The sequence below is a fragment of the Desulfoluna sp. CYM3A genome (assembly GCF_056829965.1).
This window is the reverse complement of the sequence record NZ_CP186556.1, coordinates 3,076,953-3,189,503: the sequence shown is the minus strand read 5'-3', so window position 1 is coordinate 3,189,503 and position 112,551 is coordinate 3,076,953. Positions and strand designations below refer to the sequence as shown.

At 59.1% G+C, this 112,551-nt stretch carries 107 protein-coding genes and 5 pseudogenes (2 of these 112 running past the window's edge); 67 read left to right on the top strand and 45 right to left on the bottom strand.

Annotated features, from left to right (window positions below; all coding sequences use genetic code 11):
* On the top strand, positions 1–890 hold the 3' end of the coding sequence (locus ACOYW1_RS16255; protein ID WP_482423619.1) for a diguanylate cyclase. It extends 1,585 nt beyond the left edge of the window; the window shows 890 of its 2,475 coding nt (coding positions 1,586–2,475); its start codon lies beyond the left edge, outside the window; it ends in the stop codon at positions 888–890.
* Positions 891–915: 25 nt separating this feature from the next.
* On the opposite strand, the gene ACOYW1_RS16250 is transcribed toward ACOYW1_RS16255, so the two are convergent.
* Positions 916–1,593: an HAD family hydrolase gene (locus tag ACOYW1_RS16250; protein ID WP_482423618.1), complete on the bottom strand. Its 678-nt coding sequence runs from the start codon at positions 1,591–1,593 to the stop codon at positions 916–918.
* Between the two features lie 256 nt (positions 1,594–1,849).
* On the opposite strand from ACOYW1_RS16250, the gene ACOYW1_RS16245 reads away from it, so the two are divergent.
* From ACOYW1_RS16245 to ACOYW1_RS16235, 3 genes are read left to right on the top strand one after another with little or no spacing between them, the layout of a single operon-like run.
* A complete protein-coding gene (locus tag ACOYW1_RS16245; protein WP_482423617.1) occupies positions 1,850–2,395 on the top strand; it encodes an FGGY family carbohydrate kinase in 546 nt (181 codons plus the stop codon).
* A 7-nt stretch (positions 2,396–2,402) separates the two neighbouring features.
* A complete protein-coding gene (locus ACOYW1_RS16240) occupies positions 2,403–3,449 on the top strand; it encodes a xylulokinase (protein WP_482423616.1) in 1,047 nt (348 codons plus the stop codon).
* Between the two features lie 25 nt (positions 3,450–3,474).
* Positions 3,475–4,152, top strand: coding sequence for a TetR/AcrR family transcriptional regulator (locus ACOYW1_RS16235; RefSeq protein ID WP_482423615.1), 678 nt, complete (start codon positions 3,475–3,477; stop codon positions 4,150–4,152).
* Here ACOYW1_RS16235 and ACOYW1_RS16230 read toward each other — a convergent pair.
* The 3 genes from ACOYW1_RS16230 to ACOYW1_RS16220 all read right to left on the bottom strand — a co-directional run bounded on the left by ACOYW1_RS16230 (position 4,104) and on the right by ACOYW1_RS16220 (position 6,946).
* Complete coding sequence (locus ACOYW1_RS16230; RefSeq protein ID WP_482423614.1) at positions 4,104–4,769, bottom strand: class II aldolase/adducin family protein; 666 nt, start codon at positions 4,767–4,769, stop codon at positions 4,104–4,106. The genes ACOYW1_RS16235 and ACOYW1_RS16230 overlap by 49 nt on opposite strands.
* 12 nt (positions 4,770–4,781) lie before the next feature.
* On the bottom strand, positions 4,782–5,420 hold the full coding sequence (locus ACOYW1_RS16225; protein ID WP_482423613.1) for a class II aldolase/adducin family protein: 639 nt from the start codon (positions 5,418–5,420) through the stop codon (positions 4,782–4,784).
* Between the two features lie 62 nt (positions 5,421–5,482).
* The gene (locus ACOYW1_RS16220; protein WP_482423612.1) at positions 5,483–6,946 is read right to left on the bottom strand and encodes an aspartate aminotransferase family protein; all 1,464 of its coding nucleotides are present in this window, start codon (positions 6,944–6,946) and stop codon (positions 5,483–5,485) included.
* 647 nt (positions 6,947–7,593) lie between these two features.
* Between ACOYW1_RS16220 and ACOYW1_RS16215 the strand changes: the two genes are divergently transcribed.
* The 8 genes from ACOYW1_RS16215 (at position 7,594) to ACOYW1_RS16180 (ending at position 11,465) form a co-directional block, all read left to right on the top strand.
* Positions 7,594–8,040: a hypothetical protein gene (locus ACOYW1_RS16215; RefSeq protein ID WP_482423611.1), complete on the top strand. Its 447-nt coding sequence runs from the start codon at positions 7,594–7,596 to the stop codon at positions 8,038–8,040.
* A gap of 33 nt (positions 8,041–8,073) precedes the next feature.
* Entirely contained in the window at positions 8,074–8,214 is a 141-nt protein-coding gene (locus tag ACOYW1_RS16210; RefSeq protein WP_482423610.1) for a hypothetical protein, read from the top strand.
* A gap of 23 nt (positions 8,215–8,237) precedes the next feature.
* Positions 8,238–8,681 carry a hypothetical protein gene (locus tag ACOYW1_RS16205; protein ID WP_482423609.1) on the top strand — a complete coding sequence of 148 codons (444 nt, stop codon included), beginning with the start codon at positions 8,238–8,240 and terminating at the stop codon, positions 8,679–8,681.
* Positions 8,651–8,929: a hypothetical protein gene (locus ACOYW1_RS16200; protein WP_482423608.1), complete on the top strand. Its 279-nt coding sequence runs from the start codon at positions 8,651–8,653 to the stop codon at positions 8,927–8,929. Before ACOYW1_RS16205 ends, ACOYW1_RS16200 begins: the two co-directional genes overlap by 31 nt.
* 161 nt (positions 8,930–9,090) lie before the next feature.
* Positions 9,091–9,798 (top strand): AzlC family ABC transporter permease, encoded by a 708-nt coding sequence (locus ACOYW1_RS16195; RefSeq protein WP_482423607.1) that lies wholly within the window; start codon positions 9,091–9,093, stop codon positions 9,796–9,798.
* Positions 9,795–10,130 carry an AzlD domain-containing protein gene (locus ACOYW1_RS16190; protein ID WP_482423606.1) on the top strand — a complete coding sequence of 112 codons (336 nt, stop codon included), beginning with the start codon at positions 9,795–9,797 and terminating at the stop codon, positions 10,128–10,130. The genes ACOYW1_RS16195 and ACOYW1_RS16190 overlap by 4 nt, the downstream gene beginning before the upstream one ends.
* Before the next feature lie 39 nt (positions 10,131–10,169).
* Entirely contained in the window at positions 10,170–10,787 is a 618-nt protein-coding gene (locus ACOYW1_RS16185; RefSeq protein WP_482423605.1) for a dual specificity protein phosphatase family protein, read from the top strand.
* Positions 10,788–10,820: 33 nt separating this feature from the next.
* On the top strand, positions 10,821–11,465 hold the full coding sequence (locus ACOYW1_RS16180; RefSeq protein ID WP_482423604.1) for a manganese efflux pump MntP: 645 nt from the start codon (positions 10,821–10,823) through the stop codon (positions 11,463–11,465).
* A gap of 9 nt (positions 11,466–11,474) precedes the next feature.
* Here ACOYW1_RS16180 and ACOYW1_RS16175 read toward each other — a convergent pair whose 3' ends face one another.
* The 5 genes and pseudogenes from ACOYW1_RS16175 to ACOYW1_RS16155 form a co-directional block, all read right to left on the bottom strand.
* Positions 11,475–11,819 carry a hypothetical protein gene (locus tag ACOYW1_RS16175; RefSeq protein WP_482423603.1) on the bottom strand — a complete coding sequence of 115 codons (345 nt, stop codon included), beginning with the start codon at positions 11,817–11,819 and terminating at the stop codon, positions 11,475–11,477.
* Between the two features lie 517 nt (positions 11,820–12,336).
* Positions 12,337–12,699 carry a hypothetical protein gene (locus ACOYW1_RS16170; protein WP_482423602.1) on the bottom strand — a complete coding sequence of 121 codons (363 nt, stop codon included), beginning with the start codon at positions 12,697–12,699 and terminating at the stop codon, positions 12,337–12,339.
* A gap of 279 nt (positions 12,700–12,978) precedes the next feature.
* On the bottom strand, positions 12,979–13,467 hold the full coding sequence (locus ACOYW1_RS16165) for a hypothetical protein (protein ID WP_482423744.1): 489 nt from the start codon (positions 13,465–13,467) through the stop codon (positions 12,979–12,981).
* A gap of 65 nt (positions 13,468–13,532) precedes the next feature.
* A pseudogene (rapA, locus tag ACOYW1_RS16160) lies at positions 13,533–15,515 on the bottom strand (RNA polymerase-associated protein RapA); the annotation flags it as partial.
* Complete coding sequence (locus tag ACOYW1_RS16155; RefSeq protein WP_482423601.1) at positions 15,419–15,748, bottom strand: hypothetical protein; 330 nt, start codon at positions 15,746–15,748, stop codon at positions 15,419–15,421. The pseudogene rapA and the gene ACOYW1_RS16155, both read right to left, overlap by 97 nt.
* A 309-nt stretch (positions 15,749–16,057) precedes the next feature.
* Here ACOYW1_RS16155 and ACOYW1_RS16150 point away from each other — a divergent pair, with 309 nt between their 5' ends.
* The 9 genes from ACOYW1_RS16150 (at position 16,058) to ACOYW1_RS16110 (ending at position 23,407) form a co-directional block, all read left to right on the top strand.
* Positions 16,058–16,405 (top strand): hypothetical protein, encoded by a 348-nt coding sequence (locus tag ACOYW1_RS16150; RefSeq protein WP_482423600.1) that lies wholly within the window; start codon positions 16,058–16,060, stop codon positions 16,403–16,405.
* Between the two features lie 42 nt (positions 16,406–16,447).
* On the top strand, positions 16,448–16,819 hold the full coding sequence (locus ACOYW1_RS16145; RefSeq protein WP_482423599.1) for a hypothetical protein: 372 nt from the start codon (positions 16,448–16,450) through the stop codon (positions 16,817–16,819).
* A 60-nt stretch (positions 16,820–16,879) separates the two neighbouring features.
* Positions 16,880–17,755 (top strand): hypothetical protein, encoded by an 876-nt coding sequence (locus tag ACOYW1_RS16140; RefSeq protein WP_482423598.1) that lies wholly within the window; start codon positions 16,880–16,882, stop codon positions 17,753–17,755.
* A 28-nt stretch (positions 17,756–17,783) separates the two neighbouring features.
* Positions 17,784–18,461: a DUF2293 domain-containing protein gene (locus ACOYW1_RS16135; RefSeq protein WP_482423597.1), complete on the top strand. Its 678-nt coding sequence runs from the start codon at positions 17,784–17,786 to the stop codon at positions 18,459–18,461.
* A 76-nt stretch (positions 18,462–18,537) separates the two neighbouring features.
* On the top strand, positions 18,538–19,371 hold the full coding sequence (gene zupT / locus ACOYW1_RS16130; RefSeq protein WP_482423596.1) for a zinc transporter ZupT: 834 nt from the start codon (positions 18,538–18,540) through the stop codon (positions 19,369–19,371).
* Positions 19,372–19,569: 198 nt separating this feature from the next.
* Entirely contained in the window at positions 19,570–19,707 is a 138-nt protein-coding gene (locus ACOYW1_RS16125; RefSeq protein WP_175469871.1) for a hypothetical protein, read from the top strand.
* 494 nt (positions 19,708–20,201) lie between these two features.
* Positions 20,202–21,512: a histidinol dehydrogenase gene (gene hisD / locus ACOYW1_RS16120; protein WP_482415676.1), complete on the top strand. Its 1,311-nt coding sequence runs from the start codon at positions 20,202–20,204 to the stop codon at positions 21,510–21,512.
* A 732-nt stretch (positions 21,513–22,244) separates the two neighbouring features.
* The gene (locus ACOYW1_RS16115; protein WP_482423595.1) at positions 22,245–22,964 is read left to right on the top strand and encodes a hypothetical protein; all 720 of its coding nucleotides are present in this window, start codon (positions 22,245–22,247) and stop codon (positions 22,962–22,964) included.
* A 212-nt stretch (positions 22,965–23,176) separates the two neighbouring features.
* Positions 23,177–23,407, top strand: coding sequence for a VF530 family protein (locus ACOYW1_RS16110; RefSeq protein ID WP_482423594.1), 231 nt, complete (start codon positions 23,177–23,179; stop codon positions 23,405–23,407).
* Here ACOYW1_RS16110 and ACOYW1_RS16105 read toward each other — a convergent pair.
* The 5 genes from ACOYW1_RS16105 to ACOYW1_RS16085 form a co-directional block, all read right to left on the bottom strand.
* Positions 23,295–24,173 (bottom strand): DUF1638 domain-containing protein, encoded by an 879-nt coding sequence (locus ACOYW1_RS16105; protein WP_482423593.1) that lies wholly within the window; start codon positions 24,171–24,173, stop codon positions 23,295–23,297. The genes ACOYW1_RS16110 and ACOYW1_RS16105 overlap by 113 nt on opposite strands.
* Positions 24,174–24,263: 90 nt before the next feature.
* Positions 24,264–25,160 carry a GTP-binding protein gene (locus tag ACOYW1_RS16100; RefSeq protein ID WP_482423592.1) on the bottom strand — a complete coding sequence of 299 codons (897 nt, stop codon included), beginning with the start codon at positions 25,158–25,160 and terminating at the stop codon, positions 24,264–24,266.
* 161 nt (positions 25,161–25,321) lie between these two features.
* Positions 25,322–25,975 (bottom strand): cobalamin B12-binding domain-containing protein, encoded by a 654-nt coding sequence (locus ACOYW1_RS16095; protein WP_180143309.1) that lies wholly within the window; start codon positions 25,973–25,975, stop codon positions 25,322–25,324.
* A 137-nt stretch (positions 25,976–26,112) separates the two neighbouring features.
* Entirely contained in the window at positions 26,113–27,489 is a 1,377-nt protein-coding gene (locus tag ACOYW1_RS16090) for a monomethylamine:corrinoid methyltransferase (protein WP_482415681.1), read from the bottom strand.
* Between the two features lie 593 nt (positions 27,490–28,082).
* Positions 28,083–29,480: a trimethylamine methyltransferase family protein gene (locus ACOYW1_RS16085; RefSeq protein ID WP_482415682.1), complete on the bottom strand. Its 1,398-nt coding sequence runs from the start codon at positions 29,478–29,480 to the stop codon at positions 28,083–28,085.
* On the opposite strand from ACOYW1_RS16085, the gene ACOYW1_RS16080 reads away from it, so the two are divergent.
* On the top strand, positions 29,463–29,819 hold the full coding sequence (locus ACOYW1_RS16080; RefSeq protein ID WP_482423591.1) for a hypothetical protein: 357 nt from the start codon (positions 29,463–29,465) through the stop codon (positions 29,817–29,819). The genes ACOYW1_RS16085 and ACOYW1_RS16080 overlap by 18 nt on opposite strands.
* Before the next feature lie 413 nt (positions 29,820–30,232).
* Here ACOYW1_RS16080 and ACOYW1_RS16075 read toward each other — a convergent pair whose 3' ends face one another.
* The 3 genes from ACOYW1_RS16075 to ACOYW1_RS16065 all read right to left on the bottom strand — a co-directional run bounded on the left by ACOYW1_RS16075 (position 30,233) and on the right by ACOYW1_RS16065 (position 35,446).
* Positions 30,233–31,228: a TRAP transporter substrate-binding protein gene (locus ACOYW1_RS16075; RefSeq protein ID WP_482415684.1), complete on the bottom strand. Its 996-nt coding sequence runs from the start codon at positions 31,226–31,228 to the stop codon at positions 30,233–30,235.
* 911 nt (positions 31,229–32,139) lie between these two features.
* Positions 32,140–33,885, bottom strand: coding sequence for an ASKHA domain-containing protein (locus ACOYW1_RS16070; protein ID WP_482415685.1), 1,746 nt, complete (start codon positions 33,883–33,885; stop codon positions 32,140–32,142).
* 214 nt (positions 33,886–34,099) lie between these two features.
* Positions 34,100–35,446, bottom strand: a complete 1,347-nt coding sequence (locus ACOYW1_RS16065) for a uroporphyrinogen decarboxylase family protein (protein WP_482423590.1) — start codon at positions 35,444–35,446, stop codon at positions 34,100–34,102.
* 1,077 nt (positions 35,447–36,523) lie between these two features.
* Between ACOYW1_RS16065 and hisD (ACOYW1_RS16060) the strand changes: the two genes are divergently transcribed.
* The 11 genes from hisD (ACOYW1_RS16060) to ACOYW1_RS16010 all read left to right on the top strand — a co-directional run bounded on the left by hisD (ACOYW1_RS16060) (position 36,524) and on the right by ACOYW1_RS16010 (position 47,056).
* Complete coding sequence (hisD, locus tag ACOYW1_RS16060; RefSeq protein WP_482423589.1) at positions 36,524–37,834, top strand: histidinol dehydrogenase; 1,311 nt, start codon at positions 36,524–36,526, stop codon at positions 37,832–37,834.
* A 93-nt stretch (positions 37,835–37,927) separates the two neighbouring features.
* A complete protein-coding gene (locus ACOYW1_RS16055; protein ID WP_482423588.1) occupies positions 37,928–39,136 on the top strand; it encodes a DegT/DnrJ/EryC1/StrS family aminotransferase in 1,209 nt (402 codons plus the stop codon).
* Positions 39,137–39,871: 735 nt separating this feature from the next.
* Positions 39,872–40,867 carry a TRAP transporter substrate-binding protein gene (locus tag ACOYW1_RS16050; protein WP_482415689.1) on the top strand — a complete coding sequence of 332 codons (996 nt, stop codon included), beginning with the start codon at positions 39,872–39,874 and terminating at the stop codon, positions 40,865–40,867.
* Positions 40,868–40,950: 83 nt separating this feature from the next.
* On the top strand, positions 40,951–41,328 hold the full coding sequence (locus ACOYW1_RS16045) for a TRAP transporter small permease (protein WP_482423587.1): 378 nt from the start codon (positions 40,951–40,953) through the stop codon (positions 41,326–41,328).
* Positions 41,219–41,500, top strand: a complete 282-nt coding sequence (locus ACOYW1_RS16040; protein ID WP_482423586.1) for a TRAP transporter small permease — start codon at positions 41,219–41,221, stop codon at positions 41,498–41,500. Before ACOYW1_RS16045 ends, ACOYW1_RS16040 begins: the two co-directional genes overlap by 110 nt.
* A gap of 12 nt (positions 41,501–41,512) precedes the next feature.
* Positions 41,513–42,796, top strand: a complete 1,284-nt coding sequence (locus ACOYW1_RS16035; protein WP_482423585.1) for a TRAP transporter large permease — start codon at positions 41,513–41,515, stop codon at positions 42,794–42,796.
* Between the two features lie 117 nt (positions 42,797–42,913).
* Positions 42,914–43,294, top strand: a complete 381-nt coding sequence (locus ACOYW1_RS16030; protein ID WP_180143332.1) for a RidA family protein — start codon at positions 42,914–42,916, stop codon at positions 43,292–43,294.
* A 107-nt stretch (positions 43,295–43,401) separates the two neighbouring features.
* Positions 43,402–44,403, top strand: coding sequence for a D-cysteate sulfo-lyase (cuyA, locus tag ACOYW1_RS16025; protein WP_482423584.1), 1,002 nt, complete (start codon positions 43,402–43,404; stop codon positions 44,401–44,403).
* Positions 44,404–44,570: 167 nt separating this feature from the next.
* Positions 44,571–45,323 (top strand): cysteate racemase, encoded by a 753-nt coding sequence (cuyB, locus tag ACOYW1_RS16020; protein ID WP_482415693.1) that lies wholly within the window; start codon positions 44,571–44,573, stop codon positions 45,321–45,323.
* 260 nt (positions 45,324–45,583) lie between these two features.
* Complete coding sequence (locus ACOYW1_RS16015; protein WP_482418851.1) at positions 45,584–46,219, top strand: GntR family transcriptional regulator; 636 nt, start codon at positions 45,584–45,586, stop codon at positions 46,217–46,219.
* 213 nt (positions 46,220–46,432) lie between these two features.
* Complete coding sequence (locus ACOYW1_RS16010; RefSeq protein WP_482423583.1) at positions 46,433–47,056, top strand: arylesterase; 624 nt, start codon at positions 46,433–46,435, stop codon at positions 47,054–47,056.
* A gap of 125 nt (positions 47,057–47,181) precedes the next feature.
* Here the strand turns inward: ACOYW1_RS16010 and ACOYW1_RS16005 are convergent, their stop codons facing one another.
* Positions 47,182–47,583 (bottom strand): helix-turn-helix domain-containing protein, encoded by a 402-nt coding sequence (locus ACOYW1_RS16005; RefSeq protein WP_482415695.1) that lies wholly within the window; start codon positions 47,581–47,583, stop codon positions 47,182–47,184.
* Positions 47,584–47,638: 55 nt separating this feature from the next.
* On the opposite strand from ACOYW1_RS16005, the gene ACOYW1_RS16000 reads away from it, so the two are divergent.
* Positions 47,639–48,421, top strand: a complete 783-nt coding sequence (locus ACOYW1_RS16000; protein ID WP_482423743.1) for a DUF3179 domain-containing (seleno)protein — start codon at positions 47,639–47,641, stop codon at positions 48,419–48,421.
* Between the two features lie 82 nt (positions 48,422–48,503).
* Here ACOYW1_RS16000 and ACOYW1_RS15995 read toward each other — a convergent pair whose 3' ends face one another.
* The gene (locus ACOYW1_RS15995; protein WP_482423582.1) at positions 48,504–49,850 is read right to left on the bottom strand and encodes an alanine/glycine:cation symporter family protein; all 1,347 of its coding nucleotides are present in this window, start codon (positions 49,848–49,850) and stop codon (positions 48,504–48,506) included.
* A 501-nt stretch (positions 49,851–50,351) separates the two neighbouring features.
* Positions 50,352–51,452 carry an alanine dehydrogenase gene (gene ald, locus ACOYW1_RS15990; RefSeq protein WP_482423581.1) on the bottom strand — a complete coding sequence of 367 codons (1,101 nt, stop codon included), beginning with the start codon at positions 51,450–51,452 and terminating at the stop codon, positions 50,352–50,354.
* A 114-nt stretch (positions 51,453–51,566) separates the two neighbouring features.
* Between ald and ACOYW1_RS15985 the strand changes: the two genes are divergently transcribed.
* Positions 51,567–51,785, top strand: coding sequence for a hypothetical protein (locus tag ACOYW1_RS15985; RefSeq protein WP_482423580.1), 219 nt, complete (start codon positions 51,567–51,569; stop codon positions 51,783–51,785).
* Positions 51,786–51,842: 57 nt separating this feature from the next.
* On the opposite strand, the gene ACOYW1_RS15980 is transcribed toward ACOYW1_RS15985, so the two are convergent.
* Together ACOYW1_RS15980 and lpdA are read right to left on the bottom strand one after the other, a co-directional pair.
* Positions 51,843–53,465 (bottom strand): sigma 54-interacting transcriptional regulator, encoded by a 1,623-nt coding sequence (locus ACOYW1_RS15980; protein WP_482423579.1) that lies wholly within the window; start codon positions 53,463–53,465, stop codon positions 51,843–51,845.
* A gap of 375 nt (positions 53,466–53,840) precedes the next feature.
* Positions 53,841–55,274: a dihydrolipoyl dehydrogenase gene (gene lpdA / locus ACOYW1_RS15975; protein ID WP_482423578.1), complete on the bottom strand. Its 1,434-nt coding sequence runs from the start codon at positions 55,272–55,274 to the stop codon at positions 53,841–53,843.
* Positions 55,275–55,501: 227 nt separating this feature from the next.
* Between lpdA and ACOYW1_RS15970 the strand changes: the two genes are divergently transcribed.
* The 7 genes from ACOYW1_RS15970 to lipA all read left to right on the top strand — a co-directional run bounded on the left by ACOYW1_RS15970 (position 55,502) and on the right by lipA (position 63,218).
* Positions 55,502–55,963 (top strand): Lrp/AsnC family transcriptional regulator, encoded by a 462-nt coding sequence (locus ACOYW1_RS15970; protein WP_482423577.1) that lies wholly within the window; start codon positions 55,502–55,504, stop codon positions 55,961–55,963.
* 364 nt (positions 55,964–56,327) lie between these two features.
* Positions 56,328–57,599, top strand: a complete 1,272-nt coding sequence (locus tag ACOYW1_RS15965; RefSeq protein ID WP_482423576.1) for an aminomethyl transferase family protein — start codon at positions 56,328–56,330, stop codon at positions 57,597–57,599.
* A gap of 149 nt (positions 57,600–57,748) precedes the next feature.
* Positions 57,749–58,147 carry a glycine cleavage system protein GcvH gene (gcvH, locus tag ACOYW1_RS15960; protein ID WP_180143359.1) on the top strand — a complete coding sequence of 133 codons (399 nt, stop codon included), beginning with the start codon at positions 57,749–57,751 and terminating at the stop codon, positions 58,145–58,147.
* 118 nt (positions 58,148–58,265) lie between these two features.
* Positions 58,266–59,597: an aminomethyl-transferring glycine dehydrogenase subunit GcvPA gene (gene gcvPA / locus ACOYW1_RS15955; protein WP_482423575.1), complete on the top strand. Its 1,332-nt coding sequence runs from the start codon at positions 58,266–58,268 to the stop codon at positions 59,595–59,597.
* A complete protein-coding gene (gene gcvPB, locus ACOYW1_RS15950; protein ID WP_482423574.1) occupies positions 59,594–61,051 on the top strand; it encodes an aminomethyl-transferring glycine dehydrogenase subunit GcvPB in 1,458 nt (485 codons plus the stop codon). Before gcvPA ends, gcvPB begins: the two co-directional genes overlap by 4 nt.
* Positions 61,052–61,525: 474 nt before the next feature.
* Positions 61,526–62,179, top strand: a complete 654-nt coding sequence (gene lipB / locus ACOYW1_RS15945; protein ID WP_482423573.1) for a lipoyl(octanoyl) transferase LipB — start codon at positions 61,526–61,528, stop codon at positions 62,177–62,179.
* Positions 62,180–62,321: 142 nt separating this feature from the next.
* Positions 62,322–63,218 carry a lipoyl synthase gene (gene lipA / locus ACOYW1_RS15940; RefSeq protein WP_482423572.1) on the top strand — a complete coding sequence of 299 codons (897 nt, stop codon included), beginning with the start codon at positions 62,322–62,324 and terminating at the stop codon, positions 63,216–63,218.
* 274 nt (positions 63,219–63,492) lie between these two features.
* On the opposite strand, the pseudogene ACOYW1_RS15935 reads toward lipA, so the two are convergent.
* The 5 genes and pseudogenes from ACOYW1_RS15935 to ACOYW1_RS15915 form a co-directional block, all read right to left on the bottom strand.
* Positions 63,493–64,326: pseudogene (locus ACOYW1_RS15935) on the bottom strand (glutamate cyclase domain-containing protein).
* A gap of 229 nt (positions 64,327–64,555) precedes the next feature.
* Positions 64,556–65,800 carry a signal recognition particle-docking protein FtsY gene (ftsY, locus tag ACOYW1_RS15930; RefSeq protein ID WP_482423571.1) on the bottom strand — a complete coding sequence of 415 codons (1,245 nt, stop codon included), beginning with the start codon at positions 65,798–65,800 and terminating at the stop codon, positions 64,556–64,558.
* A 329-nt stretch (positions 65,801–66,129) separates the two neighbouring features.
* Positions 66,130–66,957: a hypothetical protein gene (locus ACOYW1_RS15925; protein WP_482423570.1), complete on the bottom strand. Its 828-nt coding sequence runs from the start codon at positions 66,955–66,957 to the stop codon at positions 66,130–66,132.
* A complete protein-coding gene (locus tag ACOYW1_RS15920; protein ID WP_482423569.1) occupies positions 66,860–67,867 on the bottom strand; it encodes a hypothetical protein in 1,008 nt (335 codons plus the stop codon). The genes ACOYW1_RS15925 and ACOYW1_RS15920 overlap by 98 nt, the downstream gene beginning before the upstream one ends.
* A complete protein-coding gene (locus tag ACOYW1_RS15915) occupies positions 67,857–69,740 on the bottom strand; it encodes a chromosome segregation SMC family protein (protein ID WP_482423568.1) in 1,884 nt (627 codons plus the stop codon). Before ACOYW1_RS15915 ends, ACOYW1_RS15920 begins: the two co-directional genes overlap by 11 nt.
* Before the next feature lie 411 nt (positions 69,741–70,151).
* Here ACOYW1_RS15915 and ACOYW1_RS15910 point away from each other — a divergent pair, with 411 nt between their 5' ends.
* The 8 genes and pseudogenes from ACOYW1_RS15910 (at position 70,152) to ACOYW1_RS15875 (ending at position 78,196) form a co-directional block, all read left to right on the top strand.
* Entirely contained in the window at positions 70,152–72,230 is a 2,079-nt protein-coding gene (locus ACOYW1_RS15910) for a 6-phosphofructokinase (RefSeq protein WP_482423567.1), read from the top strand.
* 618 nt (positions 72,231–72,848) lie between these two features.
* On the top strand, positions 72,849–73,613 hold the full coding sequence (locus tag ACOYW1_RS15905; RefSeq protein ID WP_482415713.1) for a LamB/YcsF family protein: 765 nt from the start codon (positions 72,849–72,851) through the stop codon (positions 73,611–73,613).
* Positions 73,610–74,334, top strand: a pseudogene (pxpB, locus tag ACOYW1_RS15900) (5-oxoprolinase subunit PxpB). Before ACOYW1_RS15905 ends, pxpB begins: the two are co-directional and overlap by 4 nt.
* Positions 74,331–75,284: a 5-oxoprolinase subunit C family protein gene (locus ACOYW1_RS15895; protein ID WP_482423566.1), complete on the top strand. Its 954-nt coding sequence runs from the start codon at positions 74,331–74,333 to the stop codon at positions 75,282–75,284. The pseudogene pxpB and the gene ACOYW1_RS15895 overlap by 4 nt, the downstream one beginning before the upstream one ends.
* A 125-nt stretch (positions 75,285–75,409) precedes the next feature.
* On the top strand, positions 75,410–76,390 hold the full coding sequence (locus tag ACOYW1_RS15890; RefSeq protein WP_482423565.1) for a TRAP transporter substrate-binding protein: 981 nt from the start codon (positions 75,410–75,412) through the stop codon (positions 76,388–76,390).
* A gap of 3 nt (positions 76,391–76,393) precedes the next feature.
* Positions 76,394–76,885, top strand: a complete 492-nt coding sequence (locus ACOYW1_RS15885; protein ID WP_482415717.1) for a TRAP transporter small permease subunit — start codon at positions 76,394–76,396, stop codon at positions 76,883–76,885.
* 23 nt (positions 76,886–76,908) lie between these two features.
* Positions 76,909–77,283 carry a hypothetical protein gene (locus ACOYW1_RS15880; protein ID WP_482423564.1) on the top strand — a complete coding sequence of 125 codons (375 nt, stop codon included), beginning with the start codon at positions 76,909–76,911 and terminating at the stop codon, positions 77,281–77,283.
* Positions 77,201–78,196 (top strand): TRAP transporter large permease, encoded by a 996-nt coding sequence (locus ACOYW1_RS15875; RefSeq protein WP_482423742.1) that lies wholly within the window; start codon positions 77,201–77,203, stop codon positions 78,194–78,196. The genes ACOYW1_RS15880 and ACOYW1_RS15875 overlap by 83 nt, the downstream gene beginning before the upstream one ends.
* 139 nt (positions 78,197–78,335) lie before the next feature.
* Here ACOYW1_RS15875 and ACOYW1_RS15870 read toward each other — a convergent pair whose 3' ends face one another.
* From ACOYW1_RS15870 to ACOYW1_RS15860, 3 genes are all read right to left on the bottom strand, one after another.
* Entirely contained in the window at positions 78,336–79,838 is a 1,503-nt protein-coding gene (locus ACOYW1_RS15870) for a flavin monoamine oxidase family protein (protein WP_482423563.1), read from the bottom strand.
* Between the two features lie 353 nt (positions 79,839–80,191).
* Positions 80,192–81,226 carry an ABC transporter ATP-binding protein gene (locus ACOYW1_RS15865; protein ID WP_482423562.1) on the bottom strand — a complete coding sequence of 345 codons (1,035 nt, stop codon included), beginning with the start codon at positions 81,224–81,226 and terminating at the stop codon, positions 80,192–80,194.
* On the bottom strand, positions 81,130–81,945 hold the full coding sequence (locus ACOYW1_RS15860; RefSeq protein ID WP_482423561.1) for an ABC transporter transmembrane domain-containing protein: 816 nt from the start codon (positions 81,943–81,945) through the stop codon (positions 81,130–81,132). The genes ACOYW1_RS15865 and ACOYW1_RS15860 overlap by 97 nt, the downstream gene beginning before the upstream one ends.
* A 163-nt stretch (positions 81,946–82,108) precedes the next feature.
* On the opposite strand from ACOYW1_RS15860, the gene ACOYW1_RS15855 reads away from it, so the two are divergent.
* Entirely contained in the window at positions 82,109–82,567 is a 459-nt protein-coding gene (locus ACOYW1_RS15855; protein WP_092212086.1) for a metal-dependent transcriptional regulator, read from the top strand.
* Between the two features lie 393 nt (positions 82,568–82,960).
* Here ACOYW1_RS15855 and ACOYW1_RS15850 read toward each other — a convergent pair whose 3' ends face one another.
* The 13 genes from ACOYW1_RS15850 to ACOYW1_RS15790 all read right to left on the bottom strand — a co-directional run bounded on the left by ACOYW1_RS15850 (position 82,961) and on the right by ACOYW1_RS15790 (position 96,245).
* Positions 82,961–83,458 carry a flavodoxin family protein gene (locus ACOYW1_RS15850; protein WP_482423560.1) on the bottom strand — a complete coding sequence of 166 codons (498 nt, stop codon included), beginning with the start codon at positions 83,456–83,458 and terminating at the stop codon, positions 82,961–82,963.
* Between the two features lie 5 nt (positions 83,459–83,463).
* Positions 83,464–83,988, bottom strand: a complete 525-nt coding sequence (hutX, locus tag ACOYW1_RS15845) for a heme utilization cystosolic carrier protein HutX (RefSeq protein WP_482423559.1) — start codon at positions 83,986–83,988, stop codon at positions 83,464–83,466.
* Entirely contained in the window at positions 83,970–84,170 is a 201-nt protein-coding gene (locus tag ACOYW1_RS15840) for a hypothetical protein (protein ID WP_482423741.1), read from the bottom strand. The genes hutX and ACOYW1_RS15840 overlap by 19 nt, the downstream gene beginning before the upstream one ends.
* Positions 84,113–85,393, bottom strand: a complete 1,281-nt coding sequence (locus ACOYW1_RS15835; protein ID WP_482423558.1) for an ABC transporter ATP-binding protein — start codon at positions 85,391–85,393, stop codon at positions 84,113–84,115. The genes ACOYW1_RS15840 and ACOYW1_RS15835 overlap by 58 nt, the downstream gene beginning before the upstream one ends.
* Positions 85,390–86,169: an energy-coupling factor transporter transmembrane component T family protein gene (locus tag ACOYW1_RS15830; protein WP_482423557.1), complete on the bottom strand. Its 780-nt coding sequence runs from the start codon at positions 86,167–86,169 to the stop codon at positions 85,390–85,392. The genes ACOYW1_RS15835 and ACOYW1_RS15830 overlap by 4 nt, the downstream gene beginning before the upstream one ends.
* Positions 86,147–86,686 (bottom strand): MptD family putative ECF transporter S component, encoded by a 540-nt coding sequence (locus ACOYW1_RS15825; protein WP_482423556.1) that lies wholly within the window; start codon positions 86,684–86,686, stop codon positions 86,147–86,149. Before ACOYW1_RS15825 ends, ACOYW1_RS15830 begins: the two co-directional genes overlap by 23 nt.
* 59 nt (positions 86,687–86,745) lie before the next feature.
* Positions 86,746–88,848 (bottom strand): TonB-dependent receptor plug domain-containing protein, encoded by a 2,103-nt coding sequence (locus ACOYW1_RS15820; RefSeq protein WP_482423555.1) that lies wholly within the window; start codon positions 88,846–88,848, stop codon positions 86,746–86,748.
* Complete coding sequence (locus ACOYW1_RS15815; protein ID WP_482423554.1) at positions 88,845–89,336, bottom strand: hypothetical protein; 492 nt, start codon at positions 89,334–89,336, stop codon at positions 88,845–88,847. Before ACOYW1_RS15815 ends, ACOYW1_RS15820 begins: the two co-directional genes overlap by 4 nt.
* The gene (locus tag ACOYW1_RS15810) at positions 89,255–90,073 is read right to left on the bottom strand and encodes a radical SAM protein (protein ID WP_482423553.1); all 819 of its coding nucleotides are present in this window, start codon (positions 90,071–90,073) and stop codon (positions 89,255–89,257) included. The genes ACOYW1_RS15815 and ACOYW1_RS15810 overlap by 82 nt, the downstream gene beginning before the upstream one ends.
* Before the next feature lie 629 nt (positions 90,074–90,702).
* A complete protein-coding gene (gene ahbD, locus ACOYW1_RS15805) occupies positions 90,703–91,809 on the bottom strand; it encodes a heme b synthase (RefSeq protein ID WP_482423552.1) in 1,107 nt (368 codons plus the stop codon).
* 221 nt (positions 91,810–92,030) lie between these two features.
* A complete protein-coding gene (gene hemB / locus ACOYW1_RS15800; RefSeq protein ID WP_482423551.1) occupies positions 92,031–93,002 on the bottom strand; it encodes a porphobilinogen synthase in 972 nt (323 codons plus the stop codon).
* Positions 93,003–93,151: 149 nt separating this feature from the next.
* A complete protein-coding gene (gene ahbC / locus ACOYW1_RS15795) occupies positions 93,152–94,342 on the bottom strand; it encodes a 12,18-didecarboxysiroheme deacetylase (RefSeq protein WP_482423550.1) in 1,191 nt (396 codons plus the stop codon).
* Positions 94,343–94,457: 115 nt separating this feature from the next.
* Positions 94,458–96,245 carry an AAA family ATPase gene (locus ACOYW1_RS15790; protein ID WP_482423549.1) on the bottom strand — a complete coding sequence of 596 codons (1,788 nt, stop codon included), beginning with the start codon at positions 96,243–96,245 and terminating at the stop codon, positions 94,458–94,460.
* 595 nt (positions 96,246–96,840) lie between these two features.
* Between ACOYW1_RS15790 and ACOYW1_RS15785 the strand changes: the two are divergent.
* The 13 genes and pseudogenes from ACOYW1_RS15785 to ACOYW1_RS15725 all read left to right on the top strand — a co-directional run.
* Positions 96,841–97,287 (top strand): annotated as a pseudogene (locus tag ACOYW1_RS15785) (PAS domain-containing protein); the annotation flags it as partial.
* A 25-nt stretch (positions 97,288–97,312) separates the two neighbouring features.
* Positions 97,313–98,554 (top strand): response regulator, encoded by a 1,242-nt coding sequence (locus ACOYW1_RS15780; RefSeq protein WP_482423548.1) that lies wholly within the window; start codon positions 97,313–97,315, stop codon positions 98,552–98,554.
* Positions 98,532–99,047: a hypothetical protein gene (locus ACOYW1_RS15775; RefSeq protein WP_482423547.1), complete on the top strand. Its 516-nt coding sequence runs from the start codon at positions 98,532–98,534 to the stop codon at positions 99,045–99,047. The genes ACOYW1_RS15780 and ACOYW1_RS15775 overlap by 23 nt, the downstream gene beginning before the upstream one ends.
* 151 nt (positions 99,048–99,198) lie before the next feature.
* Positions 99,199–99,633, top strand: a complete 435-nt coding sequence (locus ACOYW1_RS15770) for a type 2 periplasmic-binding domain-containing protein (RefSeq protein ID WP_482415745.1) — start codon at positions 99,199–99,201, stop codon at positions 99,631–99,633.
* A gap of 53 nt (positions 99,634–99,686) precedes the next feature.
* Positions 99,687–100,439 (top strand): hypothetical protein, encoded by a 753-nt coding sequence (locus ACOYW1_RS15765; protein ID WP_482423546.1) that lies wholly within the window; start codon positions 99,687–99,689, stop codon positions 100,437–100,439.
* Between the two features lie 9 nt (positions 100,440–100,448).
* A complete protein-coding gene (locus ACOYW1_RS15760; RefSeq protein ID WP_482423545.1) occupies positions 100,449–100,880 on the top strand; it encodes a hypothetical protein in 432 nt (143 codons plus the stop codon).
* Positions 100,874–100,999, top strand: a complete 126-nt coding sequence (locus ACOYW1_RS15755) for a hypothetical protein (RefSeq protein ID WP_482423544.1) — start codon at positions 100,874–100,876, stop codon at positions 100,997–100,999. The genes ACOYW1_RS15760 and ACOYW1_RS15755 overlap by 7 nt, the downstream gene beginning before the upstream one ends.
* 321 nt (positions 101,000–101,320) lie before the next feature.
* Complete coding sequence (locus ACOYW1_RS15750) at positions 101,321–102,508, top strand: hypothetical protein (RefSeq protein WP_482423543.1); 1,188 nt, start codon at positions 101,321–101,323, stop codon at positions 102,506–102,508.
* 14 nt (positions 102,509–102,522) lie between these two features.
* Entirely contained in the window at positions 102,523–104,520 is a 1,998-nt protein-coding gene (locus tag ACOYW1_RS15745) for an SUMF1/EgtB/PvdO family nonheme iron enzyme (RefSeq protein WP_482423542.1), read from the top strand.
* Positions 104,412–104,681, top strand: a complete 270-nt coding sequence (locus tag ACOYW1_RS15740; protein WP_482423541.1) for a formylglycine-generating enzyme family protein — start codon at positions 104,412–104,414, stop codon at positions 104,679–104,681. Before ACOYW1_RS15745 ends, ACOYW1_RS15740 begins: the two co-directional genes overlap by 109 nt.
* 430 nt (positions 104,682–105,111) lie before the next feature.
* Entirely contained in the window at positions 105,112–105,330 is a 219-nt protein-coding gene (locus ACOYW1_RS15735) for a hypothetical protein (RefSeq protein ID WP_482423540.1), read from the top strand.
* Positions 105,331–105,361: 31 nt separating this feature from the next.
* The gene (locus ACOYW1_RS15730; protein WP_482423539.1) at positions 105,362–106,579 is read left to right on the top strand and encodes a S1 RNA-binding domain-containing protein; all 1,218 of its coding nucleotides are present in this window, start codon (positions 105,362–105,364) and stop codon (positions 106,577–106,579) included.
* 95 nt (positions 106,580–106,674) lie between these two features.
* Positions 106,675–107,454: a nitroreductase family protein gene (locus tag ACOYW1_RS15725; protein WP_482423538.1), complete on the top strand. Its 780-nt coding sequence runs from the start codon at positions 106,675–106,677 to the stop codon at positions 107,452–107,454.
* 746 nt (positions 107,455–108,200) lie between these two features.
* Here ACOYW1_RS15725 and elbB read toward each other — a convergent pair.
* Positions 108,201–108,860, bottom strand: a complete 660-nt coding sequence (elbB, locus tag ACOYW1_RS15720) for an isoprenoid biosynthesis glyoxalase ElbB (protein WP_482415751.1) — start codon at positions 108,858–108,860, stop codon at positions 108,201–108,203.
* Positions 108,861–109,100: 240 nt separating this feature from the next.
* Complete coding sequence (locus ACOYW1_RS15715; protein WP_482423537.1) at positions 109,101–109,463, bottom strand: NUDIX domain-containing protein; 363 nt, start codon at positions 109,461–109,463, stop codon at positions 109,101–109,103.
* A 197-nt stretch (positions 109,464–109,660) separates the two neighbouring features.
* Here ACOYW1_RS15715 and rsmG point away from each other — a divergent pair, with 197 nt between their 5' ends.
* The 3 genes and pseudogenes from rsmG to ileS form a co-directional block, all read left to right on the top strand.
* Entirely contained in the window at positions 109,661–110,350 is a 690-nt protein-coding gene (gene rsmG / locus ACOYW1_RS15710; protein WP_482423536.1) for a 16S rRNA (guanine(527)-N(7))-methyltransferase RsmG, read from the top strand.
* A gap of 473 nt (positions 110,351–110,823) precedes the next feature.
* Positions 110,824–111,653, top strand: a pseudogene (locus tag ACOYW1_RS15705) (class I tRNA ligase family protein).
* Positions 111,644–112,551: the 5' portion of an isoleucine--tRNA ligase gene (ileS, locus tag ACOYW1_RS15700; protein ID WP_482423535.1), read on the top strand. 1,147 nt of this gene lie beyond the right edge of the window; only the first 908 of its 2,055 coding nucleotides appear in the window; it begins with the start codon at positions 111,644–111,646; the stop codon falls past the right edge of the window. The pseudogene ACOYW1_RS15705 and the gene ileS overlap by 10 nt, the downstream one beginning before the upstream one ends.

Sequence of the window (112,551 nt, the reverse complement as noted above, 5' to 3'; positions counted from 1 at the left end):
CCTACGTGGGAAACCTGGCCGTGGCAAATTACACCATCAAGCAGGAGCGGTTTACCCACCTCAAGGTGTCCGGCACGGTCCCCAGAACCCTGGAGATCAGCATGGGGGTCCGCAAGGACTGGCCCCTGTTTGCCGGACTGCTCTCCAAAGCCATTGAGTCCATTTCCGAGGCGGAGCGGGACACCATCTATCAACGCTGGCTCCCCTTGCGCTACGAGCACGGTTTTGACTACGGGTTGCTCTGGAAGTGCCTGGGAGGCGCGGCTTTGATTTTGGCCCTTGCCCTGTATTGGAATAGGCGGCTGGCGGCCTTGAACAGGGCTTTGAAAAAGGAGATTGCCGTGAGGGTGACGGCTGAGGAGGCCTTGCGGCGGGAGCAGTCCAGGGTCAAGGTGATGGCGGTGACCGACCCTTTGACCGGCTTGTACAACCGGCGGAAATTTGCGGAGGCCTTTCCCCTTGAGATCAGTCGGCTTCGCCGCAGCGGACGATACCTCGCTTTTGCCATCATGGATATCGATTTTTTCAAGCAGTACAACGACCATTACGGCCATCAGATGGGGGACGAGGCCCTGAACCAGGGCAATCTCCAGCGGTGCAAACGGGGCACGGACTACTGCTTTCGCCTGGGCGGGGAAGAGTTTGGCATCCTTTTCCTGGCCCGTGATTCGCAGCGAGCCCTGGCCTTTATGGAAAACATGAGGCAGGCCATTGCCGCACTGGCCATCGAGCATGCACACAGCGGGGTCGACGATGTCCTGACGGTCTCCCTTGGCCTGGTGGTTTCCGACACCCCCACAGACATTGACGGCATGTACAAAGTCGCGGACAACGCCCTCTACCGGGCCAAAGGCGCCGGGCGCAACCGGACCGAAATGGTCTGCTGCTGAGCCAGGCCACGGGGACGTATGTTCGTCAGGTTGAGAGGGTGTGATGGGCGATGGCCCATCCCCGTGCCAGGGCAGTCGCCTTGAGGTCCGGGGTGGGGTTCACTGCCGTGGGATGGCCCACGGCCTCAAGGAAGGCCAGGTCCGCGTGGTGGTCGGAGTAGGCGTGGGATGCGGCCAGGTCGATGCCCATGGTCCGGGCCAGCTGGCCGATGGCCCGAGCCTTCTCCCCTCCGACACAGACGTTTGCCGCCGGGCGGCCGGTGCATTGATCGTTGCCGTCGGTTTCAATGGGGGTGGCGAGCCAGGCGTCGGGGGCATGGTCGTCCACAAAGGGCGCCAGAAGGTGCCCGCTGGTGGCCGAGACCACAATGACAAGGTGCCCCTGCTTCCTGTGGGTCGCCATGCAGGTCATCATCTCGGGAAAGAGCAAGGGGCTCAGGCGCTTTTCATAGAGCTGTCTGGCGTGGGCCCGGAGGCGGGACATGGGAATGCCCTTGTATGAGGCGAGATAGATGCGGTTGAAGCGGTCGTGGTCCATGAGCTTTCGCTTGTACAAGGGCTCGGCAAGAGCCACTTTGAGCAGGCGAAAGGGGTAAAGGGGCCCCGGGCAGTGGTGGCGAAGCAGGGAGAGGGCCTCCATGCGCTGGCTGTCTGCGGCGATGAGGGTGCGGTCAAAGTCGAAAAATGCGGCGGTGCGTCTCATGGATCTCCTTGGGGTGACGGGTGGCGTCCGGGACGGTATGTACCATGTGCCTTCCCAGGGTGTCAATGTGCGGGCTGACGCAACATTCCGGGATGACGGGGGAATGGGTTGGTCTCTCTTGTGGGCTCCATGGTTCCTGAAATTGTACTGACCGGTCAGTTATACTGTTGACACCATTGCAATTCCTCGGATATGTTTTCTTTAAAAATCAGTGACGCTACCCGTTTTTCTACCTCAACCATGTGAAGGAGTGAGTGTGGATCCCGTGACCCATGTCCTTGCCTTCGATGTCGGAACCACAGGCTGCAAGACCTGCCTGTACCGTATTGGTGAGTCCCTGACCCAGGTGGGCTCCGAGGTTGCCGAGTATCCCCTCTACGTGACCGAAGACGGGGGGGCCGAGCAGCGTGTGGACGAGTGGTGGGAGGCCCTGTGCCGATCCACGCAGGCGGTCCTTGCCAAAAGCGGTGTGCCCCCAGCCGGGGTTCGGGGCATCTCGTTCTGCTGTCAAATGCAAGGGTCGGTGCTGGTGGACAAAAACGGCGAGGCCCTGCGCAACCCCATGGTCTACCTGGACGGCCGGGCCACGGAACAGATCGCCCGATACCTGCACAAGGGGCTGCTTCGCATCAGCGGCATCAACGCCGTGACCCTCTTGAACACCCTGCGCATTACAGGGGGCATCGCGGCCACGGCCAAGGATCCGCTGTGGAAGTACCATTGGGTGAAAGACCACGAGCCCGAGCTCTTTGAAAAGGCCCACAAGTGGCTGGACGTCAAGGATTACCTTCTCCTCCGATGACGCCGCCATGACCCGGGATTCCGCCCACATTACCTTTGTCTACGACACGCGGCAGGGCAGGGAAGGCTGGCATAAAGGCCTCTGCAGGACCTTTGGCGTGGACATGGCCCATTTGCCCGGGGTGGTGGAGGCCACGGACGTGGTGGGGGGGCTTTCGGAGCGGGCGGCCCGGGAGCTGGGGCTTTGTACCGGCACCCCTGTGTTCGGCGGGGGCGGGGACGTCACACTGACGACCATCGGGGCCGGGTGCCTGGATCTTCACGATACCCATATCTACGTGGGAACCTCCGGCTGGGTGGTTTCCAACGTGGGCAAACGGTATGTGGATATCGCCCACTTCATGGCGGCGATTTCAGGGGCGATCCCCGGGTATTACAGTTACGTGGCAGAGCAGGAGACCTCGGGCGCCTGCCTCCAGTGGGTGAGGGACCACCTGGCCCTGGATGCCATCGGCGTCTACCTCAAGGAGAAGGGCATGGATGCGGAAAACGTGGACCCGGCAGCCCTTTACCCCCTCATGAACCAGGCCGTGGACGAGACCCCGCCCGGTGCGGGGGACCTTCTTTTTACACCCTGGCTCCATGGAAATCGGGCGCCCAGGGAGGACATTCGGGCCCGGGGTATTTTTTTTAATATCGGCATGAACACGGGCAAGCGTCAGATGATCCGGGCGGTGCTTGAGGGGGTTGCCTTTCACAAACGGTGGATGCTGGAGGCCATGGAGGCGCGGATTCCAAGGCAGGAGGCGGTCCGCTTCGTGGGGGGCGGGGCCCGCTCCGGGGTGTGGTGCCAGATCATGAGCGATGTGACGGGGCGACGCATCGAGACCCTGGCCCACCCCCAGGACAGCGGCGCGGCAGGCGCTGCCGTGGTTTGTGCCGTGGGGTTGGGGATCATGCCCTCTTTTGCCGCGGCAAAGCCATTGATCCAGGTGACAAAAACCTACGAGCCCCGCACCGAGTTTAAGCCCATGTACGACCGCCAGTTTGACGTGTTCAAAGGGCTCTACAAAAAAAACAGAACACTTTTCAATACATTGAACCAGGGACGATAAAACGGGAAAAATCAATCGGAGGACCATGGATTCCGGGAAAACCAGCACCAAACGCAAGCAGATACTTGAGGCCGCAGCCACCATTTTTTCGCAAAAGGGGTTTCATCAGGCGCGCATGGACGAGATCGCCGTCATGGCCAATGTGGCCAAAGGCACGCTGTATTACAATTTTTCCAGCAAAAGCCTTCTCTTTGCCGCCACTGTCACAGAAGGGATGGAAGGCATCGTCAGGCAGATCCGGTCCGAACTGGTGTCCGATCTTCCCTTTCCCGAGCATTTTCAGCTCCTGGTGACCTCCATTGTCCGGCTCTACCTTCAGCACAGCGACCTGGCCCACATCATTTTCAATGAAATCTCAAGCGGCATCGACGACGCGGTCCTCGTGGAGATCGAGCGGGTCCGTTCCCGGTTTATCGAGTTCATCGCAGAGATGCTCGAACGGGGCCAGCAAAAGGGGTATATCAAGGAGATCGACCTGAAACTTTCTGCCGTGGCCCTTGCCGGGATCATCGACAGCGTGTGCTGGCGCGTCTGCTCGATATCTCTACGAGGCCACCGAGGAGAAGGCCGTTGCCACCCTCCATGCCATGCTCTCCACCGGGTTGTTGAACGGCGAATAGGTGAGTGGCCGTGGGCATTGACGAGCCTGGGGTATTACCCCCTGTCTGCCCGAGGCACGGGTTGTGTGCGTTTTTTTGCATAGGCGAGCCGGTAGACGGTGCGCATGAGAAGGGCTTCTCCTCGGTTGATCCGGATACCGCCCCCTAAGAAGGTGGCCTCGATGGCGGCCTTGCAGTTCTTTTCCAGGACCTGGGCCACGGCACGGGCATCGTCAAAGATTCCGGCTCCGCAGAGGGCGCCGCTGTTTTTGAGGAGCACGGCATTTCGTCCCTTCATGGCTGCCACCACCGGGGCGGTGCCCCGGCATGGCCAGGATCGGGCAACCTTTGCGGAAACGCCCACCAGCTGGGCCATGTCGTCCAGAAGGGGCGGCACCTCGCGCCCTGCCTTGGAGGCGGTGAGGATACTCAGGGGATCGGCGTGGACAAGAACGCCCAGGTCCTTCCGTTTTTTGTAGAGGGCCCCATGCAGGGGGAACCGGCGATCCGGCCTGGGGCCTGCAAGGGGGGTGCCCGTGGCAAGGTCCACCACGGCAAGGCCGTCCGGGGACAATTCGGAGAGCCCTGTGTCCTCGGGGGTGATCACCAGGCGATGCCCTATCCGGGCGCTCAGGCACCCGGAGGTGTCGGTGCATAATCCTTCGGAAAGAAGGGCCAAGGCGTTTTCACAGAGGGTTCGGGAGACGGACGTCATGGTCATGGGGCGCTCCTTTCAGGGGGCGGTTGTCAGGTAACAGGCATGCATCTCTTCCATGGTGGACGCCCGGGTACCGAAGTGCCGGGCAAAGGCCTCGGCAATGAACGATTCGCAGGCCCCTTCCAGCTCCAGGGCCACCCGGAAGGCCGCCTCCATGGTGCTTCCGACACACAGGGCGCCGTGGTTGGCCAGAAGGGCCGCGTGGCGTCCCTCTTCAAGGGCCTGACCGGCGGCTTTCATGAGTTTTTTTGTGCCGGGAAGGGCGTAGGCGGCGCAGCGAACGCTCTTGCCCAGGAGCCGGACATGGTCCTCGGAGAGCCCTGTGACCTCTTTTCGGGCGGCAGCCACCGTGGATGCGTGGCGCTGGTGGGTGTGGACCACGGCGTTGATCTCCGGGCGCCGCCTGTAGACCTCGGCGTGCATGCCTTTCTCGGAGGAGGGCTTCACGTCCCCCTGGTGGGTGAGGTCGTTGATGTGCACCGCAACGATCTCCTCGGGGGCCAGGGTCTCGTAGCTCCTGCCGCTGGGGGTGATCACAAAGGTTTGTTCGTCCAGGCGCAGGCTGATGTTGCCCCAGGTGCGGGCCACGAGACCCTCTTTCACCAGGTCGAGGCCTGCCTGGTACACAATGTCGCGGGCTTGGCTGAGTTCCATGACGTTGTCCTGTTTTCTGGTAGTGGCAGAGCGGACATAAGCTGGGTGCACGTGCCTGGAGCTTATGCCGGTACCCCTTCGATGTTTTTGAACACGCGCTCGAACCGGGCCAGGGCGTCGTCGATGATCTCGTCTGTGTCTGCAGCCGACGTATAGAGGCGGCTTCCGGCAAGGGTGACGAGGCCTTCGGCCATGTAGGCGGCCCCCATGTGGGTCATGACATCTTTGCGGGCGTGGATCTCCTTGATCCTGGAGGGGATCTCCCATGGCCTGAAGAGGTTGATGTCAAAGAGCATGGTGCCCACGGTTTCCAGGTGACAGATGGAGCCCTGGTTGTAGGCCACAAAGGGGAGCCCGTATGTCTCGATGAGCTTCTGGAGCCCCAGGGTAAGCCGGTCCCCTGCCTTTCCTGCCGTTTCACAGGCGTTGGTCTCTTCAATCATCTTCACCGTGTGGTAGCCGGCGGCGGCGCTTAAGGGGTTGGCCGCCATGGTTCCCCCCACATGGGCCTTCTTCGATTTCTTTCCGCCGAGCCCTCCGGCCAGGCAGGCCATGTAGTCGGCCTTGCCGCCGATGCCTCCCGCAGACGGGTACCCCCCGGCCACCACCTTGCCGAAGATGGTGAGGTCGGGTGTGACCCCGAAATATCCCTGGGCCCCGTCGACGCCGATGCGAAAGGCCGTGACCACCTCATCAAAAACAAGGAGGGCACCGTAGGCGGTGCAGAGGTCGCGGACCTGGCCGTTGTAGTCGAAGTCCAGGGGCCGTGTGCCGCTCTCCGGACCCATGGGTTCCATAAAGACCGCGGCGGTTCCTCCCCGAAGCCTGTTGCGTTTGAGCTGTTTTTCAAGGGCCTCGATGTCGTTGGGGAAAACCTCCTGGGTGTATTTGAAGCAGGCCATAGGGATGCCGTGGGACTCCAGGAACCGGATCCCCGGGATGCGGTTGCCGTAGGAGAGCTGGTCGCTCCATCCGTGATACGCCCCGCCGAGCTTGATGATGTTTTTTTTCTTCGTGGCCACCCGTGCCACCCTTACGGCTGCCATGCACGCTTCGGTGCCGCTCCCCAGCATGCGGAACATCTCCACCCCGCTGAACCGGTCACAGATGAACCGGGCCAGCTTCATTTCATATTCGTGGAACAGGCCGGTACAAGGCCCGCAGGTGTTAAGCAGGTCGAGTACCCTGGCCCTGACGGGTTCGGGGTTGCTCCCCAGCACCGTGGGGCCTCCTGCCTGGAGAAAGTCGATGTAGGTGTTGCCGTCCACGTCCTGGAGGTGTGCCCCTGAGGCTTTGGTAAAGGCCAGGGGGAAGGGGTAGTTGAAGGCGAGGTTGTGCTGGACCCCTCCGGGGATAACTTTGGCCGCGTCTTCCGTCATGCGTTTGGAGGTCGGGCATTTTTCCTCGAAGTATGCCAGGTATCCCTCCAGGGCGTCCTTGCGAAGGGTCCGGATGGGCTGGCTGATACTCAGGCCGCGGCCCGCTCGGGTAGATTTTACCGGTGTCGTGGTACTGGCTGATGGCATATCCGGGTTTTGTCATGGTGGTCTCTGCCTCGTCGTTCCTTGATTTTTGCCAATGCCTGCTCCGGGAACGGGCCTTTCTGGGGAGCGCGTCACGCTGTGGGCGTTTGCGTACGGCCCCATGCAGGGCTCTCCATGGCCTGGTTCCTGCGGCGTTTACGGGATGTCCCCCCTCCAAAGACTGTGCTTGGCTTAATTTTCGGTAAATACATGGAAAACGAAGTGCTCTGGAACCACTATAGGAAAAAGGATTTTTGGGTGTCAATGAAAAACTGACTGGTCAGTTTAGTTCTCAAGGGCGGAAGGGAGGGCATGCACTGACCGGTCAGTTAATGGTTGACAAACATTGGTCGCCGAGGCTAACGTCTGTTTTGAGTGTTGGTAAACAGTGATTGTGAAGGAAATGCTTGTTTGGCAGCCAAAACCTGTTTGGTCAGGCCCGGGTGTCGCCCGTGGCCTGCATACCAAACCCGTTGCATGGGCGTCAGCGTATTGGACGAAGCGACATTCATCATGAGATGGCTTTGCTTTCCATGACCCAGGCGAGTGATTGAAAGGGCCTTGCCGGCTGGGCCGTTCCGCGGCCACCTGCCTCCAGGCCCTCTTGTTTCCATGGGCGGCGAACCATCTTCACGACCAGGGAGGGTGGTATGAAACGATCGGTTCTCTTCAGTGCAGTGCTGGTGGCAGTCTGTCTTGTCTCCACGGATCTTCTGGCCAACATCGACAACCTGTCCAACATGAGTGTGGAGTGGATGCGGACCGCCAATAGGAACGCCGCAACGGACAGGGCGGATATCGTGGTCTACAACCCCGGCGGCATCACGGAGCTGGCCGACGGCGTGGCCATCAACATTGGCAACCAGAGCATGCGCCGAGAGCCGGAGCACTCCTATAACGCGGGCATGGGGGGAGAAAAGCTTCGAGCAGGACGGGGACGATCCGTTTCTTCCCAATATCTATGCGGCGTACAACAGAGACAACTGGGCGCTCTGGGGCGGGTTTTATATCCCCGGATGTGCTGTGGTCGATTACCCCACCGGGTCCTATACCACCAATGTGCTGATTCCCGGGAATATCTCCAAAGGGGTGGCTGACTTCCTCGGTGGGAGGGGCTTACGGGCAATGATGTGTTTGCGACCCTTTCCACCTCCAACGAGAGCCTTGAGGCGGAATCCATGCACCTCACCTTTACCCTGGGCGGGACCTACAAGCTCAACGACATGGTATCGGTGGCCCTGGGGGGGCGCTATATCGATGCGGTATCATAGATGCCGTTGAATCAGCCAACCCCTTGTTCAATGGTGTTATCGCTGCCGGTGGGTTCAGCGACAACAAGGTGGACGTCGAGGAGAGCGCCGAGGGCGCTGGGTATATCCTGGGGCTCAACCTCAACCTTACGGACCGGTTGAACATCGGGGTGCAATACCAGTCCAAGGTGGAGCTGGATTTTGAGGCCGATGTCAAACAGGACAACCTCGGCCTGTATGTGGATGGCGTGGAGAACCCCCGGGATTTTCCTGCCCATGCTGGGGGTTGGTGTCGGTTGGGATATCCTGAAACCATTTTATCTGGAAGCCAACTACAGCTACTGGTTCCAGGAAGATGCGGACTGGGAACAGACGCCCAGGGCAGGGATATCTCCGATATGGCCGGTGACACCCAGTCCTGCGGCATCAACAGGGACCATCCAGTGGACCGAGGGCCTTGCCACCAGCATCGGACTCGTTATACCTGATTTCCTCTGGAACGGTATCCACGGTATTATTCGGCCAGATCGGGTCTGGCAACGAGGCGCTGTACTCGGACAACTGGCAGGTGTGCGGGGGCGTCTCCTGGCAGATTACCAAAACGGTGGAGGTCAACGCGGCCATCGCCAGGACCATCTGGGATGATGAGACCATTACCGACCAGAACACCGGCCTTGAGATAAAGACCGAAAACGCCACCACCACCGTTGCCCTGGGTGCCAACTTCACCTTTTAGGATTCCTTGCAGCGTTCTCTGGTCCGTTCATGCCACGGGCCCCGGCAGGACCATGACGTCCTGCCGGGGCTTTTTTTGTTTTTCCCTTTCCCTTTCCTTTTCTCCGGCCATTGCTGTAAGACAGTCGGCGTTGGTTTTTTTATGTATGGCCGGAGGATGTAATGGGCTGGTGTGATGAGAAGCGGGCGGTGTTTCTGGAAGGGGTGCGAGCCTCCCTTCCGTTGATGTTGGGGGTGATCCCCTTTGCCTTGATTTGCGGGATCGCCTCTGTAAAGGCGGGGCTTCCCGTGTGGCAGGCGGTGGTGATTCCCGTGGTGATTTTTGCCGGGGCGGCCCAGCTTGCCGTGACCCATCTTTTTGTGGCGGGGGCTCCGGCTGTGGTGATGGTGCTCACCGCCCTGGTGATCAACCTTCGCTTTGTGATGTACAGCGCCTCCATTGCCCCGCATTTCAGGCCGGTGCCCGGGCGCTGGCGGCCCATGCTCTCCTATCTCCTGACCGATCAGGCGTATGCCCTGTCCCTGACAAAATTCAACCAGCCCGAAGGGTGCCGGTACCCTTTTGCCTACACCATGGGGGCCGGGGTGACTGTTTTTGTGGCCTGGCATGTGTGCAACGGGGTCGGCGTGCTCTTAGGTGCCGGCGTCCCGGAGGGGTGGGGCCTTGACTTCGGGGTCCCCCTGACCTTCATGGCCCTGCTGGTGCCGGCGGTTCAGGACCGGCCGACCCTTGTGGCGGCCCTGGTTTCCGGCGTCACGGCCGTGGCTGCCGCGGGTCTCCCCTGCGGGCTCAACATCATCGCAGCGGCGCTGGCAGGCATCGGTGCCGGGATGCTCTTTGACTCCGGTGCCCAAGGGAGGGTATCATGAGCCACGACGCTTTTTTCCTGGTGGCGTTGCTCTGCGGTGCCGTGACCTTTTCCGAGCGGGGGGCTTTTCTTCTGCTGAAACGGAACAGGGAGCCTCACCACAAGTTTACCCGGGCCCTTCGCCTGGTTCCGGCGGCCGTGCTTCCGGCCCTTGTCACACCGGCTGTGTTTCTGCACGGCGGCACCCTGGACCTCTCTGTGGGCAACCTTCGGCTCCTGGCCGGGGGCATTGCTCTTGCCGTGGCCCTCTGGAGACGAAGTGTCTTTTGGACCCTTGCCTCCGGCCTTGTCTCCCTCTGGGGCCTTCAGTGGGTGACGGGGGCGTGGGGCTGAGAGAGGGCTGTCTCAAACCTTTGGAGCGGGGGGCATGCGATGCGAATCATCATGATTCTGGCGGTGTGTCTGGCCATGGGAGCTTCAGCTTACGGCCAGGACCGGTTCAGGCCTTCGGATTGGGCGGACCCGGTGCACATCGAGGGGGTACCCAACCTGTACCGTGTCGATGAGGGCGTGTATCGAAGCGCACAGCCTTCGGCCCTCGGCATGAAGAATCTTGCTTCCGAAGGGTTCAAGACCATAGTAAATCTGAGGCTGTTTCATTCGGATACGGATGAGGCCGAGGGCACGGGGCTTCGCCTGGTGAGGGTCCCCATGAAGGCCTGGGCCCCGGACGAGCAGAGGGCCGCCCAGTTTTTTTCCATTGTATCGGACCCCTCCAACCGGCCCGTGTTGTTCCATTGCTGGCACGGGGCTGATCGAACCGGGGTCATGGGGGCTCTGTACCGGGTGGTGGTGCAGGGGTGGACCAAAGAGGCGGCCATTGAAGAGATGGTAAACGGGGGGTACGGATTCCACAGTATCTGGTTTCATCTGCCTGGATGGATCCGGGACCTTGACGTGGATGCCTTAAAAGAAGATCTCGCCGACGATTTTTTCCAGGCAGGGGTGATGTGCCCTTTGTTTCGTTGGATGCCCGGGCCTGTGTGTTAACCTGAAAATTCTTTAGATGGATACCCTTTCACCATGCCGACGGCTTCGGGGATGATTCCGGGGCGGTGGCTGGGGCAAGGGCCCGATTGTGATGTGTGTGCCGTGGAACTGATTCCTTTGATCTCCCTTGCCGTGGCCCTTGCCATGGATGCGTTTGCCGTTGCCGTTGCCGTGGGCATCAGACTCAAGACCGTCAACCCCAGGCAGATGTTTCGCCTTTCCTGGCATTTCGGCCTGTTCCAGGCCATGATGCCGGTGCTGGGGTGGAGCCTTGGGGTCAATGTTCGCTCCTTTGTGGAGAGCTTTGATCACTGGATTGCCTTCGGGCTCCTTGCCTTTGTGGGAGGCAAGATGATCTGGGAGGCGTTCCATGAAGACGAGGAGGCCGAGGGCGCTCAGGACCCTACCCGTTCCGTGAGCCTCGTTGTTCTCTCCCTCGCCACCAGTATCGATGCGCTGGCCGTGGGATTTTCCATGTCCGTCCTGGATGTGGCCATCGCTTTCCCCGCCGTTGTCATCGGCATAACCGCCTCAACCTTTACCCTTCTGGGGATGCAGCTCGGCAGCCGGTTCGCCTCCTCGTCCCGCCTGGGCCATTGGGCCGAAATCTTCGGCGGCGTGGTGCTTTTCCTCATCGGGTTTCATATCCTCTACGAACACGGCTGCCTGGGGGGATAACGGGCGGCATCAGTCTGTCCGGACCCTCATGAAGGATGCAAACCGCGGTTTTCCGGTGTGGGTGAAGCCATGGTACCTGAAAGTGACCACCGCTCCCCGGGGGGGAGGATTTTGTCGCGCCTCATCGGAAAATCCGGTGCCGAGGTTGAACTCCACCCCGTTATCCAGCCTGACTTTAAGACTCCCCATCATTCCCTTGTATTTTCCTTTGCCCTCATTGATGCCCATGACGGTCCCCTCCATGTCCGAGGCGTGCTTGACCTTGAGAACGTAGGGCGACCTGCCGGTGTGGTAGGCAAGGTGCGGGTTTTTGACGATGAGACCTTCGCCACCCTTGCCCTTGATATCCGCCATGACGTGCTCTAAGTGCTCGGGGCCTTTGCAGGGAATCTGCGGGATGATGCGTGCCGGGGTTTCGGGGTGGGCGTTGAACCAGTGCCTGGCGCGGTCCAGACGGTGGGGAAAGGGACCCGGGCGTATTGGGAACCTCGAAGATGTTGTAGGTGATTCGCCGCCACCCCTCCGACGGGGTGTGATCCATGACGGTGCGCTGGATAAAGGCAAAATCTCCGCGCGCGCTCCAGAGTTCGCCGTCGAGTTCAAAGGGGGGAAAATCCCGGGTGAACCAGGCAGGGGCATGGATGGTTTTTCCCTTGCGGGTGATAAGGGCGGTGCCGGTCCAGTAGCCGCGAATTCCGTCGAGTTTTTCGCTCATGAACCATCCGGTGACCTGTTCATCGCCGGAGTAGGTGGCGGCTTTCTGCAGGGCCGGGGGGGCAGCCGGGGAGGGAAGGGGGGCCAGGAAGAGACTCCCCAGGAGGATCAGGCTTATGGTGGTCAGGCTCAGGCACCGATGGGGGCGGGGCATGGGTCAGCTCCCGGTATCCATGGGTCCGGATGGGGACATGGCCGGGGGCCTGGCAAAGTCGATCTCTTCAAGCCGGGTCTTGGGGTCTAGTTTTTTGTAGTAAAACTCGCCGTGGCCGGGGGTGCACATCTTTAGGTAACCGTCGTCGGTTTTGCGGGCCACAAGAGAAAATCGGTCCCGATTCTGGTGCTTGAGGGTGACGGTGTCGTCTGTTACCGACACATCCAGCAGGAGACGGTCCCAGCCCTTTCTAGGGGAGTATTTTCGCAGATCGCCGTCGGGGCTGAAGAGCAGGAGATGTTTTTCCCGGGGGCATTTGAGGGCCATGGGCGCCTCGCCCGGGGCGCTCTCCGACGCCACTGCCACGTGGAGCCACCTGGGGTCAATAGCCGAGGTGCACTCAGCGGGAAGGGTGTTTGAATCGTTCCCGTACCGAAGGTAAGAAGCAGGGCAAAAAGAAACTGGGGCATACATATCTCCAATCTGTGATTGGTAAGGTTGTATGGCGACGATGAATACTTTACTAATACGCGAAATCGCGACAATGATCAAGGATAGAACTGCGGATCAGTGTTTATTGCGTGTGCGAAAGGTGTTTACGCCCCGGGCCCGAAAGGCCCGTAACAGACTTTCGGAAGGGGGATGTCAGGGCATAAGCAGCACAAGGCGCAGGGCGTCCAGACGGACTCTGCACCCTTTCAGGGCCGTTGCCATGGCTTGCTTTTCGGTGGGCAGGTCCGCCTCCGTGACGTCGGGGTTGGTGGCCTTCAGGGCGGTGATCCGGGTGATTTCGCGGTCCATGAAGGATGCCATGGTTGCGGTGGCCGTACGGGCAAGGGTGCGGCCCTCGGCATCCATTGCCGCGGTTCCCTTTTCCATGAGCACAGGGAGGAGTTCCCGTGCCAGCTCAGGGTGGTCGGAGAGCCAGGAAGGGGGAAGGTCCTCAAGGGGTTCTGCAAGGGTGTCGGCGATCCGGCGGGCGGGAACGACTTCTCCCTGGTGGCTCAGGGCAATGCGAAAGGGGGCTGTGGGGAGAAACCGATCCACACCCAGGCGGGCAGGGGCCACGCATTCGGGAACACCGATGAACTCCAGAAGGAGCCCGTGCTCCCCGGCCCCCGGGAGACAGGCCAGGGCCGCGTTGCCGGTATCGGATCCGAGGAAGGACTCCAGGAGGCCATCACACTGATGGGGTGGTCAGCGGTGAGGAATTCGATCTCTTCGCGTTTCAGGGCGGTGGCGCGGTCAAAGGTGGCCACCAGCGGGTTGCGCCGGAAAGGGGGGAGGGGAAGGGAGGGCTCGTCGTTCTCCTTGAGTCCCAGAAGGAGAGCCTTTTCCCCTGCGCTGTCCACCTCGATGCCGTGGTGCCTGAAGAGGCGGAGTATAAAGTGGGGCAGGGCCGTGTCGCTGTCGCTTTTTTTGACCTTGTCCAGCAGCCCTTTGATGCGTTCCGGGCGGTTGGCCGTAAGTTCCAGGAGGCGATCCCTTCCCTTTTCCAGGGTTGCCGCAAGGTCTTGGGTGAAATCGCGGGTTTCGGCAAGGAGTGCGGTCAGGGCTGCCTCGGGGAAGGGGCCGGTTCCCGTGGCCTCTGCCATGAGGCCTTCGAGGCGTGCCCTGAAGGCTTCTCCAATGGTGTGAAGGCCGGGAACGCAGTGTGAAAAGAGTCCCACGGCGTCGTACCATCGCGCGGCAATCTCGGTGGCGCTCCGGGCGAGGAAGGGGACATGGATGGTGATGTCGTGCTCTTGGCCGATGCGGTCGAGGCGCCCGATGCGCTGTTCCACCTTCTCCGGGTTGACGGGCAGGTCAAAGAGAACCAGGTGTTTAGCGAACTGGAAGTTGCGCCCTTCGCTGCCGATCTCCGAGCAGATGAGAAGCCGTGCACCGTCTTTTTCCGAGAACCAGGCGGCGTTTCGGTCCCGCCGGATAAGGGGCATCTCTTCGTGAAAAAGGGCGATTTTGACGGAGAGGTGGTGCCCAAGGGCTGATTCGATGGCCAGGGCCTTGTCCCGGGAGGTGCAGATGACGAGGAACTTTTCATCCCGGTGGGCCTTGAGCTGCTGTGCCAGCCAGTGAATCCTGGGATCTTCGGCCAGGTCGGGCATGGGCACATCCGGTTGCGTGTCGTGGCGCAGTTCGTCCCGGTGAAGGGCAAGGGACGGTTCCGGGGCGCTTAAGCTGCAGAGGTTGGGAATACGGCCTGCAAACCCCTGGATGGTTTTTCGGGTGTTCCTGAAAATGACCCGGCCGGGGCCGTGGCGGTCCAGGAGGTCATCCACCATGGCCGGGCCATCGGTTTCAGGGGCCGTTGTCAGGGTGGCGAGGGTTTTCTGCTCCGATGCGGTGAGCGTTTCGTTGTCCAGAAGTTTTCCGGCGAGGGTGGCGATGCGTCGGTGGCCCTCTGCTTCCTTCTGGTAGGCGTCGAAGTCGGGATAGCGGGCCGGGTCCAGGAGGCGAAGCTGGGCAAAGTGAGCTTTTCGCCCCATCTGCTCCGGTGTGGCCGTGAGAAGGAGCAGGCCCCGGCAGGTGCGAGCCAGTGCTTCCACGCCTCGGAAGCTGCGCCCCTGGGGGGCCATGTGATGGGCTTCGTCCACCACCACCATGTCAAAGCCAGCGTTCAGGGCGTGGCCCATGGTTTGCTTCGTTTCCAGAACGGTCATGGGGGCCAGGATCAGCTGGTCATCTGTAAAGGGGTTGGATGCCGGGTCGCGTTGGGCTGTGTCCGTTAGATGCTCTTCGTTTGCGATGCGGAAGTGGAGGTTGAAGCGCCGCAGGAGTTCCACGAACCATTGATGGATCAGGGCGTCCGGGACGAGAATCAGGACCCTGGAGACCTGCTCGGTGAGAAGGAGGCGGTGAAGGATAAGGCAGGCCTCGATGGTTTTTCCCAGGCCCACCTCGTCTGCCAGGAGCACCCGGGGAAGGCGGCGCTGGGCCACTTCCCGGGCGATGTGGAACTGGTGGCCGATGAGGTCCACGCGTCCCCCTAAGAACCCACGCACCGGAGAGGCCTTGGCCGCCAGATGATGGGATATGGCCTCGGCGCGGAGATCGAAGAGCTCCGACCCATCTGAAAAACCGCCTGTCAGACGGTCCAGGGGTGCGGAGGCGCCCAGGGTATCGGAAAGCTCCGACTCCGGAAGCTGCTGCCCGTTCCCACAGTAGACAAGGATTCCTTCCACTTCCTCCCCACCGTGTCCACGGAAAAGGTGGTTTTGCTGCGGCTCGTGACGGCGTCCCCGGGCTGAAAGGTGACGCGGCGAAGGGGGGCGGCGGCCGCGGCGTATTGCCTGGTGCAGTCGCTCTCTTCAAACCGGACGGTGACCCGCCTCAATTCCACGGCGCAGACCGTGCCCAGCCCAAGTTCCGGTTCGGTTTCACTGACCCAGCGCTGACCCACAACAAATGGATTCATCAATGCTCTTTCCTTCGCCTTGTGATAACGTCTAATGTGTTTGAGTCCCGGCCATGGCACCATGGCAAAACGCCCGATGCAATATACCAAATGGCGTCAAATATCCAGATTATTCTGCGGGATTTGTCTGCAGTGGCCGGGCGAGGTTCGCAGGGGGGAACGTTTTTTTGCCTCGGCGCACCGGGAAGTCGCTGTTGCATTTGTTGAGATTACTATTATACTAAACATGATGGATTTGCGGCCTTTTCAGGCCCGGAGATACTTACCATAAGGGCGACGACGGTCCGCCAAGAAAAGCGAGGTGAGAACATGAACAAGGAAAACACCGGCAGGAGGTTCCCCCGGACGGGCTCCTGTGCCGCAGGGCTTGGCCGTGTCCTGGCCGTAGCGGTGGTGCTGGCATGGCTGGTCGTCCCGCCTTCGTTTGCCGGGGCGGCATCGTATGGCGAGTCCGCTGGCGATGCGCCTTCAGAGACCAGTGTTCCCGAAGGGGCAAAGGAAAACCTTCCCCCCTCCAACGTGGATATCACCAAGCCCAGCAGCTCCACCGACGTCCTGATGGATGCGTACAACCGACGAATTCAGGGGGTGATGGAACAGGCCGACCCCTTTGCCTACGGTGCCGCGCAGCAGGCTTTTCTGTGTCCAGTGCGTTGAAAAATAACCCGGAGTACAAAAAAGCCCTGTAGTTTTAGCAGCATGCAGCTGGTAGACGATGGGGCTGCCGAGGGTGGGGACCCAGGCTCCCAGGGGCTTTCCTCTGATTTGGAGAACGACCCCGCCCAGTCCTACGAGGACTTTTACGAGGCGCTGCTGGCCAGGGCCAAGGCCCGGGAAACCATGGGGCAGGTCCCGGATGTCCGGGAGCTGATCGAAGAGGCCATGGCCTCCATTTCCGAAGACGGCACCGGGGTGGATGCGGCGGTGACCGAACTCTACAAGGAGATGATGGAGAGGCGTCGGTTGGTTCGGCTCAGCGTCCCCCGAGGAGGAGATCCTCCTCACTTTCCGCTTTTCTGTGATGAACCAGCGTCACCTTGCCTCCGGCGGTCCTGCCGGGGGCATCACTGAATAGTTCCCGTTGTTTTTTTGTTTATCCTTGGATCATGTAACGGACCTGGCAGGCGTTTTATGGATGTGTCACCGTGGTTGCTGGTGGGGGTCTCAGCGGTTCTGTGTGTGCCTCCGGCCCTTGAGCTGAGGCAGATGACAAGGGGAGGAGCCCTGGCCTCAAGCGGCCTTTATCTCCTCCTCTTTTTTATGAGCTGCATGCTCATCGATCGTTTTCTTGTGCCCATTCCCGTGGCTGCCCTGGGTCCTCCTCCGCCCCTTGCAGACCGGTTTGCCGTCCGGCTGGCAAAAGACCCGGTGTGCAAGGCGTTAAAAGGACATGACCCGCAACGGTACCGTGAGCTGGTGGCGGCCATGGTCTCCTCAGACCTTGACTCCATGGCCCAGGCCTATGCCTCCTTTAAGATCAACGGGATCCTTTCCCGGTCTCTTCGCGTTCACCTTCCCAAAGCATCGGATACGGCCCTTGTCCATTATATGCAGGCGATGTTAAGGGAACTGCAGGAGACGGCGTGGGAGCAGCCGGATGCCTGCCTGACCATGGGGATTGCTCCGGGGGCAGAGGCGGATCGGCCCTACTTTATGACGGGGGAGACGCGGGCCCTCTACACCGATGTGTTCATCGAAGTGCTGGAGTCCGCATCCCATGGGGGGCATCCCGCCCCCAGCCGCGCGGCATTCAACAGGGCTGTGGCGCCTGTGATGGATGAACTTCGCGGCGCTTACGGCCAGGACCTCCGCCTTCTGGCGGACCCCGGTCGGTACGTCATGGACGAAGGGGACCGGGCCACCTATTGCCGTCTGGTCACGTCGTACTATGAGGCGGTGGCCTTTCAGCCGTCGGAAGACGCCGGTACGATTTTGCGGTGGCTCTACGCGCCCCCTGCCGCCGGACGACCTGAAAGGCTGGGCAGTCAATGTACAGAGGCACGTTAACAGCAAAGAAACAAACGTAAGGACGGGTATGCCGGAAGAGAGTCGGGTCGTCAGACCGGGAAAGGCCGCAAGGCAGGTAATCAGTGATAACGGAGAAACCCTTGACGCGCCAAAGGGCTGGGAGCTGCTGGCTCCCGGTGATGCGGCGCTGACACGGCGGGTGAAAAAGGCCGGCCCCCACTGGCAGGTTCAGGAGAAACGCGGGCGAAAGCTCTTTTCCCGTGGCGTGTGGGCCCCTGCCGACACCATCCGTTCCCTTCGGGAGGGCCTGGAAAAGGAACGGGAGACCCCCGCCTATAAAAAAAAGCGCGCCTCGGACAAGGCACGTCGGGAAAAAGAGCAGGTCTCCTACGTGGAGGATTTTAAAGGGGCCGTTCTGGCGTTTCTGCGGTTTCATCCCCGTCACCAGGCGCTTGCCGAGGAGCTGGCCACGGCCGTGACCGCCCATGCATCCCCCGTGGGGAGCGGGACCGTGGCGCGTACCCGCCGCATTCCCATCGAGGAGAGGGCCAGTGCCGCCGTCATCGCCTGGCTGCGCCATCAGACAACCGCCTACGACAGCCTGCGAATTGCCCGCGTCAAGGGAGAACGGCGGCGGGTGCGGCGCCGCCTGGCCAAAGAGTCCGAGTCCCTGCTCGAAGCATACCGGCGCGGGGAGGGTTTTGAGTCGTCTCCCCTGGAACGGGCCCTTGCGAAAAACCGTTGACACAAAGGGGAACACTCCTTCAAAATAAAAGCTCCGGTGTGCCCCTTCCAACCCCAGCCGACGTACTGGAGCCCCCATGTCCACAGCGATCCCTACGAGCACTGTCCTTTTTGCCTTCGGGCTCACGGCCTTTGCCGGGCTTTCCACCGGCATCGGCAGCGCCCTGGCGTTCTTCTCCAAAAAGACCAACACCAAATTCCTGGCGGTGTCCCTGGGCTTTTCCGCCGGTGTGATGATCTATGTCTCCATGATCGAGATTTTCGTCAAGGCAAGGGACTCCCTGACCCTGGCCGTGGGCCCCACCCTGGGGTACTGGTACACCACCCTGGCTTTTTTCGGGGGGATCGCCGTCATCGGGATTATAGATAAAATGGTCCCCTCCTTTGAAAACCCCCATGAATACCACAAAATAGAGGAGATGGGGCCAAATGGCGCCGACGCGGTGGAGGCCAAAAACGGGGCGCTCCTTCGCATGGGCATGTTTTCGGCCCTTGCCATCGGGATCCACAATTTTCCGGAAGGGCTGGCCACCTTCACCGGCGCCCTGCAGGATCCCACCCTCGGTATCTCCATTGCCGTGGCCATCGCCATCCACAACATTCCGGAGGGGATCGCCGTTTCCGTCCCGATCTATTTTGCCACGGGCAGCCGGAAAAAGGCCTTCGGGTATTCGTTTCTCTCCGGGGTGTCGGAGCCGGTGGGGGCCCTGGCGGGGTATCTTGTCTTCATGCGCTATTTCAACGACATGGTCTTCGGCCTGCTCTTTGCCTCGGTTGCCGGGATCATGGTGTTTATTTCCCTTGACGGGCTGCTGCCCACCGCAGAAAAATACGGGGAGCATCACCATGCCATTTATGGTGTGATTGCGGGAATGGCCGTGATGGCTGTCAGCCTTCTTCTTTTTGCCTGAGGGCGCACCCCGACTCGACGGTTTCAACGCTGGTCATTATTGAGGGCGATGAAACCGTTTTTTTGTGTTAAATTTTAGGCAAGCCTAAAAAAATTATTTGACACAAAAACAATCGATCTTATATTGAGAGGTAACAAAGGATTTACCCTGTTGAAAACCCAATAAAAAAACAATCCCAATCCGGGAGGAGAACATATCATGAAATTTACCGAAACCGAACACAACTACATTGAAACCGATGAAGAGCGCGAGGAAGGACACATTGACGTCAGGACCCCGAACCTGGAGTGTGAAGGCCCCCTCGGGTGTGACCTCGGCATCGACGTGGCCGGATAAGCCCATTCACGCCACATGCTCCGGGTAAGGTCCCGGGGCAAAGACAATTAGGTTTTGAAAGGCGCTGCTCAGTCAGCGCCTTTCCTGTTTTGTGGCACTGCGTGGAGCGTCCACCCGCAGAACTCGGCTTTTTTGAGATGGGCATCAGGTGGAGGCCACGCATATAATAAAGGAGCAATGGGCAAGGGGAGCAAAGGGGTCCCTTTGGAAAGCAAAGGGGAGCGCAGCAGGGGATGCGGCGCATGTCAGCCGGAGTGGCCTGTGACGGATGTATCAGGCAAGCTTGTTTTAATCTTCAATTAATTCGATGAACTATCAGGGTGGTGCCGAATGCCTCAGATTGTGTGAACATATTTTATAAAATAAATTCGAAAAAAGATTATGAAAAATATTGACACAAATACTGACCGCAGCTATACATGATTCATCCTCACGTTGTGAGGGGTCAAACGCAGTTTTTTTGGATTGATTTTATATACATGTGGAGTGTGTCAATGGAATTTATCAAGAAAGCAGAGCTTAGCTTTGAAGAAGTAAGTGACCAGAAACGTGTGATCGTCGAGGGCATCCTCAAGGACATCGAAGCCCGCGGTGAAGAGGCGGTTCGCGAACTGGCCAAGAAATTCGACAACTGGGAAGGTGATTTCATCCTTTCCGAAGAGAAGAAGCAGGCTCTCATCGCGCAGGTTCCCCAGCGTGTTAAGGACGACCTCAAGTTTGCCTACGATCAGGTGTTTGGCTTTGCCCAGGCCCAGCGTGAGAGCATCGTTGAGTTCGAAAAAGAGACCCTCGAAGGCGTTCGCCTCGGCCAGAAGGTCATCCCCATGGAAGTGGCCGGTTGCTACGTTCCCGGCGGTCGTTTCGCCCACGCCTGCTCCGCCATCATGAGTGTGGCCACTGCCAAGGCTGCCGGCGTCAAAACCGTTGTTGCCTGCTCCCCCCCCCGTGGTGAGAGCATCGCTCCTGCCGTTGTTTACGCCATGGAACTTGCCGGCGCCGATATCATCATCGAGATGGGTGGTGTTCAGGCCATTGCCACCATGGCCTTCGGTCTCTTCAGCGGCAAGCCCGCAAACATCCTCGTAGGCCCCGGCAACGCCTTTGTTGCTGAAGCCAAAGCCATTCTGGCCGGTACCGGCCGCTGCGCCATCGACGTTTTCGCCGGCCCCACCGAGTCCTCAGTGATCGCCGACAAGACCGCCGATCCCATGACCGTAGCCATCGACCTGGTTTCCCAGGCAGAGCACGGCCTCGACTCTCCCGTATGGCTCCACACCGACTGCCGCGAGCTGGCCGAGAAGGTCAACGAGCTGATGCCCAAAGTCATCGCCGACATGCCCGATCCCGACACCCCCGCCACCTCCTGGAGGGATTTCGGTGAGATCGTTCTCTGCGAAGACCGTGAAGAGGTTGCCAAAGTCAGCGATCAGTACGCTTCCGAGCACGTACAGGTCATGGCCGAAGACCTCGACTGGTGGACCCAGCGTCTCACCAACTACGGTTCACTCTTCCTCGGCGAAGGTTCCACCGTACCCCAGGGTGACAAGTGCTCCGGCACCAACCACATCCTTCCCACCAAGAAGGCCGGCTACATGTCCGGTGGCCTGAACGTACACAAGTTCCTGAAGATCATGACCTACCAGGAGATCAAGCCCGAGGCCAACAAGGTCGTCAGCGGTGCTGCTTCCCGTCTCTCCCGCGTGGAGGGCATGGAAGGCCACGCCCGCGCCTGCGACTGGCGTCTGCGCAAGTTCTTCCCCAACGAAGAGTGGGACTTCGAAGTATACGACCAGACCAAGTACTAAGGGATTGGGGCATCATCGGAATATCTGATCGGTGGTGCCCATCTCAAGCTCCATCCTTCCGGGGCCCATTACCTTCCCGGGGCCCGGGAGTGCAAGCAAGACATAATCCCGACGCACACAGGAAGGGCTATGTTACAGGGATGAGACGGCACTTCCTGTGATGCGATTTTTATGTCGGGTTTACATATATTTTTTCCACCCCGCCGGGCGATGGACGCCACATTGCCTTCCGGGTTTACATATGAGTAATCCTTGATTACCGAGGCAGCCTGCGTGCAACTGGACCGTTGGCACGCGACAAGCTGGACATGTGGTGCAGGAGATATCCTGCCGGGCTGCCGACTTCTCTCCTTACATTCTGAAGAAGGCCGGAGGTACCCTAACGCCTCCGGCCTTTTTCGGTCTGGTTTCATACCGCCTGTTTCATGCCCCCACATGCATCGGGCGGATGTCCTCCCGGGATGCCTTGAAGGCGAGGCTTTTCCGATGCAGACACGATGAAAAAAAGGGCCGCACCCCCGAACAGGGTGCGGCCCTTTTTTTTGTTGTGCGCATTAAGGCAGGGGGGATACATGGGCAGGGGTAACGCATTTAGATTTTTTCCTCCGGCGGCCCTGCCGGAGGCGGCACGAAATGCGTTGACCTTGGATATATGGGGCCATTTTCTTGATTTTACAGGGGGAATGTGGTCTTCTTTGGGGACGTTGTGTGAACGCGTATCAGGGGGGCGGTATGAAACCTGTGGTGTTGGCCCTTTGGGCGTTTGTTGTCTTTTCTTCGGCGTCTGCCGGTGCAGAGGAGGTCTGGAAGATCACCTCGTTGAACTGGGAGCCGTATTCCGGGGCCTCTCTGGCACACCAGGGGGGCGCCATCCAGAAGCTCAGGGAGCTCCTCAAAAAAGAGGGGATTCGGCTGCTGGTGGAGTTCTACCCCTGGTCCAGGGCACAGGCTCGGGCGCGGTCCGGGGAGTATGTGGGCTATTTTCCGGCATGGCCCGAGGAGGTCGGGTCTGATTTTGTGGCATCTCCGCCTGTGAGCTGGTCCGAGGTGGCGGTGATGAAGAACACATCGGGTTCTTTTTCCTACGACGGCCTGGATGCCCTGTTCAGGACCCATGTGGTGGGGGTGGTGAAAACCTACGCCTACCCCCGGCCCGTCAGCGATGCCATGGCCGCCTATCCCCACCATGTGGATGGTGCGCCCAATGATATGTCCCTGTTGAAGAAGTTGGCCAGGGGGCGCCATATGGTCGCCGTGACCGATCCCAATGTGATGATGTTCCTGGCGGAAAGAGAAGGAATCGACAACATCGCGCCCATGGCCGTGGTTGTGAAAAGAGAGCTGGTTGTGGCTTTCAGAAACGACACGGAGAACAGGGCGCGTCTTGCCCTGCTGACGCGGTTGCTGGAGGAAGCCTCGGACAAAGATGCCAAAGATAAAAATAAAGAGTAACGATTCAGCTCAACATCGCCTCGGAGGCATACGCTGAATCGTAGCGATGAAGATAGCGTTGCGGATTGATCCCTGATGGGTGTACAAGGGGACAGGCCGGGCAGGTATGCGCCGGTTCAATCCGTTTACCCACCGAAAGCCTGTGGTACCGGCAGGGCCAGTTCCTTACCGACTGCACGTTTTTTTATGATGAAGGAAGGCAGTGCCCTTATATGAGTGAGACGCAAGTGAACAATCCCCTGCACGGGGTGACCCTGGAACAGATCGTGACCGCCCTGGTTGCATATCATGGCTGGGAGGCCCTGGGAAGTCGCATCCATATCCGGTGCTTCAACATCGACCCGTCGGTAAAATCCAGTCTGAAATTTCTTCGAAAGACCCCCTGGGCACGGAAGAAAGTGGAACAGCTCTACCTTGCCCTCCCCAAGACAACGCGAGCATAAAAGCAATACCCGGGCCTGCTGGGCTCCGGGACCGGATTCCTACCCCTGTCTTTTTCCTCGGCGTGATCACCTCGTCGGGGTCCATGCTCTGGCACACGCTATGTCCGGGGGGGATGCGGACAAACCGGGCATCGTCCCAGGTGCCGGAGAGCAGCTCCGCCAGGTAGCCGGGGGCGCCTTTCATGGTTTCCAGGGGCAGGTTGGAGCGTCTGGCAGCCTCGGCGGCCTGCTCCCGGTACGCTTCTCCCAGGCCGGGCCACTCGATGAGGCAGGCCCGGGTGTAATTGGCAAGGACCCCGTCTTCCATTTGCATGAGAAGCTCGGCCCGGTCTTCACCGTATTTTTCCACGTAGTGGGCAAGGCGGACCGTCCGGTTGTCCAGGTAGGGGATCACCGACCAGGTGAGCCATCCAGGGGAAAACCAGTAGGTGCCGCACTCCCGGCTGTGGGCTTCCCGGTGGGCGGAAACCGACCCCACAAGAAGGGGAATGCAGTCGTGTACCCTGGGAATGACCAGCTCGCAGCGGCCTGCAGTGACGCCATCAATCCCCTTGCCGCACAATCCGTACCCCAAAACAATGCGGGTAAGGTCCGGGTGCTCCTCTTCCACCCTGGCGATGGTGGCCCGAAGCTCCTGCTTTAAGAGTTTCGGCGTGTCGTGGAGTCCCTGCTTTAGAAAATGAAGGTCAGGGGCCTTTTCCATGTCCCTGCACAGCATCTCCAGCTCATAACGCATCACCTCACAGGCAATCACAGCCATCTTCATCGTTTGTTCTCCCTGCAAAAAACAGTGCCCCTTTCCATGCGACACGGTTCAGTCCGCCCCGGGCAGGCCTCTTGGTGAAAAAAGCTGCGCTTACGCAGCAAGGAACCCTGCGTCGGCAAGGTGCTGCCTGACTGCCTCGCCCTTGTCCTGCATGGTGATGACCACCACAGGGGTGAAGTTCTCTGCCTCTTCCCTTTTTTCGATCTCCGCGCCGGTGTCGGAGATGTAGTAGTGGCGACCGTTTTCCGTAAGGCATCCCTTGACCCGGAGGAGGTCCTCTTCGCGATTCAGAGCCTCAAGAAAGGCGTCCACCGACCCGTTGATGCTCTCCACGGTGAAGGCGTCGGGGCGGTTGTCCGAGGTGTTGAGGCTGGGCATCATGGCAAAGGGGTTTTCCATCTCTTTTTTCAGGAGGTCCACGTTGAATCGGCACTTGCGGGTCGGGAAGATCACGGCCCGGCTGTTTATTTTGCGGATGTAGGCTGTTGAGGCCTCCATCTCTCCTGAGGTGGCGAGGTCGGTTTTGTTGAGGAGGATGTAGTGGGCGTTTGCCACCTGGCGCTCGATGGTGGCCAGGTTCTGGGCCAGTTTGAGGCTTTTGATGGCGTCAAAGACGCAGAGGGTGCACATCAGCTCACAGACGTCCCCCAGCCCGGCATTTCGGATCATGGGGCCGATGCCTGAAGGGTCGGCCATGCCCGAGGCTTCCACCAGGATGAGGTCGGGGCTGCATTCGGTGAGGGCCTTGAGGCCGAGGACGAAGTTGTCCTTCAGGCAGGCGCAGAAAATGGACCCGCCGTTGACCTCGTAGAGCATGTCATCGGGTAGGCCCCGCCCGGAGAGGAGGGCTGCGTCCACGGGGACCTCACCGAAGTCGTTGACCAGCACGGCCACCTTCTTTTCCGGAAATTCATGGAGGAGATACTGCATGAGGGTGGTTTTTCCGCTTCCTAAAAAGCCGGTGAGAACAATGATGGGGGTTTTCATGGCAAGACTCCTTTTTATGCATGTCAGGTGACCGGTATACCTGTTTTTGGCGTGTTTGAAAACAGGGAAACCCGCTCCCCGAAATCCTGGATTTATCCGGTCGGGGAGCGGGTTTTCTTTTTTTGCAGGCATGGGGCAGGGCAAACCCCTTGAATCATACCTTAGGCCGCGATGCCCATAAGCTGCTTGGCCATCTCAACGCACTTGGAGGCGTCTGCGGCGTAGCCGTCGCAGCCGGACTCTTCAGCAAACTGGGGGTTCAGGGGGGCACCGCCCACGAGGACCTTGTAGTTGTCACGCACGCCCTTGGATTTGAGGAGCTCAACGAACTCGGGGATAAAGGCCATGCAGGTGGTCATGAGGGTGGAGAGGCCCACGATGTCGGCGTTGTTCTCTTCTGCTGCGGCAAAGATCTCTTCCTTGGACTTGTCGCAGCCCAGGTCGATGACCTCAAAGCCGGCGGAACGCAGCATCAGGGCCACGATGTTTTTTCCGATGTCGTGGAGGTCGTCCTTGACGGTGGCCATGACCACCTTGCCCAGCTTCTCATCGGCGTTGCCGGAGGCGAGCATGGCGGGCTCGATGATGGCAACGGCGGAGTCTGCGGCACGGCCTGCCAGCATGAGCTCGGGCAGGAAGCAGTCGCCGTTGGTGAACTTCTCGCCCATGATGTCGAGGCCGGCGCGGATGCCGTTGGTGATGAGGTCTACAGGCTCTACGCCCTCGGCAATGGCCTGGGTGGCGGTGTCGGCAGCGGCGGCTGCGTTGAGGGAGGTGATGGCATCGCGAAGGTTGTCAAAATGGGTCTGGGACATGGTGTACTCCTTTGTTTCTTACCTGATCGGGTGTTTTTTTATTTATGGCCCGGAATGGGGTTGGGCATTCCGGTATGCCGTCTGTGGTCTGCGGGGGCCAGGCCGCCGGGCCGGCCCCTGCGGGTTGTGTGTCGGTCTTACTTGATGGGCACGCCCAGCTCCACGAGGTCGGCTTTCACCTCCTCGTACATCTTCTGGTAGAACGCCTTGGGAGTATTGGTGTCCAGGTCGAAGAGCTCGGGGTAGGTCATGCCCAGGTCGGGAGTGTCCAGGGTGTGCTCGTATTTTTCAAGGAGCTTGGCCACGATGGGGCTTGCCTGGGCCCTGGTGAGCTGGCTGGCCGCATCGGCCATCTCGGTGTGGAATCTGGCCTCAAGGGGGGTCATCCCGTCCATTTTGACGCCCGCAGCGGGGAAGGGGGTGCCGGTGGTGACCCCGGAGGTGACCCCGGTGAGGATGTAGGCGGCTGACTGGTAGAAGTACTCCTTGGTGCCTGCCCCTGCGGCTGAGTAGCCGGAGTTGTAGGTGGGCAGGTAGATGTTGCGGGAGATGGCCTGTGACCCGAGGCCCAGTCCCCAGAGGAGCGGGCGTGAGGTGGAGATGGCGCCTTTGAGGGTTACGGGGAAGTTGAGGAAGTACTGGGCGCCCAGCATGCAGGACATCATGGCGTAGGCGGTGACACCCACAGCGATGCCTTCGGGGCCCCCGCAGTAGCCGCCCAGAAGGGTGCTGGCCTCACCGGCGATGTTGCCGCCGATCTCCTGAAGGAAGCAGATCTTGTTCAGGGTATCCATCTTCAGCTTGTACTCGGGGTAGAAGGCGCAGAGCCAGCCGTCGGAGGTCCGGGTGCCGCAGTTGGGGTGACTGGCCGCCAGGGTGCTGACCGGGCCGCCGGAAGCGGGAACCACGTTGAATACGGGAAAGCCGGGACGACCGGCGTTCTCGGTGGCCTTGCGGGCTAGTTTCATGTTGTGGATGCAGGCCATGACCTCGGAGGGGTGAAAGGGCACGTTGGGGTCGCCCTGGCCGTCGGGGTCGTTCATCAGCGTGGGGATGGCCATGGAGTCTGCTCGGTCAATGCGGGCATACCCTTCCACAAGCTTGAGGAAGAGGTCGTCGTTGCTGGTGTAGATGCCGGAGCCGATGTGGCACCAGGGTCGGGAATTTTCGTCGGGCTTGCGGCATCGCCACTCCCTGCGGCTCTCCTTCTCACCGCCGATGCAGCGGGGGCGGGCCGACTCGCTGATGGCATAAAGGACTTCCTCTTTGGTGAATTTCACCACACGGCCCGTGTCCTGGCAGTACATGCCGGAATTGACAAAGAACTCAAGGGCAGCCTCGAAGACGCGGTCGGCCAGGTCGTCATCGGACGAGACGGGGTCCTCGGGGTTGTACTTGATGTTGTATTTCTGGGCCATCTGCATCATGGCAGGGAAAACGACATTGATATCGTAATCGTTTTCATTCATTTCTTCGCCGTTGAGGCATCGTCGGTAGATGTCGATGATTTTCATGGGCCTGTCTCCTCCCAGAGAGAGTGTTGAGTCTATCCAGCCGGTGTCCGTACGGCCTGATTTTTACGGCAGTGGACCGCTTCCACTGTCGCATGGTCGCTGCTGGGTGTGTCCTGCCGAGATGTCTCCCTCTGAAGTTGAGGGCGAACGGGGCTGCCCGCCGTTGTGTCGCGGAGTGTCCGGCGCCGCGAAGGCGAAGGGGCTGGCCGGAGGGGCCATGCCGGGTCCCTTCTCACGTGGCTGGGCGCTTGGTTGCCGTCTCTCGGGGACGGTTTGTTTTTTTATGAAGGATTTTATAAAATAATCCCTGTTTTCTTGTCAAGCAATTCGTTGCTTAAAATAGATATTTTTTTGTTTTACAATTTGGGCAACAGAATATGCAATTCACCTTATATCAATGGTTTGTATGAATAAGTCATAGCAATGCAGAAATTGCTTAACCATTGGTCTTTGTGTGCTCTTTGTGAGTGATATTGGGGCCTGCGGCTTACCAATATCGTCAGCCGTCGGGGTGTCCTGCCCTCCAGTGTCGGGGTGGCCAACACCGGGAGCTCGATAGTGGGCATGGGTGCTGCCCGTTGCCGACGGGCTCCCTATGCTTCGCTGAGCTTGCCTTCCACAAAGGCGTTGACCGCCTTTTCCCGGTCTGCGTCCAGGAGGCTTTCCGGGGCCTCGGCAAGGAGTTTTTCCCAGCGTTCACGGGCCATGGTGCTGAAATCTTTGGCACCTGCGTCGGCCCAGTTCTGGTAGGCCTCCTGGGTGGAGACCGTGGGGCGCCAGGTGTTTCGAAAGTTTGTCACGGTGGTGGGCTCCATGAAGTAGGTTCCCCTCGGGCCCGCGTGGACGATCTCGGAGACCGTGGTGTCCTTGTCCCACTCCTTAAGGCCCTCCAGAAGGCGAAGAACCCTGGAAAAGGCCTCCTCTCCGAGCATGATTTTTTCAAAGGAGGTGGAGTTCAGGGAGTCCAGGGAGCCGAAGCAGCCGTGGATCCAGTGGGCACCGGCCATGACGGCGTGAATGAGGGTCTGCATGGTCTCCATGCCGGCCTGGGCGTCCACCACCTTGGCGTCGGTGATGCCTGCCATGATGCGCACGGGGATCTTGTAACGCTCGACGGCCATCTGGATGCTGAGGCCGTTGATCATGTTGGCTTCCGGGGAGCCGTTGGCGTAAAGTCCGGACTTCATATCCGGTCGGCAGGAGGCAGGGCCCATGATGTAGGGCGTTCCCGGGTTCACGAGCTGAAGCAGGACGTTTCCGGCCAGCATTTCGGCGTTTTGCATGACCGCCGCGCCCATGATGCTCATGGGCGCGGAGATACCGCTCATGGCGCAGGTCAGGGTGCAGATGGCCTGCTTTTTCTTGGCGTGCTCGATCATGGTCTGCAGGGGAAAGGCCGCGTAGGTGAGGGGGCTCACCGGGTTGATGCTGGCAAACATGCAGGTGTGGTTGTCCAGGTAGCCCTTTTCGCCCTTGGCGATCTCAAAGAGCTCAAAGTACTCCTGGACCTCTTCGGTGGTACCCACAAAGCTGCGAAGGGGCTTGTCCGTGTGGCGGACCATTTCCCGGAAGACGTGCAGGTGGGGCTTTTTCACCGGAATGTCCGCCGGTTCCACGGGCCACCCGCCTCCGATGTCACAGATGTCGCTGGACTGGATGAGGGTGAAGAATTTGGTCAGGTCGTCCATGGTGCAGTCGCGGTAGCCGGTCTTGATGTCGTGGATGCGCACCGCGCCGAAGCTGGGGTCTGTGTGGGGGCGGGTCTGGCCTTCGCCCACCAAGAAGGATTTCTCTTCGTTGCGGCCGTGGAACATAAAAGAGCTGGGGGCCTGTTCAATGGTCTTTTCAAGGATGGCCCGGGGGATCTTGATGCGCCATCCGTCCACCTCGCATCCCCCGTCTTTCATGATCTGGCGGGCGGTTTCATCTTCAAAGTCCACGCCGCAGGTCTCAAGGACCTCCACGGTGGCTTCGTGGATCTGGTCGAGCATTTCGTCATCCGCAAGTCTGAATCTGTTGGCTTTCAGCATTTAAAAACAACCTCCTCCTCAAATGGTGCGCGGGGTGTGTCGGCTTTCTGGGGCGTTGTTGCCGTCTCCGCGCTGATGAACGTCTTTTTTATAAAAGTTCGCAGTCGGATCCAGTCTGCGGGAACCACCGGCATCGTTGGCGGTCTGTTCCTTACTCCTGCTGGCTCCGGTTCATCCGAAAGGGTCTTCCCGGTGGTGCGTATGGGGGAATTTGAAAAGTTTCGAAGTTTTACTACAAACTCGAATCTGTCTCCCATGGTCGCCGTGGCTCGCTGGATGGGATGCGTCGGCCCAGTGTGACTCTGATCGGGACTCGATGCTTGCTTTTTCCAGTGTTTACGTGCCTTCGGCTGGTTGCTGCCGCCGGGATGACCGAGGCCCTCTTTATTCCTTTATGGCGGTCTCGGTGTTCCCTTGGTGTTTGACTATTTTATATGAGCAACAACCATGCCAGAAATGGGTGTTTGAACATCTTTGCGGCAATGGAAAGGGAGTAAAGGGTCAGAGGGCACAAGGGCGGATGAAAAGGTGCTGGGGGCGCCAGGGATGCAGCGCAATGGCATCGGGGGATTTTTGCAAGGTGGGAGACAAAAGAGGGGGGGGTAAAAATGAGGAGGGGGGAGATGGGCTCTCCCCCCTTTGGTCAGGACGGGGTGTGCGGCAGGTGCCGTGCTTCACTGGCAACGCCCCTGCGGCACATCACCTTGGGTGGGTTACTTTTTACCGAGGGCCTTGAGGACCATGTCCAGGTTCTCTTTGCCGCCGATGAAGTCGTAGTACTCGGGCCATACGTTGTCCATGGCCAGTTTTTTCCACTGGGCTTCGTCTTCGAGGGTGCTGACTTCAACACCGCCTTTGATCATGCCCTCTTTGGCGTTGGCTGCTTCCAGGATCTGGTAGGCGATCCAGTACTGCTGAGTCTCCTGGGCTGCACGGGCGATAAGCTCTTTGGTTTTGGCGTCCCACTTCTTCCAGGTGCGCTCTCCCACGAGCATGGGCTGCAGGGAGTATTGGTAGTGCACCTCGGTCAGGTAGCTCTGAACTTCGTGGAACTTGGAGGTGTAGTTAACGATGTAGGGGTTGTCCTGGCCGTCAACAACGCCCTGCTGCAGGGCGGTGAAGGTCTCGGACCAGGCCATGGGAACGGGGTTGGCTCCCCAGGACTTGTAGGTGGCCATAAGGATTTTGTTCTGGGGGATTCGAATCTTCATCCCCTTGATGTCCGCAAGTTTCTTCACGGGCTGCTTGGAGTTGGTGATGAAACGGAAGTTGGAGTATCCCCAGTGCAGGATACGGAATCCGCCTTTTTTGGTACACAGCTCGTTCCAGTGGGTGGCAAGGCCGCCGGTGGTTGCCTTGATGGCATCGTAGTGGTTCTCAATGAGGTACGGCATGGTCAGGGTGCCGAGCTCTTTGACAAAGGGTACGGCGTTGCCGATACCCACATAGCAGAGATCAAGGGTCCCGCGACGGACGTTCTGAAGCATTTCGGTTTCCGTGCCGAGCTGGCCCCCCGGAAAAAGCTGCACCTCAATTTCGCCATTGGACTCGGATTCCACCGCCTGCTTGAAGAACCGGGCACCGTAGCCCTGGTCCGAATCCGGGGCATCTCCCATGCCGACTCGGATTACCTGTTTGGCGGATGCACCCTGTGCGGTCATGACCATGGCGAATACTGCGATGGCAGCGATACATAATTTCCTGAACATCACTTCCTCCTAACGTAGTTGTTGACTCATTGCCTTACCGGGGAACCGGGTGATTCCAGGCACCCAATCACGCATCTTGCCTGGGTGCGTGCCGGGGAGTCCGGACTTCCGGAAAAAGGCCTCCGGTCCTTGGAATGCCAAGGACGTCTTCCCGTGCGGGCCAGCCCCGCACACAGGAAGGGTGGAAAAAGGTTCGAAAAGCTGAACGGCCGGATTCGAAGATCGTTTCGTGGTGGCGTGCATCACGGGCAGTCTGGATGCATGAAAACGATTGTGAATCGAGGCGGCGTGCCAGCCGAACCTGACCATCAGCGCCTGCGTGCGCTGAATCTTCGTTGAGTGCGCCGCAGGCGAAAAGGCAGCTGCCGGGAGGTGAATGGCCCGGCGTCCTTCCTAAATGGATAGCTTGATAGTGAGCAATATCCGTACCAGGGGAACATTATTTGTCCTTCGTACGGGTGTGTCGGAAGGGGTGGGGCTTGACAGTTCCCGGAGCCGGTCATGGGAAGCGACAGTGAATATGAGTCAAAACAGGGTTTCGGGCGTAACGGGTCTCTTTGGCCGGATGGCGGGGAGTGCCTGGAAACATGTGTGTTTTCAATGGCCGCCCCCAGTCGTGGTTAAGGGTCGGTAATCCTTGATGTAGTAATTCTTCTACTATTTCGAAACGCCCCTAAGTTCTGTTGCGTGGCCGGAGATTCTCGGGGTGAGGAAACGTCGCAAATTCATGGTGCGGGAAGCGCCCTGCCGATTTTGTGTGCCGTTTTTTGTCGCGGGGGGCGTCGGGGCTCAGTGGCATGTGTCAGTCTGGGAAGGAAAGAAGAAACCCGGCCTCTGGGAAGGGGCCGGGTTTACTCAGCGGGTCGCTTTGGATGTGCATTGGAAGACGGGGGTGTGTGCACCGGGGGAACTTAATCCTCGATAAAGACCATGCGGTTCATGTACTCACCGCTGAATCCCTTGTGGGCCGACAGTTCGATGTGGCGGGTGTTGCGGCGGATGGCATCGGCCGTCTCCACGGCCCTGGCTTCGGTGACATAACGGAGGGCGCCGAAGGAGGCGGCGTTGCCCAGCACCGATATCTTGTTGAGAAGCCCGTGGGGAATCATGCCGATGCGTGCGGCGCTCTCCGGGTGGATGGCCGATCCGAAGCCGCCGGCCAGGTAGAGGGTGTCGATGTCGTCACAGGTGATGCCCGCCTCCTGCATGAGGATCTCGATGCCGGCCCGTAGCGCGGCCTTGGCCAGCTGGACCTCCCGGATGTCCTTCTGGGTGAGGGCCACCTCCGGGGTGAGGTGAAGGCGAATTTCGTTTTTCTCTCCGTCGATGCTTTCGGCCAGGGAGCCTGTTGCCTGGAGCCGTCCCGTGGGGTCCATGGCCCCTTCCTCCAGAAGCAGGGCGATGGCGTCGATGACGCCGGAGCCGCAGAGCCCTGTGGCTTTGCGGTCGTCAATGACGGTGAGGCCCACGCCCTCGTCGGTTTTGAACACCGAGTCGATGGCGCCGGGCTGGCCCGGCATGCCGCAGCTTAAGTTGGCGCCTTCAAAACAGGGCCCGGCCGCAGCGGAGCAGGCATAGCAGACGCCGTTTGCGTAAAGGACGGTCTCGGCGTTGGTACCGATGTCGGCCAGCAGGAAGGTCTCTTCCTTGCCAATGGCCCCGGTGGCCAGAAGCGAGGCGACAATGTCGGCACCGATGTAGGCAGAGACCCCCGGAAGAAGGAAGGCGCGCCCGTCCGAGAGGATGCCCAGGTCCCGGGCGGGCATGTGCATCCCGTTTAAGGTGGCGGGGATAAAGGGGGCCTTGCTGATGAACTCCGGGGAGATGCCGCAGAGCAGGTGCATCATGGTGGTGTTGCCGGCCAGGGCGATGAGGCTGACGTCCCTGACGCCGGCGGCGGAAAGAAGCCCTGCCAGTAGGGTGTTGAGCTGGTCGGTCACGGCGGCGGTGAGGGGTTCGGTGCCGTGCTCCATGCTGTACTGGATGCGGGTCATCACATCGGCGCCAAAGGGGGCCTGGGCGTTGTGGGAGCCGCTGACTCCCACGGTGCTTCCGGTGTTCAGGTCCACGAGCATGGCAGCAACCGTGGTGGTTCCGATATCCACGATGAGGCCCAGGTGGCTCTCTTCGTCGCTGATGCCCACCAGGGTCTCTCCGTGGAGGACGGCCTGCCCGGCGAATCCGTGGCGGCGAAGAAAATCAGGGAGCGTGCACAGCTGGGACAGGGGCAGGGCATGGTCCCCAGCGCCGGCGGCGGCCATGAGGCGGTCCAGGTCCGGGGACTGATCCAGAATGGCCGGGGCCTCTGCCCGGAACGGGCGCTTGGTCAAGACAGGCACATGGTCGTAGGTTTGCGTGCGAAAGCGGGTCAGGACTTTGAGGTTCTGGCGGTCAGCAACGGTGATGCGCATGCCCTCTTCGGGCCAGGTGTAGCAGGCAAGGCGAATACCGGCGTCCAACTCCATGGGCGTTAAAAGGCTTCTCTCTTCGTCCGTGGGGCTGGTGCTGCAGATGATCTTGCACTTTCCGCATTTGCCGATGCCGCAAGGGGCCACGATGAGCCGGGCTTCCCGCAGGGCGGCGACGAGGGGTTTGTCTTTGGGGACCTCAAGGACGGTCTCTTTTTTGTCGTGGGAGACGGTGATGGTAACGGTCATGGTCGTATTCCTGGGGACACAAGGTCCTTGGGCGGGATTCTCGGTCGGAAACGGCCACGGTAGAGAAGGTGTGGGGCTTGGGATGGAGAATGCCCTTGCGTTGTGCGGGTGGTGCGGGCTTGGGGCTGCCCTGGTACGCCACACCCGTCGGTCGGTAAAACGAAACGTTCGAGAACGCCGCGGGGGGCGCAGGGCCTCCCGCGGCGTGGTACGGTTACTTCATAGCTGCGTTGATTTCTGCGGTCAAGGTCTCACTGGTGGGAATCAGGGAGATGTGCTTGATTTCTCCGTGAACGAGCATGGCCGGTGCGTTGGCCAGGCCGATTTTGCTCATGAACGCCACGTTTTCAGGGTACATGATGGAGCGCTCCACCACCTTGACCTTGTCGCCGAAGGGGGCGGCGGCATCGTTGGCGGATGCCACCATGTAGCCGCAGGCAGCGCAGGTCTGGGAGTCGATGGTGACCACCTCGATGAGGACGTGGTCCAGGCTGTCGTAGTCGGGCAGCTCAATTTCCGGGAGTTCATCTTTTTTGATGTAGGTGGAAAGGGCCTTGCGTACCGCCTCTTTGTTGTGGACGGCCATGCCAACGCCCACGATGTTCTCCGGGGGCACGCCAAAGGGCATGTCGCAGCCCGGGGCGAGGATGAAGTCTTTGGTGCCCAGGGAGTCCATCAGGTCGATGGCGGCCTGCTGGTTGTCCTGCTGGGTGCCGAAGAGCATGGTGATGGTGAGCTGGAGGTTGCCGGAGATGAGGATGCCGTGCTCGTCGGTGACCTTTTTGGCTTCCACGATGTCCACGTTCTCGTCGATGGCAACCGCGTCCGGGCGGGTCTTGCACATGGCCGGGATGTTCTTGGTGGCGTCGCCGCAGACAAAGAAGCTGGAGGGGACCTGGCGCTCACGGGCCTTGGCAAAGAACGCGGTAAAGGGCTCGGTCAGGTACTGCTCAAAGGAGGCCGGAGAGATCTGGGAGACCAGGGGGTCCACGGCGCCGATGACATCGCATCCCGCATCGATGAGAAAACCTGCGTACTCGCTGACCACCTCTTCACAGTAGTTGATGAGCTCTTTCACCTTTTCGGGCTGGTCGTACATGTCCATGAAGATGTTGGTGCCGCGAAGGTGGGACGCCAGGGTGAAGGGGCCGCAGACCAGGCCGTAAAGGGCGATGTTGGGCTTGGCTTTCTTGAGGCGCCTGGTGGCCTCCATGATGATGGGGATGCGGCCGTCCTCTTTGGTCAGGCGTTGTGTGGGGACGGTAAAATCGTTTGCAAGGGGGTGGCTGCAGACCGTGGGGGGGGTGTTGGGGTACCACTTGAGGTCGCATCCGAGGATTTCGGCCTCTACCTGGAGGTCGAACATCACGGGCAGTCCGTCCGGTGCGTATTGCGCTTCGGCTTCCAGAAGGCATTCGACCAGTTTGTCGACATCTTTGAAAATTTCATCGGCAGCATACCCTTTGAGGTTTGCGATCTGGGCGCCTGTGTAAGGGACCCAGGGTGTGCGGGGAACCTCTTCGTGGTTGAGTGCTTTTAAAATAAGAGATTTGCCGTCCATACTACACCTCCTGAAATCTAAACGTGTTGGCTTTTTTGGTCACATCCGACGCCGATGGGCGGGCGGTTGAAAATGTTCCCTCGGCTCGTTTGACTAAGTTTATGAGTCTTTTTTCTGTGGCCGTCAAGTTCTTTTATGAAAAAAATCTAATAAAATGTTAAAACATTTTTTATAAAATATTTTACGCAAATCTTAAAGGGGTTGCGCGGTGCCTCGACGGTTTGTGGTGCTGGAGCTTAGCTGAATATCTCCTTCTGCATGTCTGTTCTTGTGGGCTCTCTGTCTACTCCTGTCGGTCGAATTGAGTACATGTGCCCGCCCCTTCGCTGGAATGGGGTAGGGGCGTTTCGAAATGTTCGAACAATTTCGAGGCCGGTGGGCCATGCCGCTGACGCTGTTTCATTCATGGGGCCCCATGGTGAAGTCTCATGCGTGTACCCCACCGGAAGCGGCTATGGACCCGGGACGGCTTGGCTATCCGTCGATTCACCCTGAGGGCCCTTCAGGTGTCCGAGCCATTACCGTACCTTCGGGGAGGTAGCTCTTCCATGGTTCGCCTATTGGGACATTCAAAAAATGTGCCGAAAATCTCCGTAAACGTGGTCCAGCCCCTGGTGAAAGGTTGGGGAAATTCCTTTATGGTGGTATGTATATTATAATATGGGAAATCTTGAAATGTTTTTCGCAATATAGAAAGCAGGGTCGCTTATACCATTAAATATATGTGGTGGGTGGGCCATGTGGTATGATGTTCCTCTAGCGCTGTTGCTCCTGTGGGCAATGGGAGGTGCTGTCCGTAGGAAAAATTAACGTGGATCGCTGTTTCGTGTTCGGACAGTCGCCGTACAGGGGAGGGAACGTTTCGCATGTCGGTAGCATCTATTTGGATCTATTCCGGATATTTCGTTCTGAATTTGAAGCTGATCAAAATGTTTTAACGAAAGTTTAAAGAAATTTTTAAAAAGATTTTATAAAATCATTGACAATGTTCATCTGGACTGGCTAATTTACTCCATACCGACGGGAAATTTCTGACATCCAATATACAAAGCGATCTACTTACGGAGATTTTTTGCAATGGAGTACATTAAAAAAGCAGAACTCAGCTTTGAAGAAGTAAGCGACCAGAAGCGCGTCATCGTTGAAGGGATCCTCAAGGACATTGAGGCCCGCGGCGAAGAGGCGGTTCGCGAACTGGCCAAGAAATTCGACAACTGGGAAGGTGATTTCATCCTTTCCGAAGAGAAGAAGCAGGCCCTCATCGCCCAGGTTCCTCAGCGTGTTAAGGACGACCTCAAGTTTGCCTACGATCAGGTGTTTGGCTTTGCCAAGTCCCAGCGTGAGAGCATCGTTGAGTTCGAGAAAGAGACCCTCGAAGGCGTTCGCCTCGGCCAGAAGGTCATCCCCATGGAAGTGGCCGGTTGCTACGTTCCCGGCGGTCGTTTCGCCCACGCCTGCTCCGCCATCATGAGTGTGGCCACTGCCAAGGCTGCCGGCGTCAAAACTGTTGTTGCCTGCTCCCCCCCCCGTGGTGAGAGCATCGCTCCTGCCGTTGTTTACGCCATGGAACTTGCCGGCGCCGATATCATCATCGAGATGGGTGGTGTTCAGGCCATTGCCACCATGGCCTTCGGTCTCTTCAGCGGCAAGCCCGCAAACATCCTCGTAGGCCCCGGCAACGCCTTTGTTGCTGAAGCCAAAGCCATTCTGGCCGGTACCGGCCGCTGCGCCATCGACGTTTTCGCCGGCCCCACCGAGTCCTCAGTGATCGCCGACAAGACCGCCGATCCCATGACCGTAGCCATCGACCTGGTTTCCCAGGCAGAGCACGGCCTCGACTCTCCCGTATGGCTCCACACCGACTGCCGCGAGCTGGCCGAGAAGGTCAACGAGCTGATGCCCAAAGTCATCGCCGACATGCCCGATCCCGACACCCCCGCCACCTCCTGGAGGGATTTCGGTGAGATCGTTCTCTGCGAAGACCGTGAAGAGGTTGCCAAAGTCAGCGATCAGTACGCTTCCGAGCACGTACAGGTCATGGCTGAAGACCTCGACTGGTGGACCCAGCGTCTCACCAACTACGGTTCACTCTTCCTCGGCGAAGGTTCCACCGTACCCCAGGGTGACAAGTGCTCCGGCACCAACCACATCCTTCCCACCAAGAAGGCCGGTTACATGTCCGGTGGCCTGAACGTACACAAGTTCCTGAAGATCATGACCTACCAGGAGATCAAGCCCGAGGCCAACAAGGTCGTCAGCGGTGCTGCTTCCCGTCTCTCCCGCGTGGAGGGCATGGAAGGCCACGCCCGCGCCTGCGACTGGCGTCTGCGCAAGTTCTTCCCCAACGAAGAGTGGGACTTTGAAGTGTACAACCAGACCAAGTACTAAGGTCTGTTCGGCTTTGAGCCGATGGTAGACGATATGGGGCGGGGAGCGTTGGCTCGCTTCCCGCCCCTGATTTTGAGATATTCAGGAGGTCGCATGGGAAACGCATCCGTCAAACGGTTTACCAAGGAATTTACTCAGCAGGAACCCATCAGTGAAGCGTCCATTGAACGTGCCGTGGAGATCATGCGCACGGGCAAGCTTCACCGTTACAATGTCAGCGCCGGTGAGAAGGGCGAAGCCGCTCTTCTTGAAGAGGAGTTTGCAGCCTATATGGGCGCAAAGTACTGCCTCTCCTGCGCCTCATGCGGCATGGCCATGTACCTCGCATTGAAAAGCGTTGGGGTTGAGCCCGGAGACAAGATCCTCTGCAACGCTTACACCCTGGCACCGGTTCCCGGCGCCATCCACAACGCCGGTGCCGAAATCGTTCTTGTCGAGATCACCGACGACTACACCATTGACCTGGTGGACCTGGAGAAGAAAGCGGCAGACCCCGATGTGAAATGGTTCCTCATCTCTCACATGCGCGGTCACCTTACCGATATGGATCGCCTGATGGAGATCTGTGAAAAGCACGGGCTTGTCCTCATCGAGGACTGCGCTCACACCATGGGAGCGTACTGGGACGGCAAGAAGTCCGGCTCCTTCGGCAAGGTGGGCTGCTTCAGCACCCAGACCTACAAGCACATGAACTCCGGGGAAGGCGGCCTGTTGACCACCGACGATCCCGATGTCATTGCCCGCGCCATCATCCATTCCGGTTCTTACATGCTCTACGAGAAGCACACCTCACGTCCCGGCATGGAAGTGTTCGAAAAGGTCAAAAAGCTTACCCCCAACTATTCAAGCCGCATGGACAACCTTCGGGCCTCTCTCCTTCGTTATCAGCTTCGCGATCTGGACAACCAGTGCAAGCGCTGGAACGAGAGGTATCAGGTCCTTGAAGAGGGATTCAATTCAATCCCTGGGATGACCTGCCCCAAGCGTCCTGAAAAAGAGACCTACGTAGGAAGCTCCATTCAGTTTTCCCTTGTGGGACAGGACGAGACCACCATCCGCAACTTCCTGGCAGCTGCCCTGAAACGCGGCGTGGAATTGAAGTGGTTCGGTGATTCCGAGCCCGTCGGATTTACCAGCGCCTACGGGAGCTGGAAATACTTCGGCAATCTTCCGGAACTCAAAGAGACCAACCGCGTTCTCGCTGTTATGTGCGATATGCGGGTACCCCTGACCTTTGACCTGGACGACTGTCGGCTGATTGTAGAGATTCTTCGGGATGTTGCCGAAGAGACCCTCTCTTAGATCAGCAGTGTGGGACAGGAAGGGCTCCCCCCTTCGCCCCTCCTGTCCGGTTCCGCTTTTGAATAAGAAGGGTGGATGCGTGATCCTTGCTCGATTGGGTGTCTGAGGATCCGGTGATTGAGTTTTTTGCATGCTGATGCGGACATGTGCGGCCCGGTAACGGGCACACGGCGTCCCCTGGATTTGAGGGGCAGCGAAACCGCCTCAGCTTAACATAGGGTACCGTCCACGTTTTTGCCGCCCGGCCCCGAAGTCAGTGGCCAGACCGGCAGAGACCATGGCGATGGCGCAAACGCCATATGAGACGGCACCTGTCATGCGGCAGCATCATGGTTGATGATGTCTCGATCCGCAGCACGGGTCGAGGGCAGCATGAAAAAAGAAAACGGTCTTTCCACAAGGGGAGGGCCGTGCAGGCGAAGTTGGAATGGGTTGTTTCCCGTCTCCGTTTTTAAGGGCACTGCGTGATTCACCACAGCATGCACAGCCCACGGCGTAAAAAAAACGGTAACAAAACGCTTGCCAGCTGAGACTCAGCATGTCACGTTTTGCGTGCGGGGGTGGCCCGCATGCGAAGATGTCCCCTGGCAACAGGGGACCCGTCTCCTTCATTGGGGTCCAGGGACCGGATTACTCTATATGTGTCAAATGTATACATTTGATATGTGTAACTTGAGCTCCGGCCTCCAGGGAAGGGTGGCGGAACCTTTGACACAACGAAGTTAGGAGGAAGTGATGTTCAGGAAATTATGTATCACCGCCATCGCAGTTCTCGCCATGGTGATGACCGTTCAGGGTGCATCCGCCAAGCAGATTTTCCGAGTAGGGATGGGCGATGCCATTGAATCCGATCAGGGCGCTATGGCTAAGCAGTTCAAGTGGATTGTCGAGTCCCTTTCCAACGGTGAAATCGAAGTTCAGCTGTTCCCCAACGGTGCGCTTGGAACCGAGACCGAGATGCTCCAGAACTCTCGTCGCGGTACCCTTGACATGGCGTTCATCGGTGTGGGCAACGCTGTGCCTTTCGTGAAGCAGCTCGGTACCCTCACCATGCCCTACCTTATCGAAAGCCACTACGATGCCATCCAGGCAACCACCGGCGGCCTCGGTGCTCACTGGAACGAACTGGCTATTAAAAAAGGTGGTTTCCGTATCTTGGGTTGGACCTACTCCAACTTCCGCTACATCACCAACTCCAAGCGTCCCGTTAAGAAGCTTGCTGATGTGAAGGGCCTCAAGATCAGGATCCCCCAGAACAAAATCATCATGGCAACCCTCAAGTCCTGGGACGCAAACCCCGTTCCCATGGCTTGGTCTGAGACCTTCACCGGCCTTCAGCAGGGTGTAGTCGACGGTCAGGAAAACCCCTACATCGTAAACTACACCACCAAGTTCCATGAAGTTCAGGACTACCTGACCGAAGTACACTACCAGTACTCTCTGCAGCCCCTCATCGTGGGTGAGCGTTCCTGGAAGAAGTACGACGAGAAGACCCGTGCACTCCTCACCCGTGCAGGTATCGAAGCGCAGCAGTACTGCATCGCTTTCCAGATCCTCGAAGCTGAGCATGCCAAGCAGGGCATGATCAAGGGTGGTGTTGAAGTCAGCACTCTCGAAGACGAAGCCGAGTGGAAAAAACTGGCCATCGAAAAAGTATGGCCTGAGTACTACGACTTTATCGGTGGCAAAGAGAACGTCGACCTGGTTCTCAAAGCTCTCGGTAAGCAGTAGTAACTGATTAGAAAAGGCGGCAAAAGGGACTCTACGATCCCTTTTGCCGCCCAGTGCTCAACCGGGTGAGGAGATGAAGCCCCATGTTTGCAAAGCGCTTGCTTAAATTTTTAGATAATATTGAAAGCTATATATGCCAGATTTTGCTTAGCTTCTTTGTTGTCATTCTTTTTCTTCAGATCGCACTTCGAGTCTGTTTCAACTACGTTATTCCCTGGAGTGAAGAGATTTCCCGATTTGCGTTTGTCTGGTTCGTCTTTTTCGGCGCAGCCTATGCAGCTCGACTGGCAGCTCACAACCGCGTGATGATTCAGTTCAAGCTGCTTCCCAAGGCTGGTGCAGGACGTCGCCATGGTGGTGACAGACCTGATCTGGATTTGTTTCAACGTGGTGATGATCAAAAAGAGTATCGAGGTCATTCGAGATCTGACCGAGTTCCCCTTTCATTCTCCCGCCCTTGAATGGTCCATGGCCTATGTCTACTGGATCTTCCCCATCAGTTTTGCCCTGATGACCATTCGAATCATCCAGGTGGACATCATGAAATACATTCTCAAAATCGAAATCAAGGATGTTGATTCCGTGGATCTTGAGGAAACCCAAAAAATGCTCTCTGAAGCAGAAAAGTCTTAGGAGGAAAAGGACATGTCGGCTGCAGGTATTCTGTTCATTTCTTTCGCTGCTCTGCTTTTTATGGGCGCGCCCATCATGGTGTCACTCGGCGTGGCAGCCATGGCGGCTTTCTTTACGGTGGGTCAGGACCTTTCTACCCTCGTACAGGTTGCATTTTCTTCGGTTAACCAGTTCCCCATCATGGCCCTTCCGGCCTTTGTGCTCTCCGGTGCGCTGATGGAGAGTGCGGGCATCTCACGTCGACTCGTGAAGGTGGCCGAGTCCATGGTCGGGTCCCTTGACAGTGGCCTTGCCATCTCCACCACGTTGGCCTGTATCTTCTTCGGTGCGATTTCCGGCTCCGGCCCTGCAACGACAGCGGCTGTGGGCATGCTCATGATTCCGGCCATGATCAAGCGCGGGTACGATCCCGGCTACGCATCGGCTGCAACCGCCGCATCCGGCGGTGTGGGCATCATCATTCCCCCCAGTATCCCCATGGTTATCTATGGCGTTACTGCCCAGGAATCCATTACCGAGATGTTCATGGCGGGCGTTGTTCCCGGCCTCCTCATCTCCGTGGGCCTCATCATCGTTCATGTGTTCCGCTGCCGCGGCAAAGGGTACGGCCAGGGCATGCCCAGCCTCTCTATGAAGCACGTTGGCAAGACCATGAAAGAGGGCTTCTGGTCCATCCTGGCGCCCGTGGTTATTCTCGGCGGTATCTACTCCGGTATGTTTACCCCCACCGAGTCAGCCATCGTGGCTATCTTCTACACGCTTTTCGTGGGCATCTTCATCTACAAGGAGCTCACCATCAAAGGACTCATGGAGTCCCTTGAGACCACCAGCTGGCTTACCGGTCGAGTGCTTGTGATCATGTTCACCGCTTACGCCTTCGGTCGCCTCCTGGTTCAGTACCGAATTCCCGACATGATTGCCGAGCTGCTGCTCTCCGTGACCTCCGACGTCCATGTTATCTGGCTGTTGGTTGTTCTCTTCCTCCTCTTCATGGGGATGTTCATGGAGACCCTGGCCATCATCATGCTGGTAACACCTGTTCTTCTGCCCATCATGACCGGCCTCGGCGTGGATCCCATCCACTTCGGTATCGTTCTGGTCTGCTGCTGCGGCGTTGGCTTCTCCACACCGCCTCTGGGAGAGAACATGTTCATCGCCTCCGGTATCGGCGGGGTGACACTGGAAGAGATCTCGGTGAAGGCTCTTCCCTTCTGCGCCATTACCATCGGTGTGATTCTCATCATGGCTTACTGCCCCACCATCGTGATGTGGCTGCCCCGGGCCATGGGATTCTAATCCACCGGGCCTTTTCTTTGATAACACGCGCCGACTCGGTCGGCGCCTATATATAACGTGCAACCAAAACGTGTTCACGCGGATTTTGCGGAACAACGTACAACATGGAGTGAACCCATGAGCAAAAAAGCAATTCATACGGACAATGCGCCCGCCGCAGTTGGTCCCTATTCCCAGGCAGTGGTTGCCGGTGGACTTCTCTTTACTTCCGGCCAGCTTCCCATCGACCCTGCCACCGGCAAAATGCCCGAAGGCTCCATCGAAGCGCGCGCCCATGCTTCTTTCAAGAACCTGGCCGCCATCGCTGAAGAAGCCGGCACCACCCTTGCCAAGACCGTGAAGACCACCGTCTACCTGGCAAACATCGCTGATTTCCAGGCGGTAAACGCCGTCTACGCCGAGTACTTCCCCGAGCCCTTCCCCGCTCGCAGCGCCTTCCAGGTTGCTGCGCTGCCCCTGGGCGCCGATATCGAAGTCGAAGCGATCATCGCACTGTAAAAAGAAAAAGAGTTTCGGGCGACGGTGGTGTTCACCTCGCCCGACTGACGGACCTTGCAGATAGATCCGGTAAATATTCATTACTTATTAGTAAGGACTTAACGAAAATGAATTTCACTAAATTTCCCCGTCGTGGTTACCTCCAGGGTCAGACTCCCATTGAGCCCATGAAAAACCTCAGCAAAGCCCTCGGCGGCAAAGTGAACCTTTTCGTCAAGCGTGACGACCTGCTCCCCGGTGCTTCCGGCGGCAACAAGACCCGTAAGCTTGACTTCTGCATTGCCGACGCTCTGGAAAAGGGTGCTGACACCATCATTACCTGTGGTGCCATCCAGTCCAACCACTGCCGTCTGACTGCTTCCTGGGCCGCTAAAGAAGGCCTTGAGTGCCACCTCGTCCTCGAAGAGCGCGTAAAAGGCACTTACAAAGAAGACGGCAGCGGCAACAACTTCCTCTTCGAACTGCTCGGTGTTAAAACCAAGCGTGTTGTTGAGGGTGGTTCCAATATGATGGCTGAAATGGAAAAAACCGCAGCCGAGCTCAAAGCTGCCGGTAAAAAACCCTACATCGTCCCCGGCGGTGCTTCCAACGCCATTGGCGCCCTGGGTTATGCCGCATGTGCTGAAGAGATGATGGACCAGCTCAACACCATGGGCCTCAAGATCGACCACGTGGTTGTTCCCTCCGGCTCTGCTGGTACCCACGCAGGTATGGTTGTCGGTATGACCGGCACCAACGCCAACATTCCCGTTTCCGGTATTGACGTATCCAAGCCTGCAGCCGATCAGGAGCCTGGTGTTTACAAGCTGGCTCAGGAAACTGCTGAGCTGCTGGGCATCAAAGGCGGCATTGAGCGTGACGCCGTTAAGTGCTACGGCGAGTACGTTGGCCCCGGCTACTCCGTACCCTCCGATGCCATGGTAGAAGCAGTGAAGCTCTTCGCTGCCGAGGAAGCCATCCTCCTCGACCCCGTCTACACCGGTAAAGTTGCAGCAGGTCTCATTGACCTCGTACGCAAAGGCGCCTTCCCCGAAGGTTCCAACGTGCTGTTCCTGCACACCGGCGGTTCCCCCGCCCTCTACGCATACCTCGACACGTTCCGTGCGTAGCGTGTTAGGATGACCACTGTTCCGTAACGGATCAGTGTGCAGCCCTGCTCTCCTGTGCGGTTCGGGCCGTCCGGCATTTCGTTTATGGGGCTTTGGTTTGTATGGGAGACCATACGACGTGATGCCGGATGGCTGCCAAGCGGCCGATCCGGTCTTTGGGAGACAAGATGGAAAAAACGTGTCAGCAGCCCGGAGCGGAGAAAATTCCGGGAATCCTGGGAGGCATGGGGCCTGAAGCGACGGTTGACCTGATGCAGCGCATCATCGCCCTGACCCCTGCTTTGGATGATGTCGATCACCTGCGATGCATCGTGGACAACAACCCCAAGGTGCCTTCACGCATGAAGGCCATCATCGACGGGGACGGGGAAGATCCCGGGCCCTGCATGGCGGACATGGGCAAGCGCCTCGAAGCCTGGGGAGCCGATTTTCTCGTGATCCCCTGCAACACGGCTCACCATTATTATTACAATGTGGCCGATGCGGTCTCTATTCCCGTGGTCCATCTCGTGGACCTTGTGGTGGAGACGGTGGTGACCAACAACCCCGGTATCAAAAAGGCGGGGGTCCTTGCCTCCACGGCCGTTTTGATCACGAAACTCTACGAGACCCGCTTTGCCGCGCGTGGCGTGGACGTGGTTTACCCCGACGCACCGGTCCAGGATCAGCTCCTGGGGGTGATCCGTCGTGTCAAGGCCGGTGAGACCGGCGACAAAGTCCGGCAGGACTTTTCGGACATCTGTGCCCACCTGGCATCCAAGGGCGCTGAGGTCGGTATTCTCGGATGCACGGAACTGGGTATCATCGGCGGGGGCGAGCTGCCCATCCGCAGCGTGGATGCAGCCGATGTCCTTGCCCGGGAGATTGTGGCGGTTGCCCGTGAGGGGAAGATGCCCCATACCGAGTTATCCGCACCTTGACAAAGAGGGCTGTACGAAATAAACAAGGGTGTGTTAAAAAGGACAGTTTTGAACTCAAGTCCTGATCCTGCCCTTGCGACCCTTTCTCACACCCTTGTCGTTTGCCGCGTTACCAGCGGCGGGGTAATCTGCTCCCTGGGGAGTAACCCATTTTTTCCGGGCCGCCTGTTCCGGGCAGGACCCTTTTTTGTTTTACTTACGTCGCGTATTTAAGATTCCGACTGGCAGGAGAAAAGACTTTGGACAACAATGTATCTTCGATGAAGTCCCTTGTGGCTTATGAAAAGATTCGTGATATGATTCTTACGGGTGTGAAGTTGCCCGGCACCCGGCTCGTGCTGTCGGACCTTGAAACGGAGTTGGGCATCGGCAGAGGGCCCATCCGGGAAGCCCTGATGCGCCTTGACCGATCTGGTCTGGTGAAGAACATTCCCTACAAGGGCGCCGTGGTGGCCAGCCCGCCTTCGCGCAAAGAGATTTCCATTATCTTCGACATGCGCGTGGACCTGGAATCCCAGCTCGCCGTGGAGGCGATGCACAACATCACCCCCGAAAAGATCGCCGAACTCGAAGAACTCCACAGCCGCATGGCCAGTGTGGACGCGGATTTTTACACCCTGGATCGCGAGTTTCACAAGACCATCTACGAGGCGTCCAATCTTCCCCACCTCTGCTCCATCGTGTACAAGCTCATCGAATCCGTGGAGACCTTTCTCAATCTTTACCGCCAGGAGATCACCGACTGCCACAAGTTCTCTTTCGAGCATGGCCAGATCCTTGCGGCCATCAAGGCCAAGGATGAGGAGCAGGTTCGTTCCGTGCTCCAGAGCAACATCCGAAGCGGCCTTGAGGTAGTGGAACGCTCTTTTTCCCGTCTCATTCGAAAGCCGGTATAACCAGTCGTCCCGGGTGCGCCTGACGTGCGTCCGGTTTTTATCGGCTGCTGCCGCTCCTGCACGTTACGCTATGGCAATGGCGGCACCGACTGGACCATTGGAATGTTTTTTGCCGTTGCTGTCTGCTGAACCGTTGCTTCTTAAGTTGGCAGACCTTCCTTTGAAAGATGTGCTGAACGGGTTGCCCTGGGGCAGCCCTGATTGGGGGCGGTCATGAGCAAACGCATCCTCTTCATTGCCATCGTGCTGGTTCTTGTTGTCGCTGTCTGGTCTCTCCGCAGGCCGGGCACCCACCGGTCTGTCCGCAACGCACCTCCCATCCATTCCACCATCGTGGCCTTCGGCGACAGCCTCACCTCCGGGGTCGGCGCCGGGCAAGGCGGCTCCTACCCTGACCAGCTTTCGGCACGTATCGGGCGGGAGGTCATCAACCTGGGAGTCCCCGGGGAGACGACCCGAAGCGCCATGGCACGGCTTGATGATGTGCTGGGGTACGAACCCGGCATCGTGCTTATCACCCTTGGGGGCAATGACCTGAAAAACGGGGTGGACAGGGATCAGGCCTTTCAAAACCTGGCGTCCATCATCGGGGTGCTCCAAGAGAGCGGGGCCATGGTGATCCTGGGAGGCATCGACATCCCTTTCTGGGGGCGCGACTTTGGAGCGGGGTACCGGGAGACAGCCGACGCCATGGGGGCGGTGCTGGTGCCCGACATCTTCGAGGGTATTCTGGGCAAGCCAGGCCTCATGAGCGACAGGATTCACCCCAACGACAAGGGGTACGGCATCATGGCGGACCATTTTTTTAAGGCCCTCAAGCCTTATCTGTCCCGGTAAGCTTTTCACTTATGCGACGACAGCCATTGAGCCCTTGACCTTATATCTGCCGTTTTTTATCCTTAGCCCTTAGCCCTTAGCCCTTAGCCCTTAGCCCTTAGCCCTTAGCCCTTAGCCCTTAGCCCTTAGCCCTTAGCCCCTTTCCTTCTCCGCTTTTTCCCCCAGTTTCCTTTAACCCGCTTTCCTTTTGCCATTTCTATCTGCTCTTCCAGGGGAACGGTGCGGTCGTGCTGTTTAGCGATATCGTAGCCTTCCTGGGTCAGGTACGAGGCATACCCCATGGTGTCGTGGTCGGTAATGCCCAGGGTGGACAGCCGCTTCAGGGCCACGGCCACCGCAGCCTTGCCCAGGCCCAGGGCTTCTGCCAGGTCCTTGTTTTCCACGATTCCCGGCGGCCCGTTCCGGTCCCAGGCAAGGGCCAGGTGCCCCAGGACCTCCCATTGCACCACCCGTCCTTCGTCCTCCAGCATGGCGGCGAGGCTGCGGACCTTGGCTTCCAACTCTTCGTATGTGGGTTTGTTTTCCATGGTTTGAGTGTACCACAGGAGGCGGGGGCGTTTCCTGGCTGTGTTTCAGGTTAAGATGGCAGCCTCCGGCGGCCCTGCCGGGGGCAACTTATTTTTTGAATGCATTGGCCCTGATAAGCTTTGCCCTCAGGTGACCGGGCAGGGTACCCCATGGTATACTGGGCGTATCATGCGCCCGGAATCGGGCAAAGGGAGGCTTTCAATGAACATCAGATGGAAACGAGTATGGGCCTTTGTGCTGGCCCTGGTTATATGGAGTGCCCCGGTCACTGGGCCAGGCCGGGAGCGCAGGGGAGACCGTGTGTGGATCGTGGACCGCCTGGGCGACCGGTGGGAGGTAACCCAGGCCGAGGCCCTGGGATTTGAGCCGGAGAAGTTCCAATACGGCATTGGAAAGGATGCCATTGTTCCCCTGGATGAGAGGGCTTTCTCCTCGGCACCGGCTGATGTCCGGGACCGGGAGAGGGTCATCGGGTTTGGGTCGGATGAGGAGGCCCGGGCTGTCTCGGTGAGGATCCTGGCGCGCCATGAGATCCTGAATACCAGACTGAAAGACGTCTGGGTTGCGGCGGCATACTGACCGCTCGTGGACCTGTCGGCTGTGTACAGCCGAGAACTGAACGGAGAGCCCCTGACCCTTGCCCCTTCGGGGTGGACCTATGGGGATACTTTTGTTCTCTATGACAAGGAGAGCGGCAGCCTGTGGTACCCCGACGGAAAGGGGCTCCTGGCCATTGACGGGCCCCATGCCGGAAAACGGCTCCCGGAGATTGGCCATGAGGACACCTCGTGGTACCTGTGGGAAAAGGCCCACCCCAAGACCCGGATCGCCGATTGAGGCGAACGGCGTGGTCGGACGGAAGAAAAACCCGTCCCCTGAGACAGGGGACGGGTTTTTTTCGTTTCAGTGCCCTTACGGGCTACTTCCTGTAATGGTTGTCGAAGTAGTCCCGGGTTTCGCTGATGATGACGGGGGTCAGTGCAAGAAGGGCGATGAGGTTGGGGAAGGCCATGAGGCCGTTGAAGATGTCGGCCAGGGTCCATACCAGGTCGAGCTTCAGGGTGGCCCCGATGCCCACGAAGATCACGAAGATCACGCGGTAGGGCATGATGGCTTTTTCGCCGAGCAGGTATTCAATGGATTTCTCGCCGTAATAGCACCAGCCGAGGATGGTGGAGTAGGCAAAGAGGATGAGGCCGATGGTGACGATGAGGCCCCCGCCGGGCAGGGCGCCCTGAAAAGCGAAGGTGGTGAGCTCGGCTCCGTTTTTGCCGCTGGACCAGGTGCCGGTGATGATCAGGACCAGGCCGGTCATGGAGCAGACGATGATGGTGTCGATGAAGGTCTGGGTCATGGAGACCAGGGCCTGGGTGACGGAGTGCTTGGTCTGGGCTGCGGCGGCTGCGATGGGCGCGCTGCCGAGGCCGGATTCGTTGGAGAAGACCCCGCGGGCAACGCCCATGCGGATGGCCAGCATGACGCCCGCGCCGAGGAACCCGCCGGTGGCGGCGGTGGGGTTGAAGGCCTGGGTGATGATCAGGGTCAGGGCCGAGGGGATGGCCTTGGCGTTGAGGATGAGGATGACAAGGGAGCCGACAATGTAGAAGACGATCATGATGGGAACCAGCACGCTGGTGACCTTGCCGATGCTCTTGATGCCGCCGATGACCACAAGACCCACGAAGATCATGAGGATAACGCCGGTGACGCCTACGGGGATGTTAAAGGTGGCGTGTACCGCATCGGCCACGGAGTTGGACTGAACCATGTTGCCGATGCCGAAGGCTGCAATGGAGGCGAACAGGGCAAAAAGAACCCCCATCCAATTCCATCCGAGGCCGTTGGCGATGTAGTACATGGGGCCGCCGCACATGTTGCCGTTTTCATCCTTTTCACGGTACTTCACGGCGAGAACGGCCTCCGCGTATTTGGTGGCCATGCCCACCAGGCCGGTGACCCACATCCAGAACATGGCGCCGGGGCCGCCCACGGCGATGGCCGTGGCCACACCCGCGATGTTACCGGTGCCCACTGTGGCGGAGAGTGCCGTCATCAGGGCCTGGAAATGGGAGATGTCACCGTCGCCTTCATCTCCTTCTTCCCTGCGCTTGACAAGGGCCAGGTAGAGGGAGTGAAGCAGGGTGGTGAACTGAATTCCCCGAAGGGAGATGGTCAGCCACAGCCCTGTGCCCACGAGCAGGACAAGCAGGGGGACGCCCCAGATAATGCTATCGATTTTGTTCAGTAACCCGATAAAGTTCTCCATAAAATTCCTCCAGTGGTGGTGTGAGATTGCCTATATGCACCGGGCGGTGCCTCCCGTCCGGGATATATGGTGCCTTAGCCATGGCGGCTTCACAACCCGCAGAAAGAAAAAGAAGTTATCGGAAGGCCGGGTGCCGGAGCGTTAACTTCTCGCATGGAATAGAGAAATGAAATATGTGAGGTGGGCGGGCGGAGAGCCTGTCGTCTCCATATGAGAAAGAACTGTGTTGCGGCGATGTTCTTAAGGGAAACGGAAGTTAGTAGACCATGAATTGAAAAAATAATCAATATCCGCTTTTAAATATGGATAAAATTGCCGATGGGGGGCGGCCAGGCAGGTGGCTGGTTTGTCTTTGTGAGCAAGTCGGGTGCGCTGACTCGCATGACGATATGCTCGCTTCGGGTACAGCCCGGTATGCCCCAGGGGCGGGCCCCCTGTGGGGAGGCCCTGGCTGTGGGGTTTGGTGGTGGTGGTGGGGGGGCGGTTGGTTATTTCAGGAGGTCATTGGCTCGGGGGATGCGCAGCCGAAGGCGTCGGAGACCCCTTTGTACGTGATCTTGCCTTGGCCAGGTTGACGAGCTTGATGCCGTCGATGATTGCAGTGCCGTTTCTCCGGAGCTCTTTGTTCTGGATCTCCACCGCGTAGGGCAGGGTGGCGTTGGTCAGGGCGATGGTGCTGGTGATGGGGACAGCTCCGGGCATATTGGCCACGCAGTAATGGATGATGCCGTCCACCTCGTAGATGGGGTTGCCGTGGGTGGTGGGTTTGGAGGTTTCGAAGCATCCGCCCTGGTCGATGGCCACGTCCACGATGACGGCTCCGGGTTTCATGGTGCCGAGCATCTCACGGGTGATGAGCTTGGGCGCCTTGGCCCCGGGAATGAGGACGGCTCCCACCACCACGTCCGCCTCGCGGATCAGTTCACGCACCGTTGCCGGAGAGCTCATCATGGGGAAGCAGTTTTTGGGCATCACCTCGCCCAGATGGCGGAGGCGGTCCAGGTTCATGTCCAGCAGGTAGACCTTGGCACCGAGTCCGCAGGCCATCTGGGCTGCGTTGGTGCCCACGATCCCCCCGCCGATGACCACCACCGTTGCCGGGGGCACGCCCGTGACCCCGCCCAGGAGGATCCCCCGTCCCCCATGGACCCGCTCCAGGTACTTGGCAGCCTCCTGGACGGACATGCGTCCCGCCACCTCGCTCATGGGGGTGAGAAGGGGCAGCCCCCCCGAGGTGTCTTCGATGGTTTCGTACGCGATGGCGACGGAATCTGTTTTGAGAAAGTCCCGTGTGAGCCCCTCGTCGGCGGCAAAGTGCATGTAGGTGAAGACGATCTGACCTTTTTTCACCATGGCGTATTCGGACGGCTGGGGCTCCTTGACGTGCATGACCATGTCGGACCGGCTGAAGACTTCGGCCGGGGTGGCGACGATCTCCGCCCCGGCTTCCACATACATGGCATCGGAAAAGCCGCTGCCCACGCCGGCGCTTTGTTCCACGAGCAGGGTGTGCCCGTTGGCGGTCATCACTTCAACCCCGGAGGGGGTCATGGCGACACGATTTTCCTCTGACTTGATCTCTTTGAGGATACCTACGATCATTGAAACCTCCATGGGACCGGCCACGGCCGGCCTGTTGTTCGGCGGGGATGAGCCCCGCCGGGGATTGTGAACGTCGGGTGAGGACGGCCCCGCAGGGGAGGGGGGCGTCCGGTCATGGAAACAGAGAAGAGCAAAAACGCTGCCACGAATGAGCAGAGTGGAAAAAAAGAGGCTGCAAGGCAGGAATACCGCCCGGTGTATCGGAGCCAATGGGCGGGCGCAAGGCCTGAGAACAGGGACGTTGCGTCCGTCGCCAGCCCTGGGATAGGAGAACCGGAAAAAAGCGCAGAGGGGCTTCCGGGTGGTGGTGGGGGCAGGGCTAAGATGGTTTGAAATCGCACCGTATTAGCTCCATTTAGATCGGTTGTCCTTTGAAAACAACGTGTTGTTTTAGTGGTACGAATACGTTCCGATGGATCGTTTTGTTTCCACGCGGATGCCGTACTTTTTGATCCTGTTGAGCAGGGCGGTGTGGGTGAGGTTGAGGTGAGCGGCGGCTTTACGGATGCTTCCGGCATCCTTCAGGGCCCGGATGATCAGGTCGGTCTCAAACTGGGCGGTGAGCTCTCGCAGCCCGCCTTGGGGATCGGGAGACTCGGCATCGGCTGCGGGGGCAAGGTTGGCCTCGTGGCTGAAGAGGATGTTGGCGTGCTTGACGATGTGGCCGTCCCCTAAAATGGCGCCCCGCTCCATGACGTTTTTCAGTTCGCGGACGTTTCCCGGCCAGTGGTGGCCCATGAGTTTTTCCATGGCCGCTTCGGAGATGGTCTGGCGGGGGTTGTTGAGTTTTTCGGTGAGCAGGTCGAGGAAATGGGGGGCAAGGAGGCCGATGTCCTCCCGGCGCTCCCGCAGGGGAGGGATGTGCACGGGAACCACGTTGATGCGGTAGTAGAGGTCCTCGCGAAAGAGGCGCTTTTGGACCATCTCCTCTAAATTTTTGTTGGTGGCGGTGATGATGCGGGTGTCCACGGGGATCTCCCGGGTACCCCCGATGCGCCGGACCAGGCCCTCCTGTAGCACCCGGAGGATCTTGGCCTGGGGACCGGGGGGCATCTCACCGATCTCATCGAGAAAAAGGGTTCCCCCGCTGGCCACCTCAAAGAGGCCGGGTTTGCCCTTTTTCCGGGCCCCGGTGAAGGCCCCTTCGGCGTAGCCGAAGAGTTCGCTCTCTAAGAGGGGCTCGGGCATGGCCGCACAGTTGATGGCGATGAAAGGGCCGGTGCGGCTGCTTTCAAAGTGGATGGCCCCGGCAAAGAGCTCTTTGCCTGTGCCGCTCTCGCCCCGGACGGAGACCGTGGCGTCGGTGGGGGCGATGCGCCGGGCCAGCAGCACGGCGTTCTTGATGCCCTGGCTGGTGCCCAGGATGCAGTTGAAGCTGGCGGTGGTGGGGGAGGCGACCTCCCTTGCCATTTTCTGCACCTCCCTGAGTTCCTTCATGAGCACCACGGTGCCCACGGAACGTCCCCCTGCATCGTGGATGGGTTGGGCCGAGGCGTAGAACTCCACACGCCCGTCGGGGGTGACCACGGACTCCCGTCGGCTCAAGGGGCGTTTCTGGGCCATGCATTCCAGCAGGATGTTGCCGTCGGGCTTGATGTCCCGGATGTTTTTGCCGAGGAGCTGGGCCGCGTCGTGGCCCAGGATGCGGCAGGCCACGGGGTTGATGGTAGTGACAAGGCCCTTTTCGTTGGTGGCGATGATGCCTTCGGAGACGCCGTCAAAGACGGCCTGGTGGTGTTTTTCCCTGCGCTCCCGGGGGAGGGTGCGGACAAGGCGGACAGACAGGGCTCCGGGCAGCCCGTGGAAGGCGGTGACCAGTGATGCCGGAGACGGGTGGGGGCCTGTGGGGCGGGTCAGTTCGATGTAGACGATGGCGGCTTCTCCGTCCTGGATGACTTCCATGGACAGGATGTTGAGCCCTTTGTCCGTGACTTCGCGCGTGAGATCGGCCACGACGCCGATGCGGTCGGAAAATTTAAGCTCCAGTTTCAAACTCTCAGCAGAGTGGGTCATGGGCCGCCGTCTGGTTGGAGGTTGGGTGTTATGCACTTTAAAAAATTCTGTTTTTTACTATAGCACAGACGCGAAGGGCCGCAAGCTTTAGGTTTTTGGGAGAAACGGGCAAGGATTTTTCGCTATCGTGGCACCTCCTCCCTTGCCGCCGGAGGTGCTCAGATGAATTCTGATTCCGAGAATGTTACGACACTGAGTCCACACCGTTACAGAACGTGTGACAATACCCGTATAGTCACACGCTTTGGTGGCGGGCGCAGCCCGCGGCGAACGCCATTGCGATTTGCCCTGAGGAACGAAGGGCGAAGCGCAATGGCAATCAGCTTTCGAGGTGGCTCACCTCGCCGCCGGAGGCATGCTTTTTGTGTTTTTCGACTACCCGTGCAGGGCGTTGCCGGACGCTTTTAACGCGACTTCCAGCATGGCCTCGGCCAGGGTGGGGTGGGCGTGGATGGTTTTTGCCAGGTCCGTGACGGTGAGCCCTTTGTTGACGGCAAGGGTGCCTTCGGCGATGAGGTCGGTGGCGTGGGGCCCTGCAATGTGGACGCCCAGGACTTTTCCGGTGCCTGTCTCCGAGACGATGGAGGCCTGGCCCGCGAGTTCGCCCAGGACTTGGGCCTTGCCGATGGCGCGGAAGAGGACGGTGTCGGTGCGCACGTCGAGCCCTTGGTCGCGGGCCTGGGCTTCGGTGAGGCCGGTGCAGGCCACCTCGGGCATGGTGAAGATGGCGTTGGGAACGGCCGTGTAGTCCATGGTGCGATCCTCGCCCATGATGTTTTCGGCAGCCACCATCCCTTCGGCCGAGGCCACGTGGGCCAGCATGATGCGTTCCGGTCCGGTGATGTCCCCGATGGCGTAGATGGACGGATCGCTGGTGCGCATGCCGTCGTCCACCCGGATCCAGCCGCGGTCGTCCACGGTGACCCCGGTGTGCTCCAGGCCGATGTCCGAGGAGTTGGGGCTGCGGCCCACGCAGAAGGCCACCATGGCAACCTCTTCGGTGAGTATTTCCTTTTCTTTGGCCGTGGGGTTGTCGGCAAAGGGGGAGGGACCGATGGTGACCCGGGCGCCCTCGCCCGTGGTGTCCACGCCGGTGACCGTGCGGTTGGTGTACAGTGTGATCTTTTTCTTTTTCATCTCCCGGGTGAGGAGCTTGGAACACGCCTCGTCCACGGAATCGATGGGCAGGACCCGGTCCATGCCTTCGATGAGGGTGACCTTGGCCCCCAGGGCGTTCAGGATAAAGGCAAATTCACAGCCGATGACACCCCCGCCCACGATGGCGATGCTCTCCGGCACTTCGGAGAGGCTCAGGATCTCGTTGCTGGAGACCACGCGTTTGCCGTCGAAGGGAAAGGCTGACAAGGCCATTGGCACGGTACCCGTGGCGATGATAAGATTATCCCAGTACAGATCGCTGGTTTCACCGTTTTCATCGGTTACGGCGAGGCTCCCTTTTCCGGTAATTCTGGCCGAACCGCGGACCCAGGTGACCCCGGCCCGTTGGAAAAGCGCCAGAATGCCCTTCTGCTGGGTGGCGATGATCGAGCGCTTGCGCTCCATGAGGCGCGCCATGTTCACGGTGACGTCTCCCACCTGTTCAAGCCCGAAGGTTTCGCTTTGGGCCATCTTCTCCATCAGGTCGGCACTGGTTTTCATGATTTTCGAGGGGATGCACCCCCAGTTGAGACAGGTGCCGCCGGCGCCCTCTTTTTCAACGACAGTAACCTCGGCGCCTAAGGCCGCGGCTTTCAGGGCAGCCACATAGCCGCCGGGTCCGGCTCCGATAACGATGATTCGTTTTGCCATGCCTTTTCTCCTTGGTGCGGATGCCCCGCTTTCTGTCATCCCTGGGATGTGCAGGCCGCTGTGGGGAGGGGAACGGTCGGTGGGAAGCGGCTCGGCCCGCGGGGCATCGGTTGAGGAAATCTGAATTTGTTGCTTTGAGTGTTATTAGGGAATACATCAAAAAAAGTCAACATCATTGCTGGAAACATGAATGTTCTAAAAAATTATTGACAGAAAGTGAAAAAATTATGTTTACTGACGAGCGAAAGAACACAACGGACAAGCGAGAGTCTATGAACATCGACGAGACCCACATCGCCATCATGAAGCTGCTTCGGGACGGACGGCGCTCTTTCAAGAAGATCGCCGAAGAACTTTCCATCACCGAAAACACGGTCCGGGCAAGGGTCAGGCGCCTTCAGGATGAGGGCGTCCTTGATGTAACCGGCCTTGTGAACCCCGAATCCCTTCGGGGGCACCGGGTGGTGATTGTGGGGATGAACATCAGCCACGTCAATCTCGTGGACAAGGGAGAAGAGATCAGTCGCCTCAAAGGGGTGGTGTCGGTGAGCGTTGTCACCGGTCGATACGATCTGATCGTTCAGGTTCTGTTTAAGGAGGGCTACGGGCTCCTCGAATTTTATACCGAAGAGCTCTCCAAGGTAAAGGATATCCAGTCCGTTGAAACCTTTGTGGTGTACAAGGGGTAAGACGAAGGTACCCTGTATATCTGTTGTAAATGAATCAGAAGGTGGTGGCCCGCCATGGGGCGGACCCACCGGGCGGTCCGGGGCGTTCCGGCGGAAGGAGGGTGGTTCCCCTTCAGCCGGTGTGCCGCCTTCGAGAACTCTGGCAGGTGGTGATGATGTCTCGGGTTTTCAAGAAAAGGACAGGTTTCATCAGGTGGTTTACCGCTGTATCCTTTCACGCTTTTATCCTTTCCCTCTCTCGATTTTTCTCCTCTCTCGGCGTTTCAGCGATTGACTCAGCATGTCTCCTCGTTACTGACCCTGCATTGCATTTGTCCGGGGTGGATTCCGTGTCACGATGATGTCAACCGGAAAGGAGATGCGTATGGATTCGACGGTGAGGGGCCTCGCGCACGCCTGGCACTGTGACCATGGTGCCAATATGGCCGATTTTGGCGGCTACGAGATGCCTCTGTGGTACGAAGGCGGAACCCGGGAGGAGCACATGGCCGTGCTTACCTCTGCCGGGCTCTTTGATACCAGCCATATGGCCGTGATCCTCGTGGACGGCGGGGGGGCTCGCGACCTGCTCCAGGAGTGCTTCAGCAAAGACCTCGACCACTGCATCGGAAAGGATCCGGGGCCCCTGGTGCCGGGCAGGGCCGTTTACGGTGCGTTTTTAAACGAAAAAGGCCATGTCATCGACGATGCCCTGGTCTACAAGATGGCGTCCGATCGCTTTATGGTCTGCGTCAACGCGGGCATGGGCGGTGCCATCGCCATGGAGCTGGAGCGGTTTTCAGACGGGCGCCTGAGCCTCATCACCGATCTTACCGACAGCCTGGGCAAAATCGACATCCAGGGCCCGGGCGCCGCAAAAATCCTGGGGGCCGTTCTCAGGGACCCCGAAGCGGTCTTTGACTCCATGCCCTACTTCTCTTTTAAGGGCCATTTTGACGATCGCGCTCCCCGTGCCGGGCAGGTCAAGCTCCTCGACGGCACGCCCATTCTTCTTTCCCGTACCGGTTACACCGGTGAATTCGGATTTGAACTCTTTGTGATCCCGGAGAAAACCGAGGCCGTGTGGGCGGCCCTTCTTAACGCCGGAAAAGACGCAGGCATTCGCCCCTGTGGCCTCGCCTCCCGGGATTCGTTGCGCACCGGGGCCGTGCTCCCCCTTTCCCATCAGGATATCGGAGGGTGGGCCTTCCTCAACCACCCCTGGGATTTTGCCTTACCCTGGAACGCTGAAAAGACGGCGTTTACGAAAGGCTTCCGGGGCGATGGCGCGCTGCTTTTCCCTACGGAGGTATTTTATACCGCTGCCTTTGCAGGCTTTGACCCACGGAAGGTTCCCGCCGGGGAGGAGAGCTGCGTGCTCACCGAGGACGGAGAAGCCATCGGCACCATCCTTACCTGCACCACAGATGTGGCCCTGGGACGCCAGGACGGGAACATCGTGTCGTCGGTTTCGAACACCTTACCCGAGAAGGACCGAAGTTCGAGGCTCTCCTGCGGATTCGTAAAGCTTACCCGGGCCCTGGCCCCCGGGACCACCGTGGTGCTTACCCACGGCAAACGCAAGGTGCCGGTGGAGATTGTCTCGGACATCCGCCCCGGACGCACCGCACGGCGCCCCATACGCGAGATGCTGTAACGACGGGACTCCGGATCGCCGGAGCCCTGTCTCGATCCCGGGCCACTGGCCCGGATATATCACCCACATGAGACAACCCGTTCGCCGGACCGGCCGTGTCACCCGTCGGTCGGCCCGGGGCAGGACGCAAACCCTGCAAAGGAGACCCCATGAAAGAGATCAGTCAGCTTGTGTTGCCGGAAGATGTCAAGTACGCCACCGACCACGAATGGACCAGGACCGAGGGTGACGAGGTTGTCATCGGTATCACGGATTACGCCCAGGACCAGCTCGGCGACATTGTGTTCGTGGAGCTTCCCCAGGTTGGGGACAGCTTTGACAAGGGCGAGGAGTTCGGCACCGTGGAGTCGGTGAAGGCTGTCTCCGAGCTGTACATGCCCATTGGCGGTGAGATCGTGGCCGTCAACGAAGCCCTTGAAGACGACCCGGCCCTGGTCAACGGCGAACCCTACGGCCAGGGGTGGCTGATCCGTGTAAAACCGGCGGACCTGTCCGAGGTGGAGGCGCTGCTCGACAAAGCTGCGTACCTGGGGCTTTTCGACGCCTGAGGGGCTGGCAACACTGTGTCACCCCCATGAACGGCGCGGGCCATCCCGTGGCTCGGGCCGTGCATGGGAAGGGGGAGTGCCCCTACCCGGATTTTTTCAGCATAAGAGGAGTTTTGCGATGCGTTATTTGCCCCATACCCCGGAAGACATCCACGAGATGCTCAAGGTCATCGGTGTCGATACCGTGGACGACCTCTTCCACACCATTCCTGCCGCGTGCAGGAGCTCAAAACCCATGGACCTTCCCCCGGCCATGAGTGAGTGGGACCTGAATGCCCACATGGATTCCCTGGCCGCCACCATGGCATCCTCCAGTGAATACCGCGTGTTCATCGGGGCGGGAAGCTACAACCACCATATTCCCTCGTCTGTTCCCTACCTTCTCTCCCGCTCTGAATTTGCAACGGCCTATACCCCCTACCAGCCTGAAATCAGCCAGGGGACCCTCCAGGGAATCTACGAGTTCCAGACCCTGGTCACCCGCCTCCTGGGCATGGACGTTGCCACGGCCTCCCACTACGACGGCGCCACAGGACTCTCCGAAGCCCTGTTGATGGCCGTGAAAAAGACAAAACGCAAGAAGGTTGCCGTCTCCGCCCTCTGCCATCCCTTTCACCGGGAGGTGATCCGCACCTACATGGATCCTGCCGGGGTGGAGGTGGTGGAGGTGCCCTATACCGCGGAAGGGCGCACAGACCTTGCGGCCCTTGAGGCCATGGGTGACGTCGCCGCTGTTGCCGTTCAGTCCCCCAACTTCTTCGGGGTGGTGGAAGACCTGAAGGGCTTTTCCGATGCCATCCATGCGCAGAAAGGCGTGATGATCGCCTCCTTTACCGAGGCCATTGCCTGGGGCCTGATGAAAAATCCCGGCAGCCAGGGCGTGGACATCGTGGCAGGAGACGGCCAGAGCCTGGGGATTCCCAAATCCTTCGGCGGGCCCGGCCTGGGCCTTCTGGCCAGCACCAAGGCCCATATGCGCCAGCTCCCCGGACGGCTCGTGGGGACCACCACGGACTTAGACGGCAAACGGGGCTTCGTACTCACCTTGGCGGCCCGTGAGCAGCATATCCGGCGGGAGAAAGCCACCTCCAACATCTGTTCCAACAATGGCCTCTGCGCCATGAACGCAGCCATGTACATGGCCTCCCTGGGGGGCAGCGGTTTCCGGCGCCTGGCCCAGATCAACCACAACAAAGCCGAGTACCTGAAAAAGGCCCTGGCCGGGGCAGGAATTGAGATTCCCTTTGCATCACCTACCTTCAATGAGTTTGTGGTGAAGTTCCCGGAAGGGTTTGAAGCCACCTACGAGCGCCTCCTGGCCAAGATGGTGGTGGCGGGCCTTCCCCTGGAACGTTTTTATCCGGAGCTTCAAGGGCACTATCTCCTCTGCGTGACGGAGACCCTCTCGAAGACCGATCTGGACCAGCTGGTCAAGGAGGTGACGGCATGAGCGGCTACAGACAAGGCGATTCCGGCCTGATACTCAACGAGCCTTTGCTCTGGGAAAAAGGGAAAAAGAGGGCAGTTACGGGGTCTGCCAGGTGCGATGTGGACGAGGTCTCCTTTGAAGGGGAGCTGGCAGGGGAGGGGCCCGACTTTCCCGACCTCTCCGAGGTGGAAGTAGTGCGCCACTACACCCGTCTGTCCACCTGGAACTTCGGCGTGGATACCGGCATGTATCCCCTGGGGTCCTGCACCATGAAGTACAACCCCAAGGTGAATGAGCGTCAGGCAAACCTCACCGGCTTTGCCGACGCCCACCCCCTCCTGCCGGAAGTGCGGACCCAAGGGGCTTTAAAGCTCATGTACGACCTGGAGCACTTTCTCATGGAGCTTACCGGCATGGACGCGGTGACCCTCCAGCCCGCAGCCGGTGCCCACGGTGAGCTCACCGGGATTCTCATGATCTACGCCTACCACAAGAAGAAGGGGCAGGTTCGCACGAAAATGCTGGTTCCCGACACCGCCCACGGCACAAACCCGGCCAGCGGCGCCCTCTGCGGCTACACCCCGGTGGCGGTTCCCGTCAACGGCGAGGGGATCATGCGGGTGGAAGACGTCCGGGAACTCATGGACGAAGACACCGCAGGCATCATGGTAACCAACCCCAACACCCTGGGGCTCTTTGAGGAGAACATCCGTGAGATCTGCGAGATCGTCCATGACAAAGGCGGCCTGGTCTACGGGGACGGCGCCAACCTGAACGCCATCATGGGCTATGTGAAGATGGGCGAGATCGGCGTGGACGTCATGCACTTCAACCTCCACAAGACCTTCTCCACGCCCCACGGCGGCGGCGGGCCCGGCTCCGGCCCTGTGGCCGTCAACAAGACCCTTGAACCCTTCCTCCCCGTTCCCCGGGTGGAAAAAATCAAGGACACCTACCGCCTGGTGACGGACTACCCTGACTCTATCGGCCGCATGATGACCTTCTACGGCCACTTCGGTGTCATGGTAAGGGCCTACAGCTACATCCTCTCCATGGGGGCCGAAGGGCTCAAAGAGGCCAGCGCCCACGCCGTCCTCAACGCCAATTACATCAAGGAGCGCCTCAAGGACACCTTTCACCTGGCCTTCGACAAGACCTGCATGCACGAATGCGTCTTCTCCGATGCCCGCCAGGAAGAGGACGGGGTCACCACCCTGGACATCGCCAAACGGCTCATCGACTACGGCTTCCATCCCCCCACCATCTACTTTCCCCTGGTGGTGCACGGAGCCCTCATGATCGAGCCCACGGAGACGGAGACCAAAGAGGACATCGATAACTTCATCGACACCCTGAAAGCCATCGCCAAAGAGGCCAAGGAGTCCCCCGAACTCCTGAAAAACGCCCCCACGCGAAGCAAAGTCAGGCGCCTCGATGAAACCGCTGCGGCTCGAAAGCCGTGCCTTTGCGGATAACCAGAGGGGCGAAGGACGAAAAACATGCCTCCGGCGGCGAGGGTGGCGAAGCCACGATAGCGAAAACACCTCGAAAGCATATTGCCCTTGCACTTTTTCCTTCGTTCCTCGGAGGCGGAGTTGGCTCGGGCTTCGCCCGAAGCATATGGTGATGGTTTATACGAGCAATACGACAAGCTTCGAAGGATTGGAGCTCGTTGTCGTAACGCATTGATTATCCGATTTAACCGGGCTGCCTCCGGCGGTGAGGGCTGCGATATACTGAATGTTTATGACATGCGTAACGAACCCGCTTATGCCTCGCGGCTCTGTTTGGCGGCGTGATCTAATAAACGGTGAAAGGTCGATAGAAATGGAGCGCCGCACTCCTGTGCGGCTTTTTCGCCCGTCGGGACCCGTGCCGCACAGGAGTGCGGCGCTCCAGGGGATAAGGGAGCCGGGGGGGGCTTGATGCGGTTGTGGGAGGGGCGAGTGATGAATAACGCAAAAATCCTTGAATTGCCGTTAACCGCCTATAAAGAGGTGCATGGCCTGCAAAAGCGGTTGGTGTCCATGCGCCTTTCCGGGGAGCTTGACGACGATGTGGTGATCTTGGTGGAGCACCCGCCGGTGTATACCCTTGGAAAGCGGGGCGGGCGCGAGAACATCGTGGTCTCCGGAGCATTTTTGAACGAGCAGGGAATCTCCGTGGTCCAGACCGAGCGGGGGGGGAACATCACCTGGCATGGTCCGGGGCAGCTCGTGGCCTATCCCATTGTGAACCTGGACGAGGCGCGCATGGGCGTGGCCGATTTTGTGGGGGCCCTGGAACAGGTGATGATCGAGACCCTGGATGCCTTGGGCGTCTCTGCCCGGTCCGATGCGGTGAACCGCGGTGTCTGGGTGGGAGACGCCAAGATCGGGAGCGTGGGGATCCGGGTGAACCACGGGGTCTCCTTCCACGGCCTGGCCCTCAACGTGGCCCCGGACCTTACCTTTTTTTCCTGGATCAACCCCTGCGGGCTTGCCGTTTCCATGACCACGGCCGAACAGGAGCTGGGCCGAAAGGTGAGCATGACCGTTGCACGGAGTGAGATGAAGCGGGCCTTTGGGGCGCTTTTCCCGAAGGAGTGGTGGAAACGACATTGAATGAGCTGAATGGTTATCCTTCGGCCATACAGGGATGCCTTCCGGGGTGATCGAATGCGCCTGTGTAACTCCGATGTTATTACGGGCGCAGCCCTTGGCCGCCGGAGGCATTGCTTTTGCTTTTTTATGAAGGGAGATGGGTATGGACAGGGATGTGTGTCGGGATAGTGTAAAGGCGTATCAGCGTAAGAGAAAGCCGGTGTGGCTCCGGCGCAGCCTGCCCACCTCACCGGAGTACGAGAAGGTGAGGCGGCTCATTGGGTCGTCGTCGCTCCATACGGTGTGCCAGGAGGCGAAGTGCCCAAATCAGTGGGAGTGTTTTTCCAGCCGCACGGCCACCTTCATGATCCTTGGGGAGGTGTGTACCCGGGGGTGCCGGTTTTGTGCGGTGGCAGGGGGCAAACCTTTGCCGCCGGACCCGGAAGAGCCCGGGCGTGTTGCCGAGGCGGCCAAAGAGCTCAACCTATCCTATGTGGTGGTGACTTCCGTGACCCGGGACGATCTGGAGGATGGCGGTTCCTCGGCCTTTGCGGCCACCATCCGTGCCCTGCGGGAGGCCATTGACGGGGTGTATGTGGAGGTGCTGATCCCGGATTTTCAAGGGAATGAAGAAGACCTGCAGTGCGTCATCGACGCAAAACCGGACGTGCTCAACCACAACATCGAGACCGTGCCCCGGCTTTACGATACGGTTCGGCCCCAGGCCATCTACCAGCGGTCCCTGGATGTGTTTCGGTATGCCGCCAAGGCAGCCCCCTCTATGCCGCTGAAGTCGGGCATCATGCTGGGCCTGGGGGAGACCGACGCCGAGGTGGAGGCCACCTTGTCCGACCTTCTGGCCGCCGGGTGTTCCATCCTCACCATCGGTCAGTACCTGCAGCCCTCAAAGGACCACCTTGCCGTGGAGACCTACGTCACCCCGGAAGCGTTTGACGCATGGAAAACAAAAGCCCTTGCCATGGGCTTTGCCGATGTGGCCAGCGGTCCCTTTGTGCGCAGCTCCTACAAGGCAAAGGAGTTGTTCGAAACCAACGGGTGATGGGAATAAACATGCCTCCGGCGGCCAGGGGATAAATCCCCTGGACCCCATGGTCGCAAATGCTCCGGGGCTTCGCCCCTTCACATTGCTGACGGGCTTCGCCCGTGAATTTAGGTAATGGGCTTTTCATGGATAAGAAAACGCCATGAAGATCGCTGAATCTGTTTTTAAAACCTGTTTGTCCAACTTTTTAAAAGTTGGGCCCCGGCGGGCCGCCGGAGGCAAGCATCCCCCTGTCGCACAAGCGGCAGGGGGATTTTGGTTTGGGTGCGGATCAGGCTGTTTTGGGATAGCTTTCGGTGCTGAAGGGGGAGACCCAGGACTGGAATCGTTTGATGAGGGTTTCGCCGCGGCTTAAGGGAAACCCGTCTTCCGTGGGTTCGGGGCGGACGGTGACGCCGTCCACGCAGCCGTTTTCCACCAGCCAGTGGGTGGTGGGGGATGGGTCGCAGAGGTCGAGGAGTTCTTCGCCGGTGAGGGCTTCCATCATGGCGATGACGCCGTAGACCCCCCAGTTGGAGACCGAGGAGACCACCAGCTCGTGGCAGGGGGTCACCGAGGGGATGATGGGAAGAGTTGAGATGGAGGAGAGGACGTTGCCCATGCCGATTTCGTTGCCGCCGTCGCCAAAGGCCACGGAGAAGAGGTCGTCTCTGTTAAAGAGGCCGTCCACCTTGGCTGCGTGGGCGGTGATGTCCGAGCCGCGCATGTTGTGGTAGCTGCCCTGTGCCGATGCGCCGGGGCGCTCCACGGAGACGACGGATCCGGGGCGGTGGGTGTCCATGAGCTTTTCGATATGGGGAGCGGTCTCTTCCGGGGTGGCAATGGGCAGTTCGGTGATCTGAAAGCGTTTTCCGAGGAGGGTGGACAGGGGCTCACCGACGAAGACGGGGCATCAGCTTAAATACTCAAGCACGCGGTAGAGGGCAATGGCCCCCACGGGCCCGTCGGTCTCAAAGGTGCCGGAGACGGGAAACCCGGTGGTGATGAGCACCGGGCCGGGGCTGTCCAGGATGCCCTGGGCGGCCCGGAGCAGGTAGCCGGGGTCAAGGGCAGCGGCTGCCTGCTCAATGCCCCGCGCCCCTCCTTTGAGGAGCTCTTCTTCCATGCGTGTCGACAGGTTGTCCAGAGGTGTCATTCCAGCTCCGGGTTTGGGTGGTTCATGCCGCCTGTGGTCACTTTTTGAAAAAAACGTGCCGCTTTATTTCTTTGATCCAGCGCTAAAAACAAACCCACGAAGTCTCATATATCAACATCGTTTTCAATGTTTATTTTGACCTGTTTGTCAAACTTTTCAAAAGTTTGGCCCCCGGCAGGGCCGCCGGAGGCATTTTTTGCTACAGCAAGGCGTCGGCAAACTCTTCGGCGTCAAAGGGGCGCAGGTCGTCGGCCTGTTCCCCGATGCCGATGTACTTCAGGGGCACGCCCAGGGTACTGGTGATGCCGATGACGATGCCGCCCTTGGCCGTGCCGTCGAGTTTGGTGAGGGCCACGCCGTCGATGCCCACGGCTTCGTGGAAGAGCTGGGCCTGGGTGAGGGCGTTCTGGCCGGTGGTGGCGTCCACCACCATGAGGGTCTCGTGGGGGCCGTCCTCAATGGTTTTGGAGACGCTGCGCCGGATTTTCTTGAGCTCTTCCATGAGGTTCTTTTTGGTGTGGAGGCGCCCTGCGGTGTCGATGATGACGATGTCGGCGTTTCGTGACACGGCGGCCTGGACTCCGTCAAAGGCCACGGCGGCCGGGTCGGAGTTGTCCTTGTGGCGCACGATGTCCGCGCCGGAGCGGTCGGCCCAGACGGTGAGCTGCTCCGAGGCGGCGGCACGGAAGGTGTCCCCTGCCACGATGATCACTTTTTTGCCTTCGCGGACAAAGCGGGTGGCCAGCTTGCCGATGGTGGTGGTCTTGCCCACGCCGTTGACCCCCACGACCATCATGACGTGGGGCTTTTTCATGGTCTCTTCTTGGGGTGCATCAAAGGAGATGCGCTCCAGGAGAAGGGCCTTGAGGGCTGCTTTCAGCTCGGCGGAGTTGGAGATCTCCGAGGCTTTTTCCGAGAGGGTCTCGATGATCTCCATGGTGGTGCGCACGCCCACGTCGGAGGTGATGAGGAGCTCTTCCAGCTCTTCGAGGAGATCGTCGTCCAGGACGCGTCCCCCCTTAAACAGGGCGTCCACGCCGCTTGAAAGGGCGTTGCGGGTTTTGGACAGGCCGCTTTTGAGGCTCTTCATCACCCCGGTTCCCTCGGGGGCAGGCTCGGGAGCTGCCGCGGGCGCAGGTTTGGGGGCCGAGGCTTTGGGCGCTGCCTGGGGTTCCGGTTTTGCCGTGGCTGCTGGTTCGGCAGGGGAAGGGGTGGCTTCCGCAGGCATGCCGGGCTGTTTTTTCGGGGCCTTGAGGGCCGCTCTTACCACCAGGAGGAAGAGGATGAGAATCACCGCGCTTGCGGGGATCATCCACCAGAGGGCCTCTTTGTAGGGGGCAAGGGCGGGAATGGCCGCGGCAACTGTTTCGGCAAGGCGTTCAAGGGCTGATTTTACCGGGGCAAGATAAGGAGACACTGTCTCCGTAAGAACCGTCATATCCATATCCATCGTCCTGTGTTCTGATTCGGGGCGTAAAAAAAGGGGCTTGGAAGCACATGGCCGCATCCCTCGGGGCACCGGGGGAGGCCGACGGCCATGGGGGCGGATCGGCTGATTTCCAGGACCCTGTCATAAATCCCGGTAATGTATCAGGGGAGGCAGCTCTTGTAAATATCCGCAACCTCGCTTTGGTGACTCAAGGAGCTGATAAAAAACAAACGGGCAGGTCATCGGTAAATGCCGCAGTGATTTTTCCCGAGGAACGAGGGGGAAAGCGCTGCGGTAACCAGCTTTCAAGGTGGCTCACCTTGCCGCCGGAGGCATCGCTTTTGCTAAACCGATGCCGTGTCCAGCTCTTCGAATTCCGTGGGGAGTTCTTTGCCGCAGAGGTTGACGGAGACCACCTTGGAGACCCCTTTTTTCTCCATGGTGACGCCGATGAGGATGTCGGCGTGTTCCATGGTGATTTTGTTGTGGGTGATCACCAGGATTTGGGATTTCTCGGCGATCATGGTCACCAGGTTGTTGAACCGCTGGACGTTGGCGTCGTCCAGGGGGGCGTCGATTTCGTCCATGACGCAGAAGGAGGAGGGCTTCAGGAGAAAAATGGAGAAAACAAAGGCGATGGCGGACAGGGCTTTTTCCCCGCCGGAGAGCAGGGAGAGGCGGGCCTGTTTTTTACCCGGGGGCTGGATCATGAGCTCCACGCCGGTCTCCATGGGTTTGGTGGGCTCGGTGAGGACCAGCCGGGCGGAGCCCCCTTCAAAAAGGCGGGGGAAGATCTCGTCGAGCTTTTCGTTGATGCGGTGGAAGGTGTCGATGAACCGCTCCTGGGTGATGCGGTTGATCTTGCGGATGATGGCTTCCAGGTCGTTCAGGGAGGCGTTGAGGTCCGTCTGCTGTTCCGTAAGGAATCCGTGTCGTTCGTTGACCTCGTCGTACTGGGCCACGGCAGCGGGGTTAACGTCTCCGAGGCGGGCAATTTTTCGTTTGAGTCCGGCCAGTTTGTCTGCGAGGTCTTTTTTGTCGGAGGTGCCGTCGAGGACGTCCTGGATGGTCTCTTCAAAGGCGGGGATGAGCTGGTCGATGGGGGCACGGTACTGTTCGGCGACCCGCGTTTTCAGTTCGTCTCCCCGGGTAAGGACCCCGGCCAGCTCCACCTCTTCTTTTCGGCAGGGTGGCGCTGGCCAGCTCGTCGTGGAGCCCGGCCAGTTCCCGGGTCTCTTTCTCTTTTTCGGCCATGTCCGCTTCAATGCGGGACAGGCGGTGGCGGGTGACGGCAAGGGCTTCTTCTTCAGCGGTGACATTTTTAAAGGCCTTTTCAAGGCCCGCTTCCAGTTTGGCGGCCCGTTCCAGGGAGGCGGCGGACTCCCGGGTCTTTTTTTCAATTCCCTGGGTGAGGCGGAGGGATCGCTCTTCGCCCTCCTTGAGGAAGTCGGTGAGGCGCTTTAAGGTGGCCCGATGGTTTTCGTGTTTGGCCTCTTCCCGGGCCAGGGAGAGTTTCAGCTCCACGATGGCCTGTTCTGCTTGGGCAAGATGTTCCCGGGCCTTGGCGAGGTCTTCCTTTGCCGCCTCCTCTCCCTTGGTAAGGGCAGCCAGCTCTCCCTGGACGGAATCGAGTTTTTGGCGGGCCTCGTCCATCTCCTCTTCCAATTCCCCCAAGTCGCCTGAGAGCTGTTCGGTCTCCAGGTCCATGAGGGTGAGGTGTTTTTTGCCCTGCTTGATCTGCTCGTCGGCCAGGAGGCACTCCCGCTCCTTTTCGGAGCGCATGCGCAGCAGCCCGCCCATTTCGGATTCCGCCTGCTTCAGGGCCTCTTTTCGCGCATCAAGCTGTGTCTGGAGCCCGCTTCGAAGGTTGCGGGCCGTGTTTAGCTCCTCCCCCACGGCAGAGAGTTTTTCCCGGGCCTCGGCCATGTCCGATCGCCGCTTGAGAAGGGACGCGGAGGTGCCGGGCGTACCGGCGATGACCGCGCCGGTAAAGTCCACGAGGCTGCCGTCCGGTGTGGCCACGGCCACCCAGTGGTCGCAGGCGGCCCGGGCTGAGGCGGCCGCGGCCAGATCATCGGCCACGAAGAGCCGGGAGAGAAGGGCAGGCAGGGGCGCTGAAAGGCTCGTCTGCGACCATGAGTTCCGTCAGGGGCCGGCAGCCCGGCAGGGCGGGGCCGTCATAGGCGGACATGGCGTCATTGCCCGGGGGGAGAAAGCCGCAGCGGCTGCCGCCGTTTTCTTCCATGGCGTGGGCTCCCTGGAGGGCGGTGTCCCGGGAATCCACGAGGATATAGGTGAGGAGGCTTCCCAGGGCGGCCTCGGCTGCGGCTTCGTACCCTTTTTCCACCTGGAGGAGATTTGCCACCACGCCTTGGGAACTTGATCCCAGGGCTTCCAGGCGATCCATGCCCTCTTTGACGCCGTCCCCGTATCCGTCGAAGTTTTTAACCATGGCTTCCATGGTGTCGAGGTAGGAGCGGAGGCGGCTCTCTTCAATCTCTTTGGCCTTGATGGTGTCGTCGGTCTGGTCCGCCTCTTTTTTCAAGAGATTGATACCGTCCCGGAGGTCGTCCATGTGTTCCCGCAGCTCTGCTGTCTGGCCTTTGAATTCGGCCATTTCAGCTTCCAGGGTTCGGCCTTTTTCCGTGGCCGTGGCCAGGGCGGTCCTTGCCGAGGCCATGTCTTCGTCTCGCCGTTTGAGCTTTCGGTCGGCGTTTTCGTGGAGTTTCTGCGCGGAGGTGAAGGCGTGGCGCACCGAGGCTTCACGGGCCACCAGGGCCATGTGTCGGGATGAGGCCTTGTGGCTCTCCTGCTCAAGGTCGGAGAGGCGAGAGCGTGCCGTGTTTTTCCGGTGCTCGGCTTCCTCCATCTCTTTGTCCAGGCCGGTGACCACCTGGTCCAGGTCTCCGTGGGCAAGGCGCAGGGACCGGATCTCTTCGGTGAGCTCGCGGGTTTTCCGCCCGGCCTCGGCCAGGAGGCGGGTGTCCTCTTCCACTTCGGTTTTGAGGGCGGCGGCCTTGTCTTTTTGGTGGCCGATTTCGGTTTCGTCCCGGTCGGCAGATCGCTTTAATTCATAGATCTTTCGGTTTGTGGCTTCAATGGTGTCGGTGGTCTCCTGGGCGTGGAGTTTCAGGCGGGACATGGCGTTTGCCAGGGCATCCCGCTTAGTCACCGCGGCCTTGGTGCGCTCTTTGGTTCGCTCCGTGGAGGAGACCAGCTCCTTGGCCCGCTGGCCCAGCTGGAGGTACTCCACCCCGGCAAGGGTAAGGTCCAGGTCCCGGATGCTTTGCTGGAGTTCTTTGAAGAGCAGGGCTTTTTTGGCCTGCCGTTTGAGGGAGGCGAGCTGGTTTGTAAGCTCTGCGAGGATATCGCCCACGCGCTCCAGGTTTTCACGGGTGGACTTGATCTTGGATTCGGTGTCCCTTTTGCGCGCCTTGTATTTGGTGACGTCCGCCGCCTCTTCGATGAAGACCCGGCGCTCCTCGGGGCTGGCGTCGGTGAGGGCGCCGATGTTGCCCTGCTGGATTACGGCAAAGGCGTTTTTACCGGTGCCGGTACCGAGAAAGAGGGTCTGGATGTCTTTGAGCCGGGCGGGCTGCCGGTTGATGAGGTAGTTGCTCTCCCCGGTGCGAAAGATGCGCCGGGTGACGGTGATCTCGCTGTATTCGTTGAAGGGGCCCACCACGCTGCCGTCTTCGTTGTCGATGGTGAGGGAGACCTCGGCCATGTTCATGGGGGCGTTTCCGGCAGATCCGGCAAAGATGATGTCTTCGGAGGTTTTGCCCCGGAGTTTTCGGACGTTTTGTTCGCCCATGACCCACCGCAGGGCATCCACCACGTTGCTCTTGCCACACCCGTTGGGTCCTACCACCCCGGTGGTTCCGGGAGGGAACACAATGCGTGTTTTTCCCATGAACGATTTGAACCCGGTGATCTCGAGTTTTTTGAGTTTCATTGGTGGTGATGATTCCGTGGGGTTGGTGAAATGAGCGGCTCGGCTCAAGGGGCCGGGCGAGCCGAAGGGTTGCTGCCGTTACGTCAGCTATCACATACCATTCCCCCGTGGGGATGTAAAGCTGGCGGAACCGCCTGAATCTCTTCGATGATTTATTTTAAAGCGCCTGGCCTCGGCCCCGGTGACAGGCCAATTTGATGGATTGCTTCTTGCATCCTGTTTTAACTGTCTGCTATAGCAATACTTAATAAAGCAGGCCGGAATGTATTGTGCCTGCCATAAGACTGGCCCCCACACGACTCGAACGTGTGCGGGTTTTTACTTTATGATGCCCACAGGGGCGGTGATGCGCCGCCCCTTTATACGGATCGGCCTGTACCCGCCGAATCGAGCGATTATACGGAGACACTTATGTCTGAAAAACCTGTGATGAGCCTGGATGACCTCCTTATAAACGACTGCGCAAGACAGATCATTGACGGAGACAGCCTGGATGTCATGGAACGACGAGCCTACACCCCGCCCCAGTGCGAGGTGTTTGAGAACGGGCCCACCGCCCTGGAACCCCAGAACCAGTATCGGTTTGACATCAACAAGGCGGCGAGTGAGCAGTTGCCGCACCTGATTGACAACCGGGTGGAGAAGGTGGTGCCGGCGTCCGGTGGCGAGGTTGACGGGTACACCCGCCCCAGGACCATCGGTATTGTCTTTTCCGGTGGGCCGGCCCCCGGGGGCCACAACGTCATTGCCGGGCTGTACGACGCCGCCAAAAAAGCGAACCCTGAAAACCGCGTTTACGGCTTTATCCTCGGCCAGGACGGGATCATTGAGGGCAATGTCTGCGAGCTTACCGACGAGAGGGTGAACAAGTATCGGAACCTGGGCGGCTTCTGCATGATCAAGACCGGCCGCACCAAGATTGACACCCGCACCAAGATGCGCCTGTCCATTGCCACCTGCAAGAAGCTGGGCCTTGATGCCCTGGTGGTGGTGGGGGGGGACGACTCCAACACCAATGCCGCGTTCATGGCCGAGGCCATGATCGAGGAAGGCATTCAGGTGATCGGGGTGCCCAAGACCATTGACGGTGACATCCAGGTCAAAGATGCCGACGGCAAGAGCCTGTGTGCCATCTCCTTCGGCTTTCACAGCGCGGCCCGCTCCTTTGCCCGGAATATCGGTGATCTCTGCACCGACGGAAGCTCCGATGTCAAGTACTGGCACTTCTGCAAGGTCATGGGCCGTGTGGCCAGTCACCTTGCTTTGGAGGTGGCCCTTCAGACCCACGCCAACCTGACCCTCATCGGTGAGGACCTGGCCGAGTACGTGGATCACGACCGTGTTGAAAAAGCCCGTGCCGAAGGCACCGTGGATTACACCGCCTACGGCATGACCCTTCGCCATCTTTCCCGCGTGGTGTGCGACGCCATCGTCCGCCGCGCTGCCGTGGGGAAAAACTACGGGGTGGTGGTGATCCCCGAAGGGGTTCTGGAGTTCATCAACGAGGTCCAGGTCTTTATCATCAAGCTCAACACCATCATCTCCGAATACAACGACGTCCACGACACCGACTTCCATTCGGACTTCATCAGCCTGGACGCCAAGCTGGAGTACCTGAGGCGTCTGGTGAGGGGGATCCGCAAGACCGGCCCCGCGACCATCTGGAACGCCCGTGACGACGAGCTTTTCAGCGATATCCCCGAGTTTTTCAAGGCCGGTCTCCTCATGGAACGGGACAGCCACGGCAACTTCCAGTTCTCCCAGGTGGAGACCGACCGGGTGATCCTGGAGCTTGTCAAGGATTACCTGGGCATCCTCAAGGAGAAGGGGCGCTACAAGGTGGGCATTGAAGACTCCTATTTCAGCAATACGCTCGCCCGTGCCGGCCTCAGCGATGAATCCTACGGGCCCGTGCTGTTCCGCAACTACGGGGTGGGGCGCTTCCTTCTGGTCAAGGAGGAGCTGATCTCCCTGAAGACCCTGAAGCAGGCCCTGGTGAGGGCGGAACTTCTGGAGGAAGAAGATCCGGTGCCCGCAGCCATCGTGAAGATCTACGAAAAATCCGTTCCCAAGCTCAAGGTGCAAACCCATTTTTACGGCTACGACGGCAGGGGCTCGGACCCCACAAAGTTTGACTGCACCTACACCTACAACCTGGGGCTCACCGCCTTCAGCCTCATTGCCGGGGGCAGCACCGGGCAGATGGTGGGGATCCGGAATCTGGAGAAGCCCTTTGAGGAGTGGGAGCCCATCGGGATTCCCGTTGCTCCCCTCATGCATCTGGAGGAGCGGGGCGGAAAAATGAAGCTGGTGCTGGAAAAGAGCGTGGTGGAGCTGGACTCCAACGCCTTCCGCCTGGTCAAGGCCATGCGGGAGAAATGGATGGCCGCCAGCACCGGGCCGGATCCGTACAGAAAGCCCGGGGCCATTCGGTTCAGGGGGGAACTGGAAGAGGATAAACCCATGACCCTCAGCCTGAACTCCCTTTAGCCCGGCGCGTTGCCATAGATAAAAGATGTCTTCGGCGGCCCTGTGGGGTGTCGGTGGCATGGTCTGTATGAATGATAAGAAAGCCCCTGGAGCCGATTTGGTTTCAGGGGCTTTTTTTGTATGGCTGAGAATTGCTTTCCCCTACGCTTTGTGAAGATAAAGGACGATGGCGGTTTTTCTTGGGTTTTGTCTCTGGAATTCCTGACTGAGTCAAGGGAATCGTTACCGGTGAATCGTCTCTTTCCACGGGGGAAGGCACGGAGGCGCGGCCCTGGTTTTGCAAGGGGGTGTTGGTTTCGAAAAATGGAGCGGCGGGTTGTTTAACAATACGAAAGCAGGCCGGGCCCGAGCTTTATTCTTGACATTTTTCCGGGGGCTTTATAGATTCCGTCTTACTAAAATCGATAAATATATATAAAAACAGTAGACGATTCCTTATCCCGTGCTTTCGCATTGTTTGATCTGTTTTAACGTGCAGGCATGGGTTTTGTGCGTTTGTCGTGCGAAAAAAGGTATTCTGGTTCGGTTGCGGCTGGAGCCTGCTGTTTTTTTATGATTTCACTGTATTGTGCTGTCTGATCCGGTCCTGCCGGGTGGGCAGGCAGGAGCGACACCCCCATGAAATCCATTGATCTGAACTGCGACATGGGCGAGAGCTTTGGCTCGTATCGCATCGGGGCCGACGAAGCGGTCATGCCCCATATTACATCGGCAAACATCGCCTGCGGCTGGCACGCAGGAGACCCCTCCGTCATGGAACGAACCGTCCGGATGGCTGTGGAACAGGGCGTCAAGACCGGAGCCCACCCCGGGTATCCCGATCCCATGGGGTTTGGGCGGCGTTTTATGGAGCTTTCTTTTGAGGAGCTTCGCAACGCCATCGTTTATCAGGTGGGGGCGTTACGGGGCTTTTGCTCCACCCACGGAATCGATATCAGCCATGTGAAACCCCACGGGGCCCTTTACAACAACGCCATGGTCGACGAGACCGTGGCCCGGGGCATTGCCGAGGGTGTGGCCTCTATCGACTCGGGCATTCCCGTTTTTGTCCTGGCCGGGAAAAAGGGACAGAACATGGCCCGCATCTGCCGGGAGAACGGTCTGCGCGTGGTTTTTGAGGCCTTTCCCGACAGGGCGTACACCCCGGAAGGGAACCTGGCGCCGCGTACCATGGAAGGGGCGGTGAAAACCGACCCTTCGGAGATCGCTGAACGGGCCCTGATGATGGCCGAAGAGCAGCGGGTGGTGGACACCGACGGCAACACCATTGAGATTGAAGCAGAGACCCTCTGCCTTCACGGCGACACGCCGGAAGCAGCAATCCTGGTGCGCTCCATTCGCAGCACCCTTGAAACATCCGGAGTGATCGTAAAAGCAGTATGAGTACGTGTGAAGATACCCAGCCCGACGGGCTGTTGAATAAGCCGATTTTCCGGTGCGTGGGGGACCGGGGGCTTCTCATGGAGCTCTCCGCCACCATCAACCCGGAGGCCAGCCAGAAGATCCGTGCCCTGTGCGAGTCCCTTGCCATCTGTGCGCCGGTGGGCGTGGTGGAGGTGATTCCCACCTACCGATCGCTGATCGTCTCTTATGACCCCGTGAAAACAGGCCCTGAGCTCCTTGAGAGATACCTCAGGGCCCTTGATGAACGGATGGGGGAAACCGAAACCCTTGAGCCCAGAGTGGTGGAGGTTCCGGTGTGTTACGGCGGTGATTTCGGGGAGGACCTTGCCTACGTGGCATCCCACAACGGGCTTTCCGAGGAGGAGGTGATCCGGGTGAGGACCCCTACCCGGTCTACATGCTGGGGTTTACGCCGGGGTTCCCCTATCTGGGGGGGCTATCCGAGACGATCCACACACCGCGCCTGGCCACGCCCCGCACCAGGGTACCGGCAGGGTCCGTGGGGATTGCCAACAACCAGACCGGGATCTATCCCATGGAGAGCCCCGGGGGGTGGCAGCTCATCGGCCGGTGCCCCATTCGTCTCTTTGACCCGAACCGGAGGGCCCCCTTTTACATCAAGGCGGGAGACCTGTTGCGGTTTGTCCCTGTCTCTGCCGAGGCGTTTGCGGCCATGGAAGCCGGGGAGGTGAGGGCATGAGCACTTCCGTTGCAGTTTTTCGCATCAAAGAGCCCGGTCCCATGACCACGGTCCAGGATCTGGGGCGATACGGATATCAGCGCTTCGGCGTGCCGCCTTCAGGGGCTCTGGATACCCGTGCTGCGGTGTTGGCCAACCTTCTGGTGGGCAACCCGGACGGTGCCGCTGTTCTGGAGATGACTTTTTGCGGTGCCACCCTGGAGATTCTTTCTCCCTGCACCCTGGCCCTTTGCGGGGCCACCATGGACGTGAAGGTCAACGTTTCTGCCTGCCGCTGGCGATCCTTTGCTGTTTCGTCCGGCGATGTGGTGGCTGTGGGCATGGCCTCTTCGGGCTGCCGGGGGTACCTGGCTGTCTCCGGGGGCATTGACGTGCCAGAGGTCATGGGCAGCCGTAGCTGCTATGTAGGGGGCAAGTTCGGTGGATACGAAGGCCGGGCCCTGGCCCATGGGGACAAGATTTGCGGGTCGTCTCGGGAGAAGGTGCCCCTGCGGCAGATTCCCGAGGCCTTCAGGCCCGTCTATGGCCCGTCCATTGAGCTTCGGGCGGTGGCCGGGCCCCAGGACGACTTTTTTGATGAGGGGCTGTCCCTGTTTTTCAGCCGGGAGTTTACCGTCTCCAACCAGGCAAACCGCATGGGGTATCGGCTGGAAGGCCCCAAGGTGATCCGAAAGGAGGGGATGCCCAAGAGCATCATCTCCGAGCCCAGCCTTCCGGGTGGCGTCCAGGTGCCCGAAGGGGGCGACCCCATTATCCTGCTCCGGGAGCAGACCGTGGGGGGATACGCCAAGATCGCTTCGGTGATCTCCGACGACATTTCCCGGGTGGCCCAGGCGCTGCCCGGACAGACCATCCGATTTCAGAGAGTTTCCGTGGAGGAGGCCCACAGAATTACCGTGGCGCGCCATGAGAAGCTCTTGGCCCTCAAGGGAATGGATTTGGCCCTGTAACGGGGCGGCTCGGACAGGTATGAGACCCAGCCCTGAGCCGCGTGACCGTAGTCGATGCACAAGCCAAGGCCGTGCATCGGGAAGAATGAACCCATTAAACTGAACATTTAAGGAGTGTTTGATTCATGAAGAGTATAAAGACACTGTTTGTTGTGACGATTCTCGTCCTTTTTACCGGCAGCGCCGCCATGGCCGAAGCCATGAAGCTGGATTTAAACGCCGTCTACGGCGCCACCAGCTTCCATACCCAGGGTGCCATGGATTTTGCCAAGCGTGTTGAAGCCCACTCCAACGGTTCTGTTCTCATCACGGTTCACCCAGGCGGCAGCCTTGGTTTTAAGGGGCCCGAGCTTTTGAAGGTGGTCAAGGACGGCCAGGTTCCCATGTCCGACATCCTCATGGGTGTTGTGGCCGGCAGCGCCCATGTGTTCGGCGTCAGCTCCCTTCCCCGCCTGGTCAAGTCCTATGACGAAGCCAAAGCCCTGTATGCAGACTGCAAGCCCCTCTATGAAAAATCCGCCCGCAGGTGGAACCAGAAACTTCTTTATGCCGCGCCCTGGCCCCCCAGCGGCCTGGTCACCAAAAAAGCCATTGTCACCCGCGCCGATATCGACGGCATCAAGACCCGGACTTACGACAAGAACGGCGCCGAGTTCCTCCGCGCCCTGGGTGCCATGCCCCTGTCCATGCCCTGGGGCGAGGTGTACGCCTCCCTCCGCACCGGCATGATCGATTCGGTCCTGACCTCTTCCGAATCCGCCAAGAATGGTAAATTCTGGGAGGTCCTCAGCCACTTTGAGCCCATCAACTACGCCTACCCCCTGAACATGGTCACCATCAACCTCGACTACTGGAATGCTCTGTCCAAGGACCAGCAGGCGGCCATGCTGAAAGCCGCGTCCGAAACCGAAGCAGCCCAGTGGGCGGCCTCCCAGGCGCGAAGCGAAGAGGCCCTGAAGGCCATTGCCGCCGAGGGCATCACCGTGACTCCAGAGAGCCCCGAGCTTACCGCCGAGTGGCTACTCGCCGCCCTGGCCATCCAGAAGAAGTTTCTCAAGAAGGCCAAAAAAGCCGAGAAGGCCCTTTTAAACACATACATAAAGTAGACCATGAAAAAACTCATCTCACTCAGTGATGCGTGCTCCAAGGCCGGGGGCTATGTCTCCGGCCTGTTCATGCTTCTCATCGTGGCGCTGATTACCGTGGAGATCTGTGCGAGGACCCTTTTTGACGCCTCCACCCTCATCGGTGACGAGTACAGTGCCTACTTTTTTGTTGTGGTGGTCATGATGGGGCTCTCTTTTTCCATGAAAGAGGGGGCCCACATCCGGATCTCCCTGTTGCGGGGTAAGCTGCCCGAGCCGGCCCTTACGGTGCTGGACCTGGCAGTGCTGGCCGGGGCCATTGCCCTCACCGGTTTTGCGCTTTACCATGCCGTTCTCATGACCTATGACGTCTGGGACCTGGGCATGACGGCCGACTCCATCTCCGAAACCCCCATTTATATTCCCCAGCTGGTCATCCCGGTGGGCCTTTTGCTGCTGATCCTGCAGCTTACCGGTGATTTTTTGAGGAGGTTGTCATCGTTTCAGATCCGCTAATTCTAACCTTTTTGCTGTTCGGAGTGGCTGTCCCCGTCTCGCGCTTGTCCGGCCTCTGGATCGGCTTTTCCCTTATGGGGGCCGGGGTGATGGGGATGTTGATGTTCAAACTCAACCTGCCCCCCACCATTTCAGTCTGGGACAAGATCGGCGGGCTTCTGGCCAACTCCATCTGGAACAGCACCAACTCCTGGTCCCTGACGGCCCTGCCGCTTTTTATCCTCATGGGGGAGATCCTCTACCGCACCCAGATCTCCACCCATGATCGTTCAGCCCTGGCTGGCAGGGATTCCCGGGCGCCTGCTTCACATCAACGTGGTGGCCTGCTCGCTCTTTGCCGCGGTGTCTGGGTCCAGTGCCGCCACCACGGCCACCGTGGGCAAGATCACCCTGGATGAGCTCTCCAAGAGGGGCTACGACCGCAGCATCGCCATCGGCTCTTTGGCCGGGGCCGGGACCCTGGGCTTTCTCATCCCGCCCAGCCTGATCATGATTATCTACGGGATCCTTTCAGATACCTCCATCGGCAAGCTCTTCATTGCCGGGGTCATCCCCGGCCTGTGCCTGGCATCGGCCTACGCCGCCTACATCATGGTGCGCGCCATGATCGACCCCAACGTCATGCCGAAAGAAGAGGAGAGCCACACCTTCAAAGAGAAGATCGCGGCCTCCCGGGAGCTGTTTCCCGTGCTGCTGCTCATCATCGTGGTGTTAGGCGGAATCTACATGGGGATCACCACCCCCACGGAGGCAGCTGCCATCGGTGTGGTGGGTGCCCTGATCCTTGCGGTGTGGTTCAAGAACCTGACCGTGGAAAACTTCCGGGAGGCGGTGCTCTCCGCCGTGAAGACCACCTCCATGATCTCTTTTATCATCGTGGGAGCGGCCTTTCTCTCCCAGGTGGTTGGTTTTGTGGGCATTGCCCGGGCCTTGAGTCTTTACATCACGGGCCTGGGGCTCTCTCCCTATGTGCTGATCTTTGTCATCGCCATCATGTACCTCTTCCTGGGCATGATCCTGGACGGGATCTCCATCGTGGTCATGACCCTTCCCATCGTGCTGCCCATCGTCGTGGCCGCAGGGTTCCACCCCTTGTGGTTCGGGATCTTTCTCGTTTTCATGGTGGAACTCTCCCAGATCACGCCCCCGGTGGGCTTCAGCATCTTTGTCATCGAAGGGATCTCCGGTGAGAAGGTGGGGGACATCCTTAAGGCCACCTTCCCCTTTTTCGTCATCATGATCCTCATGGTCATCGCCATCACGGCCTTTCCGGACATTGTCTTCTACCTGCCCAACCAGATGGTGGACTAACCGCCAAGGCAGTCTGGCTGTTTAAAAAATCAAAAGGGAGCGTCCCTGGTCCATCCCGGGGCGCTCCCTTTTTTATTTTAGACATGGCGTTTTGGCTAAAACCTTTGACCCGCCAAATCCCACTGAATCTCTCCCTTTGTCACATCTTTTTTTTCATGCAGAAAAGTTCCACCACGCCCATAAAAAGTACGATGGTACAGAGCAGTTTTATCCACAAGTGTGTGTAGGCCATGTGGAAGTGATCAAAGGCAAAATGCATGGCAAGGGCAGAGAAGAGGAACAGAAGGACAGAAAAGGCCATGCCGAAGATCTCCTCTTCCCGGATGCGGAACAGACCGGAGACCTTGCCGCCGATTTTCATCAGCGGGGTCCGGACAAGCATGAAAAAGAGAATCAGCGGAACGATGCACGGCACGAGAAAGAGTACGCGAAAGGCCTGTGTCGCGATGTTCCGGGGAGAGCGCCTGATAAGCCAGTATAATGCGGAAAAGTAGGTAAAGAAGAGGACAATCATATGTGTGTTGCTTTCTGGTTGCATGTCAAAGGGGCCTGGTTCACCGCGCGGGCTGCCCTCTCGCCGCTTGCCAGGGCCCCTTCCAGGTACCCGGCCAGGTGGTGGGCGGTTCGCGGCAAAGCTGAACCGGTTGTCCCAGATGGTGGTTTTCCCAGACGGCAGATGAAACTCAGGATGGTTGTGGGCGGCTCTGAGGTCGTATTCGGTGGCTGTGAAGGGCTCCCTGGACCAATCCTGATAGTAAAAGGCGGTGGGGTGTGCCGCCTCCTCTCCGAAAAGTGAGCCCAGCTGAGCCAGCATGGCGGGCACCATGGCCTCCTTCTCTTTTCTCCGAAGGGCGGGCGTGGCAAGGAAACCGGTGAGGCCGAAGGGGGCCCCCGTTTCAGTGGAACCGTCGTGGATTTCGCCCAACGGGCCATAATAACTGAACCCCTGGCCGGAGAGACCCAGTTGTCGCCAGGCGGCTTCGTCGTACAGGGCAAAGAATTTGGCGTGGCCGGCCATCCAGGTGTTGGCCCGGAGCATGGATTGGGTGAGGTCGTGGGGCAGATCCGGTGTAAAGAGGATCGATCGTGCGGCCAGTCGGGGCGGCATGGCCAGAATGACGCGGGAGGCTTTGATGCGGCACTCAGGCGGCTCATCAAGCACGCCCACGCTCACAAGGATGCCGTCTTCCTGCCTTTCGATGTCGCACACCGGATGGCTTAGCCTTACCGTCCCTTGGGGAAGGCGTTTATACAATCCCTCCACAAGGGCGCTCATGCCGCCGTGGAGTCGCCAGCCCGGAGGATCCATGGGCTGCCCCTCCATGGTGACGACCTTGCCGTCCCGGGTCTGGAAACGGCAGTACCCTGTTTCAAACTGGGGGTAGCCCGTAAGGTGAAGGGCGTTGATAAGGGCACAGACCCTCGGGTTGAGGGCGGGCCAGTACCACGAGGGGCCGAGGTCCGCCGAGAAACCGTTTGGTCCGGTGCAGAGGATTCGTCCCCCGATACGGTCCCGGGCTTCCAGCAGAAGCACCTCTTTCTTTTCGGCAGCCAGGACACTGGCTGCGTAGAGTCCGCTTAACCCTCCGCCGATGATGAGGGTGTCTGTTTCTTCTATGACGTTTTTCTTCTCAATGACCATGGGAGCACTTCTTTGATAGTGACGTAATCCGTCATGCGCTTAGACCGGATGTTTCATGAAAAAACGATGGAGCCAAATTAATAATAGATCATTTCAGCTTATGCTTCCGGCGCCCCTTGCGGGGGCAAGCTTTTGAAAAGTTGAACAAACAGGCCTTGATGGTTTGCCCTGACTAACGTTTGGGCCTTGACCTTCAAAGAAATCGAGAAAGATCGACTGAACCGGAGTGCGGCACTCCAGAGGATCATCCCTTAATCGCCAGGTTCCTGCGTAACACATGCTGACGGGTGGTAACATCTCTAAGTGGAAAAAAGGGGCTTTGTTCCCTGGTCCGTGGCTTTGGGGGCCGATTTTCAGCAAGGAGTCTCCTGAAGGGCCTGCCACAGGGTTTGGTAGACGCCCTCCTGGGACACCAGCTGGCGATGGGGCCCCTCCTGGACAATGCCCCCTTGGTCCATGACGAGGATTCGGTCGCATGACGTGAGGGTGGAGAGTCTGTGGGCAACGGCAATGATGATGCGGTTTTTCCGAAGGCCCATCAGGTTTGTGTGGATGATGCTCTCGGTTGCCGGGTCCACGGCCGAGGTGGCCTCATCGAGGATGAGCACCTCGGGGTCCCTGAGCAGGGCCCGCGCCAGGGAGAGACGTTGCTTCTGCCCCCCGGAAAGGGTGTCTCCCTGATCTCCCAGGATGGTGTGGAGCCCCTGGGGAAGGGCGCGGACCATCTCTTCGGCTCCGGCCTGCCGAAGGGCCTGTTGGATCTCCGCGTCCGTGGCTTCGGGGCTTCCCAGGCAGAGGTTGTCCAGAACCGTTCCGTGAAAGAGAAAGGGGTGCTGGGAGACGTAGCCCACATGTTTGCGAAAGCTGGCGGCGGCAAGTTCTTCCAGGTTTTGTCCATTGATGGCGATTTGGCCGGAATTTGGGCCGTAGAAGCGGAGCAGCAGCTTGATGAGGCTGCTTTTGCCTGCGCCGGTGGGCCCTGCAATGCCAATGAATTCGCCTTTGTTGATGGTAAAGGAGAGGTCGGAAAAGAGCTCCGGGTGGTTTGGGTAGCGGAACCGGATCTTGTGGAAACGGACGGTCTCGGGGAGGCCCTGAAGGTCCGTGGCGTCGGCCGGGTCTGCAAGGAGGGGCTTAACGAAAAGAAGCTCGCGGACCCTTGTGGCCGCGGCCTTGGCCTGCTGAAGCTGGTTGATGAGAAAGGTTAGGGTGAAGATGGGGACCACAAGGCGCATGCCCATGAGGACGCAGGTGGTGTAGGCGCCGAGGCTGGGGCCGCCGGGCTGCTGCGTCAGCCAGCCGCCTCCGCCGATGAGAAGGGCAAAGGAGAGCCCGGCGATGCCGTAGATGACCGGGATGAAGTTTCGTCTGGTTTTTGCCGCGGCCACGGCCGTGTACCACCATAGAAGGCGGACTCTTTTTTCAGGCGGTCTGTTTCTGCCTGCTCGGCGCAGTAGGCCCGGAGCACGGGAATGCCCTGGAGGCTGTTTTCAAGGGTCCCGGCAAAGCGGCCCACGGCCCGTCGTGATCTAAGGTACTGGGGCTGGACTCTGCGAGAAAAAAGGCGCATGGCCAGAAATGCAAGGGGCAGGGGAAAAGCCAGGATCAGGGCCAGCCGGCCGTCGAGCCAGAAAAGGTAACCGTAGGTGCCCGCAAAGGAGATGACCACACGCACCAGGTTGGCGATGGTCTCTGAGAAAAAGACGTTGAGCACGTCCACGTCGTTGGTGACAACCGAGAGGAGGTCCCCCTTGCTGCGCGCATCAATAAACTCGGTGTCCACGGAGAGGATCTTGGCAAAGAGCTTCATCCTGATGTCATGGCGGATGCACTGGGCCACGGCAGCCAAAAGGTAATCACTTGAGCTTTGAAAGATGGCCAGGCCGCCAAAGGCGCAGAAGACTGCCAGCCCGTATGCCAGAAAGCCGGTTGCTCCGTCGGGGCTCGACGTGATGTGATTGACCGCATACCCTGCTATAATCATGGGCAGAAGGTCGCAGACGCGGGCAGCCGTGCTGCAGCCGATACCGACGGCAACACGGGTTCGATACATGGAGGCGTACCCGGCAAGAAGGCGCAGCCAGGGCGGAAGAGAGAAGAGGCGCATAACGTGAAAACCTGTGTGTCCTGAGGTTCAAAAGATTGGCCTCGGCAGGGCCGCCGGAGGCATCAATGAACTGAACCGTTATCTGTATTTTGATATTACATGTTGTCAAATGGTGGCGGATTGACTAATCACCATTGCGGAGTACCAACCCCAAGGAGAGATCATGATTACAAAAGAGACCCCGCTGACATCCACCCTCGAAGATTACCTTGCCGCTATTTTCAGACTGGTCCAGAAAAACGGGGACGCCCGCTCCAACGCCATCGCAGACGACCTGGGGGTCACCCGGTCCACCGTGACCACGGCCCTGAAATCCCTTGCCGCCCGGGAGCTGATCGAATACAGGCCCTACAGCCCCATCACACTCACCCCCTCCGGGTGGGAACTGGGTAAGCGCATTGCCCACCGTAACGTGATCCTCCGCGACTTTTTCGGGCGCGTCCTGCAACTCCCCGACGAGGAGGCCGAGGCCACGGCATGCCGGGTGGAGCACGCCGTCACCGACGACGTGGTGCTCCAGCTTGGCCGCTTTATCCTTTATTTAAAGGAGGCAGGCTGCGACATCGACACCTGGCAGGAAAAATTCACCCTGCCGGAGAATCACGCGTCCAAGTCTTCCTGAAGGATTTAAAAACAAGAAACGCCTCCGGCCGGAGGCTTTTTTGTTCGCTCCCAGGCTCCGCCTTGCCGCTGTGAAGCATCGCGTCATAATGGATAAAACGTTCAGAGTGAAGCGATTCCAACCGTGGAGGCAAAGCCTCCGTGCATCATTCCCAGGCGGAGCCTGGGAACGAAAGAAAGTCCTTGAATCTGTCTTGACTTCACCCGGAATAACTCTGGCGGGTCGCTTTTTGAAAAAAGCTCCGCAAAAACGTTCCGGTCTCTTACTCGTTAAGCCTAAAGCCGCTGGTAAACCAAGGTACTCGAATAAAACGAAATAGCACTTAAAGCCTGTTTGTCAAACTTTTCAAAGGTTTGGCCCCCGGCAGGGCCGCCGGAGGCGTTTTTTTGGTTTTTATACGTTCAAGCACTTCCGAAAAAAGGCTTTGGCCTGTTCAAAATCCTCTTCGTTGGGGTGTTTTTTCGCTTCTTCGATGCGCGCCTTGCGCTCGTCTGTCATGGGGTGCTGGTCTGAGGCCATCTTGGCCATCATCTCCAGCACCTTGGGGTCCACGCGGCCCTGGCAGAGAAACTGCCCTATCACCTCGTTTCCTTCCATGAGAGTTTCAGCCTTTACCCGGCAATCGTTTGCGTGATCCGAGTCCGGGTAGGCCCCCAGGGTCCCGAAGAGTCCCACCTTTTTCCCTTTGATTTTCTCCATGAACGCCTTGGCCTTTGCATCGGGCATGCCTTTGTCCACCCAGTAGCCGATGGCGATGACATCGTAGTCGTCCACGGCGGGTGCCTCTTCAACGGGGGCCAGGGTGCAGGGCTCGGGGAACGCCTCTTTAACGGCTTCGGCAACGGCTCGGGTGTTTCCGGTTCGGGATGAATAGACGATGAGTGATTTCATGGCGTTTACTCCTTGCTGGTCAGTTGGTTGCGAAGGGCGTGGAACCCGGCTTTTACAGAAGGGATGAGGGTGCGTTGCTCCCTTCCTGCGTAGACGGCGAACATATGGTCGCCGTTGGTGTCGTAGAACTGCACGGAGAGGCTCTCCAGGCCGAAGAAGGGCTTTTCGAGAAAGCAGATGGCCCCGAGTTTGTCCACTTTAAGGTGCCCGCCCAGGGGGTTCTCCCTATCCATGAGGTTGAAATATCCGTGGCCGTGGGTGCCTTTAGGGAGCTTTCCCTTTACCTCGATGACGGATGTGGGGCTCTGGCGGAGAAAGGTGATTTTTTCCCAGCCGGTCATGGCCTCCCAGACGGTGTCGAAGTGTGCGGCCTCAACAAAGGTGCCCATGGGGGCAGGAAGGGCCGAGACCACCGCCGCCTCGGAGATGTGGAGCTGGGCTGCCATCTGGCTGGGCATGGTGCTGGGGTTTTCGTCGATCATTTCCTGAATCCGGGCTTTGATGTCCGGGGTTACGCTGTCTTCAAACATGGTGAGGACTCCTGTTGGTCTTGTGAAAAGGGAAGGCGCAGGGCCACATCGCAGGCGAGGTGGAGAAGCTCCAGATCGTGGGTGATGACCACCACGCTGGTACCGCTGTCTGCCGCTTCGCGCATCATGGCCGCGATGCGCTCCATGTTGTGGCCGTCCAGTCCGCTGGTGGGCTCGTCCAGGATAAAAATATCCGGTTGTTGGGCCAGGCCGCATGCAATGACCAGTCGTTGTTCTGCCGATAGGGATGATGGCGTTTCGCCAGGTGGGCGAGGCCGAAGCGGTCCAGAAAGGCGATGAGCGTGTCGCGATTTTCGTTGCGGATCCGGTGGGTGCCCGAGGCCATGGCCACCTCCTGGAGCACCGAGTTCATGTGGAGCTGGTGGTCCGTATTCTGAAGGACTATGCCCGCGTGGTTCAGCAGGTGTTTTTGTTTGATCCTGTCTCCGCCGATGGTGATGTTTCCGCTTCGGGGCTTGGTGAGGCCCGTGAGAAGCCGGGCAAGGGTGGTTTTGCCGGTGCCGTTGTCTCCAATGATTCCCGTGACCCCCTGGGGCAGGGCAAAGGAAGCGTTGTCGTAGAGGGTTGGGCCGTTTCCGTGGCCGAAGGTGAGCCCCTCGACCTCCAGGTGGCCGCTTTTCGGAAGGGGGGGAAGGCTCTGCCTGGTATCCGGGACATGGTGAGCGCGCAGGCCGTAGCGGGCACGCAGTGCCGCGTCCCCCAGCATGTCGAATTCTCCCCGGGCAACGATTTTCCCATTGTCCATCACCACCACGTGATCGGCCACACCTTCCAGCCAGTAGAGCCGGTGGTCCACCACCAGCACGGCGATTCCCCTGTTTTTGAGGTCGCGTATCAACTGGGCCAGGGCATCGGTACTCTCGGGGTCCAGGTTGGCCGAGGGCTCGTCCAGTACCACCATGGAGGGGGACAGGGAGAGGATGTCGGCCAGGGCCACTTTCTGTTTCTGGCCCTCGGAGAGGTCGTGGATGGATGAATCCAGGATGTGTGTGATGTTGAGCTGCTCAGCGGTTTGTTTCACGACCTCTTGGATCTCTTCCGGCGGTTTGCCGAGCCATTCGTGGGCAAAGGCGATCTCGTCGTCCACGTTGAGGGCAAAAAACTGCATCTCCGGGTCCTGGAACACGGTGCCCACCTCAGTGGAGAGCTGGGCCAGGGTCTTTCCTGTGCTCGATACCCCGTTGAGACGGACTTCTCCTTCCAGTGTGCCCTGGAAAAAGTGCGGGCAGAGCCCGTTGACCAGCCGGATGAGGGTGGATTTTCCGCAGCCGCTGGCGCCGGTGACCAGCGTCACTTCGCCCGGGTTGACCGCAAGGGAGAGGTCCCGCACGGCGGGTGTCTCCTGGAATGGGTAGGTGTAGGTGACGTGTTGCAGTTCGATCATGGCATGAATCCTGTGGTGGCTGTTCCCCAGCGCAGTTGAAGATACGCGCCGGTGAGGAGGATAAGGACAAGGCCGATAAACGCCACGGCATCAGCCCGGGAAAAGGCCTGGGTTTTGTAGCTCACCATGGTGTTGGTCCGGGAGACGCCCTTGAGCTCGGCGGCAATACCCAAATCGTCGGAGCTGCGCAGGGCCCGGAAGAGAATGGGGGCCACCAGGAGCCGGACGGAAAGGACCGGGTGCCGGGCGATAAAAGAGGGGCGCAGGTGATAGCCCCGGATGCGCATGGATTCGTGGATCTGCTGCACGTCCCGGATAAAGGTGGGGACAAAGCGGATCATCACCGCCGCCGGAATGTAGATCCAGATGGGAAGCCGGAAGCTCTTCAGGGCCGTGAGAACCGTCTGGATGCGTGAGGAGAGGGCCAGGGCCAGCACCGTATTGATCATGATGACCGTTCGCAGAAACGGTACCGCCATGGTACCGATTCCGGAAGCGGGGATCATCGGGGCCATGTGGTGAATAAGGGCCATGAATCCCAGGGCCATCACCCACATGAGTCCGATGGCCACGTAGCAGACGGCCACGACCCCGTACCGGCCCAGCTCCAGAACGTAAAGAGCGCTTGCCAGGGCGAGGAAGCCCATGGCAAGGGGCGAATTGATAAAGATGACGGCCACTGAGGCCACCAGGCTGATGAGGATTTTGGTGCGGACGTCGAGCCTGTGGACATGGCTTTTCGCCTGCACGGCATCAGCTGCGAATAATGCACGCATGGCGAAGCTCCTTGACGAAAAAGGCACCGGAGAAAAGGCCCAGGAAGGCCCCGATATACCCGATGCCGACAATGATGGCGGACATGATGACCATCTCCTGCTGTTCTCGCATGTAGAGCCAGGAAGCCCCCACGGAACTCACCTTGAAGACGATGTCGTAGAGTCCCACCCCGATGATGAGATTGGCGCTTCTGGCGTATCCTCCTAAGATCATGATGACGGCTTCGGCCACGATCCCAGCCAGGACCATGGCGGGGATGAGCACCAGGGAGCCGCCCATGAGCAAAAGGGAGACCAGGATGTTGACCAGGAGGAACAGGGTGAGTGCACCGAATTTTCTGACCTTGTAGAGAAGGACGATGGCCAGCGTGGTGAACAACAGGTTTTTGAGAATCAGGGTGATGGGGTTCATCCCCCCGCCCACAAGGGCCACCAGCAGGCTCGTCACCTTGGTGACGGCGGCAAAGATACCGATGGTCACGATGTCCCGCATTTCCCAGTAGGGTGTTTTTTCCATGGGTGTCCTTAAAGCCTCCCGGCTTTTTGACAGAGCCGGGAGGTGGTGTTTGAAGGTTATCAGAAGGAGACGCCCACCCGGGCCACGGCGTGGAACCCGGCCTCTTCAAGGCTGTTGCGGGCCGTCTGGTACGACTCGTCCAACAGGTTGTTGAGGTTCAGGGAGACATGGTACTGCCGGTCTTTTCCGAACTTGCTGCCAAAGGCGATGTTGAGGGTCTGCCAGGAGCTTTTGGTTTTAATTTCCGTTTTTCCGGGGTTGTCGTCGTCTGTTTGTTCCAGCTCGGACTCCGTTGCCGCGCGCATCCAGAGATCGGCCCAGACGGTGGCGGGGCGCGTGGCGAGGTTTGTTTCGTAGCGCAGGCCGAAGCGTCCGGAAAGCTCGGGGGTGTCGGTTTTCCAGGTGGAGAGCTCTTCGGTCTCGAACTTTCGTTTCATCCAGGCACCCGAGGCATAAGGCGTAAGGTGAAGGGGCAGGATGGTGTAGTCGATGGTGGCTTCGACGCCGTGGGTTTTTGCTTTGTCCACGTTGTCGTATGTGTAGATGTTGCCGCTGACGGGTGTTGAGTGAATGTAGTCGTCGGCGAGGTTGTAAAAGACCGCGAGGTCCAGGCCCCAGGTATTGGTGTCTAACCGAGCCCCGATTTCGTAGTTGGTTGAGGTCTCCGGGGAGAGGTCGGGGTTGGCCAGGGTGGTTCGGCCGCCGTGGTTTGTGCCCATGAAGAGCTTGTCAAGGCCGGGGAACCGGTAACCCTGGGAGATGTTGCCCCGCAGGGTCAGGCCTTTGATACCGTTCCAGGTCAGGCCACCGCTGAAGACCGGGTGGCTGTCCCTGGTGCTTCCGATCTTGGCACCGGGGGCGTTGCTCTCTTCCAACTCCGATTCCACCCAGGTCTGGCGACCGCCGAAGGTGAGGAGAAGGTCCTTTGGCAGGATCCATTCATCCTGCAGGAAGAGGGCATGGGTCGTCATGTTGGCGTCGTTGGTGGTGGTAACGGGGTCCGTGGAAGGTCCGGGAGGTCCCATGGGAGGCGGAGGAAGGATGCGTCCGCCCAGGTCATCAAAGTCCTGAGTGCTCTCGGCGTCCAGGGTGTCGTGGGTGTAAGCATACCCTGCGATGAGGTAGTGGTTGGGCGACGGCACAATGTCGACCTGGGCGGTGGCCCCGTAGGTCTTCTGGTCGTTATAGGTGTCCAGGGCATGCTTGTAGGTGCCTAAACGCCCCATGTTGATGACCATGCGCTGCTCGAACTCTTTTTCCGTTTTCTGGGCATAGGCATCCATGTGGATCTTGGGGACGGCGGTAGAAAGGTCCTTGATGTCAAAGGTCACAGATGCTTTTTGCCTGGTCCATTCGGGCAGGTGCAGGTCAAAGGGGCTTCCGTCTGATACCGTGGGCGGTGATTCGATTTCACTGGTGTAGTCTTCCACCTTAACCCCCATGGCAAGCTTGCCTGTTTCGTAACCCAGGAACACACTGCCTGCCGTGGCTTCGGACCCGGAGTCTTCAGTGGTGCCGCTGGGTGTTTCCCGGTCACCCTGGTCGGAGCGGGTGCCGTTGATGCGATAACTGAAGCTGTCCTTGCGTCCGTACAGGGCCAGGCTCTCTTCAAAACCTTCCGTGGAGGAGTTGTAGGTGACGTTGGCTGACGCCTGGATGGGCCTGGTGCCTCCTTTTTTGGTGATGATGTTCACCGCCCCGCCGATGGCCTCGGAACCGTAAAGAACCGAGGCCGGCCCCTTCATCACCTCAATGCGCTCAATCTGGTTGGGGTCGATGAGAAGGGGCGCTCCGTCCATGGATTTCTGTTCGGTGATTTTCTGGCCGTCAACCATGATGAGCACCCGCGACCCGGATTCGCCACGGATATTGATGCGCTTGGCCCCGGACAGGCTCTGGTCGTAGATCTCAACCCCAGGGACGTCCTGGAGGATGTCCGCGACGGAGGTGTAGCCGTGGCGGATGATCTCTTCTTCCGTGACCACGCTCAGGGATGAGGGGATTTCGCTTAATTCTCGTTCGGTTCGGGTGGCCGTGACCTTCATCTCCGAGGTGGTCTCCACAGGCTCGGCAAAGGTGGATACCGCGGTTCCCAGGATAAGAGATGCGCTCAAGGCACCGGTTATCAGGGGAGAACGCAAGGCTGAAAACAATCGCATCATGATTCCTCCGTAAAAATCGTGTCGTACAGGTAATTGATGGTTAGCTGCGCCATGGTGACCTGCCAGAACTGCCCGGCGGTCGTCAGGCGACACCATCCGTTTCGGTGGGTGAGGAGCCCGGCACGTTCCCACTGCTCGTAAAGGGTGCCCAGGGTCTCAGCCAGGGTGAGCCCGAACCGTTTTCCGAGGTCTCCAAGGTTGATCCTGCAGAGTTCCAGCTCGCTGGTAATGGTTTTTTCCAGTTCGGCGTGGGCGGTCTGGCGCTGCATGGTGACAAGGGGCTTTCGTCCGTCGTCGAGCACGGCCCTGCGCCATACGTCGTAATCCGTTTCCAGGAAGAAGAAATGGCCGTGGGCGCTGCCTCCGGCACCGGGTCCGAAGGGCAGGCAGCAGGAGGGGCTTTTCATCATGTGGTTGTAAATGTTCCGCTCCCGTGGGGTGCGGCCCCAGTGGTTGACGGAGAGCCGGGTGTACTGGGCGTCGGCCATGAGCTCCGTGCCCCGGGCGTACATGCGCGCCCGGGTGGCCAGGTCCGCCCCCGGGGGAAACGCCCTTTGTCGATGGCTTTGCTTAAGGGGGTGCCGGGAAAAACCTTGAGCTGGTAAAGGTCCACGCCGTCGAGCCCCAGGCTTTGGAAGATGCGGATGTCCTCTTCCCACAGCTCCATGGTCTGGTTGGGAAACCCGTAGATCAGGTCGATGATGACGGCGGCCTGGTCGTAGTCCCTCAGCCGTGCAAGGGCGGTGAGGACCGTGTCCCGGTCGGCCAGGCGGTGCATGGATTGCCGAAGTTTCGTGTCAAAGGTCTGGACCCCGATGGAGAAGCGGTTGGCACCACCCTCCAGGCAAGCCTCCATTTTTTCCGGCCCGAAGTTCCAGATGCGTCCCTCAACGGTGAGTTCACAATCGTTTGCAAGGGGAAGGTTTTCCCGAATGGCATCAAGGATGCGCTTGAGGTCCGGGGCTTCCAGGGAGGTGGGCGTGCCTCCGCCGATGTAGACGGCATGGATGGGGGCGCTTGCCTGAAGGGGTCTTGCCGAGTCCGCAGCCGCGATGAGGGCGTCTGCATAGGCCCTGCTCTGGCCTTCGTCGTAGCGTTTTCGGTAGAATCCGCAGTAGAGGCAGTGGCTTTCACAGAACGGCACATGGATGTAGGCCGCGGTTTTGCCGTGCCGGGGTTTTTGTGTCAGTGACGCATAGGTGGCGGCAGTCTCTTCCTCAGCCACGGGTGTTGCCTTGCCTCCGGGGTGGACGGTGGTGCTCGTTGAAAATGCATCGGTAAGGGGGTTGCCGGTTTCGTTGGCGTGGTAGCTGTCGATGTCGGGCAGTGCGGTTCCGAACGGGGATGATTGGACAAGCTGTTTACCCCCGGCGTTTCCCTGAAGGCTTCTATGTGATTACGAGTTAGAGTATTCAAACTTTTTGGAAGGGAGCCTACAGAGGGTAAGAATATCTGTCAAGAAGAAATTCGTGCCATTTGTAAAAAATTACGGCAAAGGCTTTTATGTAGAAAAAGCTTCACAGGTTGGTGCCATCACGTTGTAATGGTTCACTCCTTCCAGCACGCCTCTTGCTTGTAGGGTGTACTCTGTGCACCATGTTCGGATACCAAGGGCGTTGGCGTTGCCGAGGGTATGGGGGATTGGGCGGTGGTTTTTGTGCACGGAGTGCACTCTACGGTCCGTCGTATTTCGAGGTGTCAGTATATTATTCAGCGGCAGTCGTGGTTCAGCTCTTTCGAGAGACCACCGTGGGGTGTTTCATAAGGAAATCCGCGACGCTAAGCGTGCAGGGTTTATTATTTTGGGATGTACCTGACGGCACATGAAACCGGAAAGGGCCTTTGCGTGGGGCGCTATTTCTCCATGCGCGGCGGCTTGTAGCTGCAGAGGGGCTCTTCGGTGAGGTAGCTGCCCGTTGCCTCAAAGGCCCTGGCCCGGCACCCGCCGCAGACCCGCTTGTATTCGCAGGGGCCGCATTTGCCTTCCAGAAGGTCGTAGTCCCGTAGCTCTTTAAAGACCTTGGAGTTTTTCCAGATTTCGGCAAAGGATTGCTCCTTGACGTTGCCGCAGTCGGTGTGGAGGAACCCGCAGGGCTGAACCGTGCCGGTGTGGGAGACAAAGCAGAACCCGATGCCACCCAGGCAGCCGCGTGTCACTGCATCCAGGCCGTGGGTCTCGAAGGTGACCTTTTCTCCGTCCTCTTTGGCCCGCTGGCGAAGGATTCGGTAGTAGTGGGGGGCGCAGGTGGCCTTGAGCTGGAGGGAGGTCTTGTTCCGCTGGTCGTAGAACCAGTTGAGGGTCTCCTCGTATTCCTTGGCGTTGATCTCGCTGTCGGCGATGTATTTTCCCCTGCCCGTGGGCACCAGAAGGAAGATGTGGTGGGCCACGGCTCCGATCTCCTCGGCCTTGGCCAGGATGTCCGGGATCTGGGAGAGGTTGTCCTTGGTGATGGTGGTGTTGATCTGGAACTCCAGGCCCGCTGCCTTGGCGTATTCCACTGCCTGCATGACGCTGTCGTAGGCGCCGTCCACGCCGCGGAACCCGTCGTGGAACTCCTTGGTGGCGCCGTCCAGGCTCAGGCTGATGCGCACAATGCCCGACTCCACCATCTTTTTTGCGTTCTCAGCGGTGACCAGGGTGCCGTTGGGGGCCATGGTCATGCGCATGCCGAGCTTGTTGCCGTAAGCGGCGATTTCAAAGATATCCTCGCGCATGAGGGGCTCGCCGCCGGTCAGGATGATGATGGGCTTGCTCACCTCGGCGATCTGGTCCAAAAGCCTGAAGGCGGCTTCGGTATCCAGCTCCCCGGGGTAGGGGCCGTTTTCGGCTGCGGCACGGCAGTGCACGCAGGTCAGGTTGCAGCGCCGGGTTGTCTCCCAGGCCACCAGTCTCAACTCCGCCTCTTTTTTTCCGTGCCCGCCGCCGTGACCGTGGGGTCTGTGCTCTTCCAGCACGCTCATGCAGTTGCCGTGTCCATGTTGTATCGTGCCTCCGGCGGGGTCGCTTTTTGAAAAAAGCTCCGCAAAAACATTCCGGTTGCAACACCGAAGTAAGCAAGTCTGATGCGCGCAGTGTACCGGCATAGGTAAACAGCCGGTATCGCGCGTGCTTAAGTCCTGTTTGTCAAACTTTTCAAAAGTTTGGCCCCCGGCAGGGCCGCCGGAGGCGCTTTTTCAGGCCTCTATTTCCCGCCAAGCTCCCGGGCGGCTTCCAGGGCGTGGTATGTGAGGATGATGTCCGCGCCTGCCCGTTTAATGGAGGTCAGGGTTTCCATCATCACCTTGGTGCCGTCGATCCAGCCGAGCTGGTCCGCGGCCTTGATCATGGCGTATTCGCCGCTGACGTTGTAGGCGGCCATGGGCAGGTCCACCTCGTCCCGGACCTTGGAGATGACGTCCAGGGGGCCACAGGTCAGTTTTACCATGATGATGTCCGCGCCTTCCTGCACGTCCATGGTGGCCTCCCGGATGCCTTCCAGAACGTTGGCCGGGTCCATCTGGTAGGTGCGCCGGTCACCGAAGGTGGGGGCGGAGTGGGCGGCTGCCCGGAAGGGACCGTAGTAGGCGGAGCAGTACTTCACGGCGTAGCTCATGATGGGAATCTCGCCCATGTCTTCCTGGTCCAGGGCGTCCCGGATCTCACCCACGCGGCCGTCCACGTCCGAGGCCACCAGTTCGCGGTTGGCCTTGGCGTGGGAGACGGCGATACGGGCCAGGAGATCGAGGCTCATGTCGTTGTCGATCTTGCCCTTTTCCACCACGCCGCAGTGGCCGTGGTCCGTGTACTGGCAGAGGCAGACATCGGTGATGACGGTGAGTTCGGGGACCTTGTTCTTCACCTCGCGCACCGCTTTCTGAACGATGCCGTTTTTTGCGTAGGCCGAGGTGCCCAGGGGATCTTTCTTGTCGGGGATGCCGAAGATCATCACTGCGGGGATCCCAAGGTCACAGGCCTCTTTGGCCACCTTGACGAGGTTGTCCACGGAGAACTGGTAATGCCCGGGCATGGAGTCGATGGGGTTTTTCACGCCTTTTCCGCCGATGGCGAAGAGGGGCAGGATCAGGTCGTCGACGGAGAGGGAGGTTTCGCGGATCATGCGGCGCAGGCTGGATGACGCTCTCAGGCGTCGTCCTCGGTATTGGGGGAACAGCATCGGGTACTCCTTACGGCGAAGGCGAGGGCCGGTACTCCGGCTCTCAAGGTGACGGCGGCTCACCGGAAGTGGCCGCCGTTTGCTTGCCGTCGCCTTCGGCATGGGGCTTGCGGGTCAGAGACGGCAGCCTCTGCCCGGGCCCGGTATGGTTATTCGGTCAAGCCGATCTCTTCATCGGTTAAGTAGCATTCGGGATCCGGGGCCCAGACATCGCCGGTGGCGGCTTCGTGCTGGACGCCGAAGCTTGCTCTGGCACAGATATCGAGCCATTTGCACTTGGCGCACCTGCCGGTGACGTGCTTTTTCTTCTCCTTGAGTTTCAGGAGAAGGTCGTCCTCGGGGTTGGTCCAGATTTCGGAGAAGGGGCGCTGGCGCACGTTGCCGAAGCTGTGGTGACGCCAGAACTGGTCGGCGTAAACAGAGCCGTCCCAGCTGACGCAGCCGATGCCGTGGCCGGAGCTGTTGCCTTCGTTCATCTGGAGGAGTTCAAGCACTTCCTTGGCGCGCTCGGGGTCTTCTTCGAGCATGCGCAGGTAGATGTGGGGACCGTCGGCGTGGTTGTCCACGGTGAGGACTTCCTTGGGCTTGCCAGCATCGTGGAGGCGCTTGGCTTCGGTGGCGATGAGGTCCACGGCCTTTCGGGTCTCTTCGTGGGAGAGCACCTCGTCGCCGATCTTGACGCCACGCCCGGCGTAGACCAGGTGGTAGAAGCAGATGCGGGGGATGTCCATCTCTTCGAGGAGTTTAAAAACCTCGGGGATGTCACGGACGTTCATGCGGTTCATGGTGAAGCGCAGGCCCACTTTGATGCCCGCCTCCTGGCAGTTGCGGATGCCCTCGAGGCTTGCCTGGAACGCACCTTTTTCTCCGCGGAAGTGGTCATGGGTGGCTTCCATGCCGTCCATGCTGATGCCCACGTAGGAGAGGCCGATGCGCTTGAGGTTCTGGGCCACTTCTTTGGTGATGAGGGTGCCGTTGGTGGAGATGACGGCGCGCATCCCCTTGGAAACGGCGTACTCGGCCAGCTCCGGCATGTCCTTGCGCATGAGGGGCTCACCGCCGGAGAAGAGGATCACCGGGGCACCGAAGGCCGCCAGGTCGTCGATGAGGGCCTTGCCCTCTTCGGTGGTCATTTCGTTGTCTTCGCCGGTCGCCTTGGCCTTGGCGTAACAGTGGATGCATTTGAGGTTGCATGCCCGGGTGCAGTTCCACACAACCACAGGCTTTTTGTCTTTGGAAAACTGAAGCAGGTGGGAAGGAAGGCTCCCGGAATGGCGTCCGTAGCGCAGGGCGTCTGAGGGTTCCACGGTTCCGCAGTAGAGTTTGGATATTCCGATCATCTACGTATACTCTCCGGTTGTGACAGCAAAGGCCCTCAAAACGGGGCCTTTGTTGGTATCTCGTTTGAATGGTGTCGAATCCCAGGGCGAAACGAGGGCTGCCGACAGGGACTCGTTATGTCTTAGTGTTGTCGGGAAGGCGGATGGCGTCGGTTTTTCCCACGAGCTCCTCTTTGATGAGGTCGTCCAGGAAGGTTTCCGGCGACAACAGGGCCTCCCGTGTGATGAAGAAGTGAGTCTTGCCGGTTTTTTCCCGGATCAGGGAGAGGCCGAGCTCAAAATCTCCACTGATTTTAGCAAACAACTCGTCGAAGGTGGCTCCGGATGTCAGGATCTGGTCCATGAGGAAATCCACCGCCTCTTCATCAAACAGGACATGCATACCAAATTTCGAGAAAAAATTCACCTCAAGTTTTTTAACCTCTTCATAATGTGAATGAATTCTCTCAATGGCGCGTCCCGTGGAGATTCCGCTTGCGATACAGAGCGTTGACGCCAGGTCTGTTCGCCAGGGCGTCATGGGCAGCAGGTGGCCCACGGTGAGTTGATTCCAGTGGTTGGTGATGTACCCGGACAGGGATTCTGTTTCCAGTGCCTCCAGGTGCCGGAAGCGTGCACTCCACTCGTCGGCCATGGCAGGGTCCGACAGGGATCGCAGGGTCTCCTCGGGCTCCAATGCGGCTTCGACCGTGGCGGGGAACTCTTTCAGGCCCGTGGAGGGCAGGCGGGTCTCAAAGGGGAGGAGCACATCCTCCACAGCGCTCACGAGGCCTCGGGCCCCGGTGTTTTCAAGGTGGGCTCGCCGCGCGATCTCCCGGAGGATCTCATCGTCGAACCGGATGCTGATGCCGTAGGAGGAAAAATCGAGTTTTTTGCTCAGGATCACCGGGTTGTTGGGATTTTTAAGGATCTCAAAGAGATCGTCCTCGGAGAGGGACTCCAGGGTGGTGCGTACGGGCAGGCGCCCCACAAACTCAGACTCGAAGCCGAACTCCACCAGGTCTTCGGTGCGAAGCTCGCGGAAGATGGCGTCGGTGTCCGTGTTGTCGTGGAGGGTGGCGCCGAACCCGATGCTTTTTTTCCGGTTGCGCTTTTCGATGATCTCGGACAGGCCGTTGAAGGCGCCGCTCATGATAAAGAGGATGTTGCCGGTGTTGATCACCTGCTTTTCCAGATTGCCGGTCTTCTGGTAGCGCTCCATCTCCTTGAGCATGGAGACAGGGTCATGGGGGACCTTGAGCTCCACGTCGGTCTCTTCCATGGGCTTGAGGAGAGCCCGCTGGACACCGGTGCGGGAGATGTCGGCTCCCACGAGGTTGGGGGAGGAGGCGATTTTGTCCACTTCGTCGATATAGACGATGCCGCATTCGGCTCGCTCAATGTCGTCGTCGGCTTCACGCACGAGGTCCCGGATCAGGTCCTCGACGTTACCGCCCACGTAGCCTGCCTCGGTGAACTTGGTGGCGTCCCCCTTGACAAAGGGGACCCCGATCTTGTCGGCGATGAGCTTGATCATGTAGGTCTTGCCCACGCCGGTGGGGCCGATCATCAGGACGTTGTTTTTGATGCCCCCCACAATGCCGGAGGTCTTTCGCCCCTCGTCCCCTAAATGGCGGATTCGATTGAAATGGGTACAGATTTTTGTTGCCAGAACGGCTTTGGCCCTCTCCTGACGGATGATGAACTGGTCCAGATAGGCCACCAGGTCTTCAGGCTTCATGTCGAAGTCGAGTTGAAAACCCTTCTTCTCCGCTCTGACGCTCTTGCCTTCGGTTTTGTCCCGCTCGGGTTTCGAGAAGGGAGAGACGATCTTTACGTTTCCGCCAAACTTTTGATTGAGGAAATTACCGATCTCCTTTTCGAGTTCCTTGGGGTCGGGTATGTTTTCATTATAATGGCTCATGGTCACACCAATATAAACACGGGCTGGTGAATTGCAAGGGGGCGGCGCGGCCCTGGCGCCCCTGGTTCTGTTTCTCAAGAGGGCGATCTGCTGTAAAAACAGGCTTGAAGGGGATCCCTTCACCCTTTGACGGGGGCAGCCCGGATATTTGCCGGGTCGCGTGCCCCTCATCTTTAAGGCGTCAGGGCTGCAGGAGGTGTGACCTGCCTCAAAATCCTGATAACGCAAAAAAGGTGGGGGCCGTTTGGGATGTCTGGCTTTATCTCGACAATTACCTGGAATGACGCGTGTCTTGTGTTGCCGGCGGCGCTTTTTTATGGACTGTTCGGGTAAGGGGCGCATGGGGTGGTAAAAGAGGCGGGCAGGGGTGGTGCTGCCGGGACAGGTGTGTTAGAAACCCTCGTTGAACGTGTCGTGATAATCAAATGATCCGGCGGTGACACGGCTGAGCCGAATCCCATGCAGAGCAGGGGAGAGAGCCGCCGTCGCAAGATGCAATATGCACGGGGAAAGGCAGCTCCTTTTTTCCCGGAACCCACCGTTTTGGCATAAAGATAAACTGCTCGCGTGCCGATATGAGTAGACATATGTATGTGTGCACTGCGTGATAACCTCTTCCAGAAAAAGAGAAAAGGGGGTGGCATTGAACCGGGACTCTGACCGAACGGTTCTTGTAGTACATGGCGATGAACAGAGCCTGGCCCGTGCCCGGCGGCTCCTCGAATCAGAAGGCATCCATGTTGAAGAACAGGTGCCTGAAAGGGGTTCGTCCGATGATCGTGTACGATATGAAGAGTTGTTCAAGACAAGCCGCGACGGCATTTTGTTTACGGACTTGAACGGGCGCATCGAAGATGCCAACCCTGCGTTTCTCGACATGGTCGGATACCCCCTTGAGGAGGTATGCGATCGCTTCGAGCAACAGATAACACCGGAAAAGTGGCGATTGCTGGAGTCACGCATCGTGGCACCGGCTCTCCTTGCCAAGGGCGAATCCGGGGAGTACGAAAAGGAGTACATTAAAAAAGGAGGGAGCCGGGTGCCTACCCAGGTTCTCGAGTGGGCCGTTGCGCAACAGCCAGGGGGAACCCTTCCGAAAGCTGACCCTGGTCAGGGACACCTCGGCCCGCAAGTCCATGGAAGAGCAGCTCAGGCAGGCCCAGAAAATGGAAGCCCTGGGGACCCTTGCCGGGGGCATCGCCCACGACTTCAACAACGTGCTGGCCGCCATCCTGGGCTACATTGAGCTTGCCCGCTTCGATGTGGACGAGTCCAACCCGGCGCGAAAGAGCATCGACCAGATTTACAAAGCCTCCCAGCGCGCCAGAAACCTGGTGGGCCACATTCTCTCCTTCAGCAGGCAGACCGTCCATGAGAAGAAGCCTGTCTTTATGCAGCAGATTATCGGGGAATCCCTGGAACTCCTCAGGGCAAGCCTTCCCAGCACCATTGAGATCAAGCAGTCCATGACCTCCAAGGTCTACCCCATTGACGCAGACTCCACCCAGATTCACCAGATCCTCATGAACCTGTGCACCAACGCGGCCCACGCCATGGCCGACGGAGGGACCCTGTCGATTCTGTTGGACGTGGTCACCTTAAATGAGGTGGACGTGCATGAATTCATCGAACTGGAGCCCGGTGCGTACATGAAGCTCTCCGTGGGTGATACGGGATGCGGTATGAATCTTGAGGTGAAAAAACGCATCTTCGATCCCTATTTTACCACCAAAGGTAAGGGGCAGGGGACCGGCATGGGACTCTCGGTTGTCCACGGCATCCTCAAGGTCCACGGCGGGGCGATTCGCGTGGAGAGCGAGGAGGGAGAGGGCAGTGTATTCCACCTCTACTTCCCGGTCTCCGAAGGACGTGCCGGTGAAGAACCCAAGGTTGCGGCGGGGCTTGCCCGCGGCCAGGAGAACATCCTTTTTGTGGACGACGAGCCGGACCTGGCCGAGATGGTCGGGGCCATGCTGGAGCGTCTGGGCTACACGGTAACGGCCGTTACGGACAGCCGGGAGGCCCTCGATCTTTTTTCCGAATCCCCTGAAGCCTTTGACCTGGTGGTGACGGACCTGACCATGCCCAAGATGACGGGGGTCGCCCTGGCACGCAAGGTCAAAGCCCTGCGACCGGAGGTGCCGGTGATTATCTGCACCGGGTACAGCGACAGCTTTTCTGCAGGGGAAGTGTCGGACGCGGGAATCGATTTTCTTCTTATGAAGCCCCTTGAAATCAGGGAGCTTTCAGCATCCATTCGCAATGCCCTTGCAGGCAGGGGGACAGATGAAACGTTGTCATCTCATTAACGGAGTGGTTTGTGCCCTGGGCCTGTTGCTGGCCTCGCGAAGCGCGGTTGCGGAGAGCTTTGACTTCCGCAGCGTTCGCTGGGGCATGAATCGGTTCGAGGTGATGGCCTCTGAAAAAATCGCCCCGAAACGCATGGGGCGGCACGAACTGCTTTACAGTGTCTCCCTGTTCAGGCGGCCCGCGTACCTGGTGTACCGGCTGGCCGGGGATCGCCTCGTGGGCGTTCGCTATGTTCTTCCTGTTAAGATATCGGATTCCCTTGATAAGCTTGAAGGACTTGTCTCCCTGAGATACGGCGTGGCCCGCCGGGAGACAGGGAAAGAGGGGGCCCAGAGGGTCTGGGCCGTACCGGATCGGACCGTCCGCCTCTTTATTCCCAAAAAAGGGCAGGCCGTTATCGATATTGTCTCCAGAGGGGCTTCTGCCGCCTCATCCGCAGAGCTGGCAAGCCTTCGAAGCGCTGCGCGTGATGCGGTTGTGAGTAGTCTGTAACACGAACGGTATTGACACCTTGGGAGGAAATTAGTAGTGCACAAAGGATAACAATGTTAATTCCATACGGTTGGTATTCTGTATGTGCACAATTTGTTTGGTAGTGCTGAGTGATGATTTTCACCACGAAAGGAAGGAAGGAGTGCAAGGAATGATGAGAATGGTTCTAAGGGGCATGTTGGTTGCTTCGATTCTCTGCCTGGTCGCGGGCAGTGTATCTGCAGAGCAGTTGAGAGTCATCGGCAATCGAAGCGTTCCCGTCGCTTCTCTTGAACAGCGGGAAATTCGGGATATCTACCTCGGGAAGAAGAAGGTATGGGAAAACGGCATGCGTGTTCAGTTTGTTATCCTTGGGAAAGGTGACACCCAGGACGCGTTTTTGAACAAATACCTCAAGAAAAATCACAGCACTTTTACGCGGTATTGGAAAAAGAAGGTGTTTACCGGAGGAGGCCAGGCACCCAAGAGTTTTGATAAAGAGCGGGACCTCGTGGAGTATGTTGAGAAGACAAAAGGGGCCATCGGCTTTGTCACTTCCGGAGCTGCCACGGACCAGGTGAAGATCTTGAGCGAGATGACCATCTAAACGTGTTTACGATTATATTTCACATACCTTTATCGATGCGGAGGCTAACAACAATGATGAAAAGAACGGCCATTTTGTTTACCGTGATTTTGGTGTTTCTATCGGCGCAGTCTGCCGGTGCCCTGGAGCTGGGCTCTGAGGGGCAGGTGAGTATTCACGGTTTCATTACCCAGGGGTACCTTCTCTCCTCGGACAACAAATTCTTCGGGGATACCGATAATGGCGGCACCTATCATTTCAACGAGCGCGGCATCAACTTCACCTCGGACGTCAGCGACCGGCTGCGTCTGGGTATCCAGTTCTTCTCCCGGGATTTCGGGTTTCTGGGGGATAACGAGGTAACCATCGATTGGGCCTATGCCGATTACTCCTTCACCGAGTGGGCCAACTTCAGGGCCGGTAAGCTCAAGATGACCCATGGTCTTTACAACACCAGCCGGGACGTGGACATGCTGCGTACCTCGGTGCTGCTTCCCCAGAGTGTGTACAACGAGGGGTGGCGAGACTCCATCAACGCCCTCAACGGCTTTGAGTACTACGGGTATGCCCCGGCCGGCAAGGTGGGCAGCTTTGAGTATCACATCATGGGCGGTGTCAACGAATTTGACGACGACGGCCCGGAGATCAGGCTCTTGGAGGACCAGTTTCCCATATACATGGGCGTGGACGTCTCCAACAACCAGGTAGACCGCACCTACGTGGGCAGCGTCCTCTGGGAGACTCCCCTGGAAGGGCTTTCCTTTGGCGTGAGCGGTTGGGGAGTAGACCGGGTATTTATGCAGATATTACAAGTAATACAGCCATAACCGGTCGTGGTGAATCCGAATATTGAAGTGACCCAGACCGGCTGGACCACCTCCCTTCAGTACGCTGTGGGGGACTTTGTTTTCTCCACCGAGTACAACCGTATCAACTATGAGTTTGAGGACCCCATCTACGTCCCCGGCGGCAAGGACTTCGACAGTGAAGGCTACTACGGCATGATTACCTACCGGTTCACCGACTGGTTTGAGCTGGGTACCTATTACTCCGAGTACTACGCCAACCGGGATGACAAGGATGGTGAAAAGGCCGTTGAACAGTGGGTAAGCGCAACTCCCCAGGTACAATGGTGGTTATCCCCCCGGCCAGGAGCACCGCGCCTACCTCAAGGATCTGGCGTCTTTCCTCTCTTCGCTTTGACATCACCGAGAACTGGATCTTCAAGCTTGAGGGCCACAAGATGCGCGGGGGCGCCATCATGCTGAACTCCGACGGCAATACGGACTTTTACCCGTCACCCGGTTTTCCTGGCGGCCAGATCGAAGGCCCCAGCTACACGAAAGACTGGGAGCTCTACACGGCGAAAGTCTCTTTCAGCTTCTGATGCCTCTGGGCTTCACGACGCTCTGATCGATATGCCGGCATCGGCCATGGTTATGGCGGTGCCGGCATGATCGCTCTGTGGGACGCCCGGCTCCCGGTTATTTCGGGAAGGGCCTTCCGCGATGAACAACCCTGCCTCACAACACACACAACGGCCGCTTCTCTTTTGCGATATTCTCCTTTTCGGCCGCCTTCATGGATACGATTCGTGACAAATGAAAGGACTCGGAAAAAACAGAGATGCATACAGGCGGCGCACACCGGGCCGCATCGCCTCTGTCTTTTTTCGACGTAACTGCCAATGACCTTTTCGGGGGGTGTAATGACCAGACGAAGATTTCAATGGATCGCATGTGTTCTTGCCGTGTTTTTCATGATGCCGTGGCCTGCGGTGGCCAAGAAAATTGAAGATGTGGAGACGGCCTCGCGATTTGCCCAGGCTTTTGGCGGCAAGGCGCAGCCCGAACTCATGACCAACGCCCTCCGCAGCGTGGGCAAAACCCAGCGCCATCGCTACAAGCGGGATGTGACCCTGGAAAAGCCCCTGGACGTCAGGGTTCTGGGGGACCGTTACATGTCGGCAGCTTTTTCCGCCCGTGTGAAAAAAGCAGGCAGCGCCCGGGCCAAGGCCGAACCGGCCATCTATGTTCTTTTGTTCCAGAAGAAAGCCGACGGGGGGCTGGACCACCAGATGCAGCATCTTTTGATCCTGGCCGAGCCCGGGGTGATTGCCTCTTACGAGTCCATGGCCGATGCCGAACTTGCGACCCGTTTTCGTAAAATCGGGGCGGATGTGACGGTGGTGGCTGCAGCTCCGGTTCCCAAGCCCGATACCCCTGAGCCCGTGGCCGTCCTGTCCGGAGATAGCATCTGCCGGGGAAAGGTGGGGGAGTCGTTCATCGACGACTCCATTACCCGGGACAGTGAGCTGATGCAGCTCCTTGCCGGGTACGCCAGGAAGGAGGACATCCCCAAGGCGGTCCCTGTGGTGAAGGCCGGTGCCGGGTCCCCGGAGCTCCAGCTGCGGGTGGCGGAGCTGGAGGCCAGGGTAAGGGCCCTTGAAGGCCTCCTTGCCAACATCACCCGTAAAGGCGGTAACATCTATTTTAACGGGGTTAACCTTTACGTGACCAACGGCACGGGCAAGGCCGACAAGGTCAACGGCAAGGGGAACGTGGTGATCGGCTACGGGGCCACCGGCTCCGGGTCCCATAACCTGGTGGTGGGGACAGCCAACCGCTTCGAGGGCTTCGGCAGCGTGGTTTCCGGTCGCGGCAACGCCGTAAGCGGTAACTGCAGTGCCGTTCTCGGAGGGGAGGGCAACAAGGCCAGCGGTGATTTTTCCATTGTTGCCGGTGGCAAAGGAAACAAAGCCCGGGGAACGTATGCCTCCATCCTGGGGGGGACGAAAAACACAGCCAAGGGTGAATACACCAGCATCAACGGCCAGCGAGGACGGACCAAAGGTGGGACAAATCCTCATTTCACAAGTGAAAAGACCAGCGAGTAAGGTGGAGAGAGACCATGGCGAGAGCAATCAGATCCGTTATTGTAATTTTTTTGACGGCAGTGTGGGCGGCAACTGCCCTGGCGGACGTGAAAACCTTTGATGAGCTGGAGCGGCGGCAGGGGGCGGTGGGGAGTTACAAAGCCCTGGTGATCGGTATCGACACCTACGCTGATTCGGTCATTGAGGGTTCGCCTGCCGCGGTGACCGGGGCTCGCCATGTGGCTGAAGCCCTTAAGGGCCGGGCAGGCTTCGACGTGAAGCTGCTGATAAATGAAGAGGCCGGTCGGACTTCGGTGATGCGCGAGTTCCGCGGGCTGGCCCGGGGCATGGGGATCAACGACAGCGTGTTGATCTATTTCTCCGGCTCCTCCCATACGGACAAGGCTTCACGAAAGGCGTGGTGGCTACCAAGCGATGCCCGGTCCGACGACGCGGCCACCTGGATCGCGGACCATGAGATCCAGGACGCGGTGAACACCATGAAGGCCCGCGATGTCCTGATCCTGTCGGACGCGGCCCTGGGGGACACCATGTTCGGGGCCACCCACCGGCTGGCATCCCGCCGGGACGGCGAGTACTACGTGGGCCTCTTTAACAAGCGCAGCCGCTGGGCCATGATATCAGGCAACACCCTGCCCGTGGCCGATGAAGGGGGGATCAGCGTCTTTGCACGCGGCGTGGCCACGGCCCTTTCGTCCAAAGGGCCGTGCCTGACCACCATGGAGATGTTCAGCGGCATGAAAAAAGAGCTGCGCGCCTCCGGGGTATTGCCACCCCGTTGCCGATCCATTCGCAATACTGGGGACCAGGGCGGAGAATTTGTCTTTTTGCTTGCCGCACCGGCGGCCCCTGCCCCTGTGGTGGTGAAGGCACCGCGCGTCGTCAAGCCCAAACCGGCGCCTGTGGCCGTGGTCAAGCTGGTTCCTCCCAAGCCGAAGCGCACCCCCCCGGAAGGGCGGCTCAAGGTGTCGGCCAACATCAACGGGGCCGAGCTTTATATCGACGGGAAAAAGCAGGGCACGACTCCGGTGGGTGATATTACCCTGAAGCCCGGAACCCATGAGGTGAGCCTGAGCAAAGAGGGCTACCTGGCCTGGAACGGCACCGTGGACATTCAGCGGGGCAAGGAGCGCAGTCTGAACGCCACCCTGACCAAGGAACCCCCAAAAAAGGGGCGGCTCTTTATTAAGGTGAGGCCCAAGGGCGCCTCGGTCCAGGTGGATGGAGCCTCTTTCAAGAGTGGTGCCGCCATCAGCGCCGGAACCCACACCGTCAAGGTGAGCGCGCCCCTGTTCAAGACCGGCAAGGCCAAGGCCGTGGTTTCATCAGGCAAGGACGCCTGGGTGGAGGTGTTTCTGACGCCCCGTGACGAGTTCAAAGGGGAGTGGGGGCGCTTTGTTTACATCGAGCCGGGCTCCTTTACCATGGGGAGTCCAGACACCGAGGCAAGGCGCAAGGCAGACGAGAACGCCCACGCCGTAACCCTTACCCACGGTTTTTTTATGCAGGACAAGGAAGTCACCCTGGCCCAGTGGCAGGCCTTTGTGGATGACTCCGGGTACAAAAGCGAGGCCGAGACGGCCGGCGGTGCCTTTGTTCTGGAAGATTACATCTGGACCCAGAGCCGGGAGTATTCCTGGAAGAATCCCGGGTTCCCCCAAGGGGACGATCACCCCGTAACAGGGCTCACCTGTGCCGATATCGAGGCGTACCTGAAGTGGATCAACGGCCGATCCAGAAACGCCTACCGCCTGCCCACCGAGGCGGAGTGGGAGTACGCGGCCCGTGCCGGCGGGACGTCTGCGTTTTCGTCCGGAGAGTGCCTGGGGTTGGTAATAGCGCCAATGTGGACGCCAACGCCAGCTGGGGGGGGTGCCCGGCCGGGGCCGCCTCCAGCGGCACCATGCCCGTGGGAAGCTTTGAGCCCAACGCCTGGGGCCTTTACGACATGCATGGCAACGTGGCGGAGTGGTGCGGGGACTGGTACGGTCGCTACCCGCGAAAGGCTGTGAAAAATCCGAAAGGGGCCCCTTCCGGCACGAACCGCGTGGTGCGAGGTGGCGGTTGGGCGACCTATGCCTACAACGCCCGGTGTGCCAAGCGGGAAGCCTCGGATCCGTCCCGCGGCTGCAGCGAAGTGGGCATGCGCCTTGTGGTGGAGGTCCCGAAATAACCCTGGAGGGTCGGGGGTGTTCCGGGGCGAGTCTGGGGTGTTTGCTTTGCCGACCCGGCCGCGCGGGTGCCCCGGCAAGGAATCCCTGCTGAGGATAGGCTTGAATACCACGGGGTTTCTGCATTCGGACCGAGTGAAAAAGGGTGGCGTATTTGATGAATACAGTTTATAGATGAGCTGTTGACGGCATTTCGGCCGTGGCATGCCCCTTTTCACCAGGAAAACACGGGCGGGGCCATGCAAGGAGCGGGGATTTTCTCAGCCCATGCCGAAATGGTGTCGTGTGCTGCGTCTTTTTGGCTCGTACCTCCTGGGTTAACAGGGGAGAGCCCTTCAACAGCAACGGAGTGAGGCGCCGGCACAACGCAGGTAATCAACAGTCAGATACCGGGTGAACCAGATCCCCCCGCCAGGGGGCATGTCGGAGAGTATGATGAACGACAAGGGTGATATGGGCGTTCCTGAAGAGGAGAGCTTTGAGGCGTTGCTGGATGCGTATGGCGACGGATTGGGTGAGGAGCTGAAAAGCGGTGACAAGGTGGACGCAAAGGTGATCTCCATCGGAGAGAGCAGCGTTTACGTAGACACCGGAACAAAAAGCGATGGCGTTGTGGACCGCATGGAACTCACCACGAAGACGGTGAACTGACCGTCGGGGTCGGTGACATGAGGTCCTTTATGTGGTCAGCGCCAACGAAAGTGAGGTGGTCCTCTCCAAGCAGATGTCCGGGGCCGGAACCATGGAGATGCTCTTTGATGCTTTTGCGGCAAAGACACCGGTGGAAGGGAAGGTCAACGAACAGATCAAGGGTGGCTTTTCCGTCTCCCTCATGGGCAAGCGGGCCTTCTGTCCCGTAAGCCAGATCGATACCTCCTTTGTTGAAAGCGGCGAGGAGTTCGTGGGCAAGAGCTTTCCTTTTCTCGTGACCCGCATCGAAGGGGAGGGCAAAAACATCGTCATCTCCAGGCGCAAGCTTCTGGAGGCAGAACTCGAAGAGGTTCGTGCCGCATTCCTCAAAGACCTTTCCGAGGGCGATACCGTGGAAGCCAAGGTGATCAAACTGATGCCCTACGGTGCTTTCATGGAACTCCATGCCGGAGTGGAGGGCATGGCCCACATCTCCGAGCTCTCCTGGAGTCGTGTGCAGTCCTGTGAAGAGGCGGTGACCGTGGGAGACACTCTCCCTGTTAAGGTCCTGAAGATCGATGCTGTGGAGGGCAAAAACGCTCCCCGTATCGCCCTGTCCGTGAAGCAGGCGTCCCAGGATCCCTGGGAGCTGGCCGGAGAGACCTTCCGCGTGGGTGAGCAGTTCAGCGGCAAGGTCGTGCGCCTTGCACCCTTCGGAGCCTTTGTGGAAGTGGCCCCCGGCACCGAAGGCTTGGTCCACGTCAGCGAGATGAGCTACACCAAACGAATTTTAAAGCCCGAGGACGCCGTGTCCCAGGGGGAGACCGTTCAGGTGGTGGTCAAGGCCATCGACCTGGAGAAAAAACGCCTTTCCCTTTCCATGCGCGACGCCCACGGAGATCCCTGGCAGGGCGCGGCCCTGAAATACCCCGTGGGGTCCAAGGTTCAGGGCACCGTGGAGAAGAAAGAGAGCTACGGCATCTTCGTGAAGCTGGAGCCCGGGGTAACCGGGCTGCTGCCCAAGTCCAAGTTGGCTGAAGCCGCGGACGCCGCAACCCTGAGCGCCGCCAAGCCCGGTGCCGAGGTCACCCTCCTCGTGGAGGCCGTGGACGAAGAGAAGCGCCGCATTACCCTGGTTTCCACCGAAGCCGCCGACGGAGCATCCAACTGGAAAGGCTATGTGGAAAAGCCCAAGGCCAAATCCGACGCGGCCATGGGTACCATGGGCGAGAGCTTCTCATGCGGCGATGAAGAAGTAGCGCAAGCATAAAGGCAAACACGACTGTTTTTTACCGAATTTTCGTACATCCGGGCGATGGAAGGGCGAGCCCCTTCCATCGCCTGTTTTTGTCTGGAGGAGGGATTGTGAAAGCATCGTTTATGGAGATTATTCGCGAGCGGCGAAGCGTGAGGGCCTTTGAGGCCCGTCCCGTGGAAAAAAAGACGAAGGAACTCATCATGGAAGCTGCCCTGAGGAGCCCCTCGTCACGGAGCCTCAACCCCTGGCAGTTTGTGGTGGTTCAGGATGAAAAAAAACGGGAGGCCCTCGCCGGGGTCAAGCCCCACGGCGGCGGGTTCCTTGCCAAGGCCCCCCTGGCCATCGCCATTGTGGCAGACCCGGAGCGCTGCGACGTGTGGGTGGAAGATACCGCCATCGCCGCCACTTACATCCAGCTTGCCGCAGAATCCCTGGGCCTGAAAAGCTGCTGGTGCCAGATCCGCCTGAGGGAGGACGGCAAAGGCGGCATGGCCGCTGACCGCGTCCGGGAAATCCTCTCCATCCCGGACGGCCTTGAAGTGGCCTCCATCATCGGCATCGGCTACCCCGCCGAAGAGAAACCAGGACACCTGCAAAGCGAACTGGATTACGGCAAGGTTCACGACGAGGGATTTAATAAAAAAGCATGCCTCCGGCGGCAAGGGGCTGAGCCCCTTGACCCCAGGTTCGGGAATAATGTTCTTTCGCCTTCGTTCCTCAGGCTCATCCCATTACCTGACGGGCTACGCCCGTGTTGTGGTTTTCATTCTTCGGGGGGCTTCTTGAAAATTGGAGCGCCGCACTCCGGTGGCGGTTTGGGAGGGTGTCGGTGCTCATGCCGCACGAAGTGCGGCGCACCAAGGCTGCGGTGGTTCGGAGGACGGTAGGTGCTTGTGGCTGGGAGCCCGGTGGCTTCCTTCAATTTGTACCCATCGCGTATGGTTTGCCCTCTGCCATGGCATACTACAGTGACTGTGGAGCGCCGCACTCCGGTGCGGCTCTTTGGGAGGGTGTCGCCGTTCATGCCGCACGGAGTGCGGCGCTCCAAGGCTGCGGGGGTTCGGAGGAGCGGTAGGTGCTTGTGGCTGGGAGCCCGGTGGCTTCCTTCAATTTGTACCCATCGCGTATGGTTTGCCCTCTGCCATGGCATACTACAGTGACTGTGGAGCGCCGCACTCCGGTGCGGCTTTTTGGGAGGGTGTCGCTGTTCATGCCGCACGGAGTGCGGCGCTCCAAGGCTGCGGGGGTTCGGAGGGGCGTTAGGATATTATGAGTGGATGTCCGGTGGCTTCCTTCAATTTTTACCCATCGCGTATGGTTTGCCCTCTGCCATGGCATGCCCCATTGAACATGGAGCGCCGCACTCCAGTGCGGCTTTTTGGGAGGGTGTCGTTGCTCATGCCGCACGAAGTGCGGCGCTCCAAGGTAACAGATGTTTGGTTTGTTATTGGGATAGATGGATGGCCCGTCGTATGGCCGTTTCATCTACGGGCGCAGCCCGTCAGCACATGTGATCGACCTGAGGAACGAAGGTCGGGAGCATGTGCGACCCTGGGGTGCAGGGGATTTATCCCCTGCCCGCCGGAGGCATGCTTTTAACCTTTAACCTTTAGCCTATAACCTCTATCCTCTCTCACCCTTTAGTCATGGAGATGACCTGGTTGACGAGTTTTTCGATGCCCGGGGCGATATCGGCAATGCCCGGTCCACACATGTAGGCGGGGGTGGTGACGAGTTTGTTGGCTTCGTCAATGCAGATACCGTCCACGGGTTGGGCTTCGTGGGATGCGCCGAAGGCTTTCAGGTTCTCAATGGTGGCGGCGTCGTCCCCGATGGTAACCGTGGGGCTGTGTGCGTCCAGGGCCTTGGCAAGGACAACCGGGGCGATGCAGATGGCTCCGATGGGTTTTCCTGCGGTGTAAAAGGCGCGGATGAGCATGGTCACGTCGTGGCGTACCTCAAGGTCGGCTCCCTTTTCCCCGTAGTTGCTGAGGTTTTTGATGGGGCCTGCGCCTCCGGGGATGATGAGGGCGTCGAGGTTCTCGACGTTGACATCGGTGATGGGGCGGATTTTTCCCCGTGCGATGCGGCCGGCCTCGGCAAGGACCTGCCTTTTTTCCCCGGTGGTTTCGCCCTTGGGGTGGTTGACGGTTTCGGTCTGGGTCATCTCAGGAGCCATGCAGACGGCCGTGGCCCCGGCCTTGTCGATGAACAGGAGGGAGAGGACGGATTCGTGGATTTCCGAGCCGTCCATGTTGCCGCAACCTGAAAGAAGAACACCTATTTTTTTCATCACTACCTCCAGTGGCTGTTCAAGGATTGAGAAGGCCTGCGCCCTCTCCGGGGACAACCTGGTTGAAATGCGTGGTCTACATGGGTATGGTATCGCTTCCGGTGAACCGACTGCCCTTGGGCGCACCGGCGGGTAATGCCGCGGTTCGTCTACGATGACGCATCGTTATCAACGCCAAAAAGCGTTGTGTCGGGAACCCCGTTTTTGTGGCTGAAATAGTCCGCCAGGATGCGCCCGTGGTCAAAGACAATGGGCTCCGGCAGGTTGTCCGGGGCAAAGACCCGGGCTTCGGCCGCGTCGTCGCCCCCCACCGGGGTGCTTGTGGCCGTGGCAAGGAAGATTACCGCAGGAACGGTGTGGTGTCACGAGTACCATGCAGGGGTCCGAGTAGGTATGGAACTGGCGGACAAGGGTGACGTCAAGGCCTGTCTCTTCCAGTGCTTCGCGCTTTGCGGCGTGCTCCACGGATTCGCCGTAGTCCACGAACCCCCCGGGCAAGGCCCAGCCGTGGGGCGGATTTTTTCGCCTGATCAGCACGATGCCCCCCGGTGTCTCAATGATGGCGTCCACGGTGAGAAATGGGTTTCTGGGGTGCTCTTTCATGGTGCGTCGCTGCCTCGCGGGGTGGGGTTTTCGTTTGATTTCGGATGATTGATGGTATGGAAGCTTCCTGCGTCCTTGCCATACATTCCATGGACAGGCGCCGTTCCCTGTCAACCGTAAATCAATGGCTGGCGGCACGTATGAACCGGGCCTGAATATGAACAGATTATTTTTGATAGACAATAAGAGAGAAGGACATGGCTGGAATAGACGATAGATGGACGGCTCAGGTCGTGAAGGGGGCAGGGCGCCTGGGCGTGGAACTCGGCTCGGAAGCGGCGGGCCTTTTGGCGGCCTATGCTGCAGAGCTTTTGGCCTGGAACCGGAAGTGCAACCTCACGGCCATCACCGATCCCATGGAGGTGGCGGAAAAGCACATGGTGGACGCCCTTGCCGTGATGCCGTACATCCCCAAGGGCTCCCGGCTTCTGGATATCGGTTCCGGGGGCGGCTTCCCGGGGATTCCGGCCCGCATTGCGGACCCCACCCTTTCCGTGACCCTGGTGGACGCGGTTCGAAAAAAGGTGAGTTTTTTAAAGCACGCGGCGCGGACCTTGAAACTCAGCGGCGTGGAGGCCATCCATGCACGTGCCGAAGAGCTTAGCGAGGAAGAGGGCCGGGGGCAGGGCTATGATGTGGTGACTTCCCGGGCCTTTTCGGCCATGGATGTCTTTGTGCCCATGGCCCTTCCTTTCTTAAAACCCGGAGGGCGCATCATTGCCATGAAGGGCAAGGGCTTTGAAGAGGACCTTGAAAACCTCAAGGCCTGCGAAGCCGATTTTGCTGCCCGGGGGATTTCCCTTGCCACGGAGATGATCCGCTACGAGCTTCCTTTTTGCGGGGCACAGCGGGCTCTGTTCGTGATTACTATGAGCGACCTTCTTTAGACGCATTTAGATTTTACCTCCGGCGGCCCTGCGGGAGGGCAAGCTTCTGAAAAGTTTGCCAAACAGGTTTGTTTTTTAGGGCGTCGCAATCGTCCATAGTCCCTCTCATTTTTTTGTTTTTCAGGGCGCCTCTCTTCAGTCCCGCAGGGGCTGAAGAGAAGCGCCTTGATTACCCGGAACGTTTTTGCGGAGCTTTTTTCAAAAAGCGACCCGCCGGAGGCAACTGATTTGTTAAATGCGTTGGCCCTTTAAATGGGGTAATCCCATTGACATTGGGCGGTAGTATGCCATAAAGTTGGTGGTTATTTTGATGTGACAGCCCCGAAACGTGGGTTTCGGGGCCTTGTTTGCTGCATATTTCCATGCAGGAAGCCCTGCAGGCCCCTTAGGAAAAAGGGCGGTACCAAAGGAAGGGACGTACGGTGTCCTTCGTCCTTTTTCGTGCCGTTTTGTTTTTTTATCAGGGCCGGGCGATGCATGGTGCGTTTCATTTCATGAAGACCAAAGTATATCTTGGTGCGACTAAGAAGTTCCACACGCTGGAGGAGATAATGGATTACAAGAAAACGCTGAACCTGCCACAGACGCGGTTCGCCATGAAGGCCAACCTGCCGACCAAAGAGCCTCAGCAGCTCAAGGCGTGGGAGGAGAGCGGACTCTATGCAAAAATCAGGGAAGAGTCCAAGGGTCGTGAACAGTTTATTCTGCATGACGGCCCTCCGTATGCGAACGGTAACCTTCATATCGGACACGCCCTGAACAAAATCCTCAAGGATATTATTATCCGCTCCAAGCAGATGGATGGTTTTGACGTGCCCTACGTGCCCGGCTGGGATTGCCACGGCCTTCCCATCGAGCACAACGTCGACGAGACTTCGACTACAAGAAAAAAGAGATGTCCAAGGCGGACATCCGCCGGAAGTGCCGCGAGTATGCGGGTAACTTCGTGAACATCCAGCGCGAGGAGTTCAAGCGTTTCGGTGTCATGGGTGAGTGGGAAGACCCCTACCTGACCATGAACTACCCCTTTGAGGCGCGCATCGCCAAGGAGTGCGGTGAATTTGCCGCCAACGGCGATATGTTCATCGGCAAAAAGCCCATCTACTGGTGCTGCAGCTGCCAGACCGCCCTTGCCGAAGCCGAGATCGAGTACGCGGAACACACCTCCCCGTCCATCTTCGTGAAGTTTCCCCTCAAGGGCGACGCCGGGGATATCGACGCCTCCCTTCCGGGAAAAAGGTCTCTTTTGTTATCTGGACCACCACTCCCTGGACGATCCCTGCAAACCTTGCGGTGTGCCTGAACGGTGAGTTCACCTACGCCTTTGTGGAAACCGACGGCGAGGTGATGGTGGTGGCCAAGGATCTCCTCGAAGGGCTCATGACTTCCTTCGGTAAAGAGTCTTACTCCGTCCTTTACGAGACCGACGGTGCTTCCCTTGAAAACAAGGTGTGCCGCCACCCCTTCATCGACAGGGATTCCGTGATCATCCTGGGAGACCACGTCACCCTGGAAGCCGGTACCGGCTGCGTGCACACCGCCCCCGGCCACGGTGCCGACGACTACATCACCGGCCTTAAGTACGGCCTGGAGCCCTACTCACCCGTGGGCAACAACGGGTGCTACACCGAGGAAGTCGGGGAAGAGTTCGAAGGGAAATTCATCTTCAAGGCCAACGCCGAGCTCATCGAAAAGATGGATGCCTGCGGCGCCCTGGTGAAGCACAACGAGATGAGCCACTCCTATCCCCACTGCTGGCGCTGCAAAAAGCCGGTGATCTTCCGGGCAACGCCCCAGTGGTTCCTCTCCATGGACAACACCGGCCTGCGTGAAAAGGCCCTGGCCGAGATCGACAAGGTGGAGTGGATTCCTTCCTGGGGCCGTGAGCGCATCCACGGGATGATCGCAAACCGCCCGGACTGGTGCCTCTCCCGTCAGCGTTCCTGGGGTGTTCCCATCCCCGTGTTCTACTGCGAGAAGTGCGGTGAGGTCCATGCCGATCAGGCGTCCGTGGATAAGATTTACGAACATTTCAAAGAGCACGGCGCAGACATCTGGTTCGAAAAAGAGGCGGCGGACCTGCTTCCCGAAGGCACCGTGTGCACCAAGTGCGGTCACGGCACCTTCACCAAGGACACCAACATCCTGGACGTCTGGTTTGACTCCGGGGTCACGCACTCTGCTGTCCTGAACGACCGTGA

Coding starts and splice junctions, on each gene's coding strand:
- ACOYW1_RS16250 (WP_482423618.1), bottom strand. CDS start 1,593: ATGAGACGCACCGCCGCATTTTTCGACTTTGACCGCACCCTCATCGCC.
- ACOYW1_RS16240 (WP_482423616.1), top strand. CDS start 2,403: ATGACCCGGGATTCCGCCCACATTACCTTTGTCTACGACACGCGGCAG.
- ACOYW1_RS16235 (WP_482423615.1), top strand. CDS start 3,475: ATGGATTCCGGGAAAACCAGCACCAAACGCAAGCAGATACTTGAGGCC.
- ACOYW1_RS16230 (WP_482423614.1), bottom strand. CDS start 4,769: ATGACCATGACGTCCGTCTCCCGAACCCTCTGTGAAAACGCCTTGGCC.
- ACOYW1_RS16225 (WP_482423613.1), bottom strand. CDS start 5,420: ATGGAACTCAGCCAAGCCCGCGACATTGTGTACCAGGCAGGCCTCGAC.
- ACOYW1_RS16220 (WP_482423612.1), bottom strand. CDS start 6,946: ATGCCATCAGCCAGTACCACGACACCGGTAAAATCTACCCGAGCGGGC.
- ACOYW1_RS16215 (WP_482423611.1), top strand. CDS start 7,594: ATGAAACGATCGGTTCTCTTCAGTGCAGTGCTGGTGGCAGTCTGTCTT.
- ACOYW1_RS16195 (WP_482423607.1), top strand. CDS start 9,091: ATGGGCTGGTGTGATGAGAAGCGGGCGGTGTTTCTGGAAGGGGTGCGA.
- ACOYW1_RS16190 (WP_482423606.1), top strand. CDS start 9,795: ATGAGCCACGACGCTTTTTTCCTGGTGGCGTTGCTCTGCGGTGCCGTG.
- ACOYW1_RS16185 (WP_482423605.1), top strand. CDS start 10,170: ATGCGAATCATCATGATTCTGGCGGTGTGTCTGGCCATGGGAGCTTCA.
- ACOYW1_RS16180 (WP_482423604.1), top strand. CDS start 10,821: ATGCCGACGGCTTCGGGGATGATTCCGGGGCGGTGGCTGGGGCAAGGG.
- ACOYW1_RS16175 (WP_482423603.1), bottom strand. CDS start 11,819: ATGGCGGATATCAAGGGCAAGGGTGGCGAAGGTCTCATCGTCAAAAAC.
- ACOYW1_RS16155 (WP_482423601.1), bottom strand. CDS start 15,748: ATGAATCCATTTGTTGTGGGTCAGCGCTGGGTCAGTGAAACCGAACCG.
- ACOYW1_RS16150 (WP_482423600.1), top strand. CDS start 16,058: ATGAACAAGGAAAACACCGGCAGGAGGTTCCCCCGGACGGGCTCCTGT.
- ACOYW1_RS16145 (WP_482423599.1), top strand. CDS start 16,448: ATGCAGCTGGTAGACGATGGGGCTGCCGAGGGTGGGGACCCAGGCTCC.
- ACOYW1_RS16140 (WP_482423598.1), top strand. CDS start 16,880: ATGGATGTGTCACCGTGGTTGCTGGTGGGGGTCTCAGCGGTTCTGTGT.
- ACOYW1_RS16135 (WP_482423597.1), top strand. CDS start 17,784: ATGCCGGAAGAGAGTCGGGTCGTCAGACCGGGAAAGGCCGCAAGGCAG.
- zupT (WP_482423596.1), top strand. CDS start 18,538: ATGTCCACAGCGATCCCTACGAGCACTGTCCTTTTTGCCTTCGGGCTC.
- ACOYW1_RS16125 (WP_175469871.1), top strand. CDS start 19,570: ATGAAATTTACCGAAACCGAACACAACTACATTGAAACCGATGAAGAG.
- hisD (WP_482415676.1), top strand. CDS start 20,202: ATGGAATTTATCAAGAAAGCAGAGCTTAGCTTTGAAGAAGTAAGTGAC.
- ACOYW1_RS16115 (WP_482423595.1), top strand. CDS start 22,245: ATGAAACCTGTGGTGTTGGCCCTTTGGGCGTTTGTTGTCTTTTCTTCG.
- ACOYW1_RS16110 (WP_482423594.1), top strand. CDS start 23,177: ATGAGTGAGACGCAAGTGAACAATCCCCTGCACGGGGTGACCCTGGAA.
- ACOYW1_RS16105 (WP_482423593.1), bottom strand. CDS start 24,173: ATGAAGATGGCTGTGATTGCCTGTGAGGTGATGCGTTATGAGCTGGAG.
- ACOYW1_RS16100 (WP_482423592.1), bottom strand. CDS start 25,160: ATGAAAACCCCCATCATTGTTCTCACCGGCTTTTTAGGAAGCGGAAAA.
- ACOYW1_RS16095 (WP_180143309.1), bottom strand. CDS start 25,975: ATGTCCCAGACCCATTTTGACAACCTTCGCGATGCCATCACCTCCCTC.
- ACOYW1_RS16090 (WP_482415681.1), bottom strand. CDS start 27,489: ATGAAAATCATCGACATCTACCGACGATGCCTCAACGGCGAAGAAATG.
- ACOYW1_RS16085 (WP_482415682.1), bottom strand. CDS start 29,480: ATGCTCGACCAGATCCACGAAGCCACCGTGGAGGTCCTTGAGACCTGC.
- ACOYW1_RS16075 (WP_482415684.1), bottom strand. CDS start 31,228: ATGTTCAGGAAATTATGTATCGCTGCCATCGCAGTATTCGCCATGGTC.
- ACOYW1_RS16070 (WP_482415685.1), bottom strand. CDS start 33,885: ATGACCGTTACCATCACCGTCTCCCACGACAAAAAAGAGACCGTCCTT.
- ACOYW1_RS16065 (WP_482423590.1), bottom strand. CDS start 35,446: ATGGACGGCAAATCTCTTATTTTAAAAGCACTCAACCACGAAGAGGTT.
- hisD (WP_482423589.1), top strand. CDS start 36,524: ATGGAGTACATTAAAAAAGCAGAACTCAGCTTTGAAGAAGTAAGCGAC.
- ACOYW1_RS16055 (WP_482423588.1), top strand. CDS start 37,928: ATGGGAAACGCATCCGTCAAACGGTTTACCAAGGAATTTACTCAGCAG.
- ACOYW1_RS16050 (WP_482415689.1), top strand. CDS start 39,872: ATGTTCAGGAAATTATGTATCACCGCCATCGCAGTTCTCGCCATGGTG.
- ACOYW1_RS16045 (WP_482423587.1), top strand. CDS start 40,951: ATGTTTGCAAAGCGCTTGCTTAAATTTTTAGATAATATTGAAAGCTAT.
- ACOYW1_RS16040 (WP_482423586.1), top strand. CDS start 41,219: ATGGTGGTGACAGACCTGATCTGGATTTGTTTCAACGTGGTGATGATC.
- ACOYW1_RS16035 (WP_482423585.1), top strand. CDS start 41,513: ATGTCGGCTGCAGGTATTCTGTTCATTTCTTTCGCTGCTCTGCTTTTT.
- ACOYW1_RS16030 (WP_180143332.1), top strand. CDS start 42,914: ATGAGCAAAAAAGCAATTCATACGGACAATGCGCCCGCCGCAGTTGGT.
- cuyA (WP_482423584.1), top strand. CDS start 43,402: ATGAATTTCACTAAATTTCCCCGTCGTGGTTACCTCCAGGGTCAGACT.
- cuyB (WP_482415693.1), top strand. CDS start 44,571: ATGGAAAAAACGTGTCAGCAGCCCGGAGCGGAGAAAATTCCGGGAATC.
- ACOYW1_RS16015 (WP_482418851.1), top strand. CDS start 45,584: ATGAAGTCCCTTGTGGCTTATGAAAAGATTCGTGATATGATTCTTACG.
- ACOYW1_RS16010 (WP_482423583.1), top strand. CDS start 46,433: ATGAGCAAACGCATCCTCTTCATTGCCATCGTGCTGGTTCTTGTTGTC.
- ACOYW1_RS16005 (WP_482415695.1), bottom strand. CDS start 47,583: ATGGAAAACAAACCCACATACGAAGAGTTGGAAGCCAAGGTCCGCAGC.
- ACOYW1_RS15995 (WP_482423582.1), bottom strand. CDS start 49,850: ATGGAGAACTTTATCGGGTTACTGAACAAAATCGATAGCATTATCTGG.
- ald (WP_482423581.1), bottom strand. CDS start 51,452: ATGATCGTAGGTATCCTCAAAGAGATCAAGTCAGAGGAAAATCGTGTC.
- ACOYW1_RS15985 (WP_482423580.1), top strand. CDS start 51,567: ATGGAAACAGAGAAGAGCAAAAACGCTGCCACGAATGAGCAGAGTGGA.
- ACOYW1_RS15980 (WP_482423579.1), bottom strand. CDS start 53,465: ATGACCCACTCTGCTGAGAGTTTGAAACTGGAGCTTAAATTTTCCGAC.
- lpdA (WP_482423578.1), bottom strand. CDS start 55,274: ATGGCAAAACGAATCATCGTTATCGGAGCCGGACCCGGCGGCTATGTG.
- ACOYW1_RS15970 (WP_482423577.1), top strand. CDS start 55,502: ATGTTTACTGACGAGCGAAAGAACACAACGGACAAGCGAGAGTCTATG.
- ACOYW1_RS15965 (WP_482423576.1), top strand. CDS start 56,328: ATGGATTCGACGGTGAGGGGCCTCGCGCACGCCTGGCACTGTGACCAT.
- gcvH (WP_180143359.1), top strand. CDS start 57,749: ATGAAAGAGATCAGTCAGCTTGTGTTGCCGGAAGATGTCAAGTACGCC.
- gcvPA (WP_482423575.1), top strand. CDS start 58,266: ATGCGTTATTTGCCCCATACCCCGGAAGACATCCACGAGATGCTCAAG.
- gcvPB (WP_482423574.1), top strand. CDS start 59,594: ATGAGCGGCTACAGACAAGGCGATTCCGGCCTGATACTCAACGAGCCT.
- lipB (WP_482423573.1), top strand. CDS start 61,526: ATGAATAACGCAAAAATCCTTGAATTGCCGTTAACCGCCTATAAAGAG.
- lipA (WP_482423572.1), top strand. CDS start 62,322: ATGGACAGGGATGTGTGTCGGGATAGTGTAAAGGCGTATCAGCGTAAG.
- ftsY (WP_482423571.1), bottom strand. CDS start 65,800: ATGGATATGACGGTTCTTACGGAGACAGTGTCTCCTTATCTTGCCCCG.
- ACOYW1_RS15915 (WP_482423568.1), bottom strand. CDS start 69,740: ATGAAACTCAAAAAACTCGAGATCACCGGGTTCAAATCGTTCATGGGA.
- ACOYW1_RS15910 (WP_482423567.1), top strand. CDS start 70,152: ATGTCTGAAAAACCTGTGATGAGCCTGGATGACCTCCTTATAAACGAC.
- ACOYW1_RS15905 (WP_482415713.1), top strand. CDS start 72,849: ATGAAATCCATTGATCTGAACTGCGACATGGGCGAGAGCTTTGGCTCG.
- ACOYW1_RS15895 (WP_482423566.1), top strand. CDS start 74,331: ATGAGCACTTCCGTTGCAGTTTTTCGCATCAAAGAGCCCGGTCCCATG.
- ACOYW1_RS15890 (WP_482423565.1), top strand. CDS start 75,410: ATGAAGAGTATAAAGACACTGTTTGTTGTGACGATTCTCGTCCTTTTT.
- ACOYW1_RS15885 (WP_482415717.1), top strand. CDS start 76,394: ATGAAAAAACTCATCTCACTCAGTGATGCGTGCTCCAAGGCCGGGGGC.
- ACOYW1_RS15870 (WP_482423563.1), bottom strand. CDS start 79,838: ATGGTCATTGAGAAGAAAAACGTCATAGAAGAAACAGACACCCTCATC.
- ACOYW1_RS15860 (WP_482423561.1), bottom strand. CDS start 81,945: ATGCGCCTCTTCTCTCTTCCGCCCTGGCTGCGCCTTCTTGCCGGGTAC.
- ACOYW1_RS15855 (WP_092212086.1), top strand. CDS start 82,109: ATGATTACAAAAGAGACCCCGCTGACATCCACCCTCGAAGATTACCTT.
- ACOYW1_RS15850 (WP_482423560.1), bottom strand. CDS start 83,458: ATGAAATCACTCATCGTCTATTCATCCCGAACCGGAAACACCCGAGCC.
- hutX (WP_482423559.1), bottom strand. CDS start 83,988: ATGTTTGAAGACAGCGTAACCCCGGACATCAAAGCCCGGATTCAGGAA.
- ACOYW1_RS15835 (WP_482423558.1), bottom strand. CDS start 85,393: ATGATCGAACTGCAACACGTCACCTACACCTACCCATTCCAGGAGACA.
- ACOYW1_RS15830 (WP_482423557.1), bottom strand. CDS start 86,169: ATGCGTGCATTATTCGCAGCTGATGCCGTGCAGGCGAAAAGCCATGTC.
- ACOYW1_RS15825 (WP_482423556.1), bottom strand. CDS start 86,686: ATGGAAAAAACACCCTACTGGGAAATGCGGGACATCGTGACCATCGGT.
- ACOYW1_RS15820 (WP_482423555.1), bottom strand. CDS start 88,848: ATGATGCGATTGTTTTCAGCCTTGCGTTCTCCCCTGATAACCGGTGCC.
- ACOYW1_RS15815 (WP_482423554.1), bottom strand. CDS start 89,336: ATGGCCGACGCCCAGTACACCCGGCTCTCCGTCAACCACTGGGGCCGC.
- ahbD (WP_482423552.1), bottom strand. CDS start 91,809: ATGAGCGTGCTGGAAGAGCACAGACCCCACGGTCACGGCGGCGGGCAC.
- hemB (WP_482423551.1), bottom strand. CDS start 93,002: ATGCTGTTCCCCCAATACCGAGGACGACGCCTGAGAGCGTCATCCAGC.
- ahbC (WP_482423550.1), bottom strand. CDS start 94,342: ATGATCGGAATATCCAAACTCTACTGCGGAACCGTGGAACCCTCAGAC.
- ACOYW1_RS15790 (WP_482423549.1), bottom strand. CDS start 96,245: ATGAGCCATTATAATGAAAACATACCCGACCCCAAGGAACTCGAAAAG.
- ACOYW1_RS15775 (WP_482423547.1), top strand. CDS start 98,532: ATGAAACGTTGTCATCTCATTAACGGAGTGGTTTGTGCCCTGGGCCTG.
- ACOYW1_RS15770 (WP_482415745.1), top strand. CDS start 99,199: ATGATGAGAATGGTTCTAAGGGGCATGTTGGTTGCTTCGATTCTCTGC.
- ACOYW1_RS15765 (WP_482423546.1), top strand. CDS start 99,687: ATGATGAAAAGAACGGCCATTTTGTTTACCGTGATTTTGGTGTTTCTA.
- ACOYW1_RS15755 (WP_482423544.1), top strand. CDS start 100,874: ATGCTGAACTCCGACGGCAATACGGACTTTTACCCGTCACCCGGTTTT.
- ACOYW1_RS15750 (WP_482423543.1), top strand. CDS start 101,321: ATGACCAGACGAAGATTTCAATGGATCGCATGTGTTCTTGCCGTGTTT.
- ACOYW1_RS15745 (WP_482423542.1), top strand. CDS start 102,523: ATGGCGAGAGCAATCAGATCCGTTATTGTAATTTTTTTGACGGCAGTG.
- ACOYW1_RS15740 (WP_482423541.1), top strand. CDS start 104,412: ATGCCCGTGGGAAGCTTTGAGCCCAACGCCTGGGGCCTTTACGACATG.
- ACOYW1_RS15735 (WP_482423540.1), top strand. CDS start 105,112: ATGATGAACGACAAGGGTGATATGGGCGTTCCTGAAGAGGAGAGCTTT.
- elbB (WP_482415751.1), bottom strand. CDS start 108,860: ATGAAAAAAATAGGTGTTCTTCTTTCAGGTTGCGGCAACATGGACGGC.
- ACOYW1_RS15715 (WP_482423537.1), bottom strand. CDS start 109,463: ATGAAAGAGCACCCCAGAAACCCATTTCTCACCGTGGACGCCATCATT.
- rsmG (WP_482423536.1), top strand. CDS start 109,661: ATGGCTGGAATAGACGATAGATGGACGGCTCAGGTCGTGAAGGGGGCA.